Annotated in this window: 66 protein-coding genes, 2 tRNA genes and 3 pseudogenes (1 of these 71 running past the window's edge); 47 read left to right on the forward strand and 24 right to left on the reverse strand. The window is 44.7% G+C overall.

Translation table 11 applies throughout. The annotated features are described in order from the left end of the window. Positions 1-470 carry the 5' portion of an RNA-guided endonuclease InsQ/TnpB family protein gene (locus TOI97_RS06200; RefSeq protein WP_321553256.1) on the reverse strand. 595 nt of this gene lie to the left of the window's left edge, so 470 of the gene's 1,065 nt are visible here — the first part of the coding sequence; the start codon lies at positions 468-470; its stop codon lies beyond the left edge, outside the window. A gap of 296 nt (positions 471-766) precedes the next feature. Here TOI97_RS06200 and TOI97_RS06205 point away from each other — a divergent pair, with 296 nt between their 5' ends. From TOI97_RS06205 to TOI97_RS06230, 6 genes are read left to right on the forward strand one after another with little or no spacing between them, the layout of a single operon-like run. Further along, a complete protein-coding gene (locus TOI97_RS06205) occupies positions 767-1,537 on the forward strand; it encodes a DUF3450 domain-containing protein (protein ID WP_321553257.1) in 771 nt (256 codons plus the stop codon). Beyond that, on the forward strand, positions 1,534-2,877 hold the full coding sequence (locus TOI97_RS06210; RefSeq protein ID WP_321553258.1) for a MotA/TolQ/ExbB proton channel family protein: 1,344 nt from the start codon (positions 1,534-1,536) through the stop codon (positions 2,875-2,877). The genes TOI97_RS06205 and TOI97_RS06210 overlap by 4 nt, the downstream gene beginning before the upstream one ends. A 55-nt stretch (positions 2,878-2,932) precedes the next feature. Continuing rightward, the gene (locus TOI97_RS06215) at positions 2,933-3,424 is read left to right on the forward strand and encodes a MotA/TolQ/ExbB proton channel family protein (protein WP_321553320.1); all 492 of its coding nucleotides are present in this window, start codon (positions 2,933-2,935) and stop codon (positions 3,422-3,424) included. A 10-nt stretch (positions 3,425-3,434) separates the two neighbouring features. After that, a complete protein-coding gene (locus TOI97_RS06220) occupies positions 3,435-3,848 on the forward strand; it encodes an ExbD/TolR family protein (protein WP_321553259.1) in 414 nt (137 codons plus the stop codon). After that, the gene (locus TOI97_RS06225; RefSeq protein WP_321553260.1) at positions 3,848-4,579 is read left to right on the forward strand and encodes an energy transducer TonB; all 732 of its coding nucleotides are present in this window, start codon (positions 3,848-3,850) and stop codon (positions 4,577-4,579) included. The genes TOI97_RS06220 and TOI97_RS06225 overlap by 1 nt, the downstream gene beginning before the upstream one ends. Beyond that, positions 4,580-5,674, forward strand: coding sequence for a tetratricopeptide repeat protein (locus TOI97_RS06230; protein ID WP_321553261.1), 1,095 nt, complete (start codon positions 4,580-4,582; stop codon positions 5,672-5,674). Between the two features lie 267 nt (positions 5,675-5,941). Here the strand turns inward: TOI97_RS06230 and TOI97_RS06235 are convergent, their stop codons facing one another. From TOI97_RS06235 to TOI97_RS06270, 8 genes are all read right to left on the reverse strand, one after another. After that, positions 5,942-7,546 carry an isocitrate lyase gene (locus tag TOI97_RS06235; RefSeq protein WP_321553262.1) on the reverse strand — a complete coding sequence of 535 codons (1,605 nt, stop codon included), beginning with the start codon at positions 7,544-7,546 and terminating at the stop codon, positions 5,942-5,944. A 667-nt stretch (positions 7,547-8,213) separates the two neighbouring features. Beyond that, positions 8,214-8,639, reverse strand: coding sequence for a GNAT family N-acetyltransferase (locus tag TOI97_RS06240; protein WP_321553263.1), 426 nt, complete (start codon positions 8,637-8,639; stop codon positions 8,214-8,216). Then, the gene (locus TOI97_RS06245; RefSeq protein WP_321553264.1) at positions 8,632-9,816 is read right to left on the reverse strand and encodes a ribosomal protein uL16 3-hydroxylase; all 1,185 of its coding nucleotides are present in this window, start codon (positions 9,814-9,816) and stop codon (positions 8,632-8,634) included. The genes TOI97_RS06240 and TOI97_RS06245 overlap by 8 nt, the downstream gene beginning before the upstream one ends. Positions 9,817-9,890: 74 nt before the next feature. Next, entirely contained in the window at positions 9,891-11,261 is a 1,371-nt protein-coding gene (gene purB / locus TOI97_RS06250; protein ID WP_321553265.1) for an adenylosuccinate lyase, read from the reverse strand. 65 nt (positions 11,262-11,326) lie between these two features. Beyond that, complete coding sequence (locus TOI97_RS06255; RefSeq protein WP_321553266.1) at positions 11,327-12,184, reverse strand: DMT family transporter; 858 nt, start codon at positions 12,182-12,184, stop codon at positions 11,327-11,329. Then, positions 12,181-12,798: a high frequency lysogenization protein HflD gene (hflD, locus tag TOI97_RS06260; RefSeq protein WP_321553267.1), complete on the reverse strand. Its 618-nt coding sequence runs from the start codon at positions 12,796-12,798 to the stop codon at positions 12,181-12,183. The genes TOI97_RS06255 and hflD overlap by 4 nt, the downstream gene beginning before the upstream one ends. Beyond that, positions 12,795-13,913: a tRNA 2-thiouridine(34) synthase MnmA gene (gene mnmA, locus TOI97_RS06265; protein ID WP_321553268.1), complete on the reverse strand. Its 1,119-nt coding sequence runs from the start codon at positions 13,911-13,913 to the stop codon at positions 12,795-12,797. The genes hflD and mnmA overlap by 4 nt, the downstream gene beginning before the upstream one ends. A 71-nt stretch (positions 13,914-13,984) precedes the next feature. Then, positions 13,985-14,431, reverse strand: a complete 447-nt coding sequence (locus TOI97_RS06270; protein ID WP_321553269.1) for an NUDIX hydrolase — start codon at positions 14,429-14,431, stop codon at positions 13,985-13,987. Between the two features lie 329 nt (positions 14,432-14,760). Here TOI97_RS06270 and icd point away from each other — a divergent pair, with 329 nt between their 5' ends. The 9 genes and pseudogenes from icd (at position 14,761) to TOI97_RS06315 (ending at position 22,441) form a co-directional block, all read left to right on the forward strand. Then, positions 14,761-16,014, forward strand: coding sequence for an NADP-dependent isocitrate dehydrogenase (gene icd / locus TOI97_RS06275; protein WP_321553270.1), 1,254 nt, complete (start codon positions 14,761-14,763; stop codon positions 16,012-16,014). Between the two features lie 96 nt (positions 16,015-16,110). Then, a complete protein-coding gene (locus TOI97_RS06280; protein WP_321553271.1) occupies positions 16,111-16,671 on the forward strand; it encodes a Smr/MutS family protein in 561 nt (186 codons plus the stop codon). Positions 16,672-16,727: 56 nt separating this feature from the next. Beyond that, positions 16,728-17,621: a 50S ribosomal protein L3 N(5)-glutamine methyltransferase gene (gene prmB, locus TOI97_RS06285; RefSeq protein ID WP_321553272.1), complete on the forward strand. Its 894-nt coding sequence runs from the start codon at positions 16,728-16,730 to the stop codon at positions 17,619-17,621. 149 nt (positions 17,622-17,770) lie between these two features. Beyond that, complete coding sequence (gene aroC / locus TOI97_RS06290) at positions 17,771-18,862, forward strand: chorismate synthase (protein ID WP_321553273.1); 1,092 nt, start codon at positions 17,771-17,773, stop codon at positions 18,860-18,862. A 62-nt stretch (positions 18,863-18,924) separates the two neighbouring features. Next, positions 18,925-20,084, forward strand: a pseudogene (locus TOI97_RS06295) (MFS transporter). Positions 20,085-20,121: 37 nt separating this feature from the next. Beyond that, a complete protein-coding gene (locus TOI97_RS06300) occupies positions 20,122-20,673 on the forward strand; it encodes a 1,2-dihydroxy-3-keto-5-methylthiopentene dioxygenase (RefSeq protein ID WP_321553274.1) in 552 nt (183 codons plus the stop codon). A gap of 168 nt (positions 20,674-20,841) precedes the next feature. After that, complete coding sequence (gene nfuA, locus TOI97_RS06305) at positions 20,842-21,423, forward strand: Fe-S biogenesis protein NfuA (RefSeq protein WP_321553275.1); 582 nt, start codon at positions 20,842-20,844, stop codon at positions 21,421-21,423. Between the two features lie 346 nt (positions 21,424-21,769). Beyond that, complete coding sequence (gene ihfB / locus TOI97_RS06310) at positions 21,770-22,051, forward strand: integration host factor subunit beta (protein WP_321553276.1); 282 nt, start codon at positions 21,770-21,772, stop codon at positions 22,049-22,051. A 36-nt stretch (positions 22,052-22,087) separates the two neighbouring features. Beyond that, complete coding sequence (locus tag TOI97_RS06315; RefSeq protein ID WP_321553277.1) at positions 22,088-22,441, forward strand: LapA family protein; 354 nt, start codon at positions 22,088-22,090, stop codon at positions 22,439-22,441. A gap of 50 nt (positions 22,442-22,491) precedes the next feature. On the opposite strand, the gene TOI97_RS06320 is transcribed toward TOI97_RS06315, so the two are convergent. From TOI97_RS06320 to TOI97_RS06340, 5 genes are all read right to left on the reverse strand, one after another. Beyond that, positions 22,492-23,823, reverse strand: a complete 1,332-nt coding sequence (locus tag TOI97_RS06320) for a deoxyguanosinetriphosphate triphosphohydrolase (RefSeq protein WP_321553278.1) — start codon at positions 23,821-23,823, stop codon at positions 22,492-22,494. Between the two features lie 30 nt (positions 23,824-23,853). Continuing rightward, complete coding sequence (locus tag TOI97_RS06325) at positions 23,854-24,204, reverse strand: hypothetical protein (RefSeq protein ID WP_321553279.1); 351 nt, start codon at positions 24,202-24,204, stop codon at positions 23,854-23,856. Then, positions 24,201-24,569 (reverse strand): phage holin family protein, encoded by a 369-nt coding sequence (locus TOI97_RS06330; protein WP_321553280.1) that lies wholly within the window; start codon positions 24,567-24,569, stop codon positions 24,201-24,203. Before TOI97_RS06330 ends, TOI97_RS06325 begins: the two co-directional genes overlap by 4 nt. A 1-nt stretch (position 24,570) precedes the next feature. Next, the gene (locus TOI97_RS06335) at positions 24,571-24,885 is read right to left on the reverse strand and encodes a DUF883 family protein (protein WP_321553281.1); all 315 of its coding nucleotides are present in this window, start codon (positions 24,883-24,885) and stop codon (positions 24,571-24,573) included. Between the two features lie 149 nt (positions 24,886-25,034). After that, a complete protein-coding gene (locus TOI97_RS06340) occupies positions 25,035-26,321 on the reverse strand; it encodes an OprD family porin (RefSeq protein WP_321553282.1) in 1,287 nt (428 codons plus the stop codon). A gap of 221 nt (positions 26,322-26,542) precedes the next feature. Between TOI97_RS06340 and recC the strand changes: the two genes are divergently transcribed. The 10 genes from recC to TOI97_RS06390 all read left to right on the forward strand — a co-directional run bounded on the left by recC (position 26,543) and on the right by TOI97_RS06390 (position 41,869). Beyond that, positions 26,543-30,019, forward strand: coding sequence for an exodeoxyribonuclease V subunit gamma (gene recC, locus TOI97_RS06345; RefSeq protein WP_321553283.1), 3,477 nt, complete (start codon positions 26,543-26,545; stop codon positions 30,017-30,019). Next, positions 30,016-33,738 carry an exodeoxyribonuclease V subunit beta gene (gene recB, locus TOI97_RS06350; protein ID WP_321553284.1) on the forward strand — a complete coding sequence of 1,241 codons (3,723 nt, stop codon included), beginning with the start codon at positions 30,016-30,018 and terminating at the stop codon, positions 33,736-33,738. Before recC ends, recB begins: the two co-directional genes overlap by 4 nt. Before the next feature lie 41 nt (positions 33,739-33,779). Further along, on the forward strand, positions 33,780-35,879 hold the full coding sequence (recD, locus tag TOI97_RS06355; protein ID WP_407651328.1) for an exodeoxyribonuclease V subunit alpha: 2,100 nt from the start codon (positions 33,780-33,782) through the stop codon (positions 35,877-35,879). 96 nt (positions 35,880-35,975) lie between these two features. After that, on the forward strand, positions 35,976-36,626 hold the full coding sequence (locus TOI97_RS06360) for a c-type cytochrome (protein WP_321553285.1): 651 nt from the start codon (positions 35,976-35,978) through the stop codon (positions 36,624-36,626). Positions 36,627-36,640: 14 nt separating this feature from the next. Further along, on the forward strand, positions 36,641-37,651 hold the full coding sequence (locus TOI97_RS06365; protein WP_321553286.1) for a c-type cytochrome: 1,011 nt from the start codon (positions 36,641-36,643) through the stop codon (positions 37,649-37,651). 76 nt (positions 37,652-37,727) lie between these two features. Continuing rightward, the gene (locus tag TOI97_RS06370) at positions 37,728-38,987 is read left to right on the forward strand and encodes an OprD family porin (RefSeq protein WP_321553287.1); all 1,260 of its coding nucleotides are present in this window, start codon (positions 37,728-37,730) and stop codon (positions 38,985-38,987) included. 409 nt (positions 38,988-39,396) lie between these two features. Continuing rightward, the gene (locus TOI97_RS06375; protein ID WP_321553288.1) at positions 39,397-39,585 is read left to right on the forward strand and encodes a hypothetical protein; all 189 of its coding nucleotides are present in this window, start codon (positions 39,397-39,399) and stop codon (positions 39,583-39,585) included. 191 nt (positions 39,586-39,776) lie between these two features. Further along, a complete protein-coding gene (locus TOI97_RS06380) occupies positions 39,777-40,724 on the forward strand; it encodes a 5'-nucleotidase (protein ID WP_321553289.1) in 948 nt (315 codons plus the stop codon). 147 nt (positions 40,725-40,871) lie between these two features. After that, positions 40,872-41,561 carry a transposase gene (locus TOI97_RS06385; protein WP_321553290.1) on the forward strand — a complete coding sequence of 230 codons (690 nt, stop codon included), beginning with the start codon at positions 40,872-40,874 and terminating at the stop codon, positions 41,559-41,561. Continuing rightward, complete coding sequence (locus TOI97_RS06390; RefSeq protein ID WP_321553322.1) at positions 41,513-41,869, forward strand: RNA-guided endonuclease InsQ/TnpB family protein; 357 nt, start codon at positions 41,513-41,515, stop codon at positions 41,867-41,869. The genes TOI97_RS06385 and TOI97_RS06390 overlap by 49 nt, the downstream gene beginning before the upstream one ends. A gap of 334 nt (positions 41,870-42,203) precedes the next feature. Here TOI97_RS06390 and TOI97_RS06395 read toward each other — a convergent pair. The 3 genes from TOI97_RS06395 to TOI97_RS06405 form a co-directional block, all read right to left on the reverse strand. After that, a tRNA-Ser gene (locus TOI97_RS06395) sits at positions 42,204-42,293 on the reverse strand. Between the two features lie 295 nt (positions 42,294-42,588). Beyond that, positions 42,589-43,674 carry an LOG family protein gene (locus tag TOI97_RS06400; protein WP_321553291.1) on the reverse strand — a complete coding sequence of 362 codons (1,086 nt, stop codon included), beginning with the start codon at positions 43,672-43,674 and terminating at the stop codon, positions 42,589-42,591. Between the two features lie 10 nt (positions 43,675-43,684). Next, positions 43,685-45,106: an MBL fold metallo-hydrolase gene (locus TOI97_RS06405; RefSeq protein ID WP_321553292.1), complete on the reverse strand. Its 1,422-nt coding sequence runs from the start codon at positions 45,104-45,106 to the stop codon at positions 43,685-43,687. A 124-nt stretch (positions 45,107-45,230) separates the two neighbouring features. Here TOI97_RS06405 and TOI97_RS06410 point away from each other — a divergent pair, with 124 nt between their 5' ends. Next, positions 45,231-47,639, forward strand: a complete 2,409-nt coding sequence (locus TOI97_RS06410; RefSeq protein ID WP_321553293.1) for a phosphoketolase family protein — start codon at positions 45,231-45,233, stop codon at positions 47,637-47,639. Between the two features lie 173 nt (positions 47,640-47,812). Next, positions 47,813-48,979: a phospholipase D-like domain-containing protein gene (locus TOI97_RS06415; RefSeq protein WP_321553294.1), complete on the forward strand. Its 1,167-nt coding sequence runs from the start codon at positions 47,813-47,815 to the stop codon at positions 48,977-48,979. A gap of 49 nt (positions 48,980-49,028) precedes the next feature. Here the strand turns inward: TOI97_RS06415 and TOI97_RS06420 are convergent, their stop codons facing one another. Then, entirely contained in the window at positions 49,029-49,925 is an 897-nt protein-coding gene (locus tag TOI97_RS06420; RefSeq protein ID WP_321553295.1) for a DNA replication terminus site-binding protein, read from the reverse strand. Positions 49,926-50,272: 347 nt separating this feature from the next. Here TOI97_RS06420 and TOI97_RS06425 point away from each other — a divergent pair, with 347 nt between their 5' ends. Next, the gene (locus tag TOI97_RS06425; RefSeq protein WP_321553296.1) at positions 50,273-51,226 is read left to right on the forward strand and encodes a nuclease-related domain-containing protein; all 954 of its coding nucleotides are present in this window, start codon (positions 50,273-50,275) and stop codon (positions 51,224-51,226) included. Positions 51,227-51,351: 125 nt separating this feature from the next. On the opposite strand, the gene TOI97_RS06430 is transcribed toward TOI97_RS06425, so the two are convergent. From TOI97_RS06430 to TOI97_RS06445, 4 genes and pseudogenes are all read right to left on the reverse strand, one after another. After that, the gene (locus TOI97_RS06430; protein WP_321553323.1) at positions 51,352-51,882 is read right to left on the reverse strand and encodes a DEAD/DEAH box helicase; all 531 of its coding nucleotides are present in this window, start codon (positions 51,880-51,882) and stop codon (positions 51,352-51,354) included. Beyond that, positions 51,861-52,430 (reverse strand): annotated as a pseudogene (locus TOI97_RS13325) (DEAD/DEAH box helicase family protein). Before TOI97_RS13325 ends, TOI97_RS06430 begins: the two are co-directional and overlap by 22 nt. 3 nt (positions 52,431-52,433) lie before the next feature. Then, positions 52,434-52,829, reverse strand: a complete 396-nt coding sequence (locus tag TOI97_RS06440; protein ID WP_321553298.1) for a phospholipase D-like domain-containing protein — start codon at positions 52,827-52,829, stop codon at positions 52,434-52,436. Positions 52,830-52,837: 8 nt separating this feature from the next. Then, on the reverse strand, positions 52,838-53,419 hold the full coding sequence (locus tag TOI97_RS06445) for a class I SAM-dependent methyltransferase (RefSeq protein WP_321553299.1): 582 nt from the start codon (positions 53,417-53,419) through the stop codon (positions 52,838-52,840). A 655-nt stretch (positions 53,420-54,074) separates the two neighbouring features. On the opposite strand from TOI97_RS06445, the gene TOI97_RS06450 reads away from it, so the two are divergent. The 15 genes from TOI97_RS06450 (at position 54,075) to TOI97_RS06520 (ending at position 76,346) form a co-directional block, all read left to right on the forward strand. Continuing rightward, positions 54,075-54,151 (forward strand) — tRNA-Met (locus tag TOI97_RS06450). A gap of 144 nt (positions 54,152-54,295) precedes the next feature. Next, positions 54,296-54,877, forward strand: coding sequence for a DJ-1/PfpI family protein (locus TOI97_RS06455; RefSeq protein WP_321553300.1), 582 nt, complete (start codon positions 54,296-54,298; stop codon positions 54,875-54,877). Positions 54,878-55,036: 159 nt separating this feature from the next. Further along, positions 55,037-55,537: a thiol peroxidase gene (gene tpx, locus TOI97_RS06460; RefSeq protein ID WP_321553301.1), complete on the forward strand. Its 501-nt coding sequence runs from the start codon at positions 55,037-55,039 to the stop codon at positions 55,535-55,537. Positions 55,538-55,781: 244 nt separating this feature from the next. Continuing rightward, positions 55,782-57,050 (forward strand): efflux RND transporter periplasmic adaptor subunit, encoded by a 1,269-nt coding sequence (locus TOI97_RS06465; protein WP_321553302.1) that lies wholly within the window; start codon positions 55,782-55,784, stop codon positions 57,048-57,050. Next, the gene (locus tag TOI97_RS06470; protein WP_321553303.1) at positions 57,047-60,118 is read left to right on the forward strand and encodes a multidrug efflux RND transporter permease subunit; all 3,072 of its coding nucleotides are present in this window, start codon (positions 57,047-57,049) and stop codon (positions 60,116-60,118) included. The genes TOI97_RS06465 and TOI97_RS06470 overlap by 4 nt, the downstream gene beginning before the upstream one ends. Then, entirely contained in the window at positions 60,115-63,207 is a 3,093-nt protein-coding gene (locus TOI97_RS06475) for an efflux RND transporter permease subunit (RefSeq protein ID WP_321553304.1), read from the forward strand. Before TOI97_RS06470 ends, TOI97_RS06475 begins: the two co-directional genes overlap by 4 nt. Further along, positions 63,191-64,600, forward strand: a complete 1,410-nt coding sequence (locus TOI97_RS06480) for an efflux transporter outer membrane subunit (RefSeq protein WP_321553305.1) — start codon at positions 63,191-63,193, stop codon at positions 64,598-64,600. Before TOI97_RS06475 ends, TOI97_RS06480 begins: the two co-directional genes overlap by 17 nt. A gap of 325 nt (positions 64,601-64,925) precedes the next feature. Next, positions 64,926-66,146, forward strand: coding sequence for an exonuclease subunit SbcD (gene sbcD / locus TOI97_RS06485; protein WP_321553306.1), 1,221 nt, complete (start codon positions 64,926-64,928; stop codon positions 66,144-66,146). Continuing rightward, a complete protein-coding gene (locus TOI97_RS06490; RefSeq protein WP_321553307.1) occupies positions 66,143-69,571 on the forward strand; it encodes an SbcC/MukB-like Walker B domain-containing protein in 3,429 nt (1,142 codons plus the stop codon). The genes sbcD and TOI97_RS06490 overlap by 4 nt, the downstream gene beginning before the upstream one ends. Positions 69,572-69,949: 378 nt before the next feature. Continuing rightward, on the forward strand, positions 69,950-70,210 hold the full coding sequence (locus TOI97_RS06495) for a DUF4212 domain-containing protein (RefSeq protein ID WP_321553308.1): 261 nt from the start codon (positions 69,950-69,952) through the stop codon (positions 70,208-70,210). A 5-nt stretch (positions 70,211-70,215) separates the two neighbouring features. Continuing rightward, a complete protein-coding gene (locus TOI97_RS06500; RefSeq protein WP_321553309.1) occupies positions 70,216-72,021 on the forward strand; it encodes a sodium:solute symporter family protein in 1,806 nt (601 codons plus the stop codon). Between the two features lie 95 nt (positions 72,022-72,116). Continuing rightward, positions 72,117-72,632 carry a hypothetical protein gene (locus TOI97_RS06505; RefSeq protein WP_321553310.1) on the forward strand — a complete coding sequence of 172 codons (516 nt, stop codon included), beginning with the start codon at positions 72,117-72,119 and terminating at the stop codon, positions 72,630-72,632. A gap of 73 nt (positions 72,633-72,705) precedes the next feature. Next, positions 72,706-74,550 (forward strand): DUF294 nucleotidyltransferase-like domain-containing protein, encoded by a 1,845-nt coding sequence (locus TOI97_RS06510; RefSeq protein ID WP_321553311.1) that lies wholly within the window; start codon positions 72,706-72,708, stop codon positions 74,548-74,550. 122 nt (positions 74,551-74,672) lie between these two features. Continuing rightward, positions 74,673-75,299 (forward strand): hypothetical protein, encoded by a 627-nt coding sequence (locus TOI97_RS06515; protein WP_321553312.1) that lies wholly within the window; start codon positions 74,673-74,675, stop codon positions 75,297-75,299. Positions 75,300-75,335: 36 nt separating this feature from the next. Continuing rightward, positions 75,336-76,346 (forward strand): zinc-dependent alcohol dehydrogenase family protein, encoded by a 1,011-nt coding sequence (locus TOI97_RS06520; protein WP_321553313.1) that lies wholly within the window; start codon positions 75,336-75,338, stop codon positions 76,344-76,346. 182 nt (positions 76,347-76,528) lie between these two features. Here the strand turns inward: TOI97_RS06520 and TOI97_RS06525 are convergent, their stop codons facing one another. Then, entirely contained in the window at positions 76,529-77,449 is a 921-nt protein-coding gene (locus tag TOI97_RS06525; protein WP_321553314.1) for a LysR family transcriptional regulator, read from the reverse strand. Between the two features lie 217 nt (positions 77,450-77,666). Here TOI97_RS06525 and TOI97_RS06530 point away from each other — a divergent pair, with 217 nt between their 5' ends. The 3 genes from TOI97_RS06530 to TOI97_RS06540 all read left to right on the forward strand — a co-directional run bounded on the left by TOI97_RS06530 (position 77,667) and on the right by TOI97_RS06540 (position 80,407). Beyond that, positions 77,667-78,656 (forward strand): glutathione S-transferase family protein, encoded by a 990-nt coding sequence (locus TOI97_RS06530; protein ID WP_321553315.1) that lies wholly within the window; start codon positions 77,667-77,669, stop codon positions 78,654-78,656. A gap of 127 nt (positions 78,657-78,783) precedes the next feature. Continuing rightward, positions 78,784-79,383 (forward strand): NAD(P)H:quinone oxidoreductase, encoded by a 600-nt coding sequence (gene wrbA, locus TOI97_RS06535; RefSeq protein ID WP_321553316.1) that lies wholly within the window; start codon positions 78,784-78,786, stop codon positions 79,381-79,383. Between the two features lie 604 nt (positions 79,384-79,987). Next, a complete protein-coding gene (locus TOI97_RS06540; protein WP_321553317.1) occupies positions 79,988-80,407 on the forward strand; it encodes a YkvA family protein in 420 nt (139 codons plus the stop codon). Positions 80,408-80,504: 97 nt separating this feature from the next. Here TOI97_RS06540 and TOI97_RS06545 read toward each other — a convergent pair. Next, positions 80,505-80,846: pseudogene (locus TOI97_RS06545) on the reverse strand (IS3 family transposase); the annotation flags it as partial. 82 nt (positions 80,847-80,928) lie between these two features. On the opposite strand from TOI97_RS06545, the gene tnpA reads away from it, so the two are divergent. Beyond that, a partial coding sequence (gene tnpA, locus TOI97_RS06550) for an IS66 family insertion sequence element accessory protein TnpA (protein ID WP_407651327.1) occupies positions 80,929-81,199 on the forward strand: 271 nt, incomplete at its 3' end.

The following is an 81,199-nucleotide window of genomic DNA, read 5'->3' on the forward strand; positions in this document are numbered from 1 at the left end:
ACATTGAAGTACCAACGGCCACGGGCATCTTCATTGAAACTGGCCGAACGAAACTTGTATTGGTTCAAGCCGTAGCTGTCCCAGACCTTAAAATAGTGGCCGTTGTGGTAGACCTGCCCGTTTTTCCATTGAGCTGCACCTGTATTGATGGGTATCCAGCCCAGTGAGCGGCATACACCGCCTGATTTGCGCCAGTTCAGCCGCACTTTCTTAAACTGCTTGCGGCGTGTGACATACTCACCTGCAATGCACTGTAAGGTTTGGCTGTGCAGGCCAAGCTCTTTACCTGCGCCCTTACTGTAGGGATGCATATCAAAAGCAGACAAAAACACACCTCGCTCTTTAATCGAGCGTTGACTTAATTCATTGACAAAGTTCCAAACGAAATTGACGCTGCGAGCCATGCGATTTAGCAGTGGCGTATGCCTGTCTCGTACTCGGACTTTTAATGTTTTGGTGTGCTTTATCATGCTGTATACAATACCAGTACCAACCTATACTGCAAAGACTTTAGCAGCCTGTTAAGGGGTTAAGGGGCTGCTTACGCAGCCCTCGTTATCCATCCCCGCACTAAAAGTACGAGGTCTTACGCGGTTTTGATAAAAGATGGGGTGGCTGTAACATAATATCATTAGAGTATAGGGGGAAGTTATACCCTAGTGTGAGTGTCTTGCTTTAATAAAATGATATTGCTGCTTGATTTACGATTTTTAGTAGATGATAATCATTTGCATTAAGTGTTCACCCTTTCAAGGAAATTATCTTTATGCAGGTCCCCCTTTTACGCTCACTGCTTTTAAGTTGTGCGTTAATGAGCTCATGCCTCAATGCGACGACTATTGATCAGTCGCTCAGTGAAAGCGAAATACTCAGTCGAGCCGCACAAAAATCTCAACAACGCATTGAGCGTTTGGATGATGCCAGTCAGGCAATGTTGATAGAGTACAGCAATGCTTTGGCACAAACTAAGGCTCTCGCCGACTATAATGCACAGGTGTCAGACCTGCTAGTCGCACAAGAGCAAGAGTTGAATCTGTATCAAGCCCAATTGGAACAGTTACACGCCACTGAAACTGCAGTGCTACCGCAGATGCACCGCATGGTGGACGTCTTGGGGGATTTTATTGCGGCTGACCTTCCTTTCTTACCTCATGAGCGCAGTACTCGCCTTGAAGCATTGCAAGAGCTGTTACCACGTACTGATGTCAGTATTGCAGAGAAGTATCGGCGTATCCTAGAGGCATATCAAATTGAAAGTGATTACGGCTACACCTTAGAGGCATGGAGAGGCGAGTTGGGACCAAAAGGGCAGCAACGTAGTGTTGAGTTCTTACGTGTAGGGCGCGCTATGCTGTATTACCAAACACTTGATGGGCATGAGAGTGGGTATTGGAATACGCGAAGTAAGCGTTGGGAAGTGTTAGATAATAAAGTGCGTCGACCTTTACAAAGAGCCATTGCGCTTGTTCGGCAGCAAAAGCCGACTGGTTGGTTAGAACTGCCAGTGAAAACCTTAGTGCAGGAGGTTCAACCATGAAGTTTTGGTTAGCCTTAGCTACTACCGCATTGCTGAGTATGTCGGTGCATGCCAGTGTCCTGACACCTGAGCAGCTGTTAGAGCGGGTTCGCAACGAAAGGATCAATGAAGAGCGATTGATGCAAGCGCGCGAGCAAGATTTTTTGCTAGCACATAATCAGCAAGAACAATTGTTAGCTGCAGCTAAAGAAGAGTTGGCTCGACAAGAAACGCGAGCGGCTGAATTGAAGGCAGCCTTTGCTGCTGCCGAACAGAAGTTGACTGAAAAGGAGCAGCAACTTAAGCAGCAGTCCGGTGATTTAAATGAGCTATTTGCAGTGGTACGTCAGAGTGCTGGTGATCTTGCAGGGCAGTGGCACAGCAGCTTATTAAATGTACAGTATCCAGAACGTATTGATCAGTTAGAGCGTTTGGCTAAAGGTCGAGTACTGCCAAGCGCTACACAAATTGAAAGCTTATGGTTATTGCTCTTGGAGGATATGGCTGCTACAGGTCGTGTTGAGCGCATGCAAGTACCGGTGATTGATTCTAAGGGGCAGCATAATCAACAGGATGTCACACGAGTTGGGCCTTTTTCTGCTTATAGCGCACATGCTTTTTTAGCTTACACTGAAGGTGATTATGCGTTTCATGCTTTACCTAAACAGCCTTCGGGTATTGGCCTTGTTCATAATTGGGCTACGAGTACTGAGCCTGTTATGCCGCTGCTTTTCGATCCGACCCGGGGCACGCTCATTGAACAGTTGCAGCTTCAACCAACGTTATTAGAGCGAGTGAATCAAGGCGGTTTGGTTGGTTGGGTGATTATTGCGCTAGGTGCTTTTGGTTTTCTATTAGCGGCGTTGCGTTTGTTTGGCTTATTGAGCGTTGTGCGCAGTATTCGTATCCAGATGAAAGATTTAGATAAGCCTACGCAAAATAACCCATTGGGACGTGTGTTAAGTGTATTAGGTCCGAACCCTCAATTGTCAGATTTAGAGACTTTGGAGCTCAAGCTAGATGAAGCTGTGATGCAAGAGGTGCCAAAGCTCGAGAAAGGGCAAGGTTTATTAAAATTGTTAGCCACAGTTGCACCTTTATTAGGCTTGTTAGGCACTGTGACTGGAATGATTGTGACTTTCCAAGCTATTACTCAAAGTGGTGGGGGGGATGCAGGTTTGATGGCTGAGGGTATCTCTCAAGCATTGGTGACTACAGTTGAAGGATTGGTGGTGGCGATTCCGCTATTGTTTTTACATAGCGTATTGAATGCGCGCAGTAAGGGTGTGGTACAGCTGTTAGAGCAGCAATGTGTAGGACTATTAGCGTTGCATATAGCAGGAAGTAAACACTGTGAATAGTGGGCAGGATATATGGTTTTGGTTAGTGGATGGCAGCCATGCCTTACTTGATTTAATGAGTGCCGGCGGTACCGTGATGTGGTTGTTGGCCGGACTTTGTGTTCTGTTTTGGACTCTAGTATTGGAGAGGTTGTGGTATGCCCATCGTCATTTTCCGGTCTGGGCCCAAGAGCGGAAAATACTTTGGCAGAAGCTTACGGAGCAGGTGCTTGAGGGGCGAGGATGGCATTATAGGGTACGAGCAGCATGGTTAGCACAGGCTCGTGAGCAGTTGCTGATTCCACTTTCTGTGACACGTACTTTGGTGGCACTGTTTCCACTGTTAGGGTTGCTTGGTACGGTGACCGGCATGATTGCTGTTTTTGATGTATTGGCTTCTACCAGTGGCGCCAATCCACGAGCTATGGCAGGTGGTGTATGGCAAGCCACTTTACCAACTTTAGCGGGAATGGTGCTCGCCATTGGCGGGCTATTCAGTTTGGCTCGTTTAGAGCGTAATGCACAGCGTGCAATTGGGCATTTTGCAGAACAATTGCGTCACGAATAAGGATCAGACGATGAGAATGCGTCGCTATAGTCAGCAAGTTGAAGAAGAACCGAGCATTGATCTGACACCCATGTTGGATGTGGTGTTTATTATGTTGATCTTTTTTATCGTCACTAGCAGTTTTATTAAGGAATCAGGGATTGAGGTGCAGCGCCCACAAGCAGAGAGCGCTGCTGCACAAGAACAGGGCAATATTTTAATTGCTGTCACGGCTGATGGTCAGGTGTGGTTGGATCAGCAGGTGGTTGACGTACGCAGTGTGCGCACGCACGTAGAGCGTATGCGGCAAGAGCAGCCGGAAAGTGTTGTAGTGGTGCAAGCCGATCAAGATGCGCGTACAGGATTAGTGGTTCAAGTGATGGATCAAGCCCGTTTAGCCGGTGTGTTTGATGTGGTTTTGGCCGCTTCTACGGAGCATCGTTAATGCGTTGGTTTGGGGCTGTACTTGTTGCTGTGGTGATTGCAGTTGCTAGTTTTGTATTGCTGTTAGTGATGACTTTTCCACCGCAAAGTTCACCTAAAGAACCAAAATTACAGATGGGGTATTTTGTTCCGAAGTCACAGCAGAGTAGTGATCCAAGCCGCCCTCGTTTACAAATACCTCAAGCACCGACCGAACAACAAGTGGAGACACCGCCGCTGCAACAGCCACCGCTGGCTTCAAGTCCATCTCAGACTGCACCTTTAAACTTGGTAGTACCAAAGCTATCCGGCACTATCAGTGTTGCACCGCCTAGCCTACAAGGTTTAACCACGAAAGTGAGTCGGCCATCACAGCCGCTTGTAGCTCAAACAGAGCCTATTGCATTGACTGAAGCATCTCGTGCAGTCGCTGCACAAGGGGCAAATGGAGGGCCGGCTGCAGAAGGGAGTAACAGTGAAGTGACGCCATTGAATAATATATTGCCTGTTTACCCAGATAGTGCACGTCGCCGCGGTCTTGAAGGGTATGTTCAGTTAGCTTTTACCATAACTGCAGATGGGCGGGTAGAAAACCTAAGGGTTGTTGAGTCATCACCTGCGAGAGTATTTGATCGTGCTGCGCGACGTGCAGCATCGCGTTGGCGCTTTGCCCCGCGTCAAGTAAATGGTCAACCGGTTGCGCGTGAAGCAGTCAAACGCTTGGAGTTTAAATTGGAAAAAAGAGGGCGTTAGGTGAAACCTTTATTCTTAGTGGTTTGCTTATGCGTGCTGAGCAGCCAAACAGCCTTAGCGCAGAGCATTGCGCCTGATGTATTGCATGCTCTACAAGCGGCACAGAGCGCACAACAAGCTGGATTGTATGCAGAAGCAGAGCGGGCTTTAAAGGCAGTAAAGATAAAGCCAAATAGTTTAGAGCAGGTGTTAGTGTGGCGCAGTCAAGGCTACTTAGTCTGGGCGCAAGGGCATAGCAAGCGGGCCATTGCTCTGCTTGATAAGGCTTTGCGTAGCAATCAACTTAGTGCTGAGCAGGTTGCAGAGGATCGTTTGAATTTAGCTAAACTTAGCCTTTTGGTAAAAAACTACCGGCAAGCACTGGAGTATTTGCAGGGTGTTGTTGTAACCGATGAGGTTTTGAAAGTTCGCGTTCAGGCTTGGCAAGGCTTAGGTCGCCTAGATAAGGCATTGCCTTTGGCTGAGCAGTATGTACAAGGTAAAAAAACGATCGAGGATGATTGGTTACAGTTTATGGTAAGCGTCAATGCAGAACTAAAACGTTATGGGCAAGCTGAGATATGGCAAAAACAAATTTTGCAGCGCAATGTAGATCAGCTTAGTGCTTGGCAACAATTGGCCACTTTACAGCAACTGGCAGGTCAGTATGTTAAGTCTTTGGCTACATTGCGCACAGCTTATAGCCGAGGGATGCAATTTTCTCAGGCTGATTTGCAAGATTTAATTCATTTAGCTGCAGCGTCTGATCAGCCTTGGCAGGCTGCACGTTTAATGGTTGGGATGTTGGAAACAGGCTTATTGACGGCCAGTGTTGCCCATCAAGAACGTCTTGCTTTGTTGCATTGGCAGGCGCGTGATTATCAAAGTGCAGCAGCGGAGTATGCGCAACTTGCTAAACAAACAGGAAAAGGGCAGTACTGGCTTGATCTCGCGCAATTAGAAATCCAGCAAGGTCACTGGGATGCAGGTCTTCAAGCGCTTGCAGCAGCGGAGAAGCGAGGTGTCAGTCAACAACAAATCCGTGCATGGCGTGACTGGGTGAAGGGTCGTGTGGAGCTTGAGCAGCAGCGTAGTAATCAATTTGCTAGGAAGTGAGCTGCATTTTTCGGTTTAGAATCAGCTTGAAATTTTCTGAATACCTCTGGGGTGGTTTTTAGGTTATGAGGATCTTAGTTGGTGCGCTCTAGTCTCGGTCAAGAGCTGCGCTATCTTTGGATTCGCTTATCAAGCACCAGAGCAGGGGCTTTACATCTACGAAATATTTTTGAGTGGTATCTGTTTTTCTATCGATCAATAAAAAGCCCCGGCTAGGAGCCGAGGCTTTTTTACAACATGCAGTTAACTGCTAAACCAAAGGTTCGATTAAACGTTATCGAACTGGTTCATAGTGTTGTCTTCACCGCTTGCTTTCAATGCAGCTTCACCAGAGAAGTACTCTTTATGAGTATCACCGATGTCAGATCCCGCCATGTTTTGGTGACGTACGCACGCAATACCTTGACGAATTTCTTTACGCTGAACACCTTCAACGTAAGCCAACATGCCTTCTTCGCCGAAGTAGCCTTTAGCTAAGTTGTCGGTCGACAGTGCAGCAGTGTGGTACGTAGGCAGAGTAATCAAGTGGTGGAAGATACCTGCTTCACGTGAGGCATCTTTCTGGAAGCTCTGGATACGTGCGTCTGCTTCGTTACACAGATCAGTACCATCATAATCAGCGCTCATTAAGCGGTCGCGATCGTACGCTGAGACGTCTTTACCTGCAGCTACCCAGTCATCGAACACTTGCTGACGGAAGTTAAGAGTCCAGTTGAACGATGGGCTATTGTTGTACACCAACTTAGCATCTGGAACTACTTTACGGATTTCGTCAACCATGCCTTTGATCTGGCCAACGTGTGGCATTTCAGTTTCAATCCACAGTAAGTCAGCACCGTTTTGTAGTGAGGTGATGCAGTCTAATACAACACGTTCAACACCGGTGTCTTTGCGGAATTGGAACAGGCCGCTAGCCAGACGTGCAGGCTTGAGCAGCTTGCCGTTTGACTTGATGACAACGTCACCGTTTTCGATTTCGCTTGCATCGTTGATGTACTCGCCATCAAGGAAGCTGTTGTACTGGTCGCCTAAGTCGCCTGGCTCATTGGTCACAGCGATTTGCTTAGTTAAGCCCGCACCTAGAGAGTCAGTACGTGCAACGATCACGCCATCGTCTACGCCGAGTTCTAGGAAAGCATAACGAACAGCGTTGATCTTTGCGAGGAAGTCAGCGTGTGGAACAGTAACTTTACCGTCCTGGTGACCACATTGCTTTTCATCAGATACTTGGTTTTCGATCTGAATTGCACAAGCACCTGCCTCAATCATTTGCTTAGCCATCAAGTAAGTGGCTTCCTCGTTACCGAATCCAGCGTCGATGTCTGCAATGATAGGCACTACGTGAGTTTCGAAGTTTTCGATTTGATCTAAAATCTTCGCTTCTTCTGCTTTATCGCCAGCATTACGTGCCTTATCTAAAGCTGTGAAGAGCAGGTCGAGTTCACGGGTGTCTGCTTGACGTAGGAAGGTGTAAAGCTCTTCGATCAATGCTGCTACAGAGTTTTTCTCGTGCATTGACTGGTCAGGTAGAGGACCGAACTCAGAACGCAGAGCTGCAACCATCCAGCCTGATAAATAGAGGTAGCGCTTGTTCGTAGTTTTTAAATGTTTTTTAATAGCGATCAGCTTTTGCTGACCGATAAAGCCGTGCCAGCAGCCCAGCGACTGGGTGTAAACAGATGAGTCGGCATCGTACTCAGCCATATCTTTACGCATGATGGCTGCAGTGTACTTAGCAATGTCCAGACCAGTTTTGAAACGGTTTTGGATGCGCATACGAGCGGCAGACTCGGGGTTAATTGCGCTCCAGCCGTTACCAGCTTGTTCTTTAAGAGCGGCAATTGCCTGAATTTCGTTTTGATAAGTTGACATGGTCAATCCTTCAAAGAGTGTAGTGAGTTTGAGCACCGACTGCCCACACACAACCTGCTATCGCTGGAAGTATTAATTGCGGGTTCGCTTCCACTTGAGTGCCGATAATTGACTTAAACGCAGTGCCTCTATTGAGGAGGGGAGCAGATAATTTTGGCTGCTGCATTAAGTGCTGATATTTGCTACTTAACATCCGCAAACTCGGCTCACTGTGGTGAGTTACCTGATGCATCACGATGCATACTGTTTCCCCGTCCCTTAGGACTACAACGTTCTAGTCGCAACCTCGTTAAAGCATCTTTTGGATGCGCTTAACACAAAGCTTCTTAATAGTACTCTTAAGCAGCTTTGGAACACTTAACTTAAGTGCTCTGGCTAGCGGGAGCGGGGGTATAATGCGCTTTCAAAAAGCATTCGTCAAATGTTTTGTAGTGTTTTTTTTTAGTCACTACATAAAAAGTCTGCTACTTGGGAGGTGAATTAAAAGTGTGCCATAGATTTTGACTGTGTTGCGTTACCCTCTGCGAGTAGGGGGAGAAGGCATAGATGGGTTGTAATTTTCGGGTTGAAAGGGAGGCGTGGAATGGTAACCCAGCGCTCAGCTATCGGTGTTTGTTTGACGGTATAACCGCTAGATTAAATCGTCTGAGCGCGTTGGGTTGAAGAGTTATTTGCTGTTGCGTAGCATCTCTAGGTGGGGAATGCCTGCTTCTAGGAATTCGTCGCTGATAGGGGTGAAACCTAAGCGCTCATAAAAACTAGCGGCATGTACTTGAGCAGTCAAGAACTGTTGTTTTAAGCCTAAGCGTTCTGCTTCTTCAACAGCGGCCATCATCAATTTTTCACCAATGTGCAAACCTCGCCAGTCCTTTAAAACCGAAACACGCCCGATACAGCCGTCAGAGAGTAGGCGGGCGGTGCCGATGGCAAAGTCGCCTTCATAGGCGAGAAAGTGGGTCGCGGTCGCATCATCGCTGTCCCATTCCTGTTCTGGGCTTACGCCTTGTTCATGAATGAAAACGCTTTCACGGATACGTCTTAAATCAGCATTATCTCTATGCCAATCAGCAATGCGAATTTGCACATCAGTCATCGATACACTCCAAGCTGCCTTGTTTAATAAGCTCGCAGATCAGGGTGATTGCTTCTTGATCATCGAGCCAAGGTGTTAAGTTATCTGTATGTAAAGCATCTGCGTTACACAGAAGATCTAGTAGCGGTGCTAAGTGTTCACTTAAAACACGGCTATTACCACTGACAAAGAATACCACAGCAGGTTCAGTATCCAGCTCAATGTGGCTCCAAGCTAATCGAGCAGTAGGGTTGCGAGTAAACACAACACCATCTTGTAAGGCGCCCAATAAGCTATCGGTATCAATATCGGCTGTTACAAAAAGTTCAGGATAGCGTGGTTCGGTCATGTATTGGCCAAACCAGGTCAGCAGTATGCGGTCATCATTGAGTTGTTCGTTGAGTAGTTGGCGTAGCCGTTGAATGTCTTCAGGGCGGATGTAGCTAGGATTGTCAATTGGAGACATATTTGCATCACTGTAGCGTTGCTCATCAGGCAGAAAGCGTGCAACAAAATCAGCATAATGACTAATGACTTCGGCGCTTGAAGGAGCACGAAACCCCACAGACCAAGTCATACATTCTGTTTTAGCAATGCCCCAATGCGCTAAGCGAGGAGGTAAGTAAAGCATATCGCCTGGCTCGAGCGTCCATTCTTCTACTTGCTCAAAAGTGTCGAGAATGCGTAGGTCTGGATGGTTGAGGAGGGGAGTATCAGCATCACACATTTGCCCTGTTTTCCAGGTTCTTTGCCCGTCTGTTTGTAATAAAAACACATCATAGTTATCAAAGTGCGGGCCAACGCTTCCACCGGGGGCAGCATAGCTGATCATGACATCGTCAATGCGCCAGCTTGGTAAGAATTGAAAGTGTGCAAGGATTTGGGCAACCTCTGGACTGAACTGGTCGACCGCTTGAACTAAGAGAGTCCAGTCGCGCTCAGGCAGGTTGTTGTAAGTGTCCTCATCAAAAGGACCTTGTTTAAGCTGCCAAGGAGTTTCACCGTGCTCAAGAATAATACGGGACTCTACCAACTCTTCCAGTGATAACCCTGCTAGATCATTACCGTCTATAGGGTTGATAAAATCAGGAATAGCTTGGCGAATCAACAAAGGTTTTTTTTGCCAGTAATCGCGCAAAAAGACTTCGGCGCTGATACCACCTAAGATTTCCAGCGGTGTGTCAAATGAAGTAGACAAAGGCTTGATTCCGAAATAAACACTGAAAAGAAAACGCCCGGTTGCAGCCGGGCGTTAAAACACTTTGAGAAGCGTTAAACGCGCTGAGCTTGTGCTACCGCATTACCAATATAGTTTGCTGGTGTAAGTGCGCGCAGTTGCACTTTTGCTTCTTCAGGTAAGTCTAGATCCTCGATAAAGGTTTTCAAGGCTTCAGCGCTGATACCTTTACCACGGGTGAGGTCTTTTAGTTTTTCATAGGGGTTTTCAATGCCATAGCGACGCATTACCGTTTGCACGGGTTCTGCGAGGACTTCCCAGCAGTTGTCTAAGTCTTCAGCAATGCGCTGCGGATTGACTTCTAGTTTACCAATACCTTTGAGAGTGGCTTCATACGCAATGACACTGTGCGCCATACCTACACCGAGGTTACGCAAAACTGTGGAGTCGGTCAGGTCGCGCTGCCAGCGCGAAATAGGCAGCTTGCTAGCTAAGTGTTGGAATATTGCGTTAGCAATGCCTAAGTTGCCTTCTGAGTTTTCAAAGTCAATAGGGTTTACTTTATGCGGCATAGTGGATGAGCCTATCTCGCCGGCTACGGTTTTTTGCTTAAAGTAACCTAAAGAGATGTAACCCCATACGTCGCGATCGAAGTCGATCAGGATCGTGTTGAACCGTGCCACTGCATCAAAGAGCTCTGCAATATAGTCGTGCGGCTCAATTTGTGTAGTGTACGGATTGTAGGTAAGACCAAGATCGCCTTCGATAAAGTCGCGGGCATTTGCTTCCCAGTCGATATCGGGGTAGGCAGACAGGTGTGCGTTGTAGTTACCAACGGCACCGTTGATTTTACCAAGGAGAGGAATTGATGCAGTCTGCTCGATTTGGCGCTCTAAGCGGTAAACAACGTTAGCGAATTCTTTACCTAATGTTGTGGGGGACGCCGGTTGTCCGTGGGTGCGTGACAGCATAGGGATGTCAGCAAATTTAACAGACAGTTTGCGTAGGCTTTCAGCTAGTTGGCGCATTAATGGTAAGAGTACTTCATCACGACCTTCGCGCAGCATCAGTGCGTGAGACAGGTTGTTAATGTCTTCACTGGTGCATGCGAAGTGAATAAACTCTGTTACTTTAGCCAGTTCAGGAAGCTTTTGTGCCTGTTCTTTGAGTAGATATTCGACTGCTTTGACATCGTGGTTGGTGGTGCGCTCAAATTCTTTAACACGTTCTGCATGCTCAATCTGAAAGTTCTCAGCTAGCTCATTTAACGCAGCGTTGGCTGTATCAGAGAAGGGGGGGACTTCAGGAATACTAACGTGTGCTGCTAAGCGCTGTAACCAGCGAATTTCAACCAGAACACGGTTACGAATAAGACCGTATTCGCTAAAAATAGGGCGCAGTGCGGTAGTTCTGCTGCCGTAACGGCCGTCAACGGGGGAAACCGCGGTAAGCGAGGAAAGCTGCATGATGCGTTCTCTGACAATCAATGAATAAATGGGGCGCATAGTGTACATCAAATGCGCATTAGGTTTTAGTGTTTGCGCCAGAGCACAGTTAAAGTACTGGCGGTAAAGATCAGTAAGGCTCCTAATATGGAAGCGAAATCCGGTAATTCATTCCATAAAATAAAGGAGTAAATACCTGCAAAAACAATGGTGAGGTAAGCCACTGGCCCAATCAGTCCTGGAGGGGCTAATGAGTAAGCATGCGACATGATGATCTGTCCTAAAGCTGCTAACAAGCCTGCTGAGCAAAGTAGGATTAACTGTTGTGTGTTCAAGGGTTGCCATGCCCAAAGCAGTGGAATTGCAGAGATAAGACTGCTGAATACAGCAAAATAGAACACGATGCGATAGGCGGGTTCGGTGTTGCTCATTTCGCGAATAGAGACAAAAGCTGATGCCGCAAGTAAGCTGGCTGCAAGGCCGACTAAAGATAAACTACCAAAAACAGCCCCGCTGGGTTTAGCAACTAAAATAACGCCGATTAATCCAATTAAGGAAAAGAACAGCATACGCTTGGTCAGCGATTCTTTTAGCCAAAAATAAGCAATAACAGGGGTGAAAATAGGGGCTGAGTAAGTGAAAACCATAGCATCGGCAAGCGGTAGGTGAGCAATGGCATAGAAAAAGCAATACATGGCTGCTAAGCCATAAGTGGTGCGCATTAAGTGTGATTTTAAACGCTTTGTTTTAAAGGGTTTTAGACCCTTGCTGAGTAGTAAGGGTAAAAAGAAAACAACTCCAATAATGTTTCTAAAAAAAACAATATTTTCGTTATTGACAGTAATCGATGCCTCACGAATGAGTACACCCATACTGGCAAATAATAGTGATGAGATGGCCAGTAGAAGCGCCCCATGCAAGGGGCGAGAGCGCCGTTGGATCATAGGTGGCGTGCATGCAGCTCGTTGAGCATTTTGCTGCGTTTAGTTAGCAGGTGCCAGCGACGTCCGCCCAATTGTCTCCATAAGCGTGCAGAGCGAATGCCGGCAAATAGCAGGGCGCGCACCTTAGCTGCTGTGGCCTCTTGTTGCAAATAACGCATATCGCCATGCACTTGAATGCGTTGCTTAAAGGTGCTGATGGTGTCTTGATACAAACTGCCAAAGGATGAGGCGATGTTTTCGCTTGATAAGCCGTAGAGTTCAACTTGCTGTTCTATTTGTGGCAAGCGTTTGCTAGCAATATCCAGCAAGTCGGTGCGACGAGCAAATTGGCGCTCAAGGCTCAACATTGAGACGACGTAGCGCAAACTTTCCCGCGGCAAATTATCGGTTTCGCGCTCAAGTATCGCTAACATCAGCTTATAGCCTTCGCGCAAACCTAAATCATCACCGCCATAGACATCAAGTGTGGTTTGTGGGTTACGGACAAGCAGCGTTTGCAGCATGTAGGACAAGGCAGCATCACTGATTTGGCCTGTATGTGCTAGTCTATTGACAAGTGCTGCTGCTTGAAAGACGCCGCCGAGTGCGGTTATTTGTTCTTGTAGTGGAGTCATGGTCGTTGAATACTCTCATCCCATGGTGTGCATGCTTCAATGACGCCGCCGCCTAAGCAGATATCGCCTGCATAAAACACAATTGATTGGCCTAAGGTTACTGCACGTTGTGGTTGTGCAAAAGTCACTAAGTAGCCATCATCTTTGCATTCAATGGAACAGTCTTGATCGGGCTGTCGGTAGCGTACTTTGGCGCTGAGATTGTTCAGATTATTGAGATCTATTGGGTTAATCCAGTTTACATTGCGGGTGAAAACAGTACGGGAAAACAACCAGGGGTGTTGGTTGCCTTGTCCGACAATGAGTACATTACGTGCTAAGTCTTTGGCGAGCACATACCATGCTTCTTCGCTGGCATTTTTTAAGCCACCGATGCCTAAGCCTTGGCGTTGTCCAATGGTGTGATACATTAAACCGCTATGTTGCCCCAGTACAGAACCATCAGTGGTTTCAATGACGCCAGGTTGAGCGGGTAAGTATTGCTTGAGAAAATCAGTAAAACGGCGCTCACCGATAAAGCAAATACCGGTTGAGTCTTTTTTCTTGGCAGTGATTAAACCATGTTGCTCTGCCAGTTCACGCACTATGGGTTTTTCATACTCTCCGATAGGGAACAACGTTTTGTGGATCTGTGATCCACCGACCGCGTGCAAGAAATAACTTTGATCTTTATTGTTATCTATGCCTTTAAGCAGTTCGCTGGTGCCGTTGAGGGGGCGGCGACGCACATAGTGGCCTGTGGCAATCATGTCAGCGCCTAATTGTTTAGCGTAGTCAAGAAAAGCTTTAAATTTGATTTCGCGATTACAGAGAATGTCAGGGTTAGGTGTGCGACCTGCTTTGTATTCTTCTAAGAAATGCTCAAAGACATTGTCCCAATACTCCGCGGCAAAGTTAGCTGTGTGTAATTTGATACCTAAGGTATCGCAAACGGCTTGCGCATCAGCAAGGTCTTCTTTTGCGGTGCAATACTCAGTACCGTCATCTTCCTCCCAGTTTTTCATAAAAAGACCTTCCACTTGATAGCCTTGCTGGATTAACAATAAAGCTGCAACGGAAGAATCAACACCGCCGGACATGCCGACAATTACACGAGTTTCTGAAGGAATATGCATGGCAATCTAAATGAGTTAAGTAAAGAATAGGATTCTAGCAGATAAGCAGCAAACTAGGGAGAAGGTGACCGCTATAGTGGCTCTTTTAAGATATCTAATGAAGCGCGACAGCCGTTTAAGTAATCGTCAATGCTGCGTAGTACTAGTGGGCTGCGCCACATATCACGCTTGTCCAAGAGTTCGTCGCGACTGAGCCATACAGGCCCGATAATACCTTCATCTAAAACGTAACTTTCTCGTTTAGCTAGTGCTTGACCGGCGAAGCAAATCCTTTGATAAGTCACATTGTTTGCAGCTGTATATAAATAGATGCCCACAATGTGAGAAATTTCAACATCCCAACCGGTTTCTTCTAAAGTTTCACGAATAGCAGCTTGGATTAGACTTTCGTCCATTTCTAAGTGACCTGCGGGCTGGTTTAATACCTTGCGCTTTTCAGCATGTTCTTCTACGAATAGAAAACGCCCTTCTTTTTCGACAACAGTGGCAACGGTGATATGCGGAGTAAAACGTGTCATAGGTAACCTCTTGTTCTATATGAAGTTAGGACTATCGGTAGATGTTCGTATAATATGCACTGGATAGCGGGTGTTTAGATGTAAAAACTCATGAAAAAACGGTGCTAATGCATTGTTTGACGGTAGCAGTCTGTTCGATTGTGACCGAAAGAGGTATGATACGCGCTGCCAATGACTGTACCAAAATGCTAAAAGCGTAACGGTGAGTCAACTGGATATGTGACTTTTTTGAAACGCCAGAGTCATATATGCCGATTAAGATTGAATTATCACTGTCAGGCCACACGCGTGACAGATCTATACAGACCACGTAAATGACGGAGTCCAGCATGGGATACCAAAAGATCCAAGTGCCAGCCGGTGACAAAATCACCGTTAATGAAGATAAGACTTTAAACGTACCAAACAATCCAATCATTCCTTACATCGAGGGTGATGGTATTGGTGCGGATATCAGTCCGGTAATGATTAAGGTAATTGATGCCGCAGTAGAGAAAGCCTACAACGGCGAGCGTAAAATTTCTTGGATGGAAGTTTACGCAGGTGAAAAAGCAACTCAAGTTTATGACTCAGAAACTTGGTTGCCAGAAGAAACACTAGAAGCTGTACGTGACTACGTTGTTTCTATTAAAGGTCCTTTAACCACTCCAGTAGGTGGTGGTATCCGTTCATTGAACGTTGCTCTGCGTCAGCAGTTGGACTTGTATGTTTGCTTGCGTCCAGTGCGCTGGTTTACTGGGGTTCCAAGCCCAGTTAAGCGCCCGCAAGACACGGATATGGTGATTTTCCGCGAAAACTCAGAAGACATCTATGCAGGTGTTGAGTGGCAAGCGGGTACGCCAGAAGCGGATAAAGTGATCAAGTTCCTCACCGAGGAAATGGGTGCTACTAAGATTCGCTTTACTGAAAACTGCGGTATTGGTATCAAGCCTGTATCTGAGCAAGGTACTAAGCGTTTAGTACGCCAAGCGTTGCAGTATGCCGTTGATAACGATCGTGAGTCTGTAACTCTTGTGCATAAGGGTAACATCATGAAGTTCACCGAAGGTGCCTTCAAGGATTGGGGTTACGAAGTTGCGCGCGATGAATTCAACGCTGAGCTGTTAGATGGTGGTCCTTGGATGCAGTTCAAGAACCCTAAAACTGGCAAAAACATCATCGTTAAAGATGCTATTGCTGACGCAATGTTGCAGCAAATCGTTCTGCGTCCTGCAGAGTACGATGTCATTGCTACACTGAACCTGAACGGTGACTACATTTCTGATGCTCTGGCTGCACAGGTTGGTGGTATCGGTATCGCACCAGGTGCAAACCTGTCTGATACTGTTGCAATGTTTGAAGCAACTCACGGTACTGCACCTAAGTATGCTGGTCAGGATAAGGTGAATCCTGGTTCATTAATCCTGTCTGCAGAAATGATGTTGCGTCATATGGGTTGGACTGAAGCGGCTGACCTAGTTATCGATGGTATCAACGGTGCTATCGCTGATAAGACTGTAACTTATGACTTTGAGCGCTTGATGGACGACGCCAAGTTGCTCTCTTGCTCTGAGTTTGGCGATGCAATGATTTCTAAAATGTAATCATTGCTAATGCTTAAAAACGCCCCACTTGTTGGGGCGTTTTTGTTTGCAGAGGATTAAAACAGGTAGAATGCACTTGGAAAAGAGGAGGGTGTTATGCCAGATGATGTATCTTTATTTGCTCAGCAAATGCAAGGTGTGCGCCGTATCCATGTAGACCATGCTGATGTGGGTAAAGTGAAGCCCAATCGCATGGTACAGCAAATGAATCGTAAAAATGCATTGGAGTCTGTTGCAAAAGCGCAAGTGGTGGATGGGCTCTCAGATCAGTTTGTTTTAGATGTGGGGGCTGAAGATACCTTGTGTTGGGCGCGCGATGGTGTTCAGGACGGTCAAATACGCCGTCTTAAAGCGGGACAAGTCGTGTTTGAAGGCAGTTTGGACTTGCATGGCATGACGGTTGAAAAAGCACGTTCCACGTTGCGTGAGTTTCTGGAAGAAGCTTTACGTTTGGAGGTACGTTGCGTGCGGGTGACACATGGTAAAGCTGCACGCTTAGATGGACGTAAGCCTATGATTAAAAGCCATGTGAATACTTGGTTACGTCAGCATGAGAAAGTTTTAGGATTTACTTCTTGTGTGCCACGACATGGAGGCACTGGTGCTGTTTATGTATTGCTTAAGCGGCATATGTTAGAAGGCCGTGACGATTATTAAATAATCAGATAGCTGTCGGTAAAGTGAATGATTTTATATGGGCACGGAGAAAGACAGTGGGTCAATCTGGATTAGTAACGCTGCGCGATTATATTCGTTGGGCGATGAGCCGTTTCAATCAGGAAAAATTGTTTTTTATGCAGAATGGCGAAGGTGCGTTTGATGAAGCGCGTGCTTTGGTGTTGGGTGCTTTACACTTGCCTGAGGCGCTGCATGATAAATATTTAGATTGTAATTTGCACAGTGATGAGCATGCGAAGGTGCATAGAGTATTAGAGCAGCGCATTCAGCAACGTGTGCCAGCAGCTTATTTGTTGGAAGAAGTTTGGTTTGCAGGTCTGCAGTTTAAGGTGAATCAGCAGGTGATGATTCCTCGGTCCCCGATAGAAGAGTTGCTTGAACAACAGTTTGCACCTTGGTTGGCTCAGGAGCCACGACGTATTTTAGATCTCTGTGCGGGGTCGGGTTGTTTAGGTATCGCTTGCGCTACAGCTTTTCCGGATGCTGAGGTGTGGCTCAGTGAACTTTGTGAGTCTGCTTTAGTTATTGCTCAAGAAAATATTACTTTGCACCAGTTGGGCGGTCGAGTGCAGGCCCAACGCAGTGATTTATTGACTCAGTTTGTTGGTCAGCGTTTTGATTTGATTGTTTGCAAACCTCCGTACTTGTCAGAGCAACAATTCACTCAATTACCACAAGAGTTGCAGTATGAGCCTTGGCACAGTGTTGTAGCAGGCCAAAGTGGGCTTGAGGTGATTCAGCAAATTTTACAGCATGCAGGTGCGTATTTAGAAAATGATGGCTTATTAGTGCTTGAAGTGGGGCCGCATTGTGAGGCTGTATCGGCGCTTTATCCTGATTTTGATTTCATTTGGTTTGAGCATTCGCAGGCAGAATCAACGGCGGTACTAGCTTTAACTGCACAACAGTTGAATCAAAGTAAACATTAATTCATCTGTATCGAGATCGAGCATTGAAACCAACTTCCTAGATCGGTGTTGGGCGTGTGTTGTTCAGTACTTGGATTAGATGGTGCCAGAATGGAATGGGTGCAGGTATACTGCGCCATTATCTTTTTTATTATGACGGAGCAGTGTGTATGTCCGGGAATACTTTTGGCAAACTTTTTACAGTCACTACTGCGGGTGAAAGTCATGGCCCTGCTTTGGTTGCGATTGTAGATGGTTGCCCGCCAGGTGTGCCTTTGTCAGCTGAAGACTTACAAAGTGATCTTGATCGACGCAAACCCGGTACGAGTCGACACACCACGCAGCGTAAAGAGCCGGATGAAGTAGAGATTCTTTCGGGAGTCTTTGAAGGTAAAACTACAGGCTGTCCGATTGGATTACTCATTCGCAATACAGATCAAAAATCCAAAGATTATTCAGCGATTAAAGATATTTTTCGTCCGGCACATGCCGATTATAGCTATCATCATAAATATGGTGCTCGCGATTACCGTGGTGGAGGGCGTAGTTCAGCACGTGAAACGGCTATGCGTGTTGCAGCAGGTGCCATTGCTAAGAAGTATTTAGCGAGTCAAGGTATTGTTATTCGTGGTTATATGAGTCAGCTTGGGCCAATTGAGATTCCTTTTAAATGCTGGGATGCGGTGAGTAAGAATGCATTTTTTAGTCCTGATCCAGATAAGGTTCCTGAGTTAGAAGCCTATATGGATCAATTACGCCGTGATCAAGATTCAGTTGGGGCAAAGATTACAGTAGTTGCGGAAGGGGTAATGCCAGGTTTGGGGGAGCCTGTATTTGATCGTATTGATGCTGATTTGGCTCATGCATTGATGAGTATTAACGCAGTTAAAGGGGTAGAGATTGGCGCCGGCTTTGCTTCTGTTGTGCAGCGCGGAACAGAACACCGTGATGAGCTAACGCCAGAAGGTTTTTTATCAAATCATGCAGGTGGAGTGCTCGGTGGTATTTCATCCGGTCAACCGATTGTTGCGCACCTAGCACTTAAACCAACCTCAAGCATTACAACGCCAGGGCGTTCCATTAATATTGCTGGTGAACCGGTAGAGATGATTACTAAAGGCCGTCACGATCCATGTGTTGGTATTCGTGCAACGCCGATTGCTGAAGCGATGATGGCCATTGTGATTATGGATCAATTCTTGCGCCATCGAGCGCAGAATGCTGACGTACAGGTGACGGCGCCTGTACTGCCACAGCTCTAAAATGCCACTCCAAAACATATGGCTGTGCTCCAACAGCCATGTGTTGTAGTGGCTCTTGAATGATGAGTAGCGCATTGCCTTATTGGCGTTTGTCTGGGTTTTACTTCTTTTATTTTGCCTTGCTAGGTGCTACAGCGCCTTTTATATCACTGTATTTTGATTATTTAGGCTTTTCAGCCGCGCGCATCGGAGAATTGGTTGCTATTCCTATGTTAATGCGCTGTATCGCTCCAAATTTGTGGGCTTGGTTAGCTGATCGTACGCAAAAGCGTTTAGCAATAGTACGTTTGGAGCGTTATTTACCTTATTGTCTTTTGCTTTAATTTTGCTGAATAAAAGCTATGCGTGGCTGGTGCTGATTATGGTGCTGCATGCATTTTTTTGGCATGCAATTTTGGCACAGTTTGAAGTCATCACCTTAGGGCATTTAGGAAACCAAAGTGAGCGTTATAGTCAGTTGCGCTTGTGGGGCTCCGTGGGCTTTATGCTAGTAGTGATTGGCTTTGGCTATCTATTTGATCAAGTAGGCCTAAACTATTATCCATGGGCGCTTCTTGCGGTGATGACAGGTATTGTATTGAGCAGCCTTTGGGTGCCTCAAGAGCCTGCGCAAAAAACATTGCGGTGTAATCATGTCAGCGCTGAGTTAATGTCACAGCGTATCTGTCTTGTGCCGATAGTCATATTTTTGCTCGGTGTTACCTTGATGCAATTATCTCATGGACCGTATTACACTTTTCTGACATTGTATTTGATTGATTTGGAATATTCTCGTGCAGTGATTGGTTGGTTGTGGGCACTAGGGGTACTGGCTGAAATTGGCTTGTTTATTATTATGCCTTGGTTGCTCAGGCGTATTCGTCTTAAGCAGATACTGGTGTTGAGTTTGTTATTGGCAGCATTGCGCTGGTGGTTATTGGGGTATTGCGCTAATCATTTCATGGTTTTATTGTTTGTGCAGTTGCTGCACGCGGCAACTTTTGGCAGTTTTCATGCGGCTGCTATTCATTTTATACAACAGTATTTTCCTGAAACTAAACAAGGGCAGGGGCAAGGGTTGTATGTTTCTTTTTCAGGAATCGGTGGTGCTTTAGGTGCTCTGTATGCAGGCTATGCTTGGCAAACATTGGGCGCTTCTTTAACGTTTTTTAGCACCAGCATTGTTGCTTTGCTCGCCGCTCTAACTGTTTTTTTTGGTTTGGCTCGTTCTGCGCACCTTTAATACGATTATGTTTGATTAAAATTGATAGAGATTACTTATGAGTCAGCTTTTTGTGTTTCATCGGGATCAGCCTATGCAGGCGATCAAATTGTTAAATCATGCTGAAGATATTTGTCGTACTTTAACTCAATTAGGGATTGATTTAGAACATTGGGAGATTGATTCGTCACTTACTGCCGAGTCCAGTCATGAAGAAATTTTAGCAGCTTATGCGGCAGATATAGCTCGGGTGCAACAGCGTAGTGGTTTTACAGAAGTAGATGTGATGAGCGTGGCGGAATCTCATCCTGAGAAAGATGTTTTACGTAAGCAAGAGCGGGTTGAACATCAACATAGTGAAGATGAGGTACGGTTTTTTGTATCTGGTCGTGGCATATTCTATATGCAGTTAGATGAGCATGTATACGGTGTTTTATGTGAGAAAGGCTCCATGTTATCCATACCCGCAGGGACTAAGCATTGGTTTGATATGGGGGAGCGTCCGCGCTTTACGTTGTTACGTCTATATACCAGTGCAAAGGCCTTAGCGTCGGAGCTGACCGGTAGTGATATTGCTGAAGTGTACCTACCCTTAGATGATTTAGTGTAATTGATACGTTGAATAGCTTGAGGTTCAAGATTGAAGTTTATAGGTGCAAGGTTGTTGATTAGAGATCTTTGTACAGAATAAAGGCTGAATTAACTTGAGTGCTTTACTAGGTCTTTATTACTAGGGGTGAAGTAGCGTACACTGGTGCCATGATTGTGAGGAGTTAGCATGAGTTCGATTAAAATTACAGAAGCAGCACAAAACTATTTAAGTGAATTACTAAAAAGCCAAGATACACCGGGTATTGGTATCCGTGTGTTTATTACTCAACCGGGCACGACTTACGCAGAAACTTGCATTGCTTATTGCAAACCAGAAGAGCAAAAACCTGAAGACACACCTATGGTTTTACCTGAGTTTACGGCTTGGATTGATGCGCTTAGTGAGCCTTATCTTGAAGATGCAGTTGTTGATTATGCAACCGATCGCATGGGGGGGCAGCTGACGATTAAAGCACCCAATGCCAAGGTGCCGATGGTGAGCGCAGACAGTCCGCTATCAGAGCGTGTTAATTACTATTTACAAACAGAAATCAATCCTGGCTTAGCCAGTCATGGTGGTGAGGTAAAGCTCATTGATATTGATGACGGCGTTTTGATTCTACAATTTGGAGGTGGCTGCCAAGGATGTGGCCAAGCTGATTACACCTTAAAAGAAGGTATTGAAAAAACCTTAATGGCTCGTATTCCTGAAGTGAAAGGTGTGCGCGATGTGACGGATCACAGCATCACTGAAAACGCTTATTATTAAAAAGAGATGTAGGGTTGGGCTTTAATTAAATTGCAAATGTGACTGTATAGTCTTAATATGCCGCTGCAATTCAGTTTAGGCTTACCCTGCTTAAGCTGCTTGGTGCAGCTAGCTGCGCATTGTTAAGCTCGGATGATCCTGACTTAACAAATAAACCTTTATTTCTCCTTAGGCATGTATTGTTAAGGAATTGGAAAAAGCCGGTATCAGCCACAAGCTGTTATCGGCTTTTTTGTTTAAAAAGCTCTGAAATCGTATATTCTTTTCTTATTCTGTAAATTGGCTCTGTTCAAAGCTCATTAAGCATGCTAAAACCTGCTAACGGCTTGATAAAAAAGGGAAAATAATGAATAAGTCCGAATTGATCGAGCGCATTGTTGACCGACAAGAACAGCTAGCTGTGCGAGATGTTGAATTGGCAGTTAAAGCGATGTTGGAGCAGATGACGCAAGTATTGTCTTCTGGGCAGCGTATTGAGGTGCGTGGTTTTGGAAGTTTTTCGGTGAATTATCGTGCACCCCGCATCGGACGTAATCCTAAGACCGGAGAGGAAGTTCAATTGCCAGGTAAATACGTTCCGCACTTTAAACCTGGTAAAGAGTTGCGTGACCGAGTGAATGATGGGTAACCTGAAGCCTTAGGCTGGATGACTGCAGAGGAATGTATGCAAAATTTTAAACGTTTATTAGTTATTGTGATTGCACTGGTGTTGGCGGCCAGCGTCGTGTTCTTTACCCTAGAAAATCGTACTCCTATACAGCTGGTGTTTTTTGGTTGGTTAACGCCAGAACTGCCTATTGCACTTTTTGTAATGAGTGCTTTTGTGCTTGGCTTGATCCTTGGCCCGCTGATTTCTTGGTGGCCACATCAGCGTTTACGCATGCGCTATAGCAAGCAGGCTAAGCAATTGAAAGCCTGTGAGCAGCGCATCAAGGTATTACAAACGAGTGAAGAAAGTGAAACTGAAGCTCAAGCGCCTGCATTACCTACTGCAGGTGCACCTTCAAAAGTATCTTGAATGAAATTAACACTGACCGCCAGCTTGATTTATGCTGACGGTCAGTGTGCTTATATAGGGCTTGAGCGACCTGTCATTTCTCGTGCCATTTCTGTTGCATAGCTATCTGTCATTCCGCCGATAAAGTCAATAATGCGCATGAAAGATTGGTAAAGTGTCCATTCGGGTTTTGGGGCCGCATGCCCAAGTAAATCAAAAATGCGTCGGTTTTTGAAAGATAAGCTGCCTTGCTGATACTGTTCTAAAGCAGCGCCACAAAAAGCATTGAGTAAAATCTCTAAAGTGGTGTAAGCACCAATTTCATGCAAGGTTTTACGCTTGTCTTGGAAAATCTTTTCACGAGCTAATGCTTTCGCATTGATGACGCAGGTTTTTGCAGGTCCGTGCATATGTTCAACCAAATCACCTTTTAATGTACCAGCCATGAGTGCCGGCAGTTGTTCCACAAAAGCTTGCGCAGCAGCGTTGGTCAGGTGCTCTATTGCTTTTCCACGCAAGATAGCTAGCTTTCTACGTCGAGAGTCCAGTGGGCCGAGTAGGCGGTAGGTCTCTGGCAGATCATCGCCTACCAAGTCCAGTAGCAGTGCTTCTACCTCAGAGTATTTCAGTAGATCCATTTCAATGCCGTCTTCTAGATCGATTAAGCCATAGCAAATATCATCGGCTGCTTCCACTAAATACACTAAAGGGTGGCGCGCCCAATGTTCATCATCTAGTTTCGGAATGCCCAGTTTCCTGGTGATTTTTTCAAGCAACAATAACTCACTTTGATAGCTGCCAAATTTTTGTTTTTTATAGCCTTGAGCATTGGCATACTTGGAACTCCAAGGGTATTTGCAAAAAGCACCTAAAGTGGCGTAAGTCAGGCGCATGCCACCGTCAAACTGGTGGTACTCAAGTTGAGTAAGTACACGAAAACCTTGAGCATTGCCTTCAAAGTTTAAGAAGTCTTCACGTTCTGCTGTGCTCATGGCATCAAGCCAGTTATTGCTATTGGCTTGATGAAACCAATGGCGAATGGCATCTTCTCCTGAATGGCCAAAAGGAGGATTGCCAATGTCGTGTGCAAGGCAGGCCGATTGTACAATCATGCCTAAATCGCTCGGCTCGCACCATGGAGGCAAATCTGCGCGAATCATTTCTGCAACGCGCATAGCTAAAGAGCGACCGACACAGCTGACTTCTAAGGAATGGGTGAGGCGTGTATGAATATGATCGTTGCTAGAAACAGGGTGCACTTGGGTTTTTCGGCCAAGGCGTCGAAATGCGCCGGAAAAAATAATCCGATCGTGATCTTTATGAAAAGGGCTACGGCCCAGTTCTTCGGTGCTGTGAGAGGTTTTACCTAGACGTTCACGATTTAATAACAGATGCCAATCCATAGGGTCCCTCTAGAACTTTATTGTGTGCTGTTATTGTGTTGTATTACTTGGCTGATCTGACTTAGCTTGGTTTGCAGAAGTATTGGCTGTGGTTAGAAACAGTGGTAGCAAGCTGGAGACGATCCGTAATGCAGGTAAGAAAGAACCTATTGAGTGTCGCTTGCGTGCAATGAAAAAGCCAGCTAAGGAAACACCTATAACCATGAGTAAGGGGTTGCTGTTTTGTGCGATGCTTTTCTTGTAGTTACGTAGCTTTTCCATCGGCTTTAAGAGAATTAATCCTTCATGGCGTATTTTTTGACGGTTGAGTTCAAGGCGCATTTGAATCAATTGTTTGCGTAAAACGAGGGGGTCTTGTTTTTTATGTGTCAGGTTACTCATGGTAAGAGTTGCTCCTTTGTTTTCTTTAGTTCTTGTAAAGAAGCACTAAAGGGAGGCTGGGCATGATTGTGTGCAGACTTCAAGCGCCAGATACAAAATAGTCCTGAGCAGGCATAAAATATGGACATAGCAATCAGTAATAGGTAGTCATAGCGATCCCAGAGTAAAACGATTAATAGTGCATTCAACAATAAAAACAACATAAAGGCGCAAGCAGCAGTGATGCCGAGCCAAAGCAGTTGCTGACTGCTGTGGCGTTTTTGCTCTTGTAACTCAAGGACAAAAAGCTCTGCGTGATCACTGATTAAATCCAGTGTCGCGGCGCCTAGGCGCCGCGATGTGTTGGAAAAATCTTGTTCAGCCATATCAACGCCTTGAGACTAATAAGCCCAACAAGAAGCCCACTCCAGCGCCAATGGCTAGAGATTGTAATGGGTGCTCGCGTACATACTCTTCACTGCTATGGATGGCTTCTTTTCCACGCTCACGTAAGGCATGCTCGGTTGAACCTAGTGCTTTACGAGCGCGCTGGAGGCTTGAGTTGATTTGCTCGCGTAACTCTTCGGCTTTGTCACCAGAAAGTTCTACAGAGTGCTGTAGGAGTTGCTCTGTATCCGATACTAAGGCTTTAAATTCAGCCAATAATTGATCGTTATCGGTGTTGATGTTTTTTTTCGCCATGATAGATGTGCTCCTAAAGTGGACTCGATTTTATATGCATAGGATTAGAGTCACTCTAACGATAACAGGTTCAACTTTAAATATAAGTCTTTATAGAATAGAAAATAAGCCCGCGTAAGGTGCGGGCTTATTTTGTGCATAGGTACAGCTTATAGCAGTGGGATGGTATAGCTGACAATCAAACGGTTTTCGTCTCTATCACCGTCGCTGATTACATTAGAGCGCAAGGTTGAGTTACGCCATTTAACACCTAAGTTTTTCATGGGGCCGTCTTGAAAAACATAAGTGATATCGGTATCACGTTCCCATTCCTTACCACGAGACTTATTTGGCCCCATGTAAACATTGCTACCTTTGACGTATCGGGTCATTAGGCTTAAGCCGGGAACGCCAAGACCGGCAAAGTTATAGTCGTAACGTGCTTGCCATGATTTCTCATCTGTATTTGCAAAGTCACGTTGTTGAATATAGTTGGTTAGGAATGGATCGGTGGTCTTTAGGTATGCGTAACCAGTATCCCCCGACATTTTTTGGAAGCCTAAACCGAAGCTGTTGTAACCCAGTTTATAGGTCAACATGCTAGAAAAAGCGTTATTATCGATACCGCTATTGTCATCTTCTTTGGTTTTTGCATAACGTAAATCGACTTTGAGCGACTGGGTGTTAGCAATAGGTAGGGTAAAGACACCATTAAGAATGTGTTGCTTGTAGACACCGTCAAGTTGACCAAAGTGGTAGCCAGTGGCCAGCTGATCGCTCCAGTTGTAGGAACCACTGAAAAAATTAAATTTACTGCTTACATCCTTGTTCGTTTTGGAGTACTTAATTGTGTCGCGTTTGCCATTGTTAAGGCTAATCTTCATTGACTCATTATTGGTTGAGTTTCGTTGGTTGTCACGCTCCAATTGACCAAAATTCAGTGTTAAATTGTCAATATCATGACTGGTGAGTTGCAGGCCTTGAAAAGTTTGTGGTAACAAACGGCCATCACCTGCAGATACTACAGGTAACTTAGGCATTAAAGTACCGGCTCTGAGTGTTGTCTCAGATATGCGAAATTTTGCTGCAGCTCCGATTTCTCCGTAGCTACTTGGTACATTATTTTTACGGTTCTTCGGTAAAAGCAAATCTGTTCCTGAAGTGCCGCCGCCTGAATCAAGTTTAAAGCCAGTAAAACCATAGGCATCAATACCAACACCCACGGTGCCTTCAGTAAAACCTGATTCGTAGCGCAGTAAGAAACCCTGCGCCCATTCTTCGGCTTTTGATGGCGATTCATTCGATGCGTTGCGGAAATCTCGATTCATATAAAAGTTGCGCAGCTCTAAGTTTGCTTTGCTATCTTCGATAAAAGCAGCCTGTGCTGTTATTGGGATACTTAGAGCAACGGCCAAGGTGCTTAAGCTGATTGAACGTGCTAACGGTTTGATTTTCATTGGCTTGGTTCTCCGAGGGAGCAGGTGCAATTATTAAAATTATTATTGTGTAGCAGGGGCACTAAAGCATGAGTGTGACTGTGAGGTCATTTAGACATAGGTCGAAAAATATTAGTGATCAATAGACAGATGCGGCAGGCTGTCTTGTAGCTGAAGGTGGGTGTTGAGTCCCTTTTTAATTTAAAACTGGCACACTATGCTTATTTGTATGGAATCTAGCGATGTCGGCGAATCAAATACTGCAGCCTGGCTTTATTGTTGTTCACAGTAATCACCTCGAAGAGCTGCGTGAGTTGGTGGTACAGTGGATCCAATTGAACCCTTTATATGCCCTCGAAAATGAGCATATTTTAGTACAGAGTAACGGCATAGCTCAGTGGTTGAAGTTGGCTTTAGCCGCGGACAATGGTTGTGGGATTGCAGCAGGATTACAAGTCGGATTGCCTGCGCGCTTTATTTGGCAAGTGTATCGTCAAGTGTTAGGTACAGAAACTATTGCTAAAAGCTCACCCTTTGATAAAGCCCCTCTGACATGGCGTTTAATGCGCTTATTGCCACAGGTCATTGAGCAACCAGTTTTCGCTCCGCTGCGTAGTTTTTTAGGTCATGACCCTGACATGCGAAAACGTTATCAATTGGCTGAGCGTTTAGCGGATCTATTCGACCAGTATCAGGTGTACCGTTCTGATTGGCTTAAGGACTGGGCAGCGGGACATGATCAGTTACGTCAGCTAGAGGGGCAACCGCACGTTAATGCAGAAAAAGAGCAGGCACGTCAGCCCACAGTAGAATGGCAGGCGGCACTGTGGCGTGTATTGATTGATGACATTGGTGAAGATGAAGTTCATAGCAGTCGTGCTGCTGTACATCCACGCTTTATCAGTGCCATGCAAGCTTTAGATGAAGCACCTGCAGGATTACCACGACGCATCATTGTTTTCGGTATTTCTTCTTTGCCAGCGCAAATGGTGGAAGCCTTGGCGGCCATAAGTCGTTTTAGTCAGGTTATGCTTTGTGTGCACAATCCTTGTCAGTTCCATTGGGCAGACATTGTGGAGGATAAGCAGTTATTGCGCCATGAATACCGTCGGCAAAAGCGTAAAGATGACTTTCCTGAAGTACTTTCTATGGAACAGCTGCATCAGTTTGCTCACCCGCTATTAGCTGCATGGGGTAAGCAAGGCCGTGATTATATCAGTTTGCTTGATCAGTATGATGAGTTGGATGCTTACCAGGTGCAATTCAATAGCCAAGGGCAGCGTGTTGACATCTTTGAAGAGGGACGTACCTCAACCCTATTAGAGCAGTTGCATAATGATATTTTGCATTTGCGTCCCGTAGCGGAGACTCAGCAATTATGGCCTGCTGTTGATTTACATAATGATCATTCTTTACGCTTTCATATTGTCCACAGCGCGCAACGTGAGGTGGAAGTGTTGCATGATCAATTGTTGGCGCACTTCAATGCCGATCCGACACTCAAACCACGCGATATCATTGTTATGGTACCGGACATCAACAGCTACGCTCCGCATATTCAGGCCGTGTTTTCTCAGTACGCTCGTGATGATATGCGCTATATTCCCTTCACTGTCTCAGATCAGACAGAGCAAAGTACCGAGCCTTTATTGATTGCCTTGCAAGAGTTGCTGCGTTTACCAGAATCACGCCTAACTATGACAGACATTATGGCACTACTCGATGTGCCAGCAGTGCGGGAGCGTTTTAGTATTGCAGAGGCGCATTTACCTCTCTTGCAAAATTGGCTGGCTGGTGCCGGAGTACGTTGGGGGCTAAATGCGCAACACCGTGAAAACTTTGATCTGCCTGCAGGGCTAGCGCAAAACACTTGGGACTTTGGTTTGCAAAGGATGTTGCTAGGGTATGCTATGGGGGAAAGCGATGCCTATGCAGGGATTCAGCCCTACGATGAAGTTGGTGGGTTAGATGCAGCTTTGATTGGTCCTTTAATCCATTTTCTAGATGCTCTTCAGGTGTTGCATGAACAGCTGCATGCTGAGCACCACTTTGCAGTATGGCGCGATATTTTTATCAACATATTGGATCGGTTTTTCTTAGTGAAAGACGATAGCGATTACTTGCTTGTGCAACGTATGCGTGAGGCCTGTGAGTTGTGGGCTGAATTGTGTGAGCAAGCAGGGTTAGACGATGCAATCACTTTAGCTGTAGCGCGGGATGCTTGGCTCAGTAACATTGAACCGGATCATTTAAGTCAGCGGTTTTTAGCGGGTTCAGTTAACTTTTGTACTTTAATGCCTATGCGAGCTATACCGTTTCGTATGGTGTGCCTTTTGGGTATGAATGATGGTGACTACCCACGCGTGCAAGTCCCTTTAGATTTTGACTTGATGGGTAGTGATTACCGCCCAGGTGATCGATCACGTCGAGAAGATGATCGTTATTTGTTGTTAGAAGCTTTATTGTCCGCGCGTGAAAACTTGTATGTAAGCTGGGTGGGGCGCAGTGTTCGGGATAACACTGAACGGCCACCTTCGGTACTTATTGCTCAGTTACGCGATCATATCAAAAGCTGTTGGCATTTAGCGAGTGGGCAGTCTTTATTAGCAGCTTTGACTACAGAGCATCCTTTACAGCCTTTCAGCCAACACTATTTTACAGGAGAAAATGATAGAGGGTTGTTTACCTATGCTTCGGAGTGGGCAGTGTTGCATCAGGCAACGTCAGAACTGAGTTTTGTTGATTTACCGCTTTACGAGCCTGTTGCCGCCACTCATAAAATCACTCCTGACTTGTTGCAGCGTTTTTTAACTGATCCTGTGAAATACTTTTTTAATGAGCGCCTTAAAGTTTATTTAGATCAAACTGCTTTGGAAGTATATGAGGATGAGCCTTTTGCTTTAGATGGTTTACAGCGCTTTATCGTGCAGCGTGAGTTGTTAGATGCAGGACGGTATGCAGCGGCGGATGCAGATTTCTTTGAGGCTTTACAGCGGCGCAGTGAAGTGCTGCAGCGCAGTGGTGTTTTACCTCTACAGGCGTATGGTGATCAGTTACGAGAGACGTTAATTGAGCCTTTATTGCCTCAACTGGAGCATTATCGTAGTTATTGCCAAATTTGGTCACAAGAGGAAACTACACCGCGAATGATTGATCTGCAGGTGGAGCATGTGCACTTGGAAGGTTGGCTTGGTGGTTTGCGTCGTGCCACCCATCAGCATCCACAAGAGACTGAGTATGCGCGTATAGAGCTACTGCCGGGCAAGATTTATAGCGGTACAGAACTTCGTTGGCACCGTTTATTACGTCCCTGGGTCCAACATGTACTGCTCAATGCTTGTGGCATACAGACGCAAACTTTGGTGTTTGCTCAAGAAAGTAGCATGATGTTCGTTAGCATTGAGCAGGACAGCGCAATCCAGATTGTACGAGGGTGGTTGGAAGCTTGGCAGCAGGGAATGAATGCACCTTTGCCTGTTGCTTTAAAAACAGCTATGAGTTTTTTAAAAGATCAAGATGACCATAAAGCACAAAGCATTTATGAGGGTGGTTATAACGTGAGTGGTGAAGTGCAAAATAGTGCAGCTTTGGCACGTCAGTTTCCTAGCTATGCTGCTTTACAAGCTGATGGTAATTTTAGCCATTGGGCATATCAGCTCTATGGATCTTTATACAATGCCGAAAAAGTGAGTTTGGATCGTCAAGGAGATGCCTTATGAGTCAGCAGCTGCGGGCTGTGCGTCCTCTAGCCTTAGCGTTCCCATTAAATGGCAGCCGTTTAATTGAAGCCAGTGCTGGTACAGGTAAAACCTATACCATTGCAGCGTTATATATTCGCCTGATTTTGCAACATGGTCAGAAAGATCAAGCTGCTTTTCAGCGTGCTTTATTACCACCTGAAATTTTAGTAGTCACTTTTACCGAAGCGGCCACCCAAGAGTTGCGTGACCGAGTGCGTGCGAAATTGGTTGAAGCTGCTCAAGTCTTCCGTGAAGAGCAAACCGAGCCAGATGCTTTGCTACAGGTGTTGCGAGATGATTATCCTCCGCAGCAATGGGCGGCTTGCGCTCAGCGTCTTGATCAAGCTGCACAGTGGATGGATGAGTCAGCAATATCGACTATTCACTCATGGTGCCAGCGCATGTTGCGTGAGCATGCTTTTGATAGTGGCAGTTTATTTACTCAAACGTTAGAAACCGATCACAGCGATTTATTAGCGTTGGTGGTGAAAGATTATTGGCGTCAACAGTGTTATCCATTGCAAGCAGAGTATGTCCTTTGGACGTTAGAGCATTGGCAGCAGCCTGAAGTCTTACAGCGTAAAATTTCCCCACTGCTTCATGCTCACAGTTTGCCACAAGTAGATCTTGAGTTAGCGTTAGGGCAGATTTTGCAGCGGGGGCTGGCGCAACAGCAACAGACTTTGCAAGCTTTGAAAGCACCGTGGTTGCAATGGAGTCAAGAGTTGCGCTGCATCCTAGATGCTGCAGTGGCAGAGAAGGCGGTAAATGGACGCTCTGTGCAAAAACGCTTTTACAATCCCTGGTTTGATAAGATTAATGCTTGGGCTGAGGATGCTGATCAAGTACAGCTTGATATCGGAACGGGGTTTGCCCGTTTAACTCCAGACGGATTACATGCTGTGTGGAAGGACACCAGTAAGGTGCCGGAGCATCCAGCTTTAGAGGCTATGCAGCACTTACCTAAACAGCTGGAAAACTTAACTCGCGCATTGGATGAGCAGGCCTTATGTCATGCTGCAGCTTGGATTAAGGCGCGCTTTCAAAGGGAGAAACAGCAGCGTGCAGAGATGGGGTTTGATGACATGCTAACCCGTCTCGATAGTGCTTTGCAAAGTGACGCAGGTGAGCGTTTGGCTGAAGTAATTCGTCAACAATTTCCTGTTGCGCTGATTGATGAGTTTCAAGATACCGACCCGCTGCAATACCGTATTTTTGATGCGGTCTATCAGGTGGAAGCCAATAATAGTGACACTGGCTTGTTTTTGATTGGAGATCCTAAGCAAGCGATTTACAGCTTTCGTGGCGCTGATATTCATACTTATTTGTCAGCACGTGAGGCTACCGAGGGGCGTCACTATAATTTGGATACAAATTTCCGCTCTACTGAGCCTATGGTTAAGGCTGTTAATCAACTATTTAATTTAGCTGAGCAAAGGGTTGATGGTCGTGGAGCATTTTTATTTAAAGATGAAGTGAGTAATCGCCTCCCTTTTCATGATGTAAAAGCACGGGGTCGTGATGCGCAGTGGTGGGTAGATGGAGCTGTACAACCTGCGTTGCAAATATGGTGGATGAAGAGTGATGAGCCTATTTCAAAGGCGCACTATCTTGAAAAAATGGCTGCTAGTACAGCAACCGAAATTGTTCGATTATTGAGTTTAGCGCAGCAGGGGCAAGCGGGCTTTAAAGGTGCTGAAGGCCTGTTAAAAGCTGTGCAACCAAATGATATTGCAGTGCTAGTACGTGATGTGCATGAGGCACAGGCCGTCCGCCAGCAATTAGCTGAACGTAATGTACGTAGTGTTTATTTGTCAGATAAAGATTCTGTATTTGCAAGCCAAGAAGCACAGGATGTTTTAACTTGGTTACAGGCATGCTTGCAGCCGGACAACGAAAGAGCACTGAAGACAGCTTTGGCTTGCAGTACTTTGGCTTTGCCGCTCATTGAGCTAGAACGTATCAATCAAGATGAACTGTTGTGGGAACACCATGTTTTACAGTTTAAAGGTTATTTAGAGAGCTGGCACATGCAGGGGGTACTCCCCATGCTACGTAGAATTATGCATGACTTCTCTTTGCCCCAGCGTTTAGTCCAACGGCCCCAAGGAGAACGTATTTTAACAAACTTACTGCACTTAGCAGAATTGCTACAGAGTGCTTCACGCGAGCTGGACAGTGATTTTGCTTTGTTGCGTTATTTACAAGCAGCGTGCTTAGGTCTCTCGGGGGGGGCGCAAGAACAGGTACTGCGTTTAGAAAGCGATGAGTCACTGGTAAGGGTTGTGACCATTCATAAGTCGAAAGGGTTGGAGTATCCACTGGTATTTTTACCTTTTATTTGTAATTTTCGCGCTCAAGAAGGTCAGCAACCTTTTACGGTGCAGGTGGCGGGGCAGCGTCAACTGATTTTACATGGTGATAAGGCTAGCGTGGCGCAAGCGGAACAAGAGCGTCTCGGTGAGGATTTACGCTTGTTGTATGTGGCCTTAACACGAGCTCGCTATGCATGCTGGTTAGGACTGGCCGATATTAAACAAGGCCGTAGCAAGGGTTCAGCGTTGCATGGTAGTGCTATTGGTTATTTATTGAACAATGGGCAGCCCTTGGCGGCAAGTCATGAGTTGGAACGCTGGCTAGAGCCTTTAGCTCAGCAGGGTTGGGTCAGTGAGGTGAGCTCGCTTCCTCAAGTTGAGGATACTTTGTTACTCAACACTGTAGGGGAGTTTACTCCAGTATGGCGTCAGTCTCAGCGGCGAACTCGCGAACATTGGTGGATTGCTTCTTATAGTGCGCTGCGGCTGACAGCAGAAGCGCCACAGACTGACGGTGATACTACTGACCGAACAGAAGATTTAGCACCGCAAACAGCGCTGGCGCAAAACATCAGTGATGATGAACGTAATGAGTTGATAATAGAGGAGTCAGGAATAACTGAGCCCGTACTGTTGCAGGAGGGGATGCATCGCTTTCCTCGTGGTGCTCAACCTGGAACCTTTTTGCACGGGATATTGGAGTGGGCCGCTGACCAAGGTTTTGCTGCCGTATTAAAGCATCCTGAAGCAGCGCAAGCCTATATTGCCGAGCGCAGTGAGGCTTATGGTTTTAGTGATTATACAGAGCTGCTTTGGCCATGGTTGCAAAGCTATCTTGTACAACCGTTTATGGTAGATGGCCATCCATTAGTGTTGTCTGAACTGTATCAATATCAAGCTGAAATGGAGTTTTGGTTTGCCACAAGTAAAACTGATACTCAGTTATTGGATCAGTCAATTCGTGAGTTTATTTTGCCTCATCAATCGCGTCCTTACTTGGTGCCCGAGCGTTTGAATGGCATGTTTAAAGGATTTATTGATTTAGTCTTAGAGCATAGGGGGCGCTATTACGTTGTTGATTATAAATCCAACTGGCTAGGTGAGCAGGATTCTGATTACAGTACAGAAGCAATGAATGAGTGTGTTTTAAATCACCGTTATGACTTGCAATATGCTTTATATATTTTGGCCTTACACCGTTTATTGAAATTACGTATTGCTGACTATGATTATGACACCCATATGGGAGGGGCTGTATATATGTTCTTACGTGGGGTGCACTGTATTAGTCAGGGTATTCATGCGGTGCGGCCGGACCGACAGCTGATAGAGCGCATGGACAGACTCTTTAAAAGCATTAAAGGACAAGAGGAATGGTCATGAGACAGCAAGGTGAGCTTTTTCTCGGCATTGAACAGTTTTCAATGGAGCCAAACGGGGCGCAAGGGGGAGCGAGTACTGCATTTCTAATGCCTGCAGATTATTTATTGAACCGTGAGCGTATCATTACCTTACTTGAGCAATGGCTTGAATTGGATTGGTTAAGGGCATTGGATTTAGCCCTTGTTAAATTATTGGCTAAATTGGATCCAGAGGCTTCGCCTTTAATGCTGTTAGCTATTGCTTTAACCAGTCATCAACTGGGGCGTGGTCATATTTGTTTAGATTTAGAACATTTATTGCGTGATCCTGACTTGATCTTGTTGCTTCCACCTGAAGGGCAATTGGTTGAGGCAGAGCAGATCCTACCCTCGCAGTTATTGTCAATTGTTAGTCTTGAGCAGTGGTTATCGGCTTTAGAGCAGAGCGTATTATTATATCGACCTGAGCAGGGCAGTGCTGCACCCTTGGTGTTATCGGGGACGCGTTTATATTTGTACCGTTATTGGCACTATGAAATGAGTGTTGCTGGAGCTTTAGTGCAGCGTTTGGATAACAAGTTACCTTTAGCGGACGATTTTGCTGATCGCTTAGATGGCTTGTTCAGTGAGCCGTTGTGGGTTGATGGGCAAAGGCAAACTGATTGGCAGAAAGTAGCCTGTGCTATGGCTGCTCAAGGTCAGTTAACATTGATTACAGGTGGTCCAGGGACGGGTAAAACCACAACTGTGGTGCGATTGCTAGCGCTGCTACAGCAAATTGCTGTTCAAGAAGGGCAGGCTCTCCGTATTCAATTAGCAGCACCAACAGGTAAAGCTGCAGCACGTTTGACAGAATCCATAGGTGGGCAAATTGCTTCGCTTCCGATTGAGGGGCGAGTAAAGCAGAGCATTCCTAATGAGGTAACAACTTTACACCGTTTGCTAGGCAGTTTGCCTGGAACTCGTCATTTTCGACATAACCGCACCAATCCCTTGGTGGTGGATGTGTTGGTGATTGATGAAGCGTCAATGATTGATTTAGAAATGATGCACAGTGTGCTGCAAGCTCTGCCTGCCCATGCCCGTTTAATACTGTTAGGTGATAAGGATCAGTTGGCTTCAGTTGAGGCAGGCTCTGTTCTGGGGGATCTTTGTGCAGACGCTGAGCAAGGCTATTACACCTTAGAGACTCAGCAGCAGTTAGAACAGTTATGTCGTGAGCCCATTACGGCTGAGCACTGGCGTCGTGGAATTGCAGGGCAGCACCATTTGGCTCAGCGTACCGTGATGCTACGCTACTCGAGGCGTTTTGGTCGAGATTCAGGTATCGGGCAGTTAGCGCGAGCAGTGAATGCCAGCGATTCTTATCAAGCATGGCAAATATTGCAACAAGATTCAGCGGATATTGGTTATTTGCAGCTTTATCAAAGCGATGATGCAGTATTTGAACAGTTGGTATTAGGAGGGCAGCAGGGAAAGCAATGTCGAGGTTATAGGCATTATTTGCAAGTTTTACATGAGATGCGCCCAAGCTTAGAGCAGCCGTTGACTAGTGATTGTTGGCAAGAGTGGGCAATGCATGTTTTAACAGCTTTCGATAAGTTCCGCTTGTTATGTGCTTTACGGCAAGGTGATTATGGAGTCGCGGGATTAAATGAACGTATTGTCCAGTTACTGTATAGAAAAAGTTTGATCACCCGAGCACAGGGGTGGTACGAAGGTCGACCAGTTTTGGTTATGCAAAATGATTACAGTCTTGGTTTAATGAATGGCGATATAGGAATTGCCTTGTACCTGCCTAATAGTGAGGTCAATGCTGAATCAGATGCACCTGCGTATGTTTTGCGTGTAGTGTTTCCACGTAACGATGGAACCGATGGCGTGCGTTTTATTTTACCTAGTCGTTTAACTGCTGTAGAAACTGTATTTGCAATGACGGTACATAAATCACAAGGGTCAGAATTTGCACATACGGCATTAATTTTGCCTGATCGTTTAAATCCAGTGTTAACTAAAGAGTTGCTTTATACAGGTATTACTCGTGCGCGTGATAAGTTCACTTTAATTGAAAGTCGAGGAGGGATTTTCAAAGCCAGTGTGCAGCGTAAAGTTGAGCGTGTGAGTGGGCTGAGTCAAGCTATAGCAAAGCAAAGTATAAATTAATACTTTAGTATTGATTGTGCGCTTAGTATGTATAATCAATTAGTATATGCTTAGACTTAATTTTGAAAATAATTAGAACCTGAAAAAGGGATAGGGATGATAATGAAAAAAATTCATCGTATGGCTCTAACCGCCGCATCGTTATTTTTTGCAATAACATCGGCTCACGCGTTAGAAGGGGATGCCAAAGCAGGTGAACAAGCTGCGGCAGTATGTGTGGCCTGTCACCAACCTGATGGCTCTGGTATGAACGTGCCCGGTGGTGAGTCGTGGCCTGCTTTAGCTGGCTTGGATGCCGATTATTTATACAAACAATTACAAGATATGAAAGCTGGGGGGAAGCGCCAAAGTCCATCCATGATGCCATTTGCTAGCATGCTCAATGAGCAGCAAGCTAAAGATGTTGCAGTTTACTATAGTGAACTTCCAGCTCAGGGAGGGAAGTTCGATGAGGGAGCTACTGAAGAAGAGCTGGCGCACGGTGAGAAGCTTGCAACTTTAGGTGATTGGGATCGCTACATTGTACCTTGTAAAACTTGTCACGGCCCTGATAACTTGGGCGTGGGTGAGTCCTTCCCGCGATTGGCTGGTCAACATGCAGGCTATATTGCCGACCAATTGAAAGCTTGGCAGTCAGGCAAGCGTGATAATGATCCACAACATTTAATGCTTGCCATTGCTGAGCGTTTAAATGATGAGGATATTCGTGCAGTTTCGCAGTGGCTTGCACGTCAGCCGGCACAGTGATTGGGGGAAATACAATGAAAGATTCAACTAAATTCATCTTCCGTGGCTTGGTAGTTGCTGTAGCGGCAAGTGTGCTGAGCTTCACTGCTCAAGCAGAAGAATCGCGTTTTTCAGTGAACAACCCAGAGCCAAAAGAAGGCCAGCTGATTCATGTTCCACCAACCATGGACGATTTAGATAAGTCTAACATGCATCCAGAGCTCAAGCGTGTTATTCGCCGGGGTTATGATTTGTTCATGAATACGCAGCAATTGCGTGGAAAGAATGTCTTTAACAATATGAACTGTAGCAGCTGTCATATGGGGGAAGGACGTTTACCTTTTGCTGGGCCGGTTTGGCCTGCAGTTGTTACTCTGCCTGATTATCGTGGTAAAAATAACCATGTCAACAACTTAGAAGAGCGTATCGCTGGTTGCTTTAGTTTTTCTATGAATGGTACGCCACCCGAATATGGTAGTGATGATATGTTGGCTTTAACTGCATATCATCAGTGGTTGGCCAAAGGTGTGCCTATGTATGCAGATGGCAAAAATATGTACGGCCGTGGTTATCCGCGCTTACCTGAGCCAGAAAAAGAAATGGATTACAAGCGTGGTGAGCAGGTTTATAAAGAAAACTGTGTGATCTGTCATGCTGAGGATGGCGGTGGTTTAGTGCAAAATAATAAAGTTGTCTTCCCAGCAGTGTGGGGCGATAACTCTTATAACTGGGGGGCAGGTATTGTGCGTCACTACACGTTAGCATCATTTGTTAAGCACAATATGCCGTTGGGTCGTCCAAATAGTCTAACGGACCAGCAAGCTTGGGATGTTGCATACTACATTGATAGTCAAGAGCGTCCTCAAGAGCCGCGCTATACTGGTGATGTTAAAGAAACCCGTGAAAAATATTTGGATACATTCCATAAGCACACCAATTATGGCGTAGAAATTGAAGGCCGTTTATTGGGTGATCATGATAACGTTGGCTCTAAAGATTTTTTAAAGCCAGATGTTTTGCGTCCACGTACTTTTACAGCAGAATAAGTATTTTTGTTTAATGAATGGGGCTTCTAGTAAGCCCCATTTTTGTATTTGTATTGTTCATTATAGGAGTGATTGAATGATCTTCTCACCTTTGGCACGTGCTATTACTTTAGCAACGGCCAGTAGCATATTAGTGGCTGTGCCATCAATAGCGAGTGCTGCATTTGTTGAAGACAGTACTGCAACTCTAGGCTTGCGGAATCTGTACATGAATCAAGATACTCGTAATCAAAATGATAAAACTAAGGAGGAGTGGTCACAAGCATTTATTTTAGACTATAAGTCTGGGTTTACTGAGGGCACTATTGGCATTGGTGTGGACTTATACGGTGCTGCAGCGATGAAGTTGGATTCAGGTCCGAACCGTACTCCAGACTCTTTCCCACAGCGTAGTAACGGTAAGTCAGTTGATGACTTCGGTAAGATTGGTGCAACTTTTAAAGCAAAGCTGTCAGAGACTGTTTTAGAATTGGGGACTTTAAAACCACGCTTACCTATGTTGCAGGCTAACTTGGAAGGTCGTATTCTGCCGCAGTTATTTACAGGTGGAATGCTCACATCGAATGAAATCAATGGCTTAACAGCGACTTTAGGTCATATTGACCGTGTTAATCAGCGCGCGTCTACTAACCGTGAACGCATGAGAATGAACAGTTTAGGTAAAGGGCTAGACTTTAAAGAAGGTGCTGATAAAACCAGTAATTCTTTTGATTTGGCAAGTGTTAATTATAAGTGGAATGACTCTTTGGCTACGGGTTATAACTTTGGCCGCTTAGAAGATTTATATAAACAGCATATTGTTACTGCAGTACATACCTTGCCGCTAGGTGAGCAGCGTTCACTCAAAACTGATTTGCGCATCTCTCGCTCAACTGATGATGGCAAGACAAACGTAGATAATAAAGCTTTCTCCGGTATGGTGACCTACAATTTCGGCTATAACAAGTTGGGTTTGGGCTATCAGAAAATGACCGGTGATACTGGTTATGCATATATTCAAGGTTCAGACCCGTTTTTAGTGAACTACGTTGCTAATCGTGAATTTGGAGCTAAAGATGAAAAGTCTTGGCAGATCCGTCATGACTACAACTTTGCTGGCTTAGGTATTCCGGGCTTAACTATGTTCAACCGCTATGTAAAAGGTACTGGTGCCGATATAGGTCAGGGGGTAGAAGGCCGCGAATGGGAGCGTGACTTCGATATTTCTTACGCATTTCAAACAGGTGCATTGAAGAATTTGCATGTACGTTGGAGAAACTCCACTGTACGCTCGAACATTAATAAAGACTTAGATGACAACCGTTTAATTATCGGTTACACCCTACCTTTGCTATAAGTAAGGGGGAGAGTTTCGTTGATTAGCAGCCAATGACTTTGTGGGGCGGATTGAGCCGGCCCGCAAAGTTTTTCGCTTGTATAAGCTGTTCTGGCATGATATTTGCTTTTGTTTTCTGAGTACTGTATATTTGTACTCCTATCCCGACTCAAACGATTATTTGAATGAGTGGCGTGGTACAGAGAAAGACATCACCGGTACGCCTCAGAGCATAATCGCTCGCGCATAATCCAAAATGCTATATCAATTTTTCGTAAGAAAACTTGATTCACTACTGAAATTCGTTTCAGTACTGCTTTATTTCTGCAAGCCACCTGCTTTTATGATCAGCAATTATATTGCTATGTCTCGTTTTCGGGAGACTCTACAGCGCTCGCTGTATGGAAAATTATAAAAAAGGGGTAAAGATATGGATAATCTAAAAGTTTTTAAAAAAATGGGTCGTTTCGTTGCGGCACAAATCAATATGTTGAGTGAAAGTGCTCAAATAACGGATCAAACTACTGACTCAATCATGGGCTTAGAAAACCAATTGATTGTTGATGCTTGGAATACTATTACTGATCGTGATGGTGTACGTACAGTTAGTAGTTGCTAAATAAAGCGCTGCGTTGTCTATTATTGAGACAGCGCAGCCTTTAATCTCTATGTCCGCCTAACACCTGCCAGCCTACGTTATTATTTCAGTTGTAAAGCATTTTGCTATAGTGAAATTACTGTTATCCATTGCTTTTTGTGCGCTTTAGATTGCGTGCAAGCTTTGATCTAGGGTGTCTTTTAGGGTGGTATATGGCTTTCGATTTAACCCGTCGTCTGGTGGTAGGTTTAGCCTCTAGTGCTTTATTTGACTTGTCTGAATCGGATGCAGTCTTTCGAACTAAAGGTCAGAACATTTATCGTCAGTATCAGCGTGATCATCAAGATCAGCCACTTGAGCCAGGTGTGGCTTTCCCTTTTATTCGGCGTTTGCTTAGTTTAAATCAACTCAACCTAGAAGATCCGCCAGTTGAGGTGATTTTATTGTCACGTAATGATCCGGATACGGGTTTGAGAGTGATGAACTCAATTCAGCATCATAATTTACCTATTACTCGTGCTGTTTTTATGCAGGGATGTTCACCGCATTCTTATATTCCAGCGTTTGATATTGAATTATTTTTATCTGCAAATACTCAAGATATAAAAAGTGCAGTTGCTGAAGGTTATCCCGCAGGTAAAATTTTAAAAGGTGAGGTGGCGGATGATAGGGAAGATACTCAGCTTAGAATTGCTTTTGATTTTGATGGGGTATTAGTTGATGATGAAGCTGAGACTGTCTATAAACAACAGGATCTAGATAAATTTCATCAGCATGAAATTTTACACCAAAATATTCCACATAACCCTGGGCCACTGAAGCCTTTTTTAAAGCGTATAGCTGAAATTCAGCAGTTAGAGCAAGAAAAGTACCAAGAAGATCCTAGCTATGAACCGATTATACGTGTATCCATTGTCACAGCGCGTAATGCGCCTGCCCATAAGCGGGTGATCAACACGATGCGTGCTTGGGGGATTACCGTTAATGAAGCTTTTTTTATGGGTGGTGTAGAAAAAGCTAAAGTATTGGACATCATGCGTCCACATATCTTTTTTGATGACCAAAAGCTTCATTTAGAGCAGGCAGCGTCAGGCTTGCCTTCTGTGCATATTCCCTTTGGTATAGCTAACATTGATGGTGAGTTAGATGAGACTCTATAAGAGGAGGAGTGCTCATTAAAGGGGGGTGATCAGCTTGAAGCAGTCCGCTGGTAAGGCTGTTCTGATTGATTCGTATACAGTATGATAAAGCACACCAAAACATTAAAAGTTCGAGTACAAGATAGGCATGTGCTCTTGCTAAACCGCATGGCTCGCAGCGTCAATTTCGTCTGGAACTTTGTCAATGAATTAAGTCAACGCTCGATTAAAGAGCGTGGTGTGTTTTTGTCTGCTTTTGATATGCATCCCTACACAAAGGGCGCAGATAAGGAGCTTGGGCTGCACAGTCAAACCTTACAGTGCATTGCAGGTGAGTATGTCACGCGCCGTAAGCAGTTTAAGAAGGTGCGGCTGAACTGGCGCAAATCAGGCGGTGTACGCCGCTCACTGGGCTGGATACCCGTCAATACCGGTGCAGCTCAATGGAAAAACGGGCAGGTCTACCACAACGGCCACTATTTTAAGGTCTGGGACAGCTACGGCTTGAACCAATACAAGTTTCGTTCGGCCAGTTTCAATGAAGATGCCCGTGGCCGCTGGTACTTCAATGTAGTGGTGGATGTGCAGGCTGAGATACCCACCGGCCAAGACCGCATCGGTATTGACCTTGGCTTAATTGATACAGCCACCTGCTTGGACGGCACCAAGCTGGAAGCGGGCCGCTTCTATCGTGGCCTTGAGGAAAAGTTGGCCATCGCTCAACGAGCCAGAAATAAAACCCAAGTCAAAACCCTTCATGCAAAATCGCTAACCGTAGAAAAGATGCCCTGCACAAGTTCAGCCGCACGCTGGTCAACCGCTGCGGTGAAATCTATGTGGACAATGTCAGTAGTTTAAAACTCGTTAAAACCATGATGGCCAAGTCAGTGTTAGATGCTGGCTGGGGTCAATTAAAAACAATGCTGGACTATAAATGCGCTCACGCAGACATTGTTTTTAAGGAAGTGAACGAGGCATACACCACCCAAACCTGTTCGCATTGTGGTAGCTTGCCCGAATTGAGGCCGAAAGGTATCGCAGGACTTGGAATAAGAAAATGGACGTGCAGTGGGTGCGGTGTCGCCCACGACCGCGATATCAACGCGGCACGTAACATTCTTGCGGCCGGACATGGCCGTCTAGCAGTAGGAATCTCTGTCCTTTAGGTTGGGGAGGATGTCAAAGTGAGTAAAAAGCAACTAAAGAAGAGTGTTTGGGATAAAAGCTGCATTGAACTAGTTTTGCTTAATCATAACAAGAATGCTGATTCTATAAGGGTCGTTAAAGAAAAACCAATATGTTCAATGCGTGTAAAAACTACTTGAATATTGTAAAGAGGGAAGTGACTGCTATGAGTAGTTATTTAATATGTTTAGAAGTTCAGTGTGTATTGCGGAAGAGGGCTACGGTTAACATCTTTGGATAACTATTGCCCAGTGGTGTCTGCTGTATATTTCAGGCATAAAAAACCCTTGAAAATCAAGGGTTTAGTAAATAATTTGGCGGTGAAGGAGAGATTCGAACTCTCGATACGATTTCTCGTATACACGCTTTCCAGGCGAGCTCCTTCAGCCACTCGGACACTTCACCGCGACTTTGTATGAGGCTTCGCCTCATCAAGGTGCGCTAATATAACTGAGATACTTAAGGAAAGCAAATCTTGTTTTAATTTAAGAGCTTAGCTTCTTATGTGTTACAGAGCGCTGATTAGAATTTTATTTCTAAAATTCGCTTGGGGCATACAGAAATTTGGATATTTTGCGCAGTCATCTTTTTAAGTCAAATTGATTACACTGTGTAAGTGTGTGGTGGCGAGATTGAAATTAGTATGGTTATGCTATGAACTGAGGCTCAGTGTAATGATTGAGCCTCAGTTCATCCCCATTTAACCGTTGCTTTTCCAGTTTTGTGGAAGGTTAATAAAATCAACCATTTCACGTAAACGGCCGTGGTCACGGTCGTTAAAGTCAAATTCTAAGCGGAATTGGTTGCAGAATTCAGGTTCATTATGCTTTTCAGGGCAGTATGCCACTTGTGTATAACCACCGGTGGCACAAAGGTCAGCAAACTCTTTATGCAGTGTGTCCATTGCTCCGTCATTGAGCGGGTGATTCATTCGTACAACAAAGGTATCGCGGAACCAGCGTGATGAGTGGAAGTTGCGATAAAAGCGGGCAATTTCTAGGCCTGCATCGCGTGGCGTGCGGACTTGACGCATTAAGCGTAGATCACTTGGTAGGATGTAGTTTTTATCAGCTAGTTCTTCACGCATGAACTCTAATGCTTTATCCCAGTAAGTGCCGCCTTCCACATCTAGCAGTACTACAGGTACTAATGGGCTTTTACCTGTTTGCATTAAGGTCAGCACTTCTAGGGCTTCATCTAAAGTACCAAAACCACCTGGGCACAGTACTAAAGCATCGGCTTCTTTGACAAAGAACAATTTGCGTAAGAAGAAAAAATGGAACGACAAGAGGTTGGCACTGCCTTGTACTGTATCGTTGGCTCCTTGTTCAAATGGTAGTGCGATATTAAAACCAAGACTATTTTCTAAGCCTGCGCCTTCGTGAGCTGCAGCCATGATACCGCCGCCAGCGCCGGTAATGACCATCAGATTGTGGCGAGCTAGGATTTCACCAAGCTCCTTAGCTTGCAGGTAGAGTGGGTGGTCCGGCTCAGTACGAGCTGAACCAAATACTGTCACTTTACGGCGACGCTTAAACCGCTCCAATAAGCTAAAGGACGCCTCCATTTCGCGTAGGGTTTGCATCATGATTTTTGCATCCCAACGGTTACGGTCAGCCTCTGCCATGCGCGCTACAGTTAGCATCATTTCACGATACAGTTCAATGTTGCGACTTTGTGGCGGTACAGCCATTGTGAGTAGCTCATCGACCTTACTGTCTAAATCAATACTGCTGACGCCGTACTGACGAGCTAGATAATCACCATCATCATTGTTAAACGTCATGTGTAACTCCTTATAAAGCTATGCGATCGCCCAACTCTGGAATGTTAACATCCCAATCTAAGCGTTTTTTAAATTCGCTTTGGAGGATCTCCATTTTATCTAGTTCACCATGGATCAAATACAATTCAGGCCGGTTTTCAAATTGACTGGCCCAGTTTATTAACTGTGACTGGCCCGCATGAGCAGAAAACCCACCGAGGGTATGCACCTGTGCGCCAACCATAATATCTTCTTTAAATACACGAACAGTTTTAGCACCATCCACAATAGCTCGGCCATTAGTACCACGGGCTTGGAAGCCTGTGAAAATAATATGGCAGTCTTTGCGCCACAAATTGTGTTTAAAGTGGTGAATGATACGACCACCGTTACACATACCGCTCCCAGCGACAATAATAGCGCCACTTTTAACTTTGTTAATTGCCATTGACTCCTCGGGGCTAGGAGTGATCTTTAAAATAGGCAGCCAGTCATCCACGTTATGTATATTATGCTTGATCAGCATGGAGCGGTTGTGCTCATCGAAATCTTCGCGATGGCGGTAGTAGATGTCATTAGCTCGGATGGCCATAGGACTGTCTAAGTACACGGTGTGTTGTGGAAGACGACCTTCCTGATAAAAACGTCCTAAATGGAATAAGATATCTTGGGTCCGGCCTACAGAGAAGGCTGGGATCATGACGTTGCCGCCGTCTTTATGGGCTTGCTCAAGAATTGCTACCAACTCGTCAAGGGTGTCTTCATTACAGCGGTGGTCACGATCACCGTAGGTTGATTCAAGTAGTAAGAGATCTGCATGTTTGAGGGTTGAGGGCGCTTTCATCAAAGGTGAGCAAGTGCTACCTAAATCACCGGAGAAGACTAACGTGCGCACACTATCGTTAGGTTCGGTAAATTTGAGTTCAACAATCGCGGAGCCAATAATATGCCCCGCATCATGGAAGGCCACGGTAACACCAGGTACAACTTCAGTGTGTGTTTCATAGTCAATTGGACGGCGCAGTTTAAGTACCCGTGCAGCATCTTCGCTGACATACATAGGTTTGATTGGGCGCTTACCACGGCGGGCACGCCAACGGTTTTCCCACTCAGTGTCTTTTTCTTGAATATGAGCTGAGTCCAGCAGCATGAGTTCCATGAGTTCGCAGGTGGCGTCGGTAGCATAAATAGGACCACGGAAACCTTCTGCGACTAAACGCGGTAACATACCACTGTGATCAATATGGGCGTGGGAAATGACGACAGCATCTATATGCTCAGGGTTAAAAGTAAAAGCTGAGCGTTTAGCGTTATCATGTTCTTCGTGATGGTCGTTATCACCACCTTGTTCCATGCCGCACTCAAGTAATATTTTTTTCTTATCATAGGTTTCTATGAGGTAGCAGGAGCCGGTGACTTGCTGAATAGCACCGAGAAAATTGAGTAAGGCCATGAGGTATCCTTATTGGCTATATGTGAATTGAGTATGACAGGGTGAGCAGTCATTGATAATTATCATGATACCCTTATTACATTGTGATTAAACTGCACCAACTATGAGTTTATGGAGTATTAATATGCATCAGATTTTGCCGAGCCTCGCTGATTTAAATGAGCACGCTCAAGCTGAACCGGCTTTTGCACAGTGGCAAAAAGGTTACGGCCCCATCGAGCACACTGCAGAAACTCAGGCAGCTGTGTATCGATTGGCTCATCAGCTCGTGCAAGCTGGCATACAACCTGACATCTCTACTGTATACCGAAAGTTAACGGCGTTGGATAAAATTACTGCCGCGGGTATGTCGCTTGTAGTACATATGACTTATGCCAATAAAATCCACCTTGATGGAACAGAGTTGACTGCAGATGAATTTAAAGTTCAGCCTGAAGGTCATACGGGTGGTGCGTTGAACATGGTGCCTGGCTATGCAGCTTATATGGCACTGAATGCGTTAACTGGTGAAACTAGGGCATGGCTTATGGGGCAAGGACATAGCGTGGCCGCAGTTGAGGCTTTGAACGTGCTCTTTGGTAACTTGCATCCAGAGCAAGCCGCGGCTTATGGTCATGGCAAGGCTGGCATTGAGCAGTTGCTGCAGGATTTTTATAGTTACGGTATCGGTTCAGATGGCTCTATGGCTGCACCGCTAGGCAGTCATGTGAATCCTCATACGGCAGGCGGCATCATTGAAGGCGGGTATTTAGGCTTTGCTGAACTGCAATATGCGCATATGCCGTTACCCGGTGAAAAGCTCATTGCTTTCTTGTCTGATGGTGCAGCAGAAGAGCAGCGTGGTAGTGATTGGATTCCACGCTGGTGGCGTGCAGAAGATTGCGGCCCAGCGTTACCTATTATGATTGCCAATGGGCGCCGTATTGAACAGCGCACCGAGTTGGGCACTATTGAGGGGTTGAAAGGTTTCCAACGTCACTTACGGGGCTGTGGTTTTGACCCCATTGAGTTTGATGGTCGTGACCCAGCAGCCTTTGTTTGCACTATATGGGAGATGGAGCAACGCTTGGAGCGCCGAGTACAAGAAAAAAATAATGGTATTTTGTCTTATCCGCTCCCCATTCCATATGGTATTGCTGAGACAACTAAAGGTTTTGGCTTCTACGGTGATGATGAAAATAAAGCGCATAATTTACCGTTACCGGGTAATCCGCATACCGATGAGTATTCTCGCCAGCTGTTTAATAAGCACGTCAAGCCGCTGTATGTCAGTCCAGAGGATATGAAACAAGCGTTAGATCTGCTTAGAACCCATGATGAGCAGAATCGCCCACTGGAACGTGACAACCCGCTAGCTAACCGCTATCCAAAGACACCGGTGCAACCTGAGCTGCACTATCGTGATGATGCTTGCTCAACCATGGCTGCTATTGACCGTTATTTCGTAGACTTAGTCCAAGCCAACCCTGACTTACGTCCAAGGGTCGGTAATCCGGATGAGTTGGCCAGTAATCGTCTGACAGGTGTGCTGAAGGCATTACGTCATCGTGTCAGTGAGCCAGAGAGTGAGCTTGAAGCGATTGATGGCGATATCATTACAGCGCTCAACGAGGAGGCGGTGGTATCTGCTTGTTTGGCGAACCAAGCAGGATTGAACTTAGTAGCTAGTTATGAGGCATTCTGCGTAAAGATGCTAGGTGCGGTTCGTCAAAATATTATTTATGCGCGTCAGCAAAAAGAAATTGGCCGTCCTGCTGGTTGGTTGGGTTGGCCGCTGGTGGCGACTTCTCATACGTGGGAAAATGGTAAAAACCAGCAGTCACACCAAGATACAACTTTCTGTGAAGCATTGTTAGGTGAGATGAATGATGTTTCACGTGTACTATTTCCAGCCGATCACAACAGTATGCTGGCTTTGCTGCCACAGATTTATAGTGAGCGTGGTCAGATTTCTTGTGTTGTTGCAGCTAAGCGTGACCGTCCGTGCTTCTTTAGCCAGACACAAGCTGAGCAGCTCGCTCGCGATGGTGCCATCATCGTTGAAGAATATGATGGTACAGATCCGTTGTTGTTGATTGCTAATGGTAGCTATCAGCTAGAACAGGTGCTGCGTGCCGCTAAGCGCTTGCGTGAGGCGGATATGGGGTATCGTGTGGTGTACTTGCAAGAGCCGGGGCGTTTCCGTACTCCACGTGACCGTTGGGAGTTAGATTACTTAGCCAGTGATGAGTTGACTGAGAAACTTTTCCCAGCGCGCTTCCGTATGCGCGTAGTGCTCACCCATATGCGTCCTGAAGTGTTACGTGGGCATATTTGGCGCATTTTGCCAGATGCATTGAATACCTATGTATTAGGTTATCGAAACCGTGGCGGCACTTTGGATGAATTCGGTATGCAGTTTGTGAACCGTGCATGCTGGGGGAATGTATTGGCTGCTTGTGCACGTCTGCAGGATTTGCCGCGTACTGCTTTACTGACCATTGAGGAAGCAGCTGCTGTAGCAGGTAAGGGGGATCCACAGATATTACGTTAAATGGTTATTGATCTGTAGGTTTGAGCGGCGCATTGTGTTTTGTCTAGCATAAGATAAAGTACAATGTGCCGATTACTGTACTTTAAGTGTAGCAGTGCAGAGAGCAGCAACTTGTATAAATGGGTGTTCTTTTCATAGATGAGCACAGTGTAAGCGGCATATGAGGATTAAACATGGCAGGTTTGATTTTCCCGTGGCGTGCAAGTAATCAATTTGAATTGCTCATTGATGGTCCTGCATTTTTTGAAGACTGGCTAGCACGTATTGCTCAAGCTCAACGGCAAATTGATATCGAATTATATTTAGTGCGCAGTGGTCGAAGTGCTGATCGTGTCGAAGAGGCTTTGTTTGCGGCAGTACAGCGTGGTGTACGTGTGCGCTGTTTGTTTGATGGTTTTGGTAGCCGTCAGTTTCGCCACTTACAGCGTCGACGTTGGCAAGCGTCGGGGATTGACTTACGTTTTTATAATCCCATGCGTTGGGTGCATGGGATACAGAATTTTTATCGTGACCATCGTAAATTGCTTATTGTGGATCAGAGCATAGCCTATGTTGGTGGAGCTGGATTAACGGATGACTTTTGGCAGCCAGGTGTTGCAACTAGCCGTTGGCATGAGGTAATGGTGCGTGTTGAAGGCCCTGTGGTGAATGACTGGCAAAGCTTGTTTGATAAGCAGTGGGATAGCTGTATTGAGCGTTTTTTTTGGAAAAAAAACAATGCACCTAAAGGTGCGAAGAACCACAGTAGTCCGCCATTACCGCTTGCCAATACTGGTAAAGGGCGGGTGGCCTACGCTGCTTCTACGCAGCATCGTAATATTCAAAAATCTTTATTGCGTGCTATAGCTGGTGCGCACCAAACTATTTGGTTGGCGACACCATATTTTCTACCGACTTGGAGTGTGCGCCGTGCTTTGCGTAAGGCTGCTGCACGCGGCGTTGATGTGCGCTTATTGTTGACAGGGCGACATACTGACTTACCCCCCGTACGTTGGGCTGGGCAGCGTTATTATCCAGCTCTCTTACGTAAAGGCGTCCGCATCTTTGAATATCAGCCGCGATTTTTGCATTTAAAAATGGTTATGGTGGATGATTGGGTTACTGTAGGTTCATGTAACTTTGATCATTGGAACTTGCGTTTTAATCTCGAAAACAATCTGGAGGTGCGTGATACTCATTTTCTACAGCAAGTTTGTCAAAGTTTTCAGCATGATTTTACTCAAAGTTTAGAAATCACGGAAGATGTTTGGCGGCAGCGCCCGTTGTTACAGCGTTTTCGGCAGCGTTTATGGGGGTGGATGGATCGTTTAACAATTAACTTTTTAGATAAACGTAAATAAGCAGGCGTTAGATATCCGGCCCGTAGCCGCTTAATTGGCATGGCTATTGCTAAGTGTTACGTAGTGGGACTTGCTCAATTGTTTCCCCCTGAAAATACCCCAATAAAGTAGCTTCTAACTTATCTGAGCGGGTTTTACGCTGAGCGGCTATATCTGCGTTGAACTCAGCAATAATACGCAGCGCTGGTGCTGAATCTTGCAGAATGATGAGAGGAAGTGGAGCAGTAACAGGGCCTGCTTTGCCGCTCCAGTGGGTGACATTAGCCACTGGCTGCACCTTAACTTGACGTCGGATACGAATTGAGTTTTGTGGTGCTGTCATGATGTTATTTAATAGTTGGTTGAGAGTGGCGCTGTAGTCAATGCTAGTAGAGTGCTCTAAAGCGTTATTAATACGTTTAATGAGTCGTGCTTTATTTGGGTAGACTAAGGATTGTTGTTGTGACCAGTTAAAGCGCACTGATTTGATATCATCCTGATGATAGCAGCGGATTAATCTGTATAGATGTACTGTCATCACGCCAGGACAAGCTTGTTTAAGCACTTCAAAGCGAGCATTGGCGGTGCTGAAGTGTTCCACTACATAATTTTTGATGGCTAGCTTGGCGTTGTTTATGGTGTTTACGCATTCAACAATTTGCGTGGCATGAGGTGTATGCTGAGTGTCAAACCAAATTGCACCAGGCATACGTCGTGCACTTTTCTGCGAGAGTCCCGCAATGATATGAAGGTCCTTATAAGCTTTGAGGGCGGCTTCAAGTGCCGCTTGATCGCTATAAATATTGGGCGTGATAATAGGTAAAGGATCATGCTCTTGAGCTTTTGTCAGCGGTGGAATTTGTGCAACCACGGCTTGTTGCGGAGGTGTTTTGCTCATTAATTTTTGCAGCAAGTTCAACTGATCAAGCAACACATTATAGTGCTGCTTTAAAAAGACAATATCCATGTGGAGGACCTAGTTAACTTTACAAGTTTAAACCATCATACATAAGCAGCTTAAAAAAATAAACTAACCTACTCAATAAAAAATATGTCAACAAAAAGCAGGGGATGCGCAAGCTTTTATAGTGTGAGAGTTTTGTATATTACGCATTTTTCACTTTCTATTACTGATGGCCAGGGTTTTACGTGAAGCTGATAAGTGTGTAAATAGTAGTTAACAAGCTTATGTTGCTCAGTTTTGGTATAATATTGCCCTTTAAATATCGGTTATTTGCACTGTTTAATAGGCTGCTGCACCAGTTGATAAGTGGTTTATAAGCAAGATTATTACTTAATTAAGGCAAGCGTTCGATGTCGATTTTACTTTACGGCCAGCAAGCTGATCGTACCCATGAAAATCAAATGTTAAGGGCTTTTATTGATGCTCTGCAGGTAGATTGGGCGCATACAGGTAAAGATATAGTTCTGATTGCTAATAGTATGTGGAACGGGGTAGAGCTTGATCTAGTGTGCATTTTGCCAACGGCAATTATAATAGTGGACTTTAAGCACTACAGTGGTCATCTAGAAGGAACAGAAAATGGCCCTTGGCGAGTGGGTGGCGTTGAGGTAAAGGGAGGCAGTAAAAAGAATCCTTTTCAGCAGCTGCGCGATAATAAGTTTGCAGTCATAAATTGGTTAAAAAATAATAATTTATTGTCAGAGCAAAATATTGGGCATATCAATGCCGCGGTAGTATTTTCTGGCCCTATTGATGGTGCTGCTACTATTTCAGTTAAAGCATCCTACTGGTTTCACACTACAGATTTGTTGCGCTGCGCTACCACCTTAGCTGATATCAGCTCTGCAGAGCTGAAAATTTACCCCGGAGATATTCGAGCAATTTTAGATTGCTTAGGAGTGCAAGGTATTTTGCACTATTATGGTCAAGCCAATTACCCGTTAAAACTAATATCCGCACCGCAACGTTTGTCAGATTCTGAACAGAAGTACATGCTGGATAGCGAATGCGAAGCTAAAGAAAACCAAGCCAAACAAGACGTAAGCCAAACAGCAGTAATACATGTACCGCGTAAGCGCATGTCTGTTTTGTTTAAGTCTACGTTAGTGCTAGGTTGTTTATTTGTAGTAATAGCAATTTTTAGCCAGCTTTACCCAAATAAAGGACATAGTGATGCGATGCAGCAACTGCCGTCTTTGGAAAGCCAAACAGATGGTTTTCCGATGCAGCTAGAGCAGATAATATCACCTGCTTTTCAGCAAAGTGCAGCAGCTCTGTATGTTGATCAAGAAGTATTGGTTTGAGGAGCTGTGGTATACACTACAGTTTTAAAAAGTGTGTATGTAAACCTAGAATAACTATACCTCAAGAAAAATTTAACCGTGCTTGTTTGAAGCGAATGCGTGGTGATTCCCTAAAAAGTCCAATATTACAACATGGGTTTTTTGGGTTTCTTGCGATAAACGCGCAGTCCATGGCCTAATTGTTGCAGCGCAGCATGGCGAGTCAGTTCTGCTCCAGCACGCACGCCCTGTCGCTGAAAATATCTGCTCATAAAATCAACATGTTTTTGCAAAATACAAAAACCTAAGGTACGGCTTTGTTTGTGTTTACACCAAGACTGATAAATATGCTTAGCGCGCTGCTGGGTTGCAAAAGCATGTTCGATTTGCTCGGGATCAAAATATCCATTACGCCAAGGAATTTCTTGGTAATTCACATGCTCATCATAAATACCATAATAATGGATGGGTATGAGCAACTGTGCGTTGATGCCATGTACAATGCGCTCAAAGACCAAGTTGTTGTCGTATAATGAAAGGATATCAGCTTGGTCGGTGCGTTCCGAGGTGGCGGTCAGGCCTAATAAGAACCGCGGACTAAAATACTGCAGAATAGCTCGATAACTTGGTGCACTGGCATGGTGAAATTCATCCATTACGATGTAATCAAAAAATATGTGGGACTAAAGCATTGTAATGCTTCTGGTTTGCTGAGGCTTTGTACTGAGGCGAAGAGAAAGTCTGCCCCCACTTCTTTAGGTGAGGCTTGAAATAAGCCGGTATGTACTCCTTCATGCACACGATTAAATACAGCTTGAGCTTGCAATAAAATCTCTTCGCGGTGAGCAACAAATAAAACTCGTTTGGCGCGCAACTGTCAAGTGTCAAAAGCAGCTAACTAAGTTTTTCCCATACCGGTGGCTAGAACCACTAAGCCACGTGAGAAATCATCAAAACGGGTATTAACTAGAGCTTGTAGTGCTTCGGTTTGTACACTATTGGGACTAGGGGCATAAGGTTCATTGACAAAATTTGTCAACGATTGCAGTAGCGGGATGCGTTTTTGCCGCCTTGCGCTGTAACGGTCAACCCGGGCTGCAGTTAAAACTGAGCTGCGTGGATCTTTTAGCAATTGCGTAAATGCGTTACGAATGTGCAAAAACTTTCGTGCGGCTTTTGAATCTTTAGGAGGGGCAGTCATGTCGCCAAGACCATTCATAAGCATTTGTCAGTGCCGTACGGCTGTATTGTTAGAACCAATAAATGCACTGTCTTGTAGCGTTTGTTCGTGCTTATTGTGTGTGAAAATATAGGTTTTTAAATGAAAGCTAGTTTCGTTTATGCACTCAAATATATGCACTTGTGCCCCGCGTTCAGCCAGCATTAGCAGCTCATGCAGGGCATGAGGGTGAGTGATATCTAAATAGTCAGAAGTAAGAATACGAATCACAGCACCGTTATGAAGTGCCTCTATTAAAGGATCAAATAGTAAAACCAAACCGGATGGTTGGATAAATGACACAGCAATTTCTATATCGGTTGCCTGATAGATTGTTTCGAGTAGTTTAGGCAGTAATGGGTCGTGCTGTGTCCCCGTGGTCAAGCGGTGGCTATTGATGAGCATCAAGAGTGTTACTTATTAGCAATGAGCAATGCATTAAGCCACTGCTCATCTCCTCGTTCAGGGCGTTGGTCTTCTGTAACCCAGGCTTCTTTAATGGTTAAACCTGTATCTTCTAAAAACTTTTCAAGACGCTCCTCGTTGCAATTGGTGAAGTGGCGACCATTGTGACTGCTTTCGTCTTCACCATATTTAAAGGAAACATACATCACGCCGTTGTCTTTAAGTAGTTCGCCTAAATGTTTCAGTGTAGCAGGTAGGTTAATGGCAGGAACGTGCAACAAAGAAGCACAGGCCCAAATACCTGCATAAGTTTGTTCGCTAGTGAAGTTGAGAAAGGTGCTTAGCTGTACATTAATGCCTGTAACATTCTGAGCAATTTTAACTAGCTTTGGTGTGGCATCAAATGCTTCAACTTTATAGCCCATTTTCATAAAGGCGAGTGTATCGCGACCAGCTCCACAACCGGCATCTAGAATTCTACTGGAATCTGGTAATTGAGCTAGAAAACGCTCATAGAGTGGACTCATATCCACATCCAAAGTGTCTTGAGCGAATTGTTCAGCATTGTCTTCGTAGTATTCTAGTGTCATAAATAAATTCTCCAGTATTGCCTGTGCTCGCAAGCTGTAGCACTCTTAACTTAACCGAGTAGCTTACTGGATCCAAATGATTCTTTCATCAGCTTCAATCAAATTCGAGCTGTTGTATCTGTAGGGTTTGTTTTTTTGCAAATCTCAGAGTGACAGCTAAGGTTGCAGTGGCTAAATGTACTAAAAATAAAGGGGCATGCTTATGTGGTAATGGCCATAGATGTCTTTTTTATAAAAGAACGAGTGAGGTTTGTATTGGTTCAAAAAAAGTATGTGCCATACCTTAAAGTGGTAATGAGATGATAGATTTGTCTGTTTCCCACTGGATCGTATATGTGTAGATGGATATCTAGTCGAGTAGGTGCTTATCATTGCTTAAGCAGTGCTAATGTTAATTTTAGTATGTTCAATTGAGGTACGGTTCAGGTTTTTGTGGCGATGAGCAAATTTAATGAGACTCTATAATGCTGTGCTGAATATTTTATATTTTAATAAGTTTTAGCTTGTTTTGCTTTGAGCGTTATGGGGTGGCCGTTGAATTGGTTGTTTTTTAAACGATTGGTGGTTTAAAGCAACAAAAAGAATTTTTTTAAAATATTTTCATAAAAATGCTTGACACGATTCATGGAAACTAGAATAATACGCGCCATCGCAAGGCTACATAGCTCAGTTGGTTAGAGCGCAGCATTCATAATGCTGATGTCCCAGGTTCAAGTCCCGGTGTAGCCACCAATTTTATATTAAAGGGTTAGCTCAGGCTAACCCTTTTTTTTTCCAATTTGAAAGTATTCTTTGAATGTCATTAGGGCTTTATACCTCAGCGTGTACACTAGAGATGTTGCAGGCTCTTAAATTTGACTAAGGAGTATTTTATTTATGGCTGCTAAAAAGATTCTGATGCTAGTTGGTGACTACGTAGAAGATTACGAAGTGATGGTGCCATTTCAGGCGTTGCAGATGGTCGGTCATACTGTGCATGCTGTGTGTCCAAATAAAAAGGCAGGTGAGTTTGTACGTACAGCCATTCATGATTTTGAAGGCGATCAAACATACAGTGAGAAGTTGGGTCATAATTTTGTACTGAACTTTAACTTCTCTGATGTGAAAGCAACTGACTATGATGCATTGATTGTGCCTGGTGGACGCTCACCAGAGTACTTACGTTTGAATGCTGAGGTGTTAGAGCTAATCCAGGCTTTCGATCGACCCAAAAAACCAATTGCTGCAGTCTGTCATGGACCACAACTCTTAGCAGCAGCGGGCATTTTAGATGATCGTGAGTGCGCAGCTTATCCTGCCTGTGGTCCTGATGTCGAAATGGCTGGCGGGCATTATATTGAGTTGGACGTAAATGGTGCACATTTAGAGGGGAATTTGGTTACTGCACCTGCATGGCCGGCTCACCCCACTTGGTTGGCTGGTTTCTTAATGTTGCTAGGTACTAAAATTACCCTTTAAATTTGATGTGAGTGTAACATTGCTTGATGCGCTCTAAATGCCTGCCTGTTAAGATGCAGAAGGACTCTCCTCAGGAATTTCGCCAATGAGTAGTAAGGCACTGTAGAGTAGAGTGGTTTAACTCCAACTAAACTCTTGTCTCGAACAAAAGGAAATAATATGACGACCGTTACATTAAAAGGTACACCTGTACGTATTGATGGCCATTTTCCACAAGAAGGTGAGCAGGCTCCAGCATTTAGCTTGGTGAATACAACGCTCGAAGACGTAAGTTTGTCCAGCCTGGGTGGTTTGCGTAAAATTATTAATATTTTCCCAAGCATTGATACCCCAACCTGCGCAACTTCTGTACGTAAATTTAATGAAAAAGCATCAGGGTTAAAAAATACACGTGTGCTTTGTGTTTCTGCGGATTTACCTTTTGCACATGCACGCTTTTGTGGTGCTGAAGGCCTAGATCGGGTGCTATCTTTGTCAACTATGCGTGATCCTGATTTTTTCCAGTCTTACGGTGTTGATATTGCTGAAGGTCCATTAGCTGGACTGGGTGCGCGAGCGGTGATTGTTTTAGATGAAGAGAACAATGTATTGCATAGTGAATTAGTCTCTGAAATAGCTGATGAGCCGAACTATGAAGCTGCAATTGCAGCATTGAACTAAATACTCAGTTTGCGCGGTAGTGTTTTGATATGCTACCGCGTGATTCTGTAACGTTGCCTTTATGATGTGCAATGCATCTCTAGATAAAAGATAGATTGGCAGCAAGATTGGGGCGTCACCGTGCATTGACGGCTTAGCATTGATGTTAAGTGAATAAGGCTTAACGTAAATTGATGGTAAAGAACCTGCTAAGCAGGACGAAGGCTGCTATCTTTCATATTCCTAAGGACTGTGATGAGCTGATATGCCTGACTCTTCTATAAAATTTGCAAAAAAAACCTCAAAAAAAGTTTATTTTTTAATGCTGTTGATTGGTGTGATCGCGACTGCTGTTTGGTGGTGGTTGCAATCAAACGCAAAATCAGCAGCTGTCGCTCCGCGTATGGGTGGTAGTTTTATGGGAGTTGTGCCAGTTCATGCACAACAGGTTCGTCATGATCGATTTACTGTAAAGCTTAAAGCTTTGGGTACAGTAACCCCATGGAACATGGTGAGTGTTACCAGTCAGGTCAGTGGTGAATTGGATCAGGTGTTATTTAGCGAGGGGCAGTATGTTGAGAAAGGTACTGTGTTGGCACAGATTGATCCGCGTAACTATCAGGTTGCTTTATTACAAGCTGAGGGTGCTTTACAAGAAGCTCGCGCCCAATTGGCTAGCGCTGAGTTGGACCTTAAGCGTTATCAGGGGCTCTATAAAGAAGACTCTGTGGCTAGACAAACCTTAGAGCAGCAGCAGGCCCTTGTTGCGCAGTTGCAGGGAAGTGTAAAAGTACGTCAGGCGCAGCGTAATAATGCCAAGCTGGATGTGGAGCATACTCGTGTTATAGCGCCTATTGCAGGTCGTTTAGGTTTGCGTGCTTTAGATGCTGGTAATTATGTATCAGCAGCAGTAACTGAGTTGGTAACCATCGCCCAAGATAATCCCATTGCGGTAAGCTTTACGATTCCTGAGCATGAGCTGCAGGCTGTTTTGCAAGCTTATCGACAAGGTCAAACTTTAAGTGTCCAAGCTTGGAATCGCGATGAAAATAAGATGCTTGCACAAGGTGAGCTTCATAGCATCGATAATCAAGTGGATATCAGTACGGGCAGTGTACGCTTAAAAGCACGGTTTTCTAATTCAGAGCAACTGTTATTTCCTAATCAGTTTGTGAACGTACACTTACAAGTTGCAGTGCATGATGATGCTTTACTTATACCGGCAGATGCAATTCAGTTCGGTACAAGTGGCCGCTTTGTGTGGAAAATAAAAGAAGACGATACCGTTGTTGTACAACCAATTAAATTGCGCGACAGCGATGGAGTTTCGTCCATGTTGGAGTCAGGTCTTGAGGTTGGTGACTGGGTGGTAGTTGAAGGTGTGGACCGCTTACGTAATGGTAGTAAAGTGGAACGAGTTATGCCAACGGAACAAGGATCAGTGACTGCAGAGACGTCGGCCACCATGGAAAACAAAACACCAAATAAAGCCTTAAAGCCCAAATTGACGTCTAAGCAGAAGCCAGCAAAATGAACGTCTCGCGCATTTTTATTCAACGGCCAGTTGCTACCACGTTATTGATGTTAGCGATTTTTATCGCTGGAGCCATTGCTTATCGTTTATTACCTGTCGCAGCGTTACCCCAAGTGGATTATCCAACCATTCGGGTGCTGACACTGTACCCGGGTGCCAGCCCAGAAGTGATGAACAGTGCTGTAACAGCACCATTGGAGCGTCAGTTTGGACAGATGTCGGGCTTGGACCAGATGTCCTCAACTAGCTCGGGCGGTGCTTCAGTTATTAGCTTGCGTTTTAGTTTAGACCTTGAACTGGATGTGGCTGAGCAAGAGGTGCAGGCTGCCATTAATGCAGCTACTAACTTGTTACCGCGTGACTTGCCTGCACCACCGGTGTACAACAAAGTAAATCCTGCAGACAGTCCTGTGCTGACATTGGCAATTACCTCTAAAAGTATGCCATTACCATTGGTCAATGATTTGGTTGATACCCGTATGGCGCAAAAGATTGCACAGATCAGCGGGGTTGGATTGGTGAGTATCGGTGGAGGGCAACGTCCTGCTGTGAGGATTCGGGCCAATCCACAAGCTTTAGCTTCGGCCGATTTAACCTTGGCTGATGTACGCAATGTCATTACCCGTGCCAACGTAAATCAGCCTAAGGGTAGTATTGATGGGCCAACTCGTATTACCCAGTTGGATGCCAATGACCAGCTGCGATCAGCGGAGGATTATGCGGGTTTGATTCTTACTCATCATGATGGGCGAGTGCTCAAGCTGACTGATGTGGCAGAGATTATTGAAGGAGTAGAGAACAACCGCTTAGCTGCTTGGGCGGACCTTAACCAAGCAGTATTACTTAATATTCAACGTCAGCCGGGGGCTAATGTGATTGAGGTGGTAGAGCGAATTGAAGCTTTGTTGCCTAGTATTATTGCTACTTTGCCGGCCAGCTTAGAAGTCAGTATTTTAACCGATCGTACGCAAACCATTCGCGCAGCTGTCAGTGATGTGCAATTTGAATTGATGTTGGCAGTGGCTTTAGTGGTGCTAGTGACTTTCGTATTTTTAAAGCGATTAACTGCAACTATTATTCCTTCAATAGTGGTGCCATTATCCCTAATTGGTACTTTTGCGGTGATGTACCTACTGGGTTTTTCACTCAATAACTTGACGCTGATGGCTTTAACCATTGCTACAGGGTTCGTGGTTGATGATGCTATTGTCATGTTAGAGAACATTACGCGTCATATAGAGTTGGGTGAAACGCCCATGAATGCAGCGTTAAAAGGAGCAAAACAAATTAGTTTTACGCTGCTCTCATTAACCTTTTCCTTAATTGCAGTTTTAATTCCGTTGTTATTTATGGCGGATGTAGTGGGGCGTTTATTTCGAGAGTTTGCCATTACTTTATCTGTGGCAATCTTAATTTCTTTAGTGATTTCTTTAACCCTCACACCAATGATGTGCGCGCGCTTGTTGCGAGGCGGAGAGCAGAAGAAAAAAGAAGACTGGCTTAGCCGCACGATTGATCATTACAGTTCCGTATTGCGTTGGGTATTACGGCATCAAATATTGACCTTATGGTTTGCTGTGGGTACTTTTTTTCTTACTGTACTATTGTGGATCTGGGTGCCGAAAGGATTTTTCCCTGAGCAGGATACGGGGGTTATTCAAGGTATTTCAGAAGCACCGCAAAGTATTTCTTTTGCAGCTATGAGTGAACGGCAACAGCGTTTAACAGCGGTGTTACTACAAGATCCAGCTGTACAAAGTGTTTCTTCACAAATAGGTGTGGATGGTGATAACCCAACTTTGAATACAGGTCGCATGCTCATTAACCTTAAACCTTTTGCTGAGCGTGATGCCTCTGCCTCCGAAGTGATCAATCGTTTGCGCCCTGAATTAGATCAAGTGTTGGGGATTCAGCTGTTTATGCAGCCGGTGCAAGATCTAAGTATTGAAGATAGGGTTAGTCGCACGCAGTTTCAATTTAGTTTGGAGTCAGCCGATAAAAATGAGCTGCAGCGTTGGGTGCCTATTTTAATTGAAAAATTACAAAGCTTGCCGCAGTTGCGTGATGTAAACAGTGACTTACAATCCAATGGTTTGCAATATTACCTTAATATTGATCGTGATTTAGCTGGGCGTTTAGGAGTGAGCATCGCCACTTTAACTGATGCTTTATATGACGCTTTTGGTCAGCGTCAGATCTCTACAATTTTTACACAAACTAGCCAGTATCGAGTGGTATTAGAAAGCTTGAGTAATCCAAATGATGCGCTTGCAGCCTTACATGATATACATGTGCGTGGCGCTAACGGTCAAACTATACGTTTAGCTCATTTAGTGAAAGTAGAAGAACGTTCAGCGGCTTTATTACTGAATCATATTGGCCAGTTTCCGGCGGTTACAGTTTCTTTTAACTTAGCTCCGAACGTGTCTTTAGGTGAAGCTGTAAGGTTGATCGAGCATGCTCAAGTAGAGCTGGCTATGCCAGTCTCGATTCAGAGTCATTTTCAAGGGGCTGCAGAGGCCTTTCGCGCGTCACTGTCGAGTACCTTGCTATTGATCTTGGCGGCGACCGTGACAATGTACTTGGTTCTGGGTGTGCTCTATGAAAGCTATATTCATCCGCTGACTATTTTGTCAACTTTGCCGTCTGCAGCTATTGGTGCGCTTTTGGCGCTATTTATGACTGGTAACGATCTGAGCTTAATTGCCATTATTGGAATTATCTTATTGATCGGTATTGTAAAGAAAAACGCCATTATGATGATTGACTTTGCTTTGGATGCAGAACGGCATCAGGGCTTGAGTCCAGAGGAGGCGGTTTTTCAGGCGGCGCTGTTGCGTTTTCGGCCTATCTTAATGACAACTTTAGCTGCGTTATTTGCTGCTTTACCTTTAATGTTTGCTAGTGGTTCAGGTGCTGAACTACGCCAGCCTTTGGGATTGGTGATGGTAGGTGGCTTGCTGCTCAGTCAGGTGCTGACTGTATTTACTACTCCTGTAATTTATTTGTTCTTTGACCGTTTAAGTGTCCGCAGTAAAGCGCGCTTTAATTTAGGTACTGAGTTGTGAACTTGTCGGCACCTTTTATCCGGCGTCCAGTGGCAACTATGCTACTGAGTTTGTCGATTATTTTGCTTGGGGTGCTAGGCTACCGTTTGTTACCAGTATCACCGTTACCGGATATGGATTTTCCCATGATTACCGTGCAAGCTAACTTGCCAGGTGCGAGCCCTCAAGTTATGGCCGCTACGGTGGCCACGCCTTTGGAGCGCTCACTGGGTAGCATTGCTGGTATCAGTCAAATGACCAGTCGTAGCGCGCAAGGGCGTACGCGGATTATGATTCAATTTGACTTGGGGCATGATATTAATGCGGCTGCGCGTGAAGTTCAGGCTGCCATTAATGCGGCCCATGAGATGTTGCCCAGTGGAATGCGCAGCATGCCTACGTATCGTAAGGTTAACCCTACTCAAGCTCCAATTATGGTTTTAGCGTTAAGCAGCCCGATACTGGACAAAGGTCAAATGTATGATTTGGCCGACAGCATTGTGGCGCAGAAAATTTCCCAAATACCGGGAGTCGGAGAAGTTAGTATTGGTGGAAGTTCTTTGCCAGCTGTGCGTGTGGAGTTGGAGCCGCGTCGTCTTGAACAGTATGGAATTGCCTTAGATGAAGTTCGTCAGACTATTGCAGATGCCAATCAACAACAACCTAAAGGACAGTTAGAGCAGGGCAATCGTCACTGGCAAGTTCAAGGGAATGATCAGTTGCATAAGGCCGCTGATTATGCACCCTTGATTATTCGTTATTACGATGGTGCGGCATTGCGTTTAAGTGATGTTGCAAAGGTCACCGATAGTGTAGAGAACCGTTATAACAGCGGCTTTTTTAATGATGAAGAGGCTGTACTGTTAGTGATTAACCGCCAAGCTAGCGCTAATATTATTGCTACCATTGAAGCTATTAAAGCTGAGCTCCCCTCTCTAGAAGCCGTTTTACCAGCTAGTGCAAGGTTGGAAGTAGCAATGGATCGATCTTCGGTAATCCGTGCTACTTTGTATGAGGCTCAACGGTCTTTATTGATTGCTACGCTGCTTGTAATCGCTGTGGTTATGCTTTTTTTAGGCCATTGGCGTGCCGCCGTAATTCCTGCTTTAGCAGTGCCGGTCTCATTGATCGGTAGTTTTGCTGCTATGTATATGCTTAATTTTTCCCTCAATAACTTATCGTTGATGGCTTTGATCATTGCTACAGGGCTAGTAGTAGATGATGCCATTGTTGTATTAGAAAATATCGCTCGACATATTAATCAGGGTAAAAAGCCACTGCACGCAGCGATCATTGGCTCCCGTGAGGTAGGTTTCACCTTGTTATCGATGAACTTATCCCTCGTAGTAGTGTTTGTCTCGATTCTCTTTATGGGTGGATTGGTTGAGCGTTTATTCCGCGAGTTCTCTATCACACTCACTGCCGCTATTTTAATCTCCTTATTAGTATCTTTAACGTTAACCCCTATGCTTTGTGCACGCTGGTTGCGTCGTGAAGTTGGTATAGAAACACAGCAACCCAACTTTATTCAACGTTTAGGCTTGTGTATTTCTGCAGGTTATCAGCGCTCTTTAACTTGGACCCTTAAATATCAGGGGTGGATGTTGTTGGGATTGTTGTTAACCATTGCCAGTAATGTATGGCTATTTATTGAAGTGCCTAAAACCTTTATGCCTCAACAAGACACAGGTCAACTTAGAGGCTTTATCCGAGGTGATGATGGTCTGTCTTATCACACCATGCAGCCTAAGATGGAAATTTATCGTCAAGCATTGCTTAAAGATAAGGACGTGCAAACCGTAGCTGGTTTTATTGGTGGTGGTAATGCATTTTTAATCGTGCAGTTAAATCCTATTGATGAACGAGAAAGTTCTGCACAAGACATTGTCAACCGTTTGCGCCGACAAATGCCAAAGGTGCCAGGGTCACGCTTATTTTTAATGCCAGAACAAGATCTCAGCATGGGGCGGCGTGAGGGCAGTAATACCGATAGTGAATATGTCTTGCTTGCTAGTGATTTAGAAGATTTACGTACTTGGCAGCCTAAAGTGCGTGATGCTTTAAAGGCTTTACCCGAGTTAACAGATATTGATAGTACTGAAGGCCGGGGGGCTCAACAAGTGACATTGCAGGTGGATCGTGAAACGGCTGCACGTTATGGGGTCGATATAGCAATGGTGACTGCCTTATTGAATAACGCTTTTAGCCAACGGCAAGTATCTACAATTTATGAAAATTTGAATCAGTACAGTGTAGTGCTGGAAATTGATGAGCAGTTTGTCGGCTCGCCACAGGTATTGGATCAGATACAAGTCATAGGTGATAAGGGTAAACGTATTCCTTTATCTACTTTTACACGTTGGGAGGCCAGTCTGCAGCAAGATAATGTGCAACATGACGGGCAGTTTGCTGTAGAAAGTATTGGCTTTGCTTTAGCTCCAGGTGTGAGTTTAGAGCAGGCCAGTCAAGCCATTGAGCAGGCCATGGCAAAAATTAATTTGCCTAATGAAGTACAGGGTCGCTTAGGGGGTACTGCAGGGTTTTTCCAACAGAGTCAAGGTAGTCAAGGGTTAATGTTGTTGGGAGCTATTATTTTAGTGTATTTAGTCTTAGGGATATTGTATGAAAGCTATATTCATCCACTGACTATTCTCTCAACTTTACCTTCAGCTGGTGTCGGAGCTTTGTTAGCCATTCAGCTCACTGGTGGTGAGTTCAGTTTGATCTCTTTGTTGGGTTTGTTTTTATTAATTGGTGTAGTAAAAAAGAATGCCATCTTAATGATTGATTTAGCTCTGCAGTTACAGCGAGAGTTGAAAGTGACAGCCGAGCAGGCTATTAAGCAAGCCTGCGCTCAACGTTTTCGTCCTATTATGATGACGACTATGGCTGCCATTTTGGGTGCTGTGCCTTTATTGTTGAGTACAGCAGAAGGTTCTGAAACCCGTCAACCGTTAGGCTTAGCAATTGTTGGTGGTTTGTTACTCAGTCAGTTATTAACCTTGTACAGTACGCCAACGGTGTACTTGTTCTTTGATCGTTTAAGCATCCGTGCACGCCGCTTTAAAAAGTCCAAAAGTATGGAATTCGTCCATGAAATCGATCGTTAAGCTCAGTGTATTTACCTTAGTTGGGGTAATGTTAGGTGGTTGTGCACTGGGGCCAGAGTATCAACGTCCACAAATGCCGTTACCTTCAGAGTTCCATCATACGCCAGGGTGGAAGTTAGCTCAGCCCGCTGACGTGGAAGCTTCAGTGGCTTGGTGGGCGCTTTATAAAGACCAGCAGTTAGCACAGTTATTGCAGCAGTTAGAATCCTCAAATCAGAATCTACGTGCCGCAGAAGCTGCGTGGCGTGAAGCCCATGCACTGGTTCGTGGTAGCCGTTCCGCATTGTATCCAAAAGCATCAGGGCAATTGAGCAGTGCCCGACAAGGCAATGATATAGGCGCCGGTAAAACCAATGAAATTGCTATAGGCTTAAGTTGGCAGTTAGATGTTTGGGGGCAGATTCGTCGTCAAGTGGAGGCCAGTCAAGCACAAGCTCAAGCCAGTGCTGCGGAGTGGGCCAGTGTGCGTTTAAGCCAGCAATCAGAATTGGTTCAAAACTATTTTCAGTTACGCGTGCTGGATGAAGAAGCGCGTCTGCTTGATGCAACACTTGAAGCGTATGAGCGTTCTTTACGGACTACAGAGAATCGTTATAAAGCGGGAATGGTAACCCGTGCTGATGTCAGTCAGGCATTAACCCAACTGAAAAACGCTCAAGTGCAACGCTTAGAGCTTGCTTGGCGACGGGCCCGTTTTGAGCATGCTATTGCTTTATTGGTGGGCAGTACTCCGAATGCAGTGCAAATTACTCCCTTAGAAAGTGTTCCCGAGCTGCCTGCTTTACCTTTAACTGTACCCTCGACCTTATTGGAGCGTCGTCCTGATATTGCTGTGGCTGAGCGTCGTGTGATGGCGGCCAATGCAGAAGTTGGCGTGGCGCAGACGGCTTACTTCCCTGACTTAGTCTTAAGTGCTAATGGAGGTTATCGCGGTAGTAATTTAGCTGACTGGATAAGCGTACCTAATCGCTTTTGGTCCATTGGGCCGCAATTTGCCATAACTTTGTTTGATGCAGGCTTACGTCGCTCTAAAGTTGCGCAGGCTAAGGCACGCTATGATCAGCAGGTGGCACGTTATCGGCAAACCACTTTGCAAGCCATTGGTGAAGTGGAAGATGCCTTAGTGCAACTGAATGTTTTAGCTCAAGAAATTGAGGTGCAACATCAGGCTTTAGCTGCAGCACAAGATACATTGCGTTTGATAGAGAACCAATATCAGGCTGGCATGGTGGACTATTTGTCAGTTAGTAGTGCGCAAACTACAATGCTCAATAGTGAGCGTAATTTATTAAACCTCAAAGGGGCCCAGTTAATTGCTAGTGTACAGTTAATAAGCGCCTTAGGTGGTGGTTGGCAAGGTGTTGCCCACACTACATCAAAAAAAGAACGCTGATATGACTGGACTTTGTTTGGCGCAACCCGTATTCGCATAGAGCATGCTGTAATAGCTAACACTGTAATTATTAAATAGCAGAATCCGTTAAAAGAGCTAGTAAGGCTTGCAGTCTATTTATAGGCGTTGTTTGAGTAGCCAGAGTGTGGTTGCACGCATCGTGCTGTTTGAACAATATTTTAAACATCAGGATTACCTTTTGGCTTGACTTTAGCCGACGCCTAGTCGTCTACGCTATAGTTTTTTGTCGTCCAATATAGGTTGGTTAGCAGCGAGTTTTTATAATCATTAAACGGTAATATTTCCAGCATAAGGACGCAAGCACATGCGTATTTTACATACTTCGGACTGGCATCTTGGCCAGCATTTTATGGGTAAAACACGGCAAGTTGAACACAGGAAGTGGTGTGATTGGTTGGTGCAAACTGTGCGTGCGCAACAGGCAGATGCTTTAATTATTGCTGGAGATGTTTTTGATACAGGTACACCGCCGAGTTATGCCCGTGAGCAGTACAACGATTTTGTCTTGCAAATGCATGATACAGGCTGTCAATTGGTGATACTTGCTGGAAATCATGATTCCGTAGCTATGCTCAACGAAAGTAAAAGTTTGTTGGGCAAACTCAATACTCAAGTGATTTCCACCGTGGCTGAAAACCCTGATGAGCAGGTGTTGTTGTTAAAAAAGTCTAATGGCGCAGTGGGAGCCATTGTTTGTGCCATTCCGTTTTTACGTCCGCGGGATATTCAACACAGCCAAGCCGGGCAAAGTGCAGAAGAAAAGCAAAGTGATTTACAACAAGCCATTGCTGAACATTATGCGCAACTTTATGCGCGAGCACAGGCCAAGCGTGATGAACTGGGAATCAGTGTGCCAATTATAGGTACTGGGCATTTAACTACTGTAGGCGTCAGCCTGACTGAGTCGGTGCGCGAGATTTATGTGGGGAGTTTATCAGCCTTTCCAACCGATGCTTTCCCAGAGTTTGATTATCTAGCTTTAGGGCATATTCATCGTTCGCAAAAAATTGGTGGGCTTGAGCATATTAGGTATAGCGGCTCTCCCATTGCTCTCAGTTTTGATGAAGCAAAACAGCAAAAAGAACTCTTACAAATCGATTTAGATGGTAGTGGTTTATTGTGTGTTACAGCCATTGCAATCCCATGCTTTCAACGATTGGTCTCTTTATCTGGTAGCTTAGAGCAGCTAGAGCAGCAGTTTGCTGAATTAGCTAAGAGCTTAGACCCAACAGCTGTAGCATGGATCGAGATTCAAGTGCAGGTGGATGATTATTACAGTGATTTAGATGAACGAGTTGCTGCACTTTGTCAGAATCTACCCGTTGAGGTGCTGAGGGTTCGGCGCTTGCGTGGTAACAAAGTGGCAGGGTTAACTGGTGATATAGGTGAAACTTTAGCGGAATTGACACCAAATGAGGTGTTTGCCAAGCGTTTAGAGAATGAAACATTGACTGAGAACGAAATTAAAGGACTTATCACTTTGCATGCCCAAGTGCTAGATGCTTTACAGGAGGTCGATGTATGAAAATTCTTAGCATTCGGCTAAAAAACATCAATGCGCTCAAAGGTGAGTGGAAAATTGATTTTACTCAAGCACCTTTTTACGGTAGCAGTTTATTTGTCATTACTGGACCTACCGGAGCTGGAAAGACCACTTTATTGGATGCTATATGTTTAGCGCTGTACAGTCGTACACCACGAATGAGCAGCATATCTAAAAATAGTAATGAGTTAATGACTCGACATACTGCCGAGTGCTTAGTAGAAGTTGAATTTGCGGTTAAAGATAAAGCTTACCGTGCTTTTTGGAGCCAGCGTCGTGCGCGTAATAAGGTTGATGGTGCACTGCAAGATGCGAAAACGGAGCTGGCTTACCTTGATGGGCGTATTATTACTGACAAGCTCAGTGAAAAACCTAAAGAAATAGAGCGGTTAACAGGGCTCGACTTCCATCGCTTTACTCAATCCGTGATGTTGGCTCAGGGTGGTTTTGCTGCTTTTTTAGAAGCCAACGCTAATGATCGAGCTGATTTATTAGAGCAGCTTACCGGCACTGAAATTTACGGACAGATTTCACAGCAAGTGTATACAGCACAAAAAGAGCAGCGTTACCTGTTAAACAACCTCAAGAGCCGCGCAGAAGGGGTACAACTGCTAAGTGATGAAGCATTAAGTAAGACTCGACTACAGCTCACTGAAACAAGGGCTTCAGTCACTCTTTTAAAGCAGCAACAAAGTGTTTTAGAAGAGCAGCTACAGTGGCGTCGTAGCTTAGATCAAGCAGAAATCAATCAAGCTCAAGCCCAAAAAAAACTGAAGGAGGCTCAAGTTCAGCTGCAAACTCATGCTGCGGATTTACAGCGTCTGGCGGAGCATATTCCTGCAGCTGCATTGCAAATTCACTATCAAAATTTACAGAAAGCACGGCGGGGTGTGGAACACAGTAAACAAACTTTGATTGCCGCACAGCAAAAAGCACAGGTGCAAACTACTCATTTACAACAATTATCTTGGCTGTGTTATCAGTATGCGCAGCAGGCACTACAGTTAGTTCAAACACGGTTACAGTCAGCCCAAAAGACGCAGAGAAACCTGTTGCATAAGCGTGAGAAAACACCACATCATGCTCAGTTATCGGAATATATCAATGTTTGGCGTAATGCTTTTGCCTTATTAGAAAAGCAGCAAAGCACAATTAAAAGAGATAAGAAGCGGCAACAACAATTGGTCATGAAGTTTAACCAATTAAACTCCGATCTAGCTGCTCATAAAAAGCTGTATCAGCAACAGGACCAAGCGCTTCAGCCTTTATTACAGGCTTGGCAAACTGAGCAAGCTGCACTAGCGCAAGTCCTTGGGCAGTATAGTACTAGTGATTGGCAAGTGCGGCTTAATCATCTACATGAACAGAGTCATTGCTACCAATGGTTAGCTCAGGAATATGAAACTGAGCGTATACAGCAGGCAGTATTAATTCAGAATGAAGCCCGTTGCACCGAGCTTGCGCTGCAAGTGCACAAGCATGAGCAGTTGCGTGAAACCTTGCTTAGACAATATGCCAACCTTAAAGAGCAGGTTAAAGATAAAGCTTTGCTGTTGAAGCAAGAGCAACGCATTGCTGACTTGGAAGTTTATCGCACGCAATTACAAGTTGATGAGCCTTGTCCATTATGTGGTTCTTTAGAGCATCCTGCGGTCAATCGATATCAAGCCCTAGACGTGTCGCAGACCGAATATGCCTTACAAGCGAAGCAAGCTGAGTTGGATGCAATCATTGAACAGGGGCAAATCTGTAAAGAACATTTGGCACAAATCAGTAGTGAGTATGCTTTGTTGCGCAAACAACAGGCTGAAAATCAGCAGGAGCTAGATAAAATCCGCGAGCAGAAAATTGGTAACCTAAAAGCATTGGGGTTTTCTGAATCTTTATCTGAAATTGATTTCTGTGCTGCACAAGCTGCTTATGAACAACAAGTGAAACAGTGCCAACAGCGTATTCAAGCGATTAATCAAGCTCAAGATCGTTTAAAGCATAGCGAAGAAGTATACCGCGATGCGGAGCAAAAAATGCGTGATTTACAGCAAAAAATCATTATTTTATCCAGTGATATTAAGCAGCACCAAGAGCAACAAAAAATTTTAGAGCAACAGATACTCAGCCAACAAAACGATGCACAACTGCAACAGCAGCAACTCAGCGAGCAGTTGCAAAGTATGGGGTATAGTTTTCCGGAGCAGGTGCAACAGTGGTTGGAGAAGCGTCAGCACGAAGCTCAACAGTGGCAAGCAGATACTCAGCAGCTGGATGACTTAAAGTTGCATATTCAAGCTTTACAAACAGAGCAGCAGAGTGCGGAACAACAGCAGATAATTGCTCAAAAACACTGGCAAACCTTTGGTGTTGAGGGTGAACAGTCCGTACCCGTGGTGACTGATGTGCTGGCAGAATTCAATCAGTCTCAGACACAGTTACGAGCCAATGAAGCTCAGTTAGCACAGTTACAGGGGCAAATTAACAGTCTTGCAGATCGACTCACTGAAGCTGAAAATGATAAGACTGAACAGTTAGCAGAATGGCGAAAGCGTCTAGCGCATAGCACTTTTTCAGATGAGAAAAGTTTTTTAATGGCTTTACTACCTGAGCAAAAAGTGCAGGAATTACAAGAATTAAAGCTGCAGTTGGACAGGCAACTACAAGATGCAAAAGCTTTATTGATGGCAACTACGACACAGATTGAACAACTAAAAAAAGCTCCAAAAACAGAGTTTTCTAGTGCTGTATTGGCTGAGCAGCGTAATGCTTTAGAGCATGAGCTCAGCGAGCTTAATCGCCAACTCGGGATAATAGAAAACACTTTAAATACTGACTTTAAAAACCGTGAAAATCATGCCGGTCTATTACAGCAGATCGATCAGCAAGCTGCTCTTGATAATCAGTGGCAACAACTTAATGGCTTAATTGGATCTGCCGATGGTGGTAAATATCGCAAGTTTGTCCAAGGCTTAACTTTGGATCACTTAGTCAACTTAGCCAATCAACAGTTAGCAATTTTGCATAATCGTTACCAACTCAGCCGTCGTGAACAAGGTGAGTTAGAAATTGAAATTATAGACACTTGGCAAGGAGATACTCAGCGAGATACTCGTACCTTATCTGGTGGTGAAAGTTTTTTAGTTAGTTTGGCTTTAGCTTTGGCTTTGTCAGAGTTGGTCAGCAAAAAGACTCGCATTGATTCACTATTTTTAGATGAAGGTTTTGGCACTCTTGATACTGAAACTTTAGAAATGGCTCTTAATGCTTTAGATAACCTTAACGCTGAAGGTAAAACTATTGGCATTATTAGCCACGTCGAAGCGCTTAAAGAGCGTATTCCTGTGCAAATTAAAGTACACAAAAGCACAGGCATGGGGTATAGCAGTTTGGATGAGTGTTATAGAGTGAGGGCGTAGTGATACATGTTATGCCATCAGTGGAAAGCTTAAAACAGATCAAGTTTGAATTAGGTTCCTGACATCTTCTTTCTTTAAAGGATAAGAAAATTTTGTCTGAAAAACGGCTTAGAAATCCGACTGTTTAGTCATAATTGGAAATATTTTCATTATTTAAAAATATTTCCAATTTTTTTTGTGTTTTATTTGTATAGCTAAATTCGCCAAAAAAATAAAAAATTTGCTTTAAAATTAAAAAAAATCGTTGAAATTCTAATTTTAAAAATGGCTGTAAGCCGCGAATATACTAAAGCAGGGGGTTATGCAGTGGCCCTGTAGCTTGTTAAATTTATGCTCGCCACGCTGCAATTCTTTTAACAACAATAAATGGTGAGCATTATGCAACATGAAAAAACAAATGCTGCTGCCTACTGGAAAGCAAATTTGCGTTTAATTACAGGCTGTATGTTTGTATGGGCGTTAGTTTCTTATGGTTTCGGTATCATTTTTAGACCATTACTGTCTGGCATCTCAATCGGTGGAACTGACTTGGGGTTCTGGTTCGCACAGCAAGGTTCGATCCTTACTTTTATCGTCCTGATTTTCTTCTACGCATGGAGAATGAATCGTTTGGACAAAAAATTTGGTCTTGAGGAGTAAACAGCATGAGTCAATATCTGATTAATATGCTGTTTGTAGGGGGCTCCTTCATCCTCTACATCGGTATTGCATACTGGGCACGCGCAGGCTCAACCAAAGAGTTCTATGTAGCAGGTGGCGGTGTTCACCCAATTGCCAACGGTATGGCAACAGCCGCAGACTGGATGTCGGCGGCGTCATTCATTTCCATGGCCGGTATTATTGCGGCTACAGGTTATGCTAGCTCGGCTTATTTGATGGGTTGGACCGGTGGTTATGTCATTTTAGCGATGCTACTTGCTCCTTACTTACGTAAGTTTGGTAAGTTCACTGTGCCTGACTTTATTGCAGAGCGATTTTACAGCCGTACAGCGCGTTTATTGGCTGTGATCTGCTTAATTCTTGCTTCGGTGACCTATGTGATTGGGCAAATGACTGGTGCTGGTGTTGCTTTCTCACGCTTCTTAGAAGTTAGCAGTGAAGCCGGTATTTGGATCGCTGCAGTGATTGTATTTTTATACGCTGTATTTGGCGGTATGAAAGGTATTACTTACACGCAGGTCGCACAGTATGTCGTTCTGATCATTGCTTACACTATTCCTGCTGTATTTATCTCATTGCAATTGACTAATAATCCAATTCCTATGTTTGGTATGTACAGTACTCACGCAGAGTCGGGTGTGCCGCTGTTACAAAAGTTGACTGAAGTGTTGGTGGAGTTGGGCTTCCGTGACTATACCGCAGATGTGCCAAGTCACTTGAATATGGTGTTATTCACCTTGTCCTTGATGGTGGGTACAGCAGGTTTACCCCATGTGATTATCCGCTTCTTCACTGTGCCTAAAGTGGCTGATGCACGCTGGTCTGCAGGTTGGGCTTTAGTCTTTATTGCACTGCTTTACTTAACGGCTCCTGCAGTAGCTTCTATGGCACGTTTGAATCTGTTAACCACTGTTTACCCAGATTCGGCAACACAAGTGGTTGATAAAGCTGATTATGATCAGATCCTAGGTAATTCAATCCAGTATGAGGACCGGCCTGAATGGGTAAAAACATGGGAAGGCACAGGCTTGATTACCTTTGAAGATAAAAACAATGATGGTCAGATTCAATTCTATGACGATACCAACGAAACTTTTGCTGCAGAAGCAAAGTCTCGTGGTTGGGCAGGTAATGAGTTGGTTGTAAACAATGACATCATCGTTTTGGCGAACCCAGAAATTGCCAATTTACCTTCATGGGTGATTGGTTTGATTGCTGCTGGTGGTATTGCTGCAGCGTTATCTACTGCGGCAGGTTTGTTGCTGGCGATTTCTTCAGCTATCAGCCACGACTTGATCAAGAAAACCCTTAATCCAAATATTTCAGAAAAAGGTGAGATGTTGGCGGCACGGATTTCCATGGCTGTAGCAATTTTGGGAGCAACTTGGTTGGGATTGAACCCGCCCGGCTTTGCGGCACAAGTGGTTGCCTTAGCCTTTGGGATAGCAGGAGCGTCACTTTTCCCAGTACTTATGATGGGTATCTTCTCGAAGAAAATGAATGATAAAGGCGCCATAGCAGGTATGCTTGCTGGGCTAGGCTGTACCTTGCTGTATATCTTCACTTATCTGGGTTGGTTCTTCATTCCAGGTACCGCAATGCTTCCAAATACACCAGAACATTGGGTAATGGGTGTTTCACCGCTGTCCTTTGGTGCTGTGGGTGCAATTATAAACTTTGTAGTGGCTTATGCTGTGTGCAGTGTCACTGCTGAAACACCACTATACATTCAAGAACTTGTTGAAAGTGTACGATCACCTAAAGGTGCAGGTGCTGCAGTTGATCATTAAAATGAATGTAATACCTCGGTAGCTCTCGCTACTGAGGCACGTAATACAACGGGCCTCATTGAGGCCCGTTTTGTTTACAACACGATGAGATACCTATGATTTGGCATTTAGTAGCAGTTTTTAGCGCAGGTTTAGGTTCGGCGGGCATTGCATTTTTATTGCGTTCCTTGTCCAAGCAAAAACTTCCAAAGTGGATTATTCCAGCTTTAGCTGGGGTTGGGATGATGAGTTATCAGATTTACTTTGAATATCATTGGTTTGCGTATCAATCCAATCGACAGCCGATTGGCGCGGTGGTGACCTCTAATCAAACCAGTCAGGTTTTTTGGCGCCCTTGGACGTATATCTATCCAATGACGACTGTATTTACAGTGGTTGATACTCAGTCAATGCAAACACGACAGGCTAAAAATTTAACTTTAGTCGAGTTCATTGAGTATCGTTTTGAAAAGAAGTACATCGATGTGGTCACTCACCAGCGTTATGTCATGAGTTGCACTGATGCGCAGATCATTGCAGTATCAGATGAGAAAAAGGTGCTATCGAAGCAGCCAGTCAATGTAGACCCTGATAGTGTGCTCTTTAACACGGTATGTTCTACGTCTAAATGAGCATGGTGCTCGGTTGACTTTCGCGGCAGGCTAAAGATTCTTTGATTGAGCGAGGCAGCAAGGAGTTGCATTCATGTCCGACGCATTTAACGTTGATCAGTTACCCTTTGGCTTTTTAACTAAAGAAGAACAAACACTGTTACTCAGTCAGATTCAGCGCAAAGAATATCAACCCTTGGAGACCTTACTGGCAGCTGGCAAGGTTTCACAAGGGCTCTTTGTTATTCAGCAAGGGAAGGTAGCTGAGGTTGAGAGTGACACCCAGTCTTATGAACACCTTAGTGATCAGCAAACAGCTTTCATGCATTATCAAAGTGGTGAGTACTTTGGTAGTTGGTCCGTTTTCAATGGTAAAGCTATCCATAACTTTATTGCTGTAGAGCCCACCATTTGTTACCTAGTTCCCACCCAGACTTTACTCGAACTGATTGAACGCAATAGCTTATTTTCTGATTATTTTCAGCAAAATCTAACCGCTAAACGGAAAATTATTGCGCAACAGGCGCCCAATCAAGATATGGCTGAGTTCATGCTGGCTCGAATTAAAGACAGCACTGTCCGTAATCCTTTGGTGGTGCCTGAAGGAACCACTATCGAGCAAGCAACACGGCTGATGCGTGAAAAAAAATCGGACTGTTTGTTAGCACAAAAGGGTCGTCGTTACGGTATGGTGACCAGGACAGATTTGTTGGATGCTGTAATTATTCATGGCTTGCCGCTTGTCACCGATGTTTCAGAAATTGCAAGCTACCGTCTTATTACCATTGAACCTAACGATTATTTGTTTAATGCGCTGATTATTATGACCCAGCAGCAAATTGAACGAGTGGTGGTAATGGATTCACAACGCCACCTTATCGGTGTGATTGAGCTGACCGATGTGTTGAGTCATTTTTCTAGCCATTCTCACGTAATAGGTTTGCGTATCGAGCGAGCGCAAAATGTGGATGAATTACGCGAGGCATCTTTTGGTTTAGCTGACTTGATTAAAGGACTGATTTCTACTGGGGTTAAAACTCGCTTTGTTATGGAGTTGTTAGCTGCACTGAACAGTCGCATTTTAAATAAACTATTTGAGCTGATTGTACCATTAGAAATGCACCCTCATGTGTGTTTGATCGTGATGGGTTCAGAAGGGCGTGGCGAACAAATTATGAAAACAGACCAAGATAATGGTCTAATTTATCGAGACGGTTTGGACTGGCCCCAGATGCATGAGACCATGTGTACATTTAGTGAAACCTTGATTTCTTTTGGTTTCCCTCCTTGTCCAGGCAATATTATGGTATCTAATCCTGAGTGGGTTAATTCAACTACACAGTGGGCTGAAAAACTGACTCAATGGAGTCAAAGTTATGCTGGTGAGGCAACACTGAATCTAGCAATCGCTAGTGACAGTAAGCCTGTGGCAGGTAATACAGCACTATTTAAAGTGGCACGTAATACATTTTTCCGCCGTATTGCCGATAATGAAATATTTTTTTCTCACTTTGCTAAGGCTGCCATTCGTTTTGATACACCCTTAACTTTTTTTGGTCGTTTAAAAAACAGCGCTGGTTTGGATATTAAAAAAGCGGGAGTTTTTCCAATTGTGCACGGAGTGCGCACCATTGCTTTGGAAAACAAAATCGCTGAGACCAATACTTTCCGTCGTTTGGAGATTTTGCTAGAGCAGGGGGTGATCAATAAAGAACTGGTCAACAACTTGGCTGAGGCTTTAAGTTATTGCGTACACATTCGCTTGCAACAACAAATTGAGCGTTACAATCCCGATGATCCAACCGCTATCGATGAAAACCCTAATGAGTTGAATATTAAAGCACTTAATGCCATGGAACGTCAGTTGTTGCGTGATTCTTTGGCAGTGGTGAAAGATTTTAAAAAGTATTTAATTCAACGTTACCATTTAAATTTTTAAGGTCCATTAGACTGAATATCATGGCAATGGACTTGCTGATAATGGGAGGTGGCATTGCACTACCAAAGACTAAGCCTTGTAAGCCTTTAAACTCAAAGTTCTATTTTTTTATGAGGGGCATGATGTCGTTTCCAGATTTTTTCGATCAAGCACCTGTAATTCAACTGCGTGATCCATTAGCTGAATTATTAGGCAGTGCAACGGATGGAGTTATGGACTATTGCTATGCTGATGTTGTGCGCTTAGCTGGACACTCATGTCCCACGGTTGCCGGAGCCTTCCTGACAACTCGCGCTGCGTTACAGGTACTTTATGCGGGTGAAATGCCTGAGCGTGGTGCGATAAAAGTACATATGCCGGAGCCGGAAAGTGTTGGTACGACTGGTGTGGTTGCACAAGTTATAACATTGGTAACCGGCGCCGCTGCGAAAGGTGGTTTTAAAGGTATAGGTGTTCGTTTAACTCGTAGAGATTTAATGAGTTTTGCTCAGGCTGAGATGGAAAACGATGGGTTGATACGCTTTGAACGCACTGATAGCGGTGCTGCTGTCTTGGTTAAGTTTGATGGACATGCTGTCCCAGCTGATCATTCACAAAAAGAACGTATGCAGGCTGTTATGCATCACAGCGAAACACCTGAACAGCAAAAAGAATTTGCTCATTTATGGCAGGAACGTGTACGTAAAATACTCATTGAGCACGCCGATGATCCGGCACTATTAACCCTTGTTCGTCTTGACTCACACTGAGCTTAAATAGTTAACGGCATACTGCCTGGAGATAACATGACACATAAAACAATTATCGTACAAAGTGGCGGCGGCTATGATCGAGTTGTAGTAGGCAGCAGTGAGGCACGAACTCCAAGTTTTGGTGAAATTCAAGTGCGCCTGCATGCTAATTCGCTGAATTATCATGATTTTATTATTGTCAGTGGTGCCTGGGGACTCAATGAAGATCGCATTCCAATGGCTGATGGTGCTGGTGAAGTGGTGGCTGTAGGTGAAGGGGTCAGTGAATTTGTTGTGGGTGATTATGTAGTTAGTACGTTCTTTCCAAACTGGCTTGCTGGTGACAGCCAAGAGGAGGGTTTTGGTTCAGTACCGGGAGACGGGATAGATGGCTACGCACGTGAATTGGTGACGGCTCCTGCTACTTCTTTTACTTTAGCACCTAAAGGGTATAGTCATGCTGAAGCGGCTACATTGACCACTGCAGGTTTAACGGCATGGCGTGCATTATTCTATGATCGCTCACTTAAACCTGGTGATGCTGTTTTAGTGCAAGGCAGTGGCGGTGTGTCTGTATTTGCTTTGCAATTTGCAAAGTTAGCTGGTGCTAAAGTTATTGCTACCTCATCCAGTGATGAAAAGTTGGCACGTTTAGAGGCATTAGGTGCCGATCATTTAATTAACTATCGTAAAGATAGCTGTTGGGGTGAAACAGTGCGTCGTCTAACCAAAGGACGAGGGGTTGACCATGTAATAGAGGTTGGCGGGCCAGCTACTTTACAGCAATCTATGATTGCAGCTCGTGTCGGTGGTCATATTTCTGTGATTGGCATTCTCAGCGGTGTTGAAGGGCAGTTTCCATTGTTGCAAGCCTTGTCGCGCCAACTGTGTTTGCAAGGTGTGCTCGTGGGCAGCCGTATGCAACAGCAAGAGATGGTACGAGCTATTGAGGCTAACGGATTACGTCCAATCATTGATCGCAGTTTTGCATTAGAGCAAATCGTCGAAGCATTCCAGTATCAAGAGAGTAATCAACACTTGGGTAAAATTGTATTGGAGTTTTAACCGAGTTTCTTTGCTGAAATTGCAAGATCAATCATTGGTGAACAGCCTAGTATTTAAAATTAAATTTATCCTCAAATTCAGCCAAATCACCTTTTGAATAATAAAACTTTATCGGATGTTATGTACCATCTATAAAGCCTGCGCCTGAGCATGACTGTTGTAGTAGTCAGAGAGGGCAGGGTTTATTTTTTTACAGCTAAGTCACCAAGCTCTGGATTGAACTCCATTTGCTTAAGTTGTTCTACAAACCACCTTAGCGCTTTACCTGTATTGTTGCGCTGCCAAGCCACTGAGATGGCCACAGGTGCGCGAGGTGTATCTAAGGTTAAGGGAATCAGCCGGCCATCTGCAACTTCTTGGGTGATGCGATGGCGAGGTAGGTAGCCGACCCCGAGGCCTTGGCATTGAGCTTGAATCTTTTGTTCTATACTCGGTACGTAGATACGACTGCGTCCGTCTAACAGTCCAAGTGAACGCGTAGCAAGCCGTTGCGAGCTATCGGCTACAATCACTGTAGGGTAATCTTGAATGGCACTGGTCGGTAGTGGGCTAGGGAGTTGGGTCAAAGGGTGCTCAGCAGCCACCGCAAAATCAAAGGCTACTTCACCTAAAGTATGCATAGCAAAGCCAGATGTTGGTGGCATGCCTTCGGCTCCAATCACTAAGTCGCAACGGTCGTCAATTAAAGCATCCCAACTACCACTTAGAACTTCTTCACTTAAGCGTATTTCTGTTTTTGGCTGAATCTTTTGAAATGCTTTAATGAGTTCATAAATAGGTTCGCAGCGCAGTACACTTTCAATGCATATTCGCAATTCAATTTCCCAGCCATCGGCTGCTTGACGCACCATAGTAGTGAGCTCTTCCGATGCTTTAAGAATTTGGCGGCCTTGCTCAAGAACTAAGCGACCAATTGGGGTAAGTTCGGCTTTACGGCGACTACGATCAAAAAGCGCTACACCTAAGTCTTCCTCTAGTTTATTAATAGTGTAAGACACTGCTGAAGGCACACGATGTAACTCCTGAGCTGCAGCCGCAAAACTTTGTCGACGTTCAATTGCATCAAGAGTTTGTAGTGCTTCTAAGGTGATTAATAAGGGCATAGTTCAAATTTCCTGAATATTTTATTCAAAATTACCCGCTTTTTATATCTTATTCTTAATAATATAGTAGTTACAACAAGCAATACAGTTGAACTTAAAAGCTAGAGGCACATTGTTAAATCTTGCTTTGAATGGCAGATTTAAAGTTCAGTCTCAGCATCTGGCAAGAGCAATAATGCTTTTTGTTACAGTGCAATGGATTAAAGGAGGCTCCAAGATGGGCTTACTCGTAGAAGGTAAATGGGTTGATCAGTGGTATGACACGGACTCTACTGGCGGAAAATTTGCCCGCAGCGAATCGCAGTTTCGTAATTGGGTCACTACTGATGGCAGTGCTGGTCCGAGTGGTAAGGGCGGTTTTAAAGCTGAAGCAAACCGTTACCATTTGTATGTTTCTCTGGCCTGTCCTTGGGCACACCGCACGCTAATCTTTCGCAAACTGAAAGGGTTGGAGTCGATGATTGATGTGTCTGTTGTACATCCATTAATGCAAGAGCACGGTTGGACTTTTGCGCAAGGCGAAGGTGTGATTGCTGATCCATTATTTAATGCTGAATATATGCATCAAATTTACACTAAGGCTGACCCACTATATACAGGGCGCGTTACCATTCCTGTGCTATGGGATAAAAAACAAAACATTATGGTCAGTAACGAGTCCGCTGAAATTATTCGCATGTTCAATTCTGCGTTTGATGAGATCGGTGCCAAGTCAGGTGATTATTACCCTCAAGCATTGAGAGCAGAGATTGATAATTTGAATGAACAAATATACGACAATGTTAATAATGGCGTGTACAAGTCGGGATTCGCAACAACTCAGGATGCTTATGAAGAGGCTGTATTCCCTTTATTCGCTACTCTGGATGAGTTGGAGCAGCGCCTAGCGCATAACCGTTATCTCTTAGGTAATGTCATCACTGAAGCAGACTGGCGCTTGTTTACAACCTTGATTCGTTTTGATGCGGTGTATCACGGTCACTTTAAGTGCAACTTAAAGCAGATTGAAGACTATCCAAACTTGTCAGGTTACATGCGTGAATTGTACCAGTGGCCTGGTGTTGCTGAGACGGTAAACATGCAGCACATCAAAGAGCACTATTATGTGAGCCACGGTACTATTAATCCAACGGGTGTCGTACCTGTAGGGCCAGTGTTAAATCTTAATGCTCCCCACGATCGAGCGCATTTAACCGTAGCGAAATAACTGGCTCGCAGTCTATCGTGGGTGAGAGTACTACAATTAATTCCTCTTTCTTGAAAAATACGCGCCATATTTTATGGTTTCTTAGCGCAACACATTCAAATTCAACTTTATAGTCGAGGAGATATAAATGACTAAGGTTTTAGTTTTATACCATTCAATGTACGGCCATATTGAAACTATGGCGAACGCAGTGGCTGAAGGCGCTGCTAGTGTTGCTGGAGTAGAGGTAGCTATTAAGCGTGTCCCCGAAATTATGGACCCTGAAATCTTCAAAAACGCAGGTGGTAAAGTTGACCAAGCAGCAGAGATAGCAACACCTTCAGAGCTAGCCGATTACGATGCAATTATCATCGGTTCACCCACACGTTTTGGTAGCATTTCCAGCCAGATGCGTAGTTTTTTAGATCAAACCGGAGGTCTTTGGGCTAAAGGTGCTTTAGCTGGTAAGGTAGCGAGTGTTTTTACCTCTACAGGTACAGGTGGCGGTGAAGAGATGACCATCACCTCTACTTGGACCTCTTTGGCACACCACGGCATGATCATTGTTCCCATTGGTTACACCACGCCAGAGCTATTTGATATTGCTAACGTTAGTGCTGGTAATCCTTATGGTGCGGCAACTATTGCTGGTGGTGATGGTTCACGTCAGCCAGATCAGCGTGAGCTCAGCATTGCTCGTCATCAAGGCGCACATGTTGCTAAAATTGCTGCTAAACTGACAGCTTAATAGCTCACTAGCATTTTAGATAAAGCCATAACCTTTAATAGGGTTATGGCTTTTTTATTAGGTTTCGATCTTATTTTAAAGGTTATGCTATGCGTAGAAGTGCTAAAGTATAAGCCTGTCTTCAGGCAAAACTTATAACTTTTTTAGTTCTAATAAATGGTCCAGTACAGGCGTAACTACTATGGATGGAACAAGAGCTTTTGGTATGTTCACCTCACTACTAACTTTGGTTGGTTTGATTTACCTATTGGCTTCGGATTCGCAAGAACCCGTTATCTTGTGGCCATATGAAGCCTTCCAAGGTTTGGTATTTACGTTAGGATGGGGGTTTGGGGTACCAGAAAAAATCAGCTATTTAGTTGCAGGTATTTTAGTCGTGGTTTTGCTTACAGCATGCTATTTATTAGGACATAAATTTGCTCGATGTATACTTAGTCTCAAAAGAAACTCTTGAATTATTGTGCTTTAAACCCATTATTTAGATATAAAAATTTATATTGAGTTGGCTATACATCAAGTTTGCTTGAAATAGTGTCGCCTAGAATATTACTTGATTCTTGTGTTGCACATACCATCAGTCATAACGTTATAGGAGGGTTGCTCGGTGCCACAAGATGAGTTTGAACGGGCTGCAGCAGCGAAAGCGAGCATATCGTTTAAAAAAGCTAAAAATAAAGCTCAAACCTATGCCAATGATTCGGAAAAACTAAACGACTTAATTGATCAAGCCTCAAGAAAAGCATTTAGCAAAGCTAGCGCATTAGAAGCAATTTGGACACAACTCTCTGCTTGTTTTCGACTAATCAGAGCCTACGCTAAAGGAACTTATCGAGAAGTTCCATGGAACTCAATTATCGCAATCATTGCAGCGATCATTTATTTTGTGATGCCTTTTGATTTGATTCCAGATTTTATTGCTGGTTTTGGCTTGTTAGATGATGCTGCATTACTCGGTTGGACAGTGAAGGCTTTTAGGACTGAGATTGAAACTTTTTTAAAATGGGAGGCAGAAGTCACATCATAGTTCGAGCGGTTAAACTTGGATAATAACGCGGACTTTTTATAGGTTGTGATTAAGGAGCGATTCATGCAAATTGCGATTATATGGACTTCCCACAGTTTCATAGACACTCAGCTGCCTCGTTGAGACGTTCTCTTTCTTCATAATCCGCCGGTGATAACTGGCCTAAATGACTATGTCTGCGACGGCGATTATAAAACACCTCGATGTAATCAAAAATGTCACTGCGTGCCTCTTCACGGGTTGAGTAAATTCTACGCTTAATGCGCTCTTTTTTCAGCGAACTAAAGAAACTCTCTGCAACAGCATTATCCCAACAGTTGCCGCGACGGCTCATGCTCGCGGACAGATTATGAGCGGATAAAAATCGATTCCACTCGTCGCTGCTGAACTGTGAGCCTTGATCAGAATGAATAATGACAGGCTGCTTAGGGTTTCTGCGTAAGCGCCCTTAAATCAGCATCTATCATCGCGCATTATACCGCCTCACACTAATACCTGTCTTTTTGAAAGGGGTATTGGTGATGACTTCACAAGAACGCCAGCAGTTCTGGCAGCAATACATTGGTGTCTGGCAAGCATCTGATTCATCCGGTGCGGCTTTTTGCAAACAGCATGATTTGAATTACGCGCAGTTTAATTATTGGCGTAGAAAGTTTCAGTCGGTATGTAATCCCCCCTCAAAACCACAGAGGCTATTTGTAGAAAATTCCATTAATATGAACTCAAGGAGTTTTCTATGCGTAAATCAAAATTCACTGAGAGCCAGATTATGGCAATTCTCAAACAAAATGA

Source organism: Denitrificimonas halotolerans (assembly GCF_034259425.1).
GTDB classification, from domain to species: domain Bacteria; phylum Pseudomonadota; class Gammaproteobacteria; order Pseudomonadales; family Pseudomonadaceae; genus Denitrificimonas; species Denitrificimonas halotolerans.

Excerpts from the sequence above, each read along its gene's own strand:
- TOI97_RS06520 (WP_321553313.1), top strand. The coding sequence starts at position 75,336 with ATGACACATAAAACAATTATCGTACAAAGTGGCGGCGGCTATGATCGA.
- TOI97_RS06410 (WP_321553293.1), top strand. The coding sequence starts at position 45,231 with ATGCATCAGATTTTGCCGAGCCTCGCTGATTTAAATGAGCACGCTCAA.
- TOI97_RS06270 (WP_321553269.1), bottom strand. The coding sequence starts at position 14,431 with ATGACACGTTTTACTCCGCATATCACCGTTGCCACTGTTGTCGAAAAA.
- TOI97_RS06320 (WP_321553278.1), bottom strand. The coding sequence starts at position 23,823 with ATGGATTGGCATCTGTTATTAAATCGTGAACGTCTAGGTAAAACCTCT.
- nfuA (WP_321553275.1), top strand. The coding sequence starts at position 20,842 with ATGAGTTCGATTAAAATTACAGAAGCAGCACAAAACTATTTAAGTGAA.
- tpx (WP_321553301.1), top strand. The coding sequence starts at position 55,037 with ATGACGACCGTTACATTAAAAGGTACACCTGTACGTATTGATGGCCAT.
- TOI97_RS06370 (WP_321553287.1), top strand. The coding sequence starts at position 37,728 with ATGATCTTCTCACCTTTGGCACGTGCTATTACTTTAGCAACGGCCAGT.
- TOI97_RS06325 (WP_321553279.1), bottom strand. The coding sequence starts at position 24,204 with ATGAGTAACCTGACACATAAAAAACAAGACCCCCTCGTTTTACGCAAA.
- TOI97_RS06510 (WP_321553311.1), top strand. The coding sequence starts at position 72,706 with ATGTCCGACGCATTTAACGTTGATCAGTTACCCTTTGGCTTTTTAACT.
- TOI97_RS06335 (WP_321553281.1), bottom strand. The coding sequence starts at position 24,885 with ATGGCGAAAAAAAACATCAACACCGATAACGATCAATTATTGGCTGAA.
- TOI97_RS06505 (WP_321553310.1), top strand. The coding sequence starts at position 72,117 with ATGATTTGGCATTTAGTAGCAGTTTTTAGCGCAGGTTTAGGTTCGGCG.
- TOI97_RS06490 (WP_321553307.1), top strand. The coding sequence starts at position 66,143 with ATGAAAATTCTTAGCATTCGGCTAAAAAACATCAATGCGCTCAAAGGT.
- TOI97_RS06515 (WP_321553312.1), top strand. The coding sequence starts at position 74,673 with ATGTCGTTTCCAGATTTTTTCGATCAAGCACCTGTAATTCAACTGCGT.
- TOI97_RS06300 (WP_321553274.1), top strand. The coding sequence starts at position 20,122 with ATGAGTCAGCTTTTTGTGTTTCATCGGGATCAGCCTATGCAGGCGATC.
- hflD (WP_321553267.1), bottom strand. The coding sequence starts at position 12,798 with ATGACTCCACTACAAGAACAAATAACCGCACTCGGCGGCGTCTTTCAA.
- TOI97_RS06455 (WP_321553300.1), top strand. The coding sequence starts at position 54,296 with ATGGCTGCTAAAAAGATTCTGATGCTAGTTGGTGACTACGTAGAAGAT.
- purB (WP_321553265.1), bottom strand. The coding sequence starts at position 11,261 with ATGCAGCTTTCCTCGCTTACCGCGGTTTCCCCCGTTGACGGCCGTTAC.
- TOI97_RS06280 (WP_321553271.1), top strand. The coding sequence starts at position 16,111 with ATGCCAGATGATGTATCTTTATTTGCTCAGCAAATGCAAGGTGTGCGC.
- TOI97_RS06405 (WP_321553292.1), bottom strand. The coding sequence starts at position 45,106 with ATGGCCTTACTCAATTTTCTCGGTGCTATTCAGCAAGTCACCGGCTCC.
- TOI97_RS06495 (WP_321553308.1), top strand. The coding sequence starts at position 69,950 with ATGCAACATGAAAAAACAAATGCTGCTGCCTACTGGAAAGCAAATTTG.
- TOI97_RS06235 (WP_321553262.1), bottom strand. The coding sequence starts at position 7,546 with ATGTCAACTTATCAAAACGAAATTCAGGCAATTGCCGCTCTTAAAGAA.
- TOI97_RS06210 (WP_321553258.1), top strand. The coding sequence starts at position 1,534 with ATGAAGTTTTGGTTAGCCTTAGCTACTACCGCATTGCTGAGTATGTCG.
- mnmA (WP_321553268.1), bottom strand. The coding sequence starts at position 13,913 with ATGCATATTCCTTCAGAAACTCGTGTAATTGTCGGCATGTCCGGCGGT.
- recB (WP_321553284.1), top strand. The coding sequence starts at position 30,016 with ATGAGTCAGCAGCTGCGGGCTGTGCGTCCTCTAGCCTTAGCGTTCCCA.
- icd (WP_321553270.1), top strand. The coding sequence starts at position 14,761 with ATGGGATACCAAAAGATCCAAGTGCCAGCCGGTGACAAAATCACCGTT.
- recC (WP_321553283.1), top strand. The coding sequence starts at position 26,543 with ATGTCGGCGAATCAAATACTGCAGCCTGGCTTTATTGTTGTTCACAGT.
- TOI97_RS06415 (WP_321553294.1), top strand. The coding sequence starts at position 47,813 with ATGGCAGGTTTGATTTTCCCGTGGCGTGCAAGTAATCAATTTGAATTG.
- TOI97_RS06525 (WP_321553314.1), bottom strand. The coding sequence starts at position 77,449 with ATGCCCTTATTAATCACCTTAGAAGCACTACAAACTCTTGATGCAATT.
- TOI97_RS06215 (WP_321553320.1), top strand. The coding sequence starts at position 2,933 with ATGAGTGCCGGCGGTACCGTGATGTGGTTGTTGGCCGGACTTTGTGTT.
- TOI97_RS06205 (WP_321553257.1), top strand. The coding sequence starts at position 767 with ATGCAGGTCCCCCTTTTACGCTCACTGCTTTTAAGTTGTGCGTTAATG.
- TOI97_RS06225 (WP_321553260.1), top strand. The coding sequence starts at position 3,848 with ATGCGTTGGTTTGGGGCTGTACTTGTTGCTGTGGTGATTGCAGTTGCT.
- TOI97_RS06530 (WP_321553315.1), top strand. The coding sequence starts at position 77,667 with ATGGGCTTACTCGTAGAAGGTAAATGGGTTGATCAGTGGTATGACACG.
- TOI97_RS06360 (WP_321553285.1), top strand. The coding sequence starts at position 35,976 with ATGATAATGAAAAAAATTCATCGTATGGCTCTAACCGCCGCATCGTTA.
- TOI97_RS06255 (WP_321553266.1), bottom strand. The coding sequence starts at position 12,184 with ATGATCCAACGGCGCTCTCGCCCCTTGCATGGGGCGCTTCTACTGGCC.
- TOI97_RS06365 (WP_321553286.1), top strand. The coding sequence starts at position 36,641 with ATGAAAGATTCAACTAAATTCATCTTCCGTGGCTTGGTAGTTGCTGTA.
- wrbA (WP_321553316.1), top strand. The coding sequence starts at position 78,784 with ATGACTAAGGTTTTAGTTTTATACCATTCAATGTACGGCCATATTGAA.
- TOI97_RS06470 (WP_321553303.1), top strand. The coding sequence starts at position 57,047 with ATGAACGTCTCGCGCATTTTTATTCAACGGCCAGTTGCTACCACGTTA.
- TOI97_RS06385 (WP_321553290.1), top strand. The coding sequence starts at position 40,872 with ATGGCTCGCAGCGTCAATTTCGTCTGGAACTTTGTCAATGAATTAAGT.
- TOI97_RS06380 (WP_321553289.1), top strand. The coding sequence starts at position 39,777 with ATGGCTTTCGATTTAACCCGTCGTCTGGTGGTAGGTTTAGCCTCTAGT.
- TOI97_RS06400 (WP_321553291.1), bottom strand. The coding sequence starts at position 43,674 with ATGACGTTTAACAATGATGATGGTGATTATCTAGCTCGTCAGTACGGC.
- TOI97_RS06330 (WP_321553280.1), bottom strand. The coding sequence starts at position 24,569 with ATGGCTGAACAAGATTTTTCCAACACATCGCGGCGCCTAGGCGCCGCG.
- TOI97_RS06240 (WP_321553263.1), bottom strand. The coding sequence starts at position 8,639 with ATGACTGATGTGCAAATTCGCATTGCTGATTGGCATAGAGATAATGCT.
- TOI97_RS06375 (WP_321553288.1), top strand. The coding sequence starts at position 39,397 with ATGGATAATCTAAAAGTTTTTAAAAAAATGGGTCGTTTCGTTGCGGCA.
- TOI97_RS06480 (WP_321553305.1), top strand. The coding sequence starts at position 63,191 with ATGAAATCGATCGTTAAGCTCAGTGTATTTACCTTAGTTGGGGTAATG.
- TOI97_RS06465 (WP_321553302.1), top strand. The coding sequence starts at position 55,782 with ATGCCTGACTCTTCTATAAAATTTGCAAAAAAAACCTCAAAAAAAGTT.
- TOI97_RS06420 (WP_321553295.1), bottom strand. The coding sequence starts at position 49,925 with ATGGATATTGTCTTTTTAAAGCAGCACTATAATGTGTTGCTTGATCAG.
- recD (WP_407651328.1), top strand. The coding sequence starts at position 33,780 with ATGGAGCCAAACGGGGCGCAAGGGGGAGCGAGTACTGCATTTCTAATG.
- TOI97_RS06340 (WP_321553282.1), bottom strand. The coding sequence starts at position 26,321 with ATGAAAATCAAACCGTTAGCACGTTCAATCAGCTTAAGCACCTTGGCC.
- aroC (WP_321553273.1), top strand. The coding sequence starts at position 17,771 with ATGTCCGGGAATACTTTTGGCAAACTTTTTACAGTCACTACTGCGGGT.
- TOI97_RS06500 (WP_321553309.1), top strand. The coding sequence starts at position 70,216 with ATGAGTCAATATCTGATTAATATGCTGTTTGTAGGGGGCTCCTTCATC.
- TOI97_RS06315 (WP_321553277.1), top strand. The coding sequence starts at position 22,088 with ATGCAAAATTTTAAACGTTTATTAGTTATTGTGATTGCACTGGTGTTG.
- TOI97_RS06445 (WP_321553299.1), bottom strand. The coding sequence starts at position 53,419 with ATGACACTAGAATACTACGAAGACAATGCTGAACAATTCGCTCAAGAC.
- ihfB (WP_321553276.1), top strand. The coding sequence starts at position 21,770 with ATGAATAAGTCCGAATTGATCGAGCGCATTGTTGACCGACAAGAACAG.
- TOI97_RS06220 (WP_321553259.1), top strand. The coding sequence starts at position 3,435 with ATGAGAATGCGTCGCTATAGTCAGCAAGTTGAAGAAGAACCGAGCATT.
- TOI97_RS06425 (WP_321553296.1), top strand. The coding sequence starts at position 50,273 with ATGTCGATTTTACTTTACGGCCAGCAAGCTGATCGTACCCATGAAAAT.
- TOI97_RS06440 (WP_321553298.1), bottom strand. The coding sequence starts at position 52,829 with ATGCTCATCAATAGCCACCGCTTGACCACGGGGACACAGCACGACCCA.
- sbcD (WP_321553306.1), top strand. The coding sequence starts at position 64,926 with ATGCGTATTTTACATACTTCGGACTGGCATCTTGGCCAGCATTTTATG.